This is a genomic window from Haladaptatus sp. DYSN1, assembly GCF_029489995.1.
Classification (GTDB): domain Archaea; phylum Halobacteriota; class Halobacteria; order Halobacteriales; family Halococcaceae; genus QDMS2.
This window is the reverse complement of record NZ_CP120470.1, coordinates 1,112,983-1,224,851: the sequence shown is the minus strand read 5'-3', so window position 1 is coordinate 1,224,851 and position 111,869 is coordinate 1,112,983. Positions and strand designations below refer to the sequence as shown.

Genomic DNA, 111,869 nt, shown 5'->3' with positions numbered 1-111,869 from the left:
CGGGACGACCTCGATAGGATGCTGGTCGTCGGCTTCCGCAATCGCGTCGAGCATCCGGAGTTCCGTCTCCGTATCGAGGCCGTAGCCGGATTTGACTTCGACCGTCGTCGTCCCGTGGGCGAGCATCCGGTCTAAGTGTCCCAACAAGTTCGTGACGAGCGTCTCGTCGCTCGCCTCGCGCACCGACCGAACGGACTTGAGAATCCCGCCACCGGCGGCGAGAATCTCCTGATACGTCTTGCCGCGCAGCTTGGCCTCGAACTCGTCGGAGCGGTCGCCCGCAAAGAGGCCGTGGGTGTGTGGGTCGACGAAGCCGGGGAGCACCGTCCTGCCGGTGGCGTCGATTGCCTCTGTGGCGTTCTCTGGCGGGTACTCGCGGATGACTTCGTCTGTTGGGCCGACGGCGACGACCTTCCCATTCTCGACCGCAATCGCGGCGTTCTCGTAGCGTTCGAGCGGGGCGTCCTCGGCCTTTCCAACCACCAGTTCCGCGGCGTCGTAGACGACGAGGTCAGTCACGCCGCCCACCCCGCGAGGAAGTGCGCGACGGTACGCGCGGCCGCATCGACGGTTCGGTTGTTCGCATCGAGTGGAGGTGCGCACTCCACGACTTCAAAGCCTGCGACCCGGTCGTCGCTCGCAGCCATTCGGACCATCCGGAACAGGTCGCCCGGCGAGAGACCGCCCGGTGTCGGCGCGCTCGACCCCGGGTAGGCGGCGTCCAGCACGTCGATATCCACGCTCAGATAGAGCGTATCCACGTGAGAGAGCGCGGAGAGGGCGCTGTCGATGGCCGTGACCGGGTCGTCGCGTGCCTCCTCTGCGGTCACGACTTCGCCGTCGTTGTCGCAGACGAAGTCGTGGTACTTCGTGCTCGTCTCGAAGTGTCGCGCCCCGACGCAAGCGTAGCCATCGAGGCCCGCGTCGTGCAGTTGTCGGTACGGCGTCCCACTCGTCAGCCCCGATTCAGGGACTTCGCGCACGTCGAGATGGGCGTCGAAGTTGATGACGCCGACCGAGCCATCGTCGAGAAGTGGAGCCACGTTCGGGAATGTGAGCGAGTTGTCCCCGCCGAGGAACACGGGAATCGCGTCCTGTCCGTGAATCGCGTTCGTGGCTTCGAGGACTGCTTCCTGAACTTCTGCGACTGACCCAGGTGGAATCGCCACGTCGCCGAGGTCACCGATTTTCGAGACGGGCCCGGCGTCGAAGTGGTGGCTCTTCGTCCCGGCGAGCGCGTCGCGAATGGCGGCGGGCCCATCCGCCGCGCCCTTCCGCGAGATGACCGCCCCGTCGTAGGGTTCGCCGACGATGACCGCGTCGTACTCGTCCGCTTCGTCGAGCGACGTTTGCTGGACGACGTGGCCGAACTGCTCGTCGTTCGGGTCCGACGAGGTCCCCTGCCAGTCTGCGGGTGGGTTGAATTTCATTGGCGGTCTCGCATCGGAATCGGGACGTTCGACACCGTCGCCTCGTCTAAGGCCTCCTCGTAGCCGGCGTCGGCGTGGCGGATGACGCCCATGCCAGGGTCGGTGGTGAACACGCGGCGGGCCTTCTCAGCGGCGAGGTCAGTCCCGTCGAGGACGACGTGGTTGTTCGTGTGGAGCGCGTTGCCGATGCCGACGCCGCCGCCGTCGTGGACGCTCACGATGTCTGCACCCGCAGCACAGTTGAGCAGGGCGTTGAGAATCGGCCAGTCTGCCACGGCGTCAGAGCCGTCACGCATGGCTTCTGTCTCGCGGTTCGGACTCGCGACGCTGCCCGCATCGAGGTGGTCACGGGTGACGACGACGGGAGCCGAGATTTCACCGTCGCGGACGAGGTCGTTGATTTTGAGCGCGAACTTCGCCCGCTCGGTGACGCCCTCGTCGTCCGTCGAGTAGCCGAGCCAGCAGACCCTCGAAGGGAGGCCCTGGAAGGCGACCTGCTCCTGTGCGAGGTCGATCCAGCGGTGGAGGTGGTCCTTCTCAGGGAACAGTTCTTTGACCGCTTCGTCGGTGCGGTGGATGTCGGCTGGGTCACCCGAGAGTGCGGCCCAGCGGAACGGCCCCTTGCCGCGGCAGAACAGCGGGCGGATGTACGCCGGGACGAAGCCTTCGAAGTCGAATGCGTGTTCCATCCCACGGTGTTCTTTGACCTGCCCGCGAATGTTGTTCCCGTACTCGAAGGCAATAGCGCCCTTCTCCTGCATCGCGAGAATGCCTTCGACGTGGCGAACCATCGTATCAAGGCTTGCTTCGACGTACTGCTCGGGATTTTCGGCGCGCAGTTGGTCGGCTTCTTCGACGGTGTAGCCGGATGGGTAGTACCCCTCTAGTTCGTCGTGGGCGCTCGTCTGGTCGGTGACGATGTCCGGGACGAACCCGCGTTCGAGCATTCCCTCGAACATGTCGGCGGCGTTCATGTGGAGGCCGATGGAGAGCGGTTCGCCCTTCTCTGCGGCTTCCTCGGCCATGTCGATGGCCTCGTCTAAGTCGTCGGTCTTCTCCATGCAGTAGCGCGTCTCGATGCGGCGGTCGATGCGGTGTTCGTCCACCTCCGCGGCGATGCAGACGCCGTGGTTCATCGTGACGGCAAGGGGCTGTGCCCCACCCATCCCGCCGAGGCCACCGGTGACGGTGATGGTTCCGGTGAGGCCCTTCACGTCCGGGAAGTGCTGGCGGCCCGCTTCGGCGAGCGTCTCGTAGGTTCCCTGGATGATGCCCTGCGTGCCGATGTAGGCCCACGACCCGGCGGTCATCTGGCCGTACATAATGAGGCCTTTGGCTTCGAGTTCGTGGAAGTGCTCCCAGTTATCCCACTTACCCACCAGATTCGAGTTCGCGATGAGGACGCGCGGAGCGCGTTCGTGGGTGGTGAACCGGCCGACCGGCTTGCCGGACTGGACGAGCAGCGTCTCGTCGTCGTCGAGGTCGCGGAGTTCTGCGAGAATCGCGTCGTAGGCGTCCCAGCTTCGGGCGGCGCGACCGGTCCCGCCGTAGACGACGAGATCCTCCGGTCGCTCGCCCACGTCCGGGTCTAAGTTGTTGTTGAGCATGCGCAGGGCCGCTTCCTGCCGCCAGCCCTTACACTCGATGTCAGTGCCGGTCGGCGCGCCCTGATACTGTTTCCACTGTTCTGAGGGCTCGCCGAGACGGCGTTTTTTGTCGGTTGGCTGCTGGTGTCCCATGGATACGCATACCACGTGCTGGAACGGCGAGAGGGTGAATTCTCCACACGGAGATGTATTTATATACTACTGTGGCGAACCGCCTTGCATGTACAAAGCCGTGTTCCGAATCCACGGAAGCGGCCCGTACGCCCGGGCTACCGAACGAAACGACACCGAAATCGAACTCTGGTGTAACGACCACTGCGACCTCCTGCACGTGACTGGCGAGCACACAGAAAGCGTGCTGGCGAACGTCGAGGAAGAGGTGGGCATCCGCGAGCACATCAACAACGACACGGACCAGGTGGTCATCACAGACGCCTGTCTGAAAGAACACGGCAGCGACTACGTCGAAACGTATCTCGCGAAACACGACTGCCTGCTGTTGCCCCCGCTTCGCTACGAAAAAGGAGCGAAAATCGTTCGCGTGCTCGCTCTCGACCCGGCGAATCTCACGAACTTCTACCGCGATATCACCGCAGACCACCGGGTCACGGTAGAGTCGAAACAGGAACTCGCCACCGTCACGTCCGACACGCCGCTCATGTCGATGGAGTCTGTGCTTCCGACGCTGTCGGCCCGCCAGCGCGAGGTGTTTCTCGCCGCGCACGCGGCAGGGTACTACGAAATTCCACGACGGACGACGACGACCGAACTCGCCAAAACAGTGGGCGTGGGCCGCCGGACGGTCGAACACCACCTCAGACGGGCAGAGCAGAAGTTCGCGGACGCGCTGGTCGAATACCTCTAACCGAGCAGGCCGAGCGCCGCGACGAGGTGGGTCATCCCGGCGACGACGGGCACGAGGATGATGGTGCGGATGACGAACAGGCCAACGAGGTCACGGAAGCGAATCGGCACGTCGCTGAACATATCCATGATCATCGGGCCCACCGAGGAGAAGAAGATGAGCTGTGAGACGGCGAGCACTGCGACGAAGAATTTGGCCATCGGCGCGGCCTTCGTCACGAGCAATACGGGCACGAACATCTCGGTGATGCCGACGATGGTCGCCGGGGCGACCATGGCCGCGTTCGGGATGCCGAGGGCGGCGATGACCGGCACGAGCGGCTGGCCGAGGATGTCGAAGACGGGCGTGTTCGCAGAGAGCAGCGTCGCCGCCAGTCCGACGACGAGAATCGTGCCGAGGATGAGGCTCGTCAGTTTGATACCGTCGACGAACCCGCGAGTCGCCGCTTCGAGGAAGGTTTCACCCTCGTCCGCTTTTTTGACCGCTTCTGAGAGCGCAAAGCGGACGTAATCGCCGAGCGACCCTTCGAATCCGACCTCGGGTTCGGGTTCGGCGATGTACTCCTTCGGCGTGGTCGAAATCGGCGGAATCCGCACGAGGATGATGCTCGTGAGGACGATACAGCAGAAGTACGCGCCGAAGATGACCGGGAACAGCGAGAGCATGTCGAGGGTGGCGGCGACGACGCCGACGAACCCGATGCTCACCGTCGAGAAGCAGGTGGCGATGGTGAACACGTCGCGCTTGTGGTAGCCGCCCTGCTCGAAGACGTTCCGGGTGACGTAGAGGCCGACGCTGTAGGAACCCACCCACGAGGCGAGGCTGTCGAGTGCCGCCCGACCGGGCACCTTGAACAGCGGCTTCATGACCGGCCGCGAGAGCGTGCCGATGAATTCGAGGCCGCCGAGTTCGACGAAGATGGTGATGAAAATCGCACCGATGGGGATGATGATGCCGACGCTGTAGACGAGCGTTCCCCACATCAGGCCGCCCGTGCCCGGCGTGTGCAGCAGGTCGGGGCCGAGTTTGAAGAACATCACCGGCGCGAGGACGACGCCAGCGACGCGAAGTAACCAGAACACGACCGAAGTCTCGAAGTACGAGAGGTCGAACCCGGCGACCTCACCGTCGGTGAGCATGGCGAGCGTCGTGAGCACGCCGCCGGCCACGATGATGGCGAAAGCGTAGACGCCCACGGCCGTCGGGAACATTTCGATGATATAGCTCACGGCGATGTCGAACGGGACGGTGATTTCGCCGCCGTGGCTCACCGGGAGCAAGAAGAACACGCCGCCGACCAGAAACGCGAGAAGAAATTTGACGACCGGTTGCATCGCCAGGTCGTGGAGGTCGATGTCGTCGATGCTCCGCACCCGGGGTTCGCTCTCTACTTTCCACGTTTGCCCGCCTTCAGTAGCCATGAAACGTCCATTGTGAACGTATTGCATAGGCATTCGATTTCCAAGCGGAGAGGCGTTTAAGTGTGTACGTCGCGTGAGCGGCGAACCTGTCGGCACACCAACTACCAGTCTTGCAGTTGTCCGTGCGCTTAATACCGAGTGCCTGAACCCCACACACGAGCAATGTCAACAATAGACACCGAGGGGCTAGCGGAGTACGACCTGTTCGTAGATGGTAGGTTTCGGGCATCTTCCGGCGACGACCGAATCGACGTGTCGTTCCCCTACGACGGAACGGTGTGGGCAACCGTCCCGGACGGAACCGCAGCAGACGTAGACACCGCCGTCGGCGTCGCTCGCGCCGCCTTCGAGAGCGATGCGTGGGGGGACGCCAAACCGAGCGACCGGCGCGTTATTCTGAACCAGATTGCGGACACCATCGACGCGAACACGCGAGAACTCGCGGAACTCGAGACGCTCCAGAACGGCAAGTTACTGCGCGAGATGGAACAGCAGATGGAGGCGCTTGGCGAGTGGTATCGCTACTATGGCCGCATTTGCGAGGAGGTCGAATCCGGACGCACCATCCCGGTAGACAAAAAAGACGGGCAGATGTTCAACTACGTGCGCCACGAGCCGTACGGGGTCGTCGGCGCGATTACGGCGTGGAACTCACCGTTGCTGTTGACGGCGTGGAAATTCGCTCCCGCGCTCGCAGCGGGCAACACCGTCGTCCAGAAGCCGAGCGAAGAGACGCCGGTTAGCGCGCTTCGATTCGCCGAGTTGGTCTACGAGCACACCGACCTCCCGCCGGGCGTCTACAACGTCGTTCCCGGGTACGGACACACCGGGGCGGCGCTCACCGCACACCCCGACGTGGACAAACTCGCATTCACCGGGAGCACTGCTGTGGGACGCGAGGTGGCAAAGACGGCCGGAGAGAACCTCACGAAGGTCTCGCTCGAACTCGGCGGGAAGAGCCCGAACGTCATCTTCCCCGACGCCGACCTCAACGACGCGGTAAACGGCGTGATGAAGGGGATTTTCGCCGCGACGGGCCAAACCTGCATGGCAGGGTCGCGGGTACTCGTCCACGAGGACGTCCACGAGGAGGTCGTGGCACGACTCACCGAAAAAGCGAGTGACATCAAACTCGGCGACCCACGCGACCCGGAGACGGAGATGGGGCCGGTCGCCTTCCGCGGTCAGTGGGAGACCGTCCACGAGTACGTCCAGTCCGGGCTCGCGGAGGGCGCGACCATCACCGTCGGCGGCGAGATGCCGGCGGACCAACCCGGCGAGTGCTTCATCCAACCGACGGTGTTCGTCGACGTCGAAAACGACATGACCGTCGCCAGAGAGGAAATCTTCGGACCGGTGGCAAGCGTCATCTCGTTCGAGGACGAAGCGGCGGCACTGGACATCGCGAACGACACCGAGTTCGGCCTCGCAGCGGCCATCTGGACGCGAGACATGGACCGGGCGAACCGGTTCGTCGAGACCGTCCAAGCGGGCACGGTCTGGGTAAACGAGTACCGACTCATCGCGCCGAACTCGCCGTTCGGCGGCTACAAGGCGAGCGGCCTCGGGCGAGAAAACGGGCGGGAAGGCTTAGAGGAGTACTATCAGACCAAAAGCGTCTGGTACAACCACGCCGGCGAGGTCGGCGACCCCTTCGTGCTCGACGCCGAGTAAGCCGGGGCGGTCAGGCCGCCTCGAAGAAGAACACGCCGTCGCGTTCCTCGACGAACTGCACCGCGTCGTCCGGTTCGAGGCCGGGGTTGTCGAGGATTCGCGCCGTGACCCGGACCGCATCCGCGACGTCCACGACGCACACCTCGAACGGTTCCTGGCCCTGGTGGTCCGCGCCGGGAACGCGGATGGTCGTCCGAGCGTAGACGGTTCCTTCGCCGGGGAGTTCGTTGACCTCGAAGGATTCGCCGCCGCAGGCGCGGCAGGCGACGACGGGGAATCCGTACACCTCGCCGCAGTCTGCGCACGCGGTGGCGGGGAATGCGGGCATTACGCACCCCTCCCGAGGACGGTGACGGTACACACCGCGCCGCTCCCGCCGAGGTTGTGGGTGAGCGCGAGTTCCGCGCCGTCGACCTGATTCTCGTGCTCGCCGAACAGTTGCAGGCAGGCTTCGTACACCTGTCCGATGCCCGTCGCGCCGACGGGATGGCCCTTCGAGAGCAACCCGCCGCTCGGGTTGATGGGCACGTCGCCATCGACGGCCGTCACGCCCTCTGCCGCGGCCCGCGCGCCCTGTCCTTTCTCGAACAGGCCGAGGTCCTCAGAATCGCCGATTTCGGCGGCGGAGAAGCAGTCATGGAGTTCGACTAGGTCGAGGTCCGTTGGTGCGATGTCCGCCTGCGCGTAAGCGTCCTCGGCCGCGGTCACGGTGGCGTCGAGCGTCGTCAGGTCGTCGTAGCGGTACGCGCCACTCCGGCCGCTGGCGTGGGCGCTCGCCAGCACGTCGATGGGCGTGTCGGTGAACTCGCGGGCCCGGTCACGGGCGGTGAGGACGATGGCCGCGCCGCCGTCGGCGGCCGGACAGCAATCGTAGAGTCTGAGGGGGTCTGCGACGAGGCGCGACTCGGTCACGTCCGCGACGGTCACCGGGTCCCGGAAGCGGGCGCGGGGGTTCTGTGCGCCGTTTTTCCGATTTTTCACCGGAATTGCCGCGACCTCCTCGCGCGTCGTCCCGTGTTCGTGCATGTAGCGGTCGAGCCAGAGCCCGTAAAAGCCGGGGAAGGTGAGGCCGGTCTTCCCCTCTGTCTGGTTGTCTGCCGCGCTGTTGAGCGCCCGGGTGAACTCCGTCGTCTCGGCGCTCGTCATGCTCTCGACGCCCGTGACGACGACCACGTCGTGGACGCCGGTGGCGACGGCCTGATACGCCTGTCGCAGGGCGATGCCGGAACTCGCACACGCGCCTTCGGTCTTCATCGTCGGGATGCCGGTAAGGCCCACGCTATCGGCGACGAGCGGCGCGATGGTCTCCTGACCCTCGAGGATGCCCGCGACGAAGTTGCCGAGGTAGAGCGCGTCTACGTCTTCCCTGTCCACTTCGCACGAGCGGAGTGCCCGAGAAACCGCGCGTACACCGAGGTCCTTGACGCCGGCATCGAGCACGCCGAACTCGGTCGTGCCCATGCCAACGATACTCACATCTCGCATACGTGGAACCTCCCGGTGGAGGCGAATAAGCCTACCTGTGTCACCATTTATCACCGTTCGCGTGGGAGGGAGGGCATGACAGAACATGTCACCTACGACCTGGAAGACGGTGTCGCGACGATTACCCTCGCCCGACCGGAGAAGTTGAACGCACTCACGCTGGAGATGTGGGGAGCGATTGACGATTTTCTGACGCAGGCTGACGACGACGGCGCGCGGGTGGCGGTGTTGACGGGAGAGGGCCGTGCGTTCTGTGCGGGCGACGACATCGCCACGTTGCGAGACATCGAGGACACGCGGGCCGTGCGCGAACTCACGAAAATCGCGCTCGATTGCTTCGGAGCCATCGAAGGCGCCCCACTGCCCGTCGTCGGAAAGGCGAACGGGTCGGCCTACGGCGGCGGGTTCGAACTGCTGCTCGCCTGCGACCTCACCGTCGTTCCCGCCGACGCCGAGTTCGCTCTCCCCGAGGTGCAAATCGGGGCCTACCCATTCTACGGCGCGAAGCGACTCGCGCGGATGATCGGCCGCCAGCGGGCCGCTGACCTCGCGCTCGCGGGTCGGAAACTCTCCGGCGAAGAAGCGACCGACTGGGGGCTGTTCGCCCGGGCGGTTGACGCGGACGAACTGGACGACGCCGTCGCGGACATCGTGGCGAGCCTCAAGCGCGGGTCGCCGCCGGCCATCGAGACGACGAAAGCGTGGCTCAACACGAGCCTCCGGTTCGCGGGCGAAGACGACGCGATGCGAGCGGGCCTTGGCTACCTGTTTGCCGGGCCGGAGGCACAGGAGGGGGCGCGCTCGTTCCTCGAAAAACGCGACCCGGACTATGCCGAGTGAGAACAACACACATATGCGTTCGGTCGGTAGGGTGAACCCATGACGGGCATACCAAGGGCGGCCGATTTTACCTGGGAGGCGGTGTTCGACCAGTTCGACTGGGACGCCCCCCGAGAACTGAACCTCACCCACGAAGTCGTCACGCGAAACGTCGGCAAGGGCACGGCACTGACGTGGTACGGCGACGGCGGCGACGCGGTCGAGCTCACCTACGCCGACCTCGAAGCACAGAGTTCGCAGGTGGCAAACGCGCTCTCCGACCTCGGCGTCTCCCGGGGCGACCCCGTGGCGACGCTCGTCCCGCGACTACCGGAACTCTACCCGATTTTCCTCGGCATCTGGCGAGCGGGAGCGGTGTACGTCCCGCTGTTCACCGCGTTTGGCCCGGACGCCATCGCGGCACGGGCAGGCGACGCCGACGTAAACGTCATCTTCACGACCCCGGAGTACCGCGACCGCGTGGCGGCCGTCGAGGACGAGGTGGGCTTCGAGCACGTCGTCGTGGTGGACCGGGAGGGGGTGGGCGTCGCCGAGGAAGACCACGCCCACACAGACCTCCTCGCGGGCCAACCGACGAGCCACGAGACGGTGCGGACGAGCGCCGACGACGTGTCGACGCTCGAATACACCTCTGGAACGACGGGCCCTCCGAAGGGCTGTCTGCTCACCCATCGCGTGCTCGCCGCGCTCTACCCCTACCTCTGGTACGGAATGGGCCTCACCGGCGACGAGGTGTTCTGGGGCGCGGCCGACCCCGGCTGGATGTACGGCCTGCTCACCGCCGGCATCGCGCCCGTGAGCATGGGCGTCGAGAACGTGCTGTACGCGGGGGAGTTCGACCCGGCGGCCTGGTACGACGTGATGGAGCGCGCCGGCGTCACGACCCTCGCGAGCAGTCCGACGGCCTACCGCGGCCTCATGGCGGAGGACACTCTTCACGAGGACTACGACCTCGCACTCGAACGGGGGAACAGCGCGGGCGAACCGCTCAATCCGGAGGTCGTCCGGTGGTTCGACGACGAACTTTCCGTGCCCGTGTACGACCAGTACGGCGTCACGGAAGTCGGGATGGTCGTCGGCAACCAGCACGTCGCCCCCGACCGGTTCGTCCAGGGGAGCATGGGGACGCCGATTCCGGGGTTCGAGGTGCAGGTGCTCGCAGACGGAGAGCGAGCCGCGGAAGGCGAGACCGGCGAACTCGCGGTCAAACGCGGCGGCGGGACGTATTTCGACGGCTATTTGAACCGGCCGCAAGCGACCGCGAACTCCTGGACGGCAATCGACGGTGCGGAGTGGTTTCTGACCGGCGACGCGGCCACCTTCGAGGACGGCGTCTACTGGTTCGTCGGCCGGGCCGACGACGTCATCATCTCCTCGGGGTATCGTATCGGCCCGTTCGAAGTCGAGAGCACGCTCATCGAACACGAGGCCGTGGCGGAGGCAGCGGTCGTCGGCGTCCCCGACGACCAGCGCGGCGAGGTGGTCGCGGCGTTCGTCGTCCTCAGAAACGAGTTCGAGGCGACCCAACAGCTCCGCGAGGACATCGTCGGATTCGTGAAGGGGAAACTCGCCCACCACGCCTACCCGCGTCGTCTCCACATCGTAGACGACCTGCCGAAGACGTCGAGCGGGAAGATCCGACGCGTCGAGTTGCGCGACCGCGCTCGCTCCGTGTGAAGTCGCCGCCACCCTGAACGCTATAACCCCACTTCTCATCGTGTGGAACGAACCCATGAGTCAGGGAATCAGAGACCGGGCGGTCGAGATTCGACGAACCTTCCACCGATACCCAGAACCGTCGTGGCGCGAATTCCTCACGACGAGCCGACTGGTAGACGAACTCGAAGCCCTCGACGTGGACGAGCTTCACGTCGGCAGCGACGTGCTCGTCTCGGAATCGCGGATGAGCGTCCCCGAGGAAGCCGACCTCGACCACTGGTTCGAGAAAGCGCGCGAAAACGGGGCTCGCGAAGACGTTCTCGAAAAGACGAAGGGGGGTCACACAGGTGTCGTCGCGGTCGTCGAGAAAGGCGACGGCCCCGTACTCGGCCTGCGCGTGGACATCGACGCGCTCCCGCAGCCGGAATCGACCGACGAGAGCCACTACCCCGTCCAAGAGGGCTTTCGCTCCGAAAACGAGAACGCGATGCACGCCTGCGGCCACGACTCGCACATGACGATGGGCCTTGGAACCATCGAGGCCATCCAGCAGAGCGACTTTTCGGGCACGCTCAAAGTGTTCTTCCAGCCCGCAGAGGAGGTTCTCGGCGGCGGCAAGTCGATGGCAGACTCGCCGCTCATCGAGGACGTGGAGGGATTGCTCGCGGTCCACATCGGCCTCGGCCACCCGTCCGGTGAAATCGTCGCCGGGAGCGTGAAACCGCTCTCCGTCCAGAAATCGACGGTGAGGTTCACCGGCGAACCGGCCCACGCGGGCCTCGCGCCGAACGAGGGGCGCAACGTCATGCAGGCGGCCGCCGCGGCCATTCAGAACCTCTACGCGATTCCGCGCCACGCAGACGGCATGACGCGGGTGAACGTCGGCAAGGCCAAGATTGGCGAGGCGTCGAACATCATCCCCGACCACGGCGAACTGCAAATCGAGGTTCGTGCCGAGACGAACGACCTGCGAGACTACATGCAAGAAAAAGCAGAACGCACCATCCGGGCGGCCGCCGAAATGCACGACGTGGAGGTAGACATCGAGATGGTGAGCCGTGCTCCGCGCGTGGACAGCGACGAGACATCGATTGACGCGGTTGCGACCGCTGCAAAAGAGACCGACGGTGTCACTTCGGTGCTGCGCACCGGGAACTTCGGCGCGAGCGAGGACGCCACCTACCTCATGCGAGCGGTGCAGGAGAACGGCGGCGTCGCTGGCTTCCCCATCGTCGGGACGGACCACCCCGGCGGCCACCACACGGCGACGTTCGACGTGAACGAGGACGACATCTTCGTCGGCATCGACGTCCTCTCGGGGGCGCTGTTGGAACTCGAGCGCCGAGTATGACAGACAGGCTTACGTGCCAGACGACGGAGAAAGTCGTATGACACCACACATCGCGGTTCTTTCGACTGGCGGAACCATCGCGAGCACCGGCACCGACAAGGGCGCGACCCCCACGAGGGCGGGCGACGAACTGGTTGAGGCCGTCCCCGGCCTCACCGACCACGCGGACATCTCGGTCGAGGAGGTGGCCCAGATTTCGAGTTTTGCACTCGGTTTCGATACGATGGCCACCATCGTCCGGCGAGTCCGCGAACTCGCCGCAGAGGGGGTAGACGGCGTCGTCGTCACCCACGGCACGGACACGATGGAGGAGTCTGCGTACTTCGTCGACGTGGTCGCGGGCGATACGATTCCGGTCGTGTTCACGGGAGCGCAACGTCGGGGCGACGAACCCGGCGCAGACGGCCCGGCTAACCTGCTCACAGCAGTTCGCGCTGCGAGTCACGAGCGCGTCCGCGAGGCGGGCGGGGCGTACATCGCTTTCGCGGACAGTCTCTACTCCGCACGCACCGTGACGAAGGGCCACACCAGCAATCTCGATACGTTCTACGCGCCCGACGCGGGGCCGGTGGCGAACGTGCTTCGGGGCTACGTCCGCTTCTTCCGCGAACCGGGCAGCGAGTCGGTTTCGATTCCCGCGACGGACGTGACCGCCCGCGTCGAGATGGTGAAGAGCGCCGCGGGCGTCGATGGCCGGCAGATAGAACGCGCCCTCGAAGACGGCGTCTCCGGCATCGTTCTCGAAGGGATGGGCCTCGGAAATACGACGCCGGGGCTCGAAACGGCGGCAGCCGAAGCAATCGACCGGGGCGTGCCCGTCGTCGTCACCTCGCGGTGTCACGGCGGCGCGGTCAACGGCATCTATGGCAAGGAAGGCGGCGCGCGCACCCTCGAAGAACACGGCGCGATTCTGGGCGGCGACCTGCCGGCGCAGAAAGCCCGCATCACCCTGGCGCTCGCGCTGTCTGCGACCGACGACCCAGAGGAAGCGCGCGAACTCGTCGCCACTGCAGCGATGTCCGCCATCTGAAGCGTTTTCTCCCTCCTTTCCGTAGCACGGCCCATGCGTGCCATTCGATACCACGAGTACGGCGACGAGTCTGTGCTCTCGCTCGACGAGGTGCCGAAACCGAATCCGGGAGCGGGCGAAGTGCGCGTCGCCATCGAGGCGGCGAGCGTCAATCCGATCGACGCGAAACTCAGAAGCGGCCTGCTCGAACCGACGGCGGGCCTGCCCCACGTCTGCGGCGTGGATCTCGCGGGCGTCGTGGACGCGGTCGGTGCGGGCGTCACGCGCCTCGAACCCGGCGACAGGGTCTATGGAACGGGTTTCGGGTGGAAGGACGACGGGACGTACGCCGAGTACGCGGCGGTTCCGGCTGCTAGACTCGCAACCCTCCCCGATGCAGTCTCCTTCGAGACGGGCGCGGCGGCCGCGCTCGTCTGTGCGACGGCGTGGCGCGGACTCGTCACGCGAGGCGACCTGCGGGTCGGTGAAACGTGTCTCGTCCACGGCGCGTCGGGCGGCGTCGGCCACGTCGCCGTCCAGATTGCGGTCAACGCCGGGGCGACCGTCGTCGGGACGGCCCGCGGCGAGGAAGCGACCGCGTTCGTGGAGGGACTCGGCGCGACGGCCGTCGTCGACTACCGCGAGGACGACCTGGCGGATGCGGTCCGCGCGTCGCTCGCGGGCAGACCCGTGGACGTCGTGCTGGATTCGCACGCGGACAAACACATCGAAACCGACCTCGCGGCGGTCGGCCGCGGCGGCCGCGTCGTCGTCATCGGGCAGGGTGCGCGCGCGGCGCTGACCCCCGAACGAGCCCTCGCGGCAATGTTTGACGACGCCGACATTCGGTTCATGTCTATCATGGCTTCGATGGACGACCAACGACGGGTCCTTACGGCGGTTTCACCACTACTCGCAGCGGGGTCTATCGACCCCGTCATCGAGGCGGCCTACCCCCTCGCCGAGGCGGCGGACGCGATGGCACACGCGGCGTCGCCAGGAGTGTTAGGAAAAATCGTGATAGGAACAACTGAGTGATTATTGATATATGGCGCGCACCTGACCGTCAGGGTGAGAGACACGAACGCAGATTTAACTTAAACCACCGGGTATAGCCGGGTATTCTGCACGAATTATAGTCGGAGTTCAGTCGGCGATGTGTCGAACCGGTTCGACGTGCCCTCCATCTACGTATTCTAATTCTGAAACGAAATCCCAATTAATTAATTCTCTGTCTGGTGACAACGTGTACCAAACCATTATATAGCACTTCTTCAATGGATGAACACGGTGCAGTAAGGTAATGGCAATCACAGACCCAATACGTAAACTCGGTGGCGTTTTCGCTGAACTTTCGCTGAGATACGTTCCAAATCCGTACGTTCTTGTAATACTACTGACAGTCATCGCATTCGGTGGTGCAGTCGCCGTCGGGTCCACCCCGACGGAGGCCATGGATGCGTGGGTCGGCGGGGTGTGGACACTCCTCGGCTTCATGGCGGCGTTCGCCGTGACACTGATGATGGGTGACGCAATCGCGAAATCCCCAACAGTAACCAACTTTCTCGCGCGTATCGCGAAACTCCCATCGAGCCCGTTCACGGCCGTCGCGTTCGTCTCGTTCGTCGGGATGCTCGCCGGCCTCATCTCCTGGGGGCTCGGCCTCATCGTCGGCGCGGTGATGGCAAAGCAGGTCGCCTACCACGGTAAAGAGAAGGGGCTTAACCTTCACTACCCACTGCTGGCGGCCGCCGGGTACACCGCGCTCATGATCTGGCACTCCGGGCTGACCACCTCGAGTGGTCTCATCATGGCGGACCCCGCACTCATCCCACCGACCTTCGAGGCGGCACTCGCGAAGTTCCCGAACGAGAACGTCATGGAGAATGGCTTCTCGCTCGGCCGGACCCTCGGGCACCCGGTGAACTTGGTTACGGTGGCGCTCATGCTCACTGTCATCCCACCGCTCATGGGTGCACTTCACCCCAAAGATGACGATGAAATCAAGAGCCTGCCGGACAAAGTCTACCGGCAGATGTCCGGCGGACAGGCCGCGACCGACGGCGGCGTCGCAGAGGGCACGAAAACGGCCTCTGCGACGGGCATCGCAGAAGATACCTTCGCAGACAAACTCAACAACTCGAAAATTATCGGGCTCGTCATCGCGGCGTTCCCGCTCTACTACGTCATCGACGCGTGGATTATCAGCGGTGAAGGGCTCTCGAGTCTCACCCTGAACTCCATCAACGCGATGTTCATCTTCTTCGCGATGATTCTCTGGGTCACGCCAAAGCGCATCGTCCAGCAGATGGACGAATCCGTCGAGAACGTCGGCGGCATCATCTTCCAGTTCCCGTTCTACGCGGGTATCTCCGGGCTGCTCACAGGCACGGCACTGACCGCGACCATCGCGAACTTCTTCGCGAGCATCGCGACGCCGACGACGTGGCCGGTCATCGGTCTCATCAGCGCCGGTATCGTGAACGTCTTCGTTCCGTCCGGCGGCGGCCAGTGGGTCGCACAGGGACCAATCCTGCTCGACACCACGGCGCAACTGGGCATGCCACTCGAGACGGCTATCATCATCGAAATGTTCGGCGACCAGCTGACCAACATGATTCAGCCGTTCTGGGCGCTCCCACTGCTGGCACTCGCGAACCTGCGTGCCCGTGACATCATCGGGTACTCCACGGTCGCGATGGTCGGCGGCTTCATCATCATGGCCATCACGATGACGGTCCTGCTCGGCCTGCCAGCCGCGTAATCGAACTCACCCCTTTCCGGGCTTTTTCTTCACACCCACAGAGCCGCAGGCACGAGTTGCGCGAGAGACGGCAAGGTTGGGACAGTCTCACAAACCTTTAGGCCGCCCGCTGCATCGATTCTGATAATGTTCGACCCCGACGACCTGGCGCAGATTCGGGAGGAAAAGGAGACCTGGGAGGACCAACAGGTCAAACCGACGCTCGACCGTTTTGGCGAGCGCAAAGAGGACTTCACCACGGACACCGGCGGGCAATCCGTACAGCGCCTCTACACGCCAAACGACATCGCAGACCAGGACTACGACGAGGACATCGGGTTCCCGGCGCAGGAACCCTACACCCGCGGCGTCTACTCGACGATGTACCGCGGTCGCCTCTGGACGATGCGCCAGTACGCTGGTTTCTCGACCGCAGCGGCCACGAACGAACGCTTCCACTACCTGCTCGACAGCGGGTCTTCGGGGCTCTCGATGGCGTTCGACCTGCCGACGCAGATGGGCTACGACTCGGACGCGACGATGGCACAGGGCGAAGTCGGGAAGTCCGGCGTCGCCATCGACTCGCTCGCCGACATGGAGACGGTGTTCGACGGGATTCCGCTCGACGAAGTTTCGACGAGCATGACCATCAACGCCCCCGCATCCATCTTGCTCGCGATGTACATCGCCGTCGGCGACAACCAGGGCGTCGACCGCGAGAAACTGCGCGGAACCATCCAGAACGACATTCTCAAAGAGTACGTCGCGCGCAACACCTACATCTTCCCGCCGGAACCGTCGATGCGCATCATCACGGACATCTTCGAATTCTGTGCCGAGGAGGTGCCGAAGTTCAACACCATCTCCATCTCCGGGTACCACATCCGCGAGGCGGGTTCGACCGCCGCACAGGAACTTGCCTTCACCCTCGGTGACGGCATCGAGTACGTCAAAGCCGCCCTCGACGCAGGCCTCGACGTGGACGACTTCGCGCCACAGCTCTCCTTCTTTTTCAACTCGCACAACAACATCTTCGAGGAAGTCGCGAAGTTCCGCGCCGCGCGCCGCCTCTGGGCGCGCATCATGGAAGAGCGCTTCGACGCGCAGAATCCGAAATCGAAGCAACTCAAGTTCCACACGCAGACCGGTGGCTCCACGCTCACGGCCCAACAGGTCGAGAACAACGTCGTCCGCGTGGCCTACCAGGCACTCGCCGCAGTCCTCGGCGGAACCCAGAGCCTGCACACGAACGGGAAAGACGAGGCTATCTCGCTGCCGACCGAGCAGTCCGTCCAGACGGCGCTGCGCACCCAGCAGATTCTCGCCCACGAGTCGGGCGCGGCGGACACCATCGACCCGCTCGCTGGCTCCTACTACGTCGAGAGTCTGACCGACACCCTGGAAGAAGAGGCGATGAAACTCATCGAGGAAGTCGACGAGCGCGGCGGGATGCGCGAGGCCATCGAGGACCAGTGGGTCCAGCGCCAGATTCAGGACGTGGCCTTCGAGCGCCAGAAAGAGATCGAGAACGAAGAGCGCATCATCGTCGGCGTGAACAAGTATCGCGTCGAAGAGGACCCCCAGCCGGACGTCCAGGAGGTCACCGAGGAAGACGAGCGCCGCCAAATCGAAAGCTTAGACGAGGTCAAAGCCGACCGCGACGAGGAGGCCGTAGACGACGCGCTCGCGGCGCTCACGGAGGCCGCAGAAGGCGACGAGAACCTCATGCCGTACATCATCGACGCGGTGAAGGTGTACGCGACGACGGGCGAGATTTCGAACACGCTGCGCGACGTGTTCGGCGAGTACCGTCCCGGCGCGGCGCTCTAGGTTCGCCACTGTCCCTCGTTTTTATCACCTGTTCGCGCCTCGGGTGAGACATGGAATTCGACCACGCCGGCATCGCGACAGACGACGCAGACGCGCTCATCGACCTCTACGGCGACCTGTTCTCCATGCCTGCCGTCCACGAAGAGGAGTTCGGCGGCCTCCGCGTCGTCTTTCTCGACTGCGGAAACGGCTACTTCGAGTTGTTAGAGCCAATCGAGGACGGGACCGTTTCACGGTATCTCGAAAACAACGGGCCGGGTATCCACCACCTCGCGGTGGCGACCGACGACATCGAGGCCGCCCTCGACCACGCCCGCGACATGGGCATCGAACTCATCGACGAGGAATCGCGCCCCGGCGCGTGGGGTCACGACGTGGCGTTCCTCCACCCCAAATCGACAGGCGGCATCCTCATGGAGTTCGTCCAGCACTGATGGCCGCCGTGAAAGCCCTCGGCGAAATCGCGTTCCGTACGGAGTCCATAGACGAGATGGCCGACTTCTACGAGAACGTGGTCGGCCTCTCCGTCCTCGAACGCGGCGACACCGCCGTGTTCTTCTCGCTCGGCGAGTCCTACGGCGGCCACACGCAGGTGTTCGTCCTCTTCGACCGCACCGCCACGGACGAGTACGAGGGCATCGACCAGCGGTTCACGACCGTTGACCACGTCGCGTTCACCATCGACCTCTCGGATTTCGATTCCGAAGTTGCGCGACTCGAAGACGCTGGACTCGACGTGCGAACCACCACCCACGCGTGGGTGCAGTGGCGGTCGCTGTACTTCGCGGACCCGGACGGCAACTCGGTGGAGTTCGTCTGTCACGACGAGACGATTACGGGGTGACGATGTCCACCGCGATGGAGACGTTCGGCCTCGGCCTCGTGTTCGGCGTCTCCATCGCTGCGCCGGTCGGCCCAATCGGCATCCTCTGCATCCAGCGAACGCTCGAACGCGGGTTCCCGTCGGGGTTCGTTTCGGGACTGGGAGCGGCGACGGCCGACGCGCTGTACGGGGCGCTCGTCGCCTTCGGCGCGACGGTGGTCGCAGCGGTGCTTGTGACCCACGCGGCGGCACTCAGGCTCGGCGGCGGCCTCTTGCTCGTAGCCCTCGGGGTGCAGACGGCACGGAGAGCACCAGCAGCCCGGCCCGCTGGAGTTCCGACGGGGACGAGCCTTGCCCGCGACTACGCGACCACCCTCGCACTCACGCTCGGCAACCCGGCGACGATTCTCGCGTTCGCCGCCGTCGTCACGGGGTTCGGCGTCGCCGTTGGCTCGGTCGTCGAGGCGGGGGCGCTCGTCGCGGGCGTGTTCACCGGGTCCGTCGGGTGGTGGCTGTTCCTCGCGGGCGTCGTCTCACGGATTCGCGACCGGGTTACGGCACAATGGCTCAAACGGGTAAACGTCATCGCGGGCGTGGTACTCGTCGGGTTCGGCGTCGTCGCGCTCTCTGGGCTGTTCTAGCCGGACGAGTCCCACGCTTCGACCGTGGGGCGAAGCATCTCGGGGATGGTGTCGAGCGGTGGCGGCGTCTCGAACCAGCGCGCCTCGACGGCTTCGTCGTTTGGCGTCGTGAACGACCCGCCGGTCGCCACGGCGTCGAAGAAGACGCCGAAGGTGAGAATCGCGTCGTCGCGATTCTCGGTCGTGTAGTAAAAGCGGTGTGGAAGACAGACGTCGGTCACCTCACACGCGATGCCCGTCTCCTCGCGCACCTCGCGGACGGCGCAGCCTTCGAGCGAATCGTCCTCGGGTTCGAACCCGCCGCCAGGATACGTCCAGTCGCGCGGCGCACCCCGGTCGCGCAACATGAGCAGGCGGTCCTGGTCGTCGGTCACTCGCGCGCCCGCCGCCCGGACGAACCCATCGTCTGCGTACTCCCAGAAGTCGGCGAAGCGGCCGGCGGGAATCGGCACCTCCTCTTCGTACACGTCAGGAAGGTCGCCGTAGTCCGCGCGCAGTCGCTCACAGAGACGCGTGGCTTCGCGCTCGGCGTTGGGAGTCTGGGACACACCGGAAGATGTGTGCCTTCCGATAAAACGGTTGTTGCCGTCTCAGCCGAAGTTCTCGACCTTGGCCGTTTCCGGGTCTGCACCGGCCTCCTGGAGCGCAGTCGTCGCGGCGTCCAGGAAGTCTGCGAATCCGTAGATGAACAGTTGTTCATCGCCGGTGAGCACCGAGGCGACGGCGTCGGTCATGTCCTCGTCGTCTGTGAGGATGTGGACCGCGGCCCCCTTCTCGGTGAGCGCGGCGAGGCGGTCCTCGTGGACCGGTGCGTCGTCCTGGTAGACGAGTCCGGCTTCGCCGCCCTCGGCGACGGCGCGCTCTGCGATGCCGATTGCGGCACCGACGCCGGGGCCGCCCGCGAGGATGACGACGCGCGATTCGCCTTCGTAGTAGTCGTTGCCGAACGGGCCGGCAATCTGGACGACGTCGCCCGCTTCGAGCGCCTCCAGGTGCGGGGCAACGTCGCCTTCTGGGTCGATGCCCACCGTAATTTCGAAGGTGTCGGCCACGCTGGGAGAAGAGAGGGTGTAAAAGCGAGAGACGGGTTCGCCCTCGACTTCGAGGGTGAGTTTGACGAACTGGCCGGGTTCGGCGCTGAAGCCTTCGGGCGTTTCTAAGTCCAGTGCGACCGTGTCTGGGCCGACGCGACGGTTCGCCGCGACGGTCACTTCACGTGGTTCCATACCCCACACTTGTGGGCTATCGCCAAATGCGCTTTCGTTCCCAGTTTACTGACTGATTCAGAAGCCTTTTGCACTGCTACAGCAAACCCATCACCGACAATGCCAGAGGACCTGAACTGGGCCATCGGCGGGGAAGCCGGCGATGGAATCGACTCCACTGGGAAGATTTTCGCCCAGGCACTCTCTCGCGCAGGCCGACACGTCTTTACGTCCAAAGACTTCGCATCCCGAATCCGTGGTGGCTACACCGCGTACAAGATTCGTACCTCGGTCGACCGCGTCGAGAGTGTCGTAGACCGACTCGACATTCTGATTGCACTGACCCAACGCACGGTCGAAGAGAACATGAGCGAGCTCCACGAGGGCTCGGTCATCATCTACGACGGTGAACGAACCACGATGAAGGACTTCGAGGCCCCCGAGGGCATGATCGGCCTCAACGTTCCCCTCCGCCGCCTCGCAGAAGAGGCGGGTGGGGCCATCATGCAGAACATCGTCGCACTCGGCGCGGCGTGTGAAGTCTCCGAGTTCCCAATCGAGAACCTCGACGAATCGCTCGAAAAGCGCTTCGGCGCGAAGGGCGGCTCCATCGTCGAGAACAACTCCAAGGCCGCGCGCAAGGGACAGGAGTACGTTCGCGAGAACTACGACCTGGACCTCGACTACGAACTCGAAACCACCGACGAGGATTACGTCCTCCTGAACGGTGACGAAGCGATTGGCATGGGCGCAATCGCGGCCGGCTGTCGCTTCTACGCTGGCTACCCAATCACGCCAGCGACCAACGTCATGGAGTACATGACCGGACGCGTAGAGCAGTTCGGCGGCGCTGTCATCCAGGCTGAAGACGAACTGTCGGCCATCAACATGGCCCTCGGCGCAGCCCGCGCCGGTGCCCGAGCGATGACCGCAACCTCTGGGCCGGGCATCGACCTCATGACCGAGACCTTCGGCCTCATCGCGACGAGCGAGACGCCGCTGGTCATCACCAACGTCATGCGTTCTGGGCCGTCCACGGGGATGCCGACCAAGCAAGAACAGGGCGACCTGAACCAGATGCTCTACGGCGGCCACGGCGAGATTCCGCGCTTCGTCGTCGCTCCGACCAGCATCTCCGAGTGTTTCCACAAGACCGTGGAAGCGTTCAATCTGGCAGAGAAGTACCAGACGCCGGTCTACCTCGCCGCAGACCTCGCGCTCGCCGTGAGCGAACAGACCTTCCCGCCCGAAGAGTTCGACATGGACGCAGTCGAAATCGACCGCGGCAAGGTCGTAGACGACGAAACCGTCGGCGACTGGGTCAACGACAAACAGCAGTTCAAACCGCACGCGCTCACCGAGGACGGCGTCTCGCCGCGCGCGTTCCCCGGCACGAAGGGCGGCGCACACATGTCCACTGGTCTCGAACACGACGAACTCGGTCGCCGGACCGAGGACACGGACATGCGCGTAAAGCAGGTCGACAAGCGCAACCGGAAGGTCCAGACGGCCATCGAGAACGAAGACTGGTCGCCACGCGAATTCGGCGACGCAGACTCTGAGAACCTCGTCATCTCGTGGGGTTCGAACGAGGGCGCGATGCGCGAGGCGATGGAGTTCTTAGAGGAAGACGACGTTTCCGTGCGCTTCCTCTCGGTTCCGTACATCTTCCCGCGCCCCGACCTGACCGAGGAGATTGCGAAGGCAGACGAGGTCATCGTCGTCGAGTGTAACGCGACCGGCCAATTCGCGAACCTCATCGAACACGATGCCCTCACCCGCGTAAAGCGCGTGAACAAGTACAACGGTGTCCGGTTCAAAGCAGACGAACTGGCAAACGAAATCAAAGCGGCTCTCGACGAGCCCGTGGAGGCAACGGCATGAGCTCCGACGTTCGATTCACTGACTTCAAATCCGACAAGCAGCCGACCTGGTGTCCCGGGTGCGGTGACTTCGGGACGATGAACGGCATGATGAAAGCACTCGCCGAAACCGGCAACAACCCGGACAATACGTTCCTGGTCGCCGGGATCGGCTGTTCGGGCAAGATTGGGACGTACATGCACGCGTACGCCCTGCACGGCGTCCACGGACGCGCCCTGCCCGTCGGCATCGGTGCCAAACTCGCGAACCCGAACCTCGAAGTGATGGTCGCAGGTGGCGACGGTGACGGGTTCTCCATCGGCGCGGGCCACTTCGTCCACGCCGTCCGGCGCAACGTCGACATGACGTACGTCGTGATGGACAACCGCATCTACGGCCTGACGAAGGGGCAGGCATCCCCGACCAGCCGCGAGGACTTCGAAACCTCGACGACCCCCGACGGCCCGATGCAGGCGCCAGTCAACCCGCACGCCCTCGCACTCGCCGCCGGTGGCACGTTCATCGCCCAGTCGTTCTCGTCTGACGCGATGCGCCACGTCGAAATCATCAAGGAAGCCATCGAGCATCCCGGCTTCGCCTTCGTCAACTGTTACAGCCCGTGTGTCACGTTCAACGACGTGGACACCTACGACTACTTCCGCGACTCGCTCGTGGACCTGAAGGAGACGGACCACGACCCGACCGACAAGGACGCGGCCAAGGACGTCATCTTCGACACCGAGAAGGAGTACCAGGGCGTCATTTACAAGAACGAAGCGTCGGTTCCGTTCGAGGACCGCTGGGGCATCTCCGAAGACATGTCCAAAATCGAGAGCAAGCCGCCAGAAGGCGCGATGGACCTCGTCCGCGAGTTCTACTAAATCGCTCCGGGTTTGGTTTTTCGTTTTTTCACTCCGCTTCGAGCGACGCGTCTCGCCGCTCGACGGTGACGTTTTCGGGGAGGACGACCCGCGACTCGTCGCCGGAGATGTCGATGGTGATGATACCCGAAAGGCCGTCTACCGGGATTGTTCTATTCATGCCACTGCCGTGTAGTTCGATGTGTCCCATGGGGGTTTCCAAGGCGTGTCGTGGACCGGGCGACACCGCCGTGTGAGCATATGTTGTTGAGTTAACAAAACGTTGCTGGGCAACGTTCGTCCCGTTCGCTGAGAAATTCCCGCGCAATTCGCGAGTGAAACGTCCCTCTAGCGGGGTCACATACGTCGTTTTTTTAAGACCCGACAGTGTAGTGCGAACAATGGCAGCCGAACGCTACGATATTATCATAGTTGGGGGTGGCACCTCCGGGACCTTTGCGGCCGCGACGGCTGCGAACGAAGGTCTCTCTGTCGCTATCTTGGAGCGAAAGTCGAAGGAGGAGGGTGGGATGATTGCCTGCGGTGACGCAATCAAGGGGAAAAGTACGTTCCCCGACGTCATCGACCGAGACTATCTCCGGGCGGAGTCGTTCACCAACGAGAACATCCTGAAGGCCCGCTTCGAGAACCCGGTTACGGACAAGAACCTCGACATCCCGTTCCGGTCGCCGGGGGCCGTCGTGGACCGCAAACGCTACGGCGAAGTTCTGCTCGAAGAAGCAGAGCGCGCCGGCGCGGAGATTCACTGGGACACCGTCGTCCAGGACGTCGTCCAGAACGACGCAGGCCGGGTCACGGGCGTCACCGCCACGCGCAAGGGAAGCGTGAAGAACTACGACGCAGAAGTCGTCATCGACGCCGCCGGGTCGCTCTCGCTGCTCCAGGACAAGGTGGACTTCTCTGACACCACGTTCGATACGAAGGTGAGTTACTCGCAGTTCTGTTCTGCCTATCGCGAGGTGCTCATCACGAAGGAACCGGTCGATTACCACGACGCAATCGTATTCAAGCCGACCGAAGAATTGGGCTACCTCTGGTACTTCCCACGGTCGCCAACCGAAATCAACGTCGGGCTTGGCTTCCAGATGAACAAGCCGCCGATGAAGCTCGTCGAAGTCCTGAAAAAGGACATTCGCTCCCGCCCCGAGTTCAAGGGCGCGAAAATCAAGAACAAACTCGGCGCGGCGCTCCCGACCCGCCGAACCTACGATTCGGCGACGGCAAACGGCTACATGGCCGTCGGCGACGCCGCGGGCCACGTGAATCCGACCACTGGCGGGGGCATTCCCGGCGCGGCGAAAGCCGGCTACTGGGCCGCCCTCGAAGCCATCGAGGCAATCAGCGAAGGCGACGTGACCGAATCCAACCTATGGAACTACAACAAGCGCGTGATGGACGACTTCGGCAGTCGCTTCGCCGCAATGGACCTCTACAACATCTTCGGCGGCGCACACGACGTAAACGACCTCGTGAGCGTCATCAGCGCCCTGCCCGGCCAACAACTCCTCGACGCGCTCGGCAAGGAGGGAACGGCGTCGATGGGGCTCGGCCTCAAACTCAAAACCGCACTCAAGACGTTCGGCCACTGGAACGTCCTCTACGAACTCTACAAGGTCCAGCAGAAAGCCGGCGAACTGCGCGACGTGTACGCGGAGTACCCCACCGACCCGAGCGGCTTCGAATCCTGGCGAAAATCACGTGACGCCGTCATGGACGACGTCTACAAGATTACCGGCGCGAATCCGAAGTACTGACCGCGGCCCCAACCCATTTTCCCGTCGAAGCCATAGCGTCGGGTGACGATGGCTGACCCTACCAGCAACCCAACAAGTGACGACTGTCCCCGTGTCGGCGGCATGCCAATTCTCGGTCTCGGCACCTGGGAGAACGACGACCAGCGCCAGTGTGCAGAGAGCGTGAAAACTGCCCTCGAAATGGGGTATCGACACATCGACACCGCCCAGATTTACGGCAACGAGGAAGGCGTCGGCCGCGGCATCGAGATGGCCGACGTCGACCGCGACAGCATCTTCCTCGCGACGAAGGTCTGGATCGAGAACCTCTCGCCAGAGGACGTCGTGAAGTCCACCGAAGAGAGCCTCGACAAACTCAACGTCGACTACGTCGACTTGCTGTACGTCCACTGGCCAGCGGACGAATACGACGCAGAAGAAACCCTCGAGGCCTTCGAAGCGCTCTACGACGACGGCAAAGTCAACCGCATCGGCGTGAGCAACTTCGAACCGGAGCAACTCGAAGCGGCCCAGAAGGCACTCGGCCCCGGCAAAGAGATATTCGCGAATCAGGTCGAGATGCACCCGCTGCTCCCCCAACGCGAACTGCGCGAGTACTGTGCGGAGAACGACATCGAACTCGTCGCCTATTCGCCACTCGCCCGCGGTGACGTGTTCGACGTCCCTGAACTCTCGGCCATCGCCGACGACCACGGCGTGAGCGAGGCGCAGGTCAGCCTCGCGTGGCTCCGCGAGAAGGGCGTCACCGCCATTCCGAAGGCGACCAGCGAGGAGCACGTCCGAGACAACTGGCACTCACTCGACTTCGAGCTCTCGGAGCTGGAAGTGACGACCATCGACGAACTCGACCGCACGGAACGCAAGGTCGACCCGTCGTTCGCGCCGTGGTAGGCGGGCGATTTACCCGCGGGTAAGGTGGACAGTTAAGGGCATTCGCCCGAAATTCGGTTTCAATGTCGGTCGGTCAACGAAACGACGGGGTCCTCGCGGGCATCCGCGTCGATTTGAAGCGATTACACGAGACGTGGATGGAACTGGTGTTCCCGCGCCAACTGGACACCGAACACACCGTTCTCGGCAAGTGGCGACCGAACAACACCCTCGGCAAGGTCTCCTACCGGCTGTGGGGTGCGCTCGGTGCGCCACTCGTCGCCATCTTCTACCCGCTCGCTCTGTTCGGCTACATGACGCGGTTCTACACTCGCAAGATAGACGGGACAGCCACGCGCCTCGGTGTCCTCGGCGTCCTCCTCCTCTCGCTGGTCGTCTGGGGAGCACTCACAGCACTGGCAAGGATGCGCTTTTCTGCGGATGGATTCATTGCCGTCGCCGCCGCGAGCGTCGTCGCCACTGTCGCGGCCGTGCTGGCCGTCCTCTCCAGTCGTGCGGGCGGGCGGGGAACCACCGTCCTGCTCGCCTATCCGTTCGGGATGACGGCGCTGTTCCTGCCACCCGTCGTCGCGGCGCTCTACTCGCCGACCCTCGCGGACGCCATCTTCCCCCAGAGCACGACGCTCGCGAAGTGGATTCTCGACAATCTGCTCACCGTCGGCGACCTCAACACGTACATCCGGACGAAGTACGACTTAGAGGGCGTCGCCTACGTCGGCATGTGGTTCGGCATCGCGGTTCCACTCGGCTGGCTCCTCGGTATTCTGGTCACCATCGCCGACCTCCTCCGGCCGAAGTAACGTTACTGCCGCATCCGATTCAGTGCCGCAACGAACTCCTTGGGCCGCTGTGTCCCCACGAGCAGTGTCTTTCCGTCGTACCTGAGTTCGACGCCGTCAGTTCCCTGTACGTTGTACGCCCAGCCGTTTCGCCCGCGGCGAATCCCCCACCCGCCGTACTCGGACAGCGGGCGGTATTCGCGGGCGTCGAAGCCCGTCAGGTCACTCGCCGGGACGTGCCGTTCGGTCAGGTGGAGCGGGAAAAAGCGAAGGTGAACCCCGTCGGCTCTGACCTCCGTTTGCAGGCCGAGAACGACGAAAAACAGCGGAAAGGCGACGCCGAGCGCAGCGACGAGGACACGCTCGCCCAACGATTCCGTCTCCGTGAACGCGACCCACAGGAGCAGTGCGGTGAGGCCGACGAGGAGCACCCAGAGCCACGGCTGTCTGAACCGCTGTGTTTCACGAAAGTATACCGACTCCTCGGACATGGCGAGAGGTACACGCGGTGGCCGGAAAACGGTTTCCGCCCTACTCGCCGTCGCGCAGTTCGGTGCGGCGAATCTTCCCTGTTACCGTCTTCGGTAAGTCCTCGACGAACTCGATTTCGCGGGGATACTCGTGGGCCGCGAGTTCGTTGCGGACGTGCTGGCGGATATCCTCCTTCAGGTCTTCGCTCGGTTCGGTTCCCTCGCTCAGGACGACGAACGCCTTCACGACGTGGCCGCGCTTCTGGTCGGGTTTTGGCACGACGGCGGATTCGGCGACGGCGGGGTGTTCGCCGAGCGAACTCTCGACCTCGAACGGGCCGATGCGGTACCCCGAGGAGATGATGACGTCGTCGCCGCGGCCCTCGAACCAGAAGTAGCCGTCTTCGTCTTTGCGGGCGACGTCGCCCGAGAGGTACCAGCCGTTTTTGAAGCAGTTCTCGGTCTTTTCGGGCTGGTTCCAGTACTCGGCGAAGAAACACGGGTACTCGCCACGTTGGGCGATTTCACCCGTTTCCCCGGGTTCCAGTGGTTCGCCGGTCTCCGGGTCTACCACGTCGGCTTCGATGCCGGGCAGCGGTTTGCCCATGCTGCCGGGGCGCAGTTCCATCGTCGGGTAGTTGTTGATAATCATGTTCCCCGTCTCGGTCTGGCCGTAGGTGTCGTGGATGGTGACGCCGAGGACGTCCTCACCCCACTCGACGACGCCCGCACTGAGCGGTTCGCCGATGCTGAGCGCGTGGCGCAGGTTCAGGCCCGTCCCGTCGAGAACGTCCTGATGTTCGCGGAGCATCCGGTAGGCCGTCGGCACGCTGAACAGCACGGAGATGGGGTACTCGTCGAGGAGGCCGGCCCACGTCTCGGGGTCGAACTCGCCCTCGTAGGTGAACAGACTCGCGCCCCAGTACCACGCACCGAGCGTATTTATCGGGCCGGTCAGCCATCCGAGGTCGCCGGTCGACCAGTACAGGTCGCCCGGTTGCAGGTCCACCGCGAACTTCTGCGTCGCGGCGACGCCACCGACCCAGCGGTGCTTGTGGAGGACGCCTTTTGCCCGGCCCGTCGTCCCGCTCGTGTAGTAGAGCAGCGCGTTGTCCTCGCCGCTCGTCTCGGCGACGTCAAAGTGCCTGCTCGCGCCGTCGAGTTCGGCGTGGAAACTCAGGTCGCCTTTCTTGATGCCCGTCCCGTCTTCGGAGACGACGATGACGTGTTCGACCGAGGGGGCGTCTTCGAGTGCCCGACCGACCGTCTCGCGGTTCGCCGCCGACGTCACGACGACCTTCGCGTCGCAGTCGTCAAGGCGGTAGGCGATGCCGTCCGGCCCGTAGCGTTCGTTCACGCTGCCCCAGACCGCGCCCGTCTTGAGCGTCCCGACGAGCGAGACGTAGTGTTCGGGGATGCGGGGCATGTACGAGAACACGCGGTCGCCCTCGTCGACGATGGAGTCGAGAACGTTCGCGAACTTATTCGACTGGCGAGCGAGCTCCCAGAAGGTGAGCGTCTCGCGCTCGCCGTCTTTGCCGGCGTAGTAGAGGGCCACCTTCTCGCGATTTTCGGCGTGGCGGTCACACACCTCGTGGGCAATGTTGAGCGAGTCGGGTGCATCCCAGTCTGCCTCGTCGAAGATGTCGGACCAATCGAAAGAGTCGCACACTGCGTCGTACTCGTGGAGGTTGTGAACTCCCATCACGTTTCACCATCACGAAAGGAGGAAATAAATCATTCCCAACGTTCGTGAAAAATTCGTTCGAAGAACCCTTACATGTAGCCGAGGTCGCGCAGGCGGGCCATGAGGCCTTCCTTGTCCTGTGCGCGACCGGCGCGTTCGGTGGTGTGTTCTAAGTCCTGGAGCCACGCGGGGCGGTCCTCACTCTTCGCAGAGCCTTTCGAGGTGCCGAGGCTGCGGAAGCCTTCGAAGTACTTCGGCCCCACGGGGAGGTCTTCTGGCGTCAGGCCGTTCGGCAGGTCGTCGTAACCCTGTGGCACGTAGCCCTCCTGTGGGTACTCGGGCACGAGGTCGGGCACGAGGTAGAACCAGAAGGCGTCCCAGAGGGCGCGTTCGTTGAACTGGAGAATCGAGTGCACCCGGTCGTGTGGCGGGTACTTCTCGGAGTCGTGGCGCGGGCTGAAGAACGTCTCGTTCTTGCGGGCGTCCTGTTCGTCCCAGCGCACCCCGGAGAACACGCCGTCAATGTCGTGTTCGGTGATGACGTTGTTGAGCGCGACGGTCTTGAGCAGGTGGTTGCCCGCGTAGGAGTCCGCGGAGAAGACGAACGTGTCCGCGGTGTGGTCGAGTCGCTCGCGCAGTTCGCGCTGGTTCTGCTCGTTCAGGTCGGCGACGGGAATCTCGTCGCCGGGCGTCGCCCCGAGACGAGCGAAGTCCTCGTTGCGCGCGACGATGAGTTCGAGACCGAGGTTTTCGGCCCAGCGGTGGACGAACGCCGTCACGTCCTCGAAGTGTTCGTAGTGGTCGATGAAGACGACGGGCGGCATCTCGTAGCCGAACTCCGCTGCGACTTCTTTGACGAAGTAGAGGACGAGGGTGGAGTCCTTCCCGCCGGTCCACATGATGGCCGGGTTCTTGTACTGAGAGAGGGCGGTCTTCGTGACCTCGATTGCCTTCGCAATCTTCTCGTCTACGCTCGGGTAGTCTGCACCACTTTGGCCGCGGCCGTCTTCGTAGTCCACGCTGAGATACGAGGGAAACCCTTCAGGCATTGGTACTGTAGTTTGTGCGCTCGCACGATATTGGTATGGGTTGCCTACCGGAACGTTAGGGTCTCTTTGCCCGCCTGAACCGCGTGACGGTGCTGTCGCTAACGAGGGTTGTGAACGGAAAACTGGCGAATCGGTGGCGGTTTACCCAACCATACTCACCGGACGGACCCACCCGTCAGGCGTTGGCCTCCCTGCAGAGGCCGCGTGTGCCACCGCGTCCGCCGAGAGTACCTGCCGTGGGATGACACACGGCGGGGGAAGCGGTCTACGTGACCGACTTCACATGTAGCCGAGGTCGCGCAGGCGTTCCATCAGGTCCTCTTTGTCCTGGGCGCGGCCCGCGCGCTCGGTCGTGTTGTCCAAGTCCTGCAGCCATGCAGGCTCGGTGTCGCTCTTTTCGGTGCTGACTTCGCTGCCGAGGCTGCGAAAGCCCTCGAAGTACTTCGGGCTGACCGGCACGTCCTTGTGGGTCAGACCGTTTGGCAGGTCGTCGTAGTCCTGTGGCACGTAGCCCTCGTCCGGGTAGTCTGCGACCGTCTCCGGGACGACGAAGTTCCAGAACGCCTCCCAGACGTCCGCCTCGTCGAACTGGAGGATTGGCTGAATGCGGTCGTGTGGCGGGTAGATGTCCGGGTCGTGACGTGGGCTGAAGAACGTCTCGTCGGCACGGGCTTCCTGCTCGTCCCAGCGGATGCCGGAGATGACGCCGTCGATGTCGTACTCTTCTAACGCGTTGTTGAGCGCGACGGTCTTGAGCAGGTGGTTGCCGACGTAGGTGTCGAGCAGGAACGGGAACGTGTCCTCCTCGTATTCGAGGATGTTGCGGACGTGGTGCTGGTTCTGCTCGTTCAGGTCCGAGACGTTAATGGTATCGCCCGGCTCGTTTGCGAGGGTGCCCACGTCGTCGTTGCGGGCGTAGATAACCTCTAAGTCCCACTCGTCGGCCCAGTGTTCGACGAAGTCGAGCAGGTCGTCGAAGTGCTGGAAGTGGTCGATGAACACCGCAGGGGGCATTTCGAGGTCGAATCGGTCTGCGACCTCTTTGACGAAGTAGAGGACGAGGGTGGAGTCCTTCCCGCCGGTCCACATGATTGCGGGGTTCTCGTACTCCTCTAAGCCCTTCTTCGTGACTTCGATTGCCTTCTCGATTTTGTGCTCGATCGAGGGATAGTCCTCGGCGCTCTCGCCTTCACCGTCGGTGTAGTCTGCATTGACGTAGTCGGGGAAGCTCTGTGCCATCTTCATAATTGCATATAATTAGGACTGTAAAAGGCGTTACGGCCTGAAAACGGGTGATAATGACACACAGGGGTCGCCCGGCGCGTGCGCTCACGGGCACACGAGCGATGGAAAGAACGAGTGAAACTTACGAGATGAACTTGTTGTCCCGCCAGTTGACGCCCTTCTTCGAGGCGGCGTCTTCGGTCGGGTTTTCGACGACGTCGATGGAGGCCGGTCGCTCCTCACCGTCGACGATGCGCGTCGCGACGAGTTCGTCGTCGATGGCGGAAATCGCGGTGAGCGTCCCCTTCTCTGCGATTTTCGCGAGTTCACACAGCACCTCGAACATCGGGTACTGGAGCGCCGTATTCTGGAGCACCGTCTCGCGGTCGCCCTTGAAGCAGGCGTACTCGACGAGTTCGGACGGCGGCTTTTCCTGTTCCTCCTGCTCTGCGGCACCCCAGTTTGGTGCGCCGCCCCGCTGTGCTTTGTTCCACTCGTCGAGTGGAACTTCGTACACGCGGTTCTCGCTGACGCTTGCTTTCAGCTGCGCCGTCGGCGTGTACTTGCTGATGCTGTCATCGGCGGCAACCGCACTGATGATAAGGGTGTTATTGCGTCGAGTGATGTCGATGTCTGAGATTTCTTCTGGCAGGTCGGCACTTTCGAAGAACTCGTGGACATCCTCGAGTGGCAGTTCGAGCGTCGAGTGGAGTCGATATACGCGGCTGGTCATGAGTGTGGGGCGTCAAACGGAGTCGACAGCGGCTCCGTATGGGGTCGTCTGTACATAGGTGTTCGGGGCTTATATGGGCTACCCTTTCGGTTTCGCCGCCCAGAACACGCCGGCAATCAGCCTGCCGGCAGGCGAATCTCGCGTTTCGAACGCGACAGTTCAGGCGTCGAGTGCTGCCTCGAGTTCTCCACGTTCGTCCAGTTCTGCGAGGATGTCGCTCCCGCCGATGAACTCGCCGTTCACGTAGGTCTGTGGAATTGTCTCCCACCCGCTGTGGGCCTTGAGTGCGACGCGGAACTCGTCGAGCGAGGCCAGGGTGTCCACCGTCTCGAAGTCCTCGCGGTACTGGCCGATGAGCTGGACGGCGCGTTTCGAGAAGCCACACTGGGGCATGAGGCGGTTACCCTTCATGAACAGGACGACCTCGTTTTCCTCGATGGCGCTGTCTACGCGCTCCGTTACTTCGTCTTGACTCAGTGACTCGCCGGGCTGAAAGGTCATACCCAACGGTACCCGCTCGCGGTCTAAAATCCTTGCGTCGATGACCCGTTCGCGGCGCACGCCCCACGAGCGCCGTCCCTGAATCACCCCTGATTCTGTGAGTCGCTGTGGCATACTCTACGCCCTTAAAAGAAGATTTCCCCTAAAGAGATTGGGCGGAACGTTCTCAGGACCGATCGACCCGCATGACCTGAACGAGCGAGTGAACCGGTACGCCTTCCAGTTCCTCGACGCCCTGTTTGTCCACGAGGACGACGCACGCGACGACTTCGCCGCCTTCCTCCTCTACGGCCTCGATCGTCTCGGTCATCGTCGTCCCGCTCGTGATGGTGTCGTCCACGATGACGCACTTGCGACCCCGAACCTGCGCGAAGTTCCGTGAGAAACTCCCGCCCAGGTCCTGTTCTTCGATGTCGCCGCTCTCCCAGCGGTGTTTCGCGGGTGCGTAGGCGGCGAGTTCCGTGTCGAGGGACCGAGCGACGGCGGTGGCGAGCGGGACGCCCGCCTTCTCGATGCCGACCGTCAACTCGATTTGCTCTGCGGCCTCGCCGAGGACGTTGGCCATCGTCTTCGCGGTGTAACTCAGTCGCTGACTGTTGCGTCCGAGCGAACTCCAATCGACGTGGATGTCGTCGGGACTCGCGTCCGCACTGGGTTGCGCTCGCGTCTGCGTCTGTCGCGACTGCTTTTCGCTCTGTTCGACCAGCCACTTCGCCGTCTCCCGGGAGACGTTGAGTTCGTCCGCGATTTCTCCTTTCGAGAGGCCGTGGTTCGCGAGTTCGCTCGCACTCTCGATGAGGTCGTCTACGTTCTTCATATACGGGCCTTCGCAGGCCCTTTTTATCATCGTTTCGTCAGCGGTCAGACTCGTCAAGCCGCACGCTCCTTCAGGGCCTTCTTATCGGTCTTCCCGATGTCGGTCAGTGGGAGTTCGTCTACGAATTCCACCTCGCTCGGAACGGCGTGGGCGGCGACCTTTCCGTCGAGGAACTCGACGATGTCTCCAGCTTCGACGGTTCCGTCGTACGCCTCGTCGAGTTCGACGAACACCTTCACGCGCTCGCTGCCGGGCCGCTCTGGGTCCGGAACGCCGACGGTGGCCGGTCGTTCGACCGCCGGATGGCCGAACAGAATCTCGTCTAACTCCTCTGAGTACACCTTGAGCCCACTGACGTTAATCATGTGCTTGACTCTATCAACGATGTACAGCCGCCCCCACGAGTCGAGCATCGCGATGTCGCCAGTGCTGACGTACCCCTCGTCGTCGAAGGGATTTTTCGACTCGTCCAGATAGCCCTTCATCCGCTGGGGGCCATTGACGTAGAGTTCGCCCTCGCGCTCCTCGGCGACGGCCTCGTCCAGCGGAATCACCTCGCCGGAGTCCACGTCCACGAGTTTGATTTCCGTATCCGGAACTGGCACGCCGATGGTCGGTTTGTCGAACCCATCCTCGCGGGTGTCCCGACCGAGGAGCATGTCCTGCAAGCCGCGCGTGTTGAACGTGGTAATCGGGGACATCTCGGAGAGTCCGTAGCCCTGCGAGACGCCCTTGCTCTTTTCCTCGAACTGGCGTTTGGTCTCGTCCGCGAGCGGGGCAGAGCCAGAGATACCGATGACGTCTGTGTCAAGTTCTCCTTTCACGATTTCCATGAACTGCGTCGGCACGCCGAGCATGATGATGGCCTGCCACTCCTGGATGTACTCGACCATCTGGTCCGTGTCCCGGGCGTCGGGGACGACCAGTAGATTCACCCCCAATTCCAGGAGCACGTTCGTGACCGAGTAGCCGTAGGAGTGGTACATCGGCAGCGCCATCACCGCCGACTCCTCGCCGCGCATCATGTTCGCCATCTGTGACTGGCTGGCCACCCCCTGATAAGCGTTCGTGAGCACGTTTTTGTGGGTCAGCATACACCCCTTCGGGAGGCCCGTCGTGCCCCCGGTGAACAGGAGCGTGTGAACGTCCTCGTCTACGTCGAAGTCCAGGTCGGGAGGGTTCGGGTCGGTCTCCGCGATGACCTCGGGCAACCACTCGACGCCCGGCACCTCGTCGTGTGTCACGGGCGGGTCCTGACTGTAGTCTTCGATGTCGGTGAGAATCACGTCGTCGAGGCCGAGTTCGTCCCGCAACGAGAGGACCAGTTCGCGATGTTTGTCCTGGCCGATGAGGACTTCCGGGTCGCCCCGTTCGAGGCGATAGACGAGATCCTCCTCTGCGTCGAGGAAGTCGTTCGGGATGTGGACCCCGCCGGCCCGCGAGATGGCCTTGTCCGCGATGACGAACTGCGCCGAGGTCGGCAGAATTGTGGCGACTCTGCTCCCTTTCTCCACGCCGCGGTCGCGCAGTGCAGTGGCCAGTCGTTCGACGTGGTCGAGCACCTCAGGAAAGGTGTACTGCTGGCCGAACTGCACCAGGCCCTGCGCTGGATAGCGTTCTGCGGCCTGTTCTAGCAGCGAATGGACCGGTTCGTCGGGGTAGGGGGCGAGCGTCTCTGGAATACCGAACTGCTCGTATTCGCGAAACCAGGGTCGGTCGTAAGACATCTATCCGTGTGACTCAGGGACACACCTTCAGTCCGTCTACGGCTATACACGGGGTTTGAAAAGTCGCCAGCTCCGCGGGTGGTGAAATCGAGAGAACCGTCGGATTAGTCGTCTGCGGCGGCGGGTTCTGCACTCGCGTCGGAGGTAGCGTCGTCTTCGATGCTCGGCGGGTACTTGCCGCGGTCGAGCTTCAGGTCCGAGAGCGGGCGAGCCATGCAAGTGAGCGCGAAGTCCTCGCGCTCCTCGTCGGTGAGGCCGCGGGCGGCCGGTTGGGCCACGTCGCCCTCGACGATTTCGGCAGAACAGGCGAGACACATGCCGACGCGACAGGAGTACTCCTGGGCAATCCCCTCTTCGAGACATCGCTTGAGGATGGTTTGCTTGTCGGAGACGGTGATCTCCTCGCCCGTGCCGACAAACTCGACGGTGTAATCGGTCATAGCACCTCCTACGAAAGAGCGCACCTTTACTCTTTATGTAGGCAGGTGGCAACCACGTCCCCCTCGAAAGGTCGGAATCGAACGACCGAGCCAAGATAAAGAGTTTTCTCCGTTGGGAGAGCAGTCGTGTGCATGACCACGTATTCTCCTGACGTTGCCATCGTTGGCGCAGGCACGTCGGGTTGCTACGCCGCGGCGACGCTCGCAAAGGCGGGCTACGACGTCGTCGTCGTCGAGCGAAAAACGGAGCAGGAAGCGGGACACATCGCCTGCGGTGACGCGCTCAAGGGGGCAGACGCCTTCCCGGAGGCCATTCCGAAGCAGAAGATAATGCCGGCGTTCACGAACACGGACGTGGACCACGGCCGGTTCGAGATACCACAGGAGGACGTCGTTCTCGACATCCCGATTCCGGGGGAGCTCGCCGTCATCGACCGCTGGGAGTACGGACGACTCATCATCAAGGGCGCAAAAGAGGCGGGCGCCACCTTCCACTACGACACCGTCGTCCAGGACGTGACCCAGGAAGAGACCGGCCGCGTGACGGGTCTCCGCGGGAAACGAAAGGGTGACGCGGTGGAGTACGACGTGGAGATCACCATCGACGCGGCGGGTGCGCTCTCGCTGCTCCAGGACAAGGTGGACTTCACCGGCTCTACGTTCGACACGAACGTCTCCTACTCGCAGTTCTGTTCTGCCTACCGCGAAATCATCGAGGTACCAAACGAAGTCGAGTGGAGCGACGCACTCGTGTTCAAGCCGACGAAGCGCGCGGCGGGCTACCTCTGGTACTTCCCGCGGACGGGCACGGAAATCAACGCCGGGCTCGGCTTCCAGATGACCGAACAGCCGATGAAGCTCGTCGAAGACCTGAAACAGGACCTGCGCAATCGCCCCGAGTTCAAGGGCGGGAAGGTCACCGACAAACTCGGCGCGGCGCTCCCGACCCGCCGACCCTACGACTCGGCGGTCGCCCAGGGCTACATGGCCATCGGTGACGCCGCAGGCCACGTCAACCCCACCACCGGCGGCGGCATCGCCGGGGCCGCCTACGCCGGCAAGTACGCGGGCGAACAGGCCATCAAGGCACTCGAGCAGGGCGAGGTTACAGAGGAGATTCTCTGGCGGTACAACACCCGCATCATGGAGCACTTCGGCGGACGCTACGCCGCCCTCGACATCTACAACATCTTCACGACGGCCTACGACTCAGACGTGCTGCAGGGGTTAATGGCCGCCCTGCCGATGGACAAACTCTCCGAAGCGCTCTACTCGGGCAGCGCGAGCATCGGGATGGGCCTCAAACTCCAGACCGCGCTCAAAAGCTACGGCTACTGGGGGACGCTCTACGACCTCTACAAGACGAAAAATCTCGCAGACGAGCTATTGACCCACTACGAAGCCTACCCGTCCTCGCCGACCGGCTTCGAGTCCTGGAAGACCAAGCGCGACCGCATCATGGACGACATCTACGCGACGACCGGCGCGGACCCCAAATACTGACGCCATAACGAAGCCATTCGCTCGCTTCTACTGGTGTGACACCTCCGTCGCACCGTGATGACACCCGCCATTCTCACTCGATTCAAACACCCGGCGTACACTGGCGAGAATCGCTGTTTCCCGTGTACCGCCGTGAACCTCGCCATCGCTGGCGCAGCGAGCGCCCTGCTCACGGCATGGTCGACCTGGGCCGCGTTCGCCGTCTTCGTCGCCTGTCTTTCGGTCATCTATTTCCGGGGCTATCTCGCCCCGGGCACGCCGACGCTCACGAAACGCTACCTCCCGGCTCGTATTCACCGGCTATTCGGGACGCATGGCCGCCGTGAACCGCCCCGCGAGGGCGCAATCGACATCGAAACAGAACTCAGTGCGGTGGGCATCGTGAGCGACGACGGCGACGACCTCGTCCTGAGTCGGAGTTTCAGGCGGGCGTGGGACGACGCCATCGCCAGCATCGGTACCGACTCCCTAATCGAGTCGTTAGAGGCCTTCCTCGAAACTGACGGGCCGCTTTTCATCGAGGACAGCCCGGACCGTATCGTCGTCCGCGCTGGCGACCGGCAGGTGGGCAACTGGGAGTCGCAGGCGGCACTGCTCGCCGATGTGGCGGCCCACCAGACGCTCGTCGCTCAGTTTCCGTCGTATCTCGGATACGACCTCCAGACGCGGGCGCGGATGGTCGGAGCGATTCGCATCTTCCTCGACGTCTGCCCGACCTGCGGGGGCCCCGTCGAAATCGGAGAAGAAGTAGTCGAGTCGTGCTGTCGGGCCTTCGACGTGGTCGCGTTCGTCTGCGAAGAGTGCGGCGTGCGACTCGCCGAATTCGAGTTGGTAGACGCAGCTTAAACGTCAGCGCCTTCGAGGCCGAGCAACTGTTCTTTGAGCCCCGGGTACGCGAAGTTCCCGATACCGTCGGTGCGGACGATGCGGTGACACGGAACGACGAGTGGCACCGGATTTCGCGCACACGCCCCGCCGACCGCACGCGCTCCCGAATCGATGCTCGACGCCACGTCGCCGTACGTCCGCACTTCGCCGTAGGGAATCTCGCTCATCGCCCGCATCACGCGACCGGTGTAGTCGTCGGGATACGCGACGGTGAGGTCGAAGTCGGTTCGTTCGCCGGCCTCGTACTCACGGACCTGTCGCTCGATTTCCGCGGTCGATTCGTCGACGAGCGACTCGTCTATCGTGACCTCCGTGTCGAAGATGGTGACGTGCATACCTCCCCTTCAGCGGGGGCGTGCAAATCCTTTATCGTCACCCTCGTAATCGCCGCCGTACTTGAGCAGGAAGAACGCGAACAGGAGGACGGTGACGAGCGCGATGGTCGTCGCGATGCCGATGACGACCGCGCCGGAGGGAACCGGTTGCGGTGCGGGGCCGGGCGTGGGTGCACCGCCGACCTGCACCGAGATTTGCCCGAGCATTCCAGTCGATTCGTGCGGGATACAGAAGTAGCCGTACTGCCCCTCGACGTCGAACCTGTGCTGGTAAGACTCCCCGCCGGCGACGTTCCCCTGCTGTGGATAGCCGGACCGTGCGGCGGATTCGCTCGAAAAACCGCCGCTCGCCCAGTAGGCGGCGTCCGTCGGGAGTTCATCTTCGTACGCGGTCACCGAGTGGCCGACGTTGCCGACGTTTTCCCAGACGACGGTGTCACCGGGCGAGATTGTGAGCGTATCGGGAGCGAACACCAGTCCGTCGGTCATATCGACGGTGTGCGTCGTCGGCGTCGTCTCCTGTGCGCTCGCCGTCGCGGCGGTCGCTGCGAGAATCGGTGCTGTGGCTGCGGTGCGGAGGAAGGCCCTCCGGGAGTACTGGTCCCCCACCATACGGGAACTACGGCGGGAGCCTACAAAGCCGTTTCAGCGGCTACGGACGGCGAGCGGCGATTTCGAGAATCGACTTAGAGAGCACGTCCACCGCGACGTCGATGCTCTCCTCTTCGACGTCGAACGTCGCGGTGTGGTGGCCCGTCGGATGGGACGTGCCGATGCAGACGTAGGCTGCCTCGCCGCCGTTGTCCTGGACCTCCTGCATGAGGAACGTCGCGTCCTCGCTGCCGCCGAGCGTGTCGCGCTCCATCGTTGAAGAGACGAGCGGTGAGTTGCCGGCGACTTCGTTCACGATGTCGACGAGCGACTGGTCGCTCTCCGCGCTCGGGGCTTCGCCGATTTCCGTGAATTCCACGTCACACTCGTACATGTCCGCGGCCGACTCGATGACGCGAACTGCCTTCTCCTTCATGTACCCCATGAGTTCGGTCGTCCGCCCGCGCACCTCGACGTGCATGAAGGCCGACTCGGGGATGATGTTCGCGGCCGTGCCACCGCCGACGACGCCGCAGTTCACCCGGGTCGCGCCGTCCTGGTGGCGAGGAATCGCGTAGCAGTTCTGGATGGCGGTGGCGAGTGCCTGCACCGCATTGTGTCCTTCGTCGGGAGCGGCCCCGGCGTGGGCTGGCAGGCCCGTGAACTCCACGTTGAAGTGGTTCACCGCGAGGAAGCCGTCGATGCCCGCCACGACCTCGCCAGTTGGGTGGTCCAAGCCGACGTGAACGCCGAGCAGGTAGTCCACGTCGTCGAGGTGCCCGCTTTTCGCCATCGGCTTGCCACCGCCAATGACCTCCTCTGCGGGCTGGAAGAACAGCTTGAACGTCCCGGAAAAGTCGCTCTCTTTTATCTGTTCCAGAACGCCGATGCCGAAGGTGACGTGGGCGTCGTGACCGCAGGCGTGCATCGCGCCCTCGTGTTCCGACCGAAAGCCCTCCGCTGCCGGAACGTGGTCCGGGTCGTCGGACTCTCGCTGGGGCAGCGCGTCGATGTCCACGCGGAGGGCGATAGTCGGTCCGTCACCCTTTTCGAGGACCGCGAGCGCGCCGGTGTACCCGCCCTTGGTCTGTTCGAGCACGTCCTCGCGTGCGCCCTCGGCGCGGGCCTGTTCGAACCATTCGTCGAGGACGTCGTCGTCTGGAACCGCGAGTCGTAGGTCGCCGTGTTCGGTTCCGAGCGCAGCTTTGCCGACGTAAAGCTGGTCGACGCCGATGCGTTCGAGTTCGTCCACGATACGGCTCGTGGTGTAGAACTCACGCCACGCGGGTTCCGGGTGGCGGTGGAGGTCGCGGCGCAGCGAGACGAGGTGGTCAGGCACGGACTGTTGCATGGATGAAACTCAGGGGGGGAGCGGCTTAATACCGTGCTGCCGACCCACGCATCGCTTGCCGGGTTTGGGAAGCGTCACTCGCAGAAGAACGTCAGCGACCGGCCGCGCGAACCTGTTTGATTTCTGCTTCGACGTGGACGCCAGCGGGGAAGTCCCACTGGGTCGCGGCGCGTGCGAAATCGTCGTGACCCTCGATTTCGATGACGCGCGTGTAGACGGTGTACTCCCACTGTGGATAGGAGTCGCCGGTTGGGTGGAGGCGTTTTGCCTGCGGGGCGGCGTGGACTTCGGTCGGCTTGGTGTGCGGTCCGTGGAGTGCGGCGCCTTTTCGATTCGCGGTTCGTTTGATGTCGGTCACAACCTCGTCGAGGACGGTTCGGTCCCCGCTCGTGAGGGTGAGTGTAGTGGTGAAACTCATAGATAATCGGTTATCACTACCCTGTGTGCTCAACCCGTAAAAACCCATCCAAAATCTCTCGCCGCCAGACGTGTCCGACCGCCGGGAGAATCGTGGGACTAATTGGCACAGCACCGGGTGAATTCTCCCTTGAAAACCTTTTAACCAACCACGCAGTATCACTCTGTAATGGCTGTAAAAGCGACAAGCGCGGGGGCTATCCTTTTTCGCGATACAAGGGGCCGCCGCGAATATCTCCTGCTGAAGAGCCGTCCCGGGGACTGGGAATTCCCCAAAGGCGGTGTCGAGGGAGAAGAAGAACTCCAGCAGACCGCGATTCGCGAAGTCAAAGAGGAGGCGGGCATCAACAAGTTCCGCCTCATCGACGGCTTTCGCGAAGACTACGACTACGTGTTCGAGGCGAACGGGAAGACCATCCACAAGACGGTTCACCTGTTCATCGCCAAATCGTTCGAGGCGAGTGCGGAACTCTCGAAAGAGCACCGTGACCTCCAGTGGCGCGACTACGAGCAGGCTATCAACACCATCACCCAGGATGGACCGCGTGATATCCTCCGCGACGCCCACGCCTTCCTCGACGAACTGAAACAGAACGGCGACATCTGAGCCGTCGCCGGGGCGAACGCCTTAGTCTGCGCAGTGCAAACCACGGGCCGTGAACGCGCCGGGCGACTCAGAGTTCAGCTTCGAACTGGCCGTCTGCCAGTGGGCAGAACGCCACTGGCCACCGGACGGTCCGGCCAGCGAGGACGCCGCCTTTGTCGTCGCCCGACAACTCGGCACGCGAGGGCGGCGCTGGGACACCATCGTCGTCGAATCGACCCGAGAGTTGCTTCGCCAGCGCGCCCTGTTCGGCCCCGACGCGCTCTCGTGGAACGTTCTCGATGTCGTCCAGCACGCGCCAGCAGACTGGGCGTGGTACCAGGACGCGCTGCCCGACCCGGGCTATCCGTGGCGCTACGTCAGGGAAGCCATTCACGAGGCCGTAGCGAGCGGCGTCCTGCAGACGCGGCGAAACGGGAACAAAATCGAGATACGACAGATTGCGCCGTACCCGGACTGGGTCTCGCGCATCGTCGCCGTCGAGAACAAACCCGACCTCGACGCGAGCGCCGCCCGCGCCCTGCGCGGCCAACTGGAGAAAGATACGAACCTCGCGCTCGCAGATGAGGTGTGGGTGGCGACCGAGCGAACCGGCGCACAAATCGAACCCGCGCTGCTCGAACGCATGCCCGTCGAAGTCGGCATTCTGACCGTCGAGTTTCCCGCCGCCAGCGTCGAGTGGTATCCGACCAGCCTCTCAGTGGACGAACCCGGCACGACGCCCGGCGGGGACGAACTGGGTCCAGAGAAGAAGGCCAAAAAGCGACTCGCGCTCGCGGAGCGCGCCTACGCACGCGGATGGCGCTCGTACGCGGACACGATGCGTCCCGACTGTCGGCACTTCACCCTGAAGCGCGAGGCGGAAACGTGGCTCCCGTGGTGTGAGGCAAAGCAAAAGTTCCCGACGCGCGCCGAGTGTTCGGGGTCGTGTCCGAAGTTCTCGCCGGAACCGCCCGCCTGGCGAACGCGCGGGTGGCCAATCGAGGGCGGTCCGGGGAAGGCAATCAAGCGATTTCTCGACCGCAAGCGCCGCGAGCAGCGCCCCGGACTGGTCGATTAGTCGAGCAGTTCGACGGTGAGCGAGTCGCGCTCGACCGCGAGCCGGAAGGTTGGGACGGTCCGATAGACGATTTCGACGACGCCTTTCTGTTCTAAACTCCGCAGTCCCGAGCGCACGTCGTCGACCTCGGGGTCGGAGTCGAAGGCGTCGCGAATCCGGTGGAGAATCGACACGACGCTCTCAGATTCTTCGTCGTGGTCGGGGGCGACTTCGACGATTTGCTTCTGGAGCAGCGGGACGCGAATCGCCCGCGGGCCGTCGCCCTCGTCGACGACGCCCGGGTCGACGCCGACCAGTTCCGCGGCTTCCGGCGTCGCCCGAATGAGGCTGTTCTCGTCGCGGTAGTAGTACTCCTTCAGTTCCTTTTCGAGATACTGGTGGACTTCGCTCCCGCTCTCTAACCCCCAGCGTTTCTGGAGGTCCTTGTTCTTTGTTGGCTGGAGCGCCACGATGTCGGCGAGTCGCTTTTCTGCCTCCTCGGACAGCGTCATACGTCGCCGTACGAAGTGGTGGTACATTGGCCTTTCTGACCGCGGGGGAACGATTAAGCCGACCCTTCCCGTCGGTTGTTCCATGTCATGGGACACCGTGAACCTGGAGTGGGACGGCAAGGTTGCGACGATTACCGTAGACCGACCAGAGCGGTTGAACGCGATGAACACGGAGACACTGGATGCCCTCAAGGAGGCCATCGAAACGGCCAAAGACGAGGGCGCGCGCGTCCTCATCCTCACCGGCGCAGGTGACAAGGCGTTCGTCGCCGGGGCGGACATCTCGTTCATGAAAGACCTCTCCGTGACGGAGGGCCAGGAGTACGCAGAGAAGGGCCACCGCGTCACAGACCTCATCGAGGAGTTCCCCGCGCCGGTCATCGCCGCCATCAACGGCTACGCCTTCGGCGGCGGGTGTGAACTCGCCCTCGCCTGTGACCTTCGCGTCGCGAGCGAGCGGGCGGTGCTCGGGCAGACCGAAATCGACCTCGGCATCATCCCCGGGTGGGGCGGCACGCAGCGCCTCTCGCGCATCGTCGGCGACGAACTCGCCCGCAGACTCGTCTTCTTCGGCGAGCGCGTCGATGCACAGGATGCGAACGAGATGGGACTCGTTGGCGAAGTCGTCGCCCACGACCAGCTCGCCTCGCGAGTGATGGACATGGCGAAAGAACTCGAAGCCAAGCCGAAGTTCGCCATGCAGGCGGCCAAAGAGTCGCTGAATCAGGTCCACGAGATGACGCTCGATTCGGGGCTTACCTACGAACGGCGCATCTGGAGTTCCCTGTTCGGGACCGACGACCAGCGCGAGGGCATGACTGCGTTCGTCGAGAAGCGCGACCCCGACTTCGAATAATCAGGCGGGCAGCGTTTCTTCGACCTGCGAGTAGACGAGCGCGAGCGCCAGCACCGAGAGGACGGCGGCGAACGCGAAGGGCACGACGAAGCCGAATCTGACGAGATAGCCGGAGGCGAGCGGGCCAATCGCCGTGCCGAGGCCAAAGGCCATCGTCAGCACGGAGAGCGTCGTCCCCGACTGCCCCTCTTTTGCGAGGTCACCGGCCACCGCGAGGCCCGGCGCGAACACCATTGCGACGGCGACGCCGTGAATGAGGCGCGCGGCGATCATCGTGAGCGAGTCCGTGACGAGTCCCTGGGCGAGGACGGCGGGCGCGAGCAGGACGAACCCCCAGAGCAAGAACGGACGACGACCGATTCGGTCGCTCGCCTGGCCGATGGGGACCTGGAGGAGGACGTTCGCGATGATGACGGCGGCGAACTGCACCCCGAAGAGGAACTCGCCCTGTCCAAGGCGGGTGTTCACGTTCTCCTGCAAGGTGGCGAACAGGGCGATGGAGATACCCATGAACAGCGTCGCGACGCCGAGCGCGAAGACGGGGTCGAGCGCCTGTTTTCCGGTCGGGTCGCGCACCTGAAAGGCGAGGTCTTCGCCAGCGAGGTCTTCGGTCGTTTCGGGGTCTGAGACGAACACCGTGACCAGCGCGATGCTGACGAGTGCGCCGAGTGCGGCGGTGTAGAAGGCCGCGTCGAACCCACTCACGGTGAATCCAGAGAGCGTGTAGGGGCCCGCGGCGACGACGAGGCCGGCCACGATGGGGCCAAACCCGAAGCCGATGAGTCGGAAGGTGTTGAACACGCCGAGGTTGCCGCCGCGCGATTCGGTCGTGGCGAGTTCGTTCACGAGGGCGATGGTGACCGGGATGGTGAACGCCGCGCCGAGGCCCTGAAGCGCGCGGAGGACGACGAGCGTCGCGTAGTTCTGGGCGAAGGCGTAGGCCGCGCTCGCCGCCCCGAGGAGGACGAGGCCGAACAGGATGTACACGCGACGCTTGCCGGTTCGGTCTGAGAGGCGTCCGGTAAACGGCTGGGCAAAGGAGTTGAGGAAGCCAAACAGCGAGAGCAACACCCCGATGAGCAGTTCTTCGGTGATGGTGATGCCGAGTCCCGGAACGGTCGCCCCGAGCAGTCCCTGGAGGGAAACGATGTCGGAAGCGAGGTACAGCGGGAGGACGATGATGAGAAACGAGTTCCCGACAGCGTCTGCCATTCGCGCGAGGGCGAGGACGAGGACACGCCTGTCGGTTCCGAGGACCATGCGTGGTCACTCGTATGGCAAACCAGCCGAAAACCGTTTTGAAAGCGGCTAGACGACTGGTCTGACCTTCGAAAACCCGATGAGGAGGACACCCAGCACGAGCACGAGGGTCATCGCCGACAGCTGGGGATTCGGTATGGAGACGAACAGCGATGCGAGCAACACGAGTACGGAGAACGCGATGAGCGCCATCCCCGCCTGCGTGCCATCCTGAAGCGCTTGGACCTCGACCATGTGTGCGTCTACCACTCACACGTAGTTAGTTGTTGGTGAAAAAACAGGATCGGATGGACGCGCCTAACTCCCAGGTAGGCAGTCCGTGACGAGCGTGAGCCGCAAATTTATCACGATTAATCGATGAATACTAATACCGGTCGGCGGAGATGGACGCGGTATGGCACGAACTGTAAAACTGAGCCGCGTCAATGGGACGCTCGCCGAACTGTCGTACCCGATTTCGCGGACTGACGCCATGGCCGAGCTTTCGGACGTGACGGTCCTCCTCGCAGATGGGGAGACGAAACTCAGCAACGTCATCGAGCGAGCTCCGAGTATGATGTACGAGACGATGGAAGACCTCCAGACGGACCTTCTCACCTACATGCCCGTGCGCGCCGTCGGCGAGCCCGGCCAGTCCGAAGGCGACGCCTGAGCACGGATTTTTGCGTACCCCTGTGTGGTGATTCCACGCCGGGAAAACAACCGACAATATAAATGACCCCGGTTTCTTAACCGTGGTATGGAATTCTGCGACGAATGCGGGTCCCTGATGCGCGCAGAGAACGGCGAATGGGTCTGCAGCCAGTGTGACTTCACGAAGCTCAAAGACGCGAGCAAGAACTACGTCCTCACCGAGAGCCAGGAGGCCTCCGAAATCGTGGACGTGAGCGATGCAGAGGACCGCGGTCTGCCGACGACCAAGGTCCACTGCCCGCAGTGTGAGAACGACGAGGCCTACTGGTACATGCAACAGATTCGCTCTGCAGACGAGAGTGAAACCCGCTTCTTCGTCTGCACGAACTGCGAGCACAAGTGGCGCGAAGACGACCACTGAGATGGCGTCTCGGGGACCAGTCGCCCCCACCGAAAAACTCCCTGAGGGGTGGGAGCAAACGGGACGCGACGAGGAGCGACTCGTCGCCCTCCCGACGATGGAGGTGTGGGGTGAGACGCGGCGATACGAAGACGTGGCGCTTCAGCGATGCCTCGGGAGCGACCACCCGTGGCGGCTGTTTTTCGCGACGCGCCTCACCTTCCGCCCGCCGCTTGCCCCCGGCATCGGCCCGGCGATGCTCATGCCGACGGTCTGGCCTGCCGTGCGCGAGGAATTCCTCGCTGACCTCGAGGAACGAGGCGTTCGGGCCACGGTTCGGGACCGAACAGAACGCATTCGCGTGGACACCGGCGAGCGGGCGTCGCTCGTCTGCCTCGAAGCGCGCCACGGGGACGACGAGGCAGCACAACCGCCACTCGCGGGCTTTCTCGCCTGCTGGCCGCGCCTCACGGACTTTCGCGTCGCGGGCGGATTCTATCCGACCACCCTTCCGCCGGAAGCCGACGACCTACCAACAGACCCGCGGACAGACGAACAAACGTTACTTTCGCTCATCAGGTCAGTTCGATGAATAGAACCCCCCTCAGGACCGTTTAGCAGTGTTCTAAGGCCCAAATTGGGTCGCGCGAGAGGGGCGTCAGACGACCGTCAGACAGTTTATACCAGCCGAAATCGACCGATGAACGATCTAAACCATCACAAACGGTAGAGACCATTTATAAGGAAATAGGCGTGAAAGACTGACAATGAGAACGGGTCAGAACCTCTCGTTGCTCCTCGTGGCGATACTCGTCGTAAGCGGGGTCGCCCCCGTCGTGGCTCTCCCGTTCGAGTCAAGTTCCACCGGAGAACATGCCGCTCAGGAGGCGGCACAGAACGATTCGAACGTGTCGGTGACGGTCGGCGCCCAACTCTCGACGATGATGTCGACGACGGGCGAGAATCTCCAGTCGTCCTACGAAGACGACGCGTTCGAGCGACAGGTCGAATCGTCCGACGACACGAAGAAAGCGAAACTCGTCGCGAACAGAATTCAGCGTCTCGAGCGACAGGCGTCGCAGATTCGCGCCCGGTACGACCGGGTCACCGCCCAGTACGAGGACTACGAGCTGACGCGCAACCAGTACGCCCAGCGACTCGCGGTTCTCAACACCCGGGCTGAGAACTGCCTCGAAAGTTTAGCCCAGGCGGAACAGCGACTCGACCAGCTCTCTGACCTCGAACTGTCTGCCGGCGGTGTGAACAAGAGTGCAATCGCTGCTGCTCGCATCCACCTCGAACCGATTACCGGGCCGGGCGCGACGGCGCTCAAACAGCGGTTCCTCGGCGCGAACGACGCGCAGGTCACCCTCGAGACGGACAACGGGCTGTCCATCAACGTCGACAAGGACGAGAGCGAGCGCTCGCGGACGATAAAACGGCCACGTGACGACGACAACAGCATCGCGGTCAACCAGGGCGAGGCGCTGAAATCCGCACGCGCCGTGTTGCAAGGCCAGAAGTTAGGCTGGACGCTCATGAACGCCCGCGTCAACCGTGACCGAGGCTTCTACGAATTTCGCTTCGACTACGAGATGAACGGCATCACTGGCGACGCAGCGGTATACGTCGATGGCTCGTCGGGCAACGTGTTCGCCATCGACGAGGAGTTCTCGGGGCGAAATGCGTCCAGTAACCAGACGAACGAAACCGACGAACTGGCGGTTATTGTCGCCGAAGGCACACCCGCACCCGACGAGCAGGTGACGATTCAGGCGCTCTCGAACGGCAAGGCTGCCCCAGGCGTCACCATCTCGGTGAACGGCAACGACGTCGGCAAGACGAACTCGAACGGGCAGGTAGCAGTGAGCCTTCCCAGTGGCGACGTGAACATCACAGGCGTCCGCGGACAGGCGACCGGCCACCTCGAATTCGAGTTCGATTCGGCCGCGGACGCCCCACAGACGGGTGCCCTCAGAGGGATGGACGCGACGGCGACGCTCGACAACGGCACCGCGACGGTGACCGTGACCTACGAGGACGAACCGGTCCGCAACGCACTCGTGTTCGCGGAGGGTGACCGCGTTGGACGGACCGACAAAAACGGCGTCGTGACCTTCCAGACGGACGTGACCGACACCCTGCTCGTCGAGGTGGCGAAAGGAGAGTTCGGTGCGGCATTCACTTTCGTCATCGACGGCAACGAGACGATTGTGGACCGCGACGCCCGCCGGAGCAACGTTTCTGACATCCTCCCGGACGACGAAACCCCGCAGAACGAGACCCAGAACGACTCGAACGACAACACGACGGAGACTCCACAGCAGACTAGAACCCCGACGCCGACGGCCACGCAGACACGAACGCCAACACAGACGCAGACGGCGACGGCCACTGAAACGACTACCAGTACGGAGACGACCACTGGGACAGCCACGACGACGAACGCGGACACCACTCAGTATACGGAGACGACGCAGAATACGTCCACCACCGACTCGTCGAGTGGCGAAACGACGACCCAATCCGCAACCGAAAATCGAACGCCACAGGCCACGTCCTCGCCGGGCTGGACCTGACTTAGCTGTTTCTCGCGAACGTCAGATAGCCGGTGTGTCCGACGCCCTTGGTCGATGGTCGAGAGCCACGCTCGTCGAAGTCCATCCGGCGTTGAATCGTCTCGACCGTCTCAATGTCGGTGAGACCAGCGTCCCGGGCCGTTTCCACCGCGTCGCGCGTGTGCTCGACGAACGGCGAGTAGATGGCGACGAACCCGCCGCTCACGAGCAGGTCTGGCGCGTGAGAGACGACGCTGGCTGCGTCGCCCGTGTCGAGCGTCAGCACGTCGAACTCACCGAGGTCGTCGAGTTCTTCGGTGATGTCGCCGGTTCGAACGTCCACGATGTCCTCGACGCCGGCGAGACGCATGTTGTCGCGTGCGACGTCGGCGAACTCCGCGTTGCGCTCGAACGTCGTCACGTCCGCTCCCATCCGGCCCATGTACGCAGAGAGGACGCCGGTTCCAGTGCCAGCGTCGAGCACGCGGTCACCCTGAGCGATGCCGACGGTGCCGACGATAAGGCCGATGTCACGAGGCAGCATCGGTGCGCCCGTCCGGTCTAAGTGGTTGAACAGGTCGGGGCCACGCAATCGGCGCACCGTGAACGGCTCGTCGAGGTGCGTATAGAGCGTCTGTCCGGGTTCTACGTCGTCGGGAACCTGCAGGACGCCGAGGTCGGTCTGTAACTCCTCACCCGGTTCGAGCAGGTACTCCCGAGAACCGTGGACCAGTAAGACGGTCACTCTAGGCGGGAGATAGCGGCGGCGAGGTCGCCGTTCTCCGCTTCGAGTGCTTCGCGGGCTTCCGTCGCGCTCGCGCCCGTCCGCTGGGCGACGATTTCGACGTCTGAGTCCGGGATATCCACTTCGGTGGACGCATCTTCTTCTGGTTCGCCAGCGGCGTCGCCTTCGACGGCAGGCGGCGAGTCACCCGCACCGCGCGGGCGGGACTCGGGCTCGCCGACGATCTGGTAGGTCTGCTGGCCCTGGGCGTCCATGCGCTGGACCTCCGCGTCGGTGAACACGAGGTCTTCGTCTTTCGTGCGGATGATGACCTCCTCTGCATCGATGTCCTCGACTTCGATGCCCATCTGCTTCATCATCTGCTTCATCTTTCGCGGGTTGAGTCCGCCTCCTCCAAACATACCTCCAGACTTGAAGTCCGGAGGCAAAAGACTAGCGACCGACGACCAGCGTCAGGAGTCTTGCGCGCCGTCTCTGACTTTGACCGCCATGCCCGTCTCGAAGTCGAGCATGGCCGAGGCGGACAGTTCCGCCCGTCCCACGGCGAGAATGTACCCCTCCTCGTGGACGACGACGACTTCGTCACCCGGGCGGACGTCGGGGTCCACGTCGCTCACGAACTTCGCGAACACGTTCTTGCCGTCGCGGACGAACGGTTCGCTCTCGTCGCCGACGACGACCCGCGCCTGCGGGGCGGCAAGCGAGTCGAGCAGGCGTCGTCCGCCCTCGACGCCGAGGGTGAACCGGCCGTCCAGCCCGAAGGACACGATGCGTGCCCGCCCGTCTCGGATCTGCTGCGGTCGCCCGTTGCTGGAGCGCTCGATAGAGATGTCACCAGCGAAGAGGGCGTCGCCGGCGCCCGCCCCGAACTGATAGTCTGCGATGGTACGGAGGTCCGTACGCTCGTCTGTCTCGCTCATTGGCCGCTCTTTGGGACTGGCTGGTAAAACGCCTTCCACCCGAAAATGTGCCATTTGCAACCACATTTCAATCATGAAAAATAGTGTTCAATGCCACGCTGTACCGCGATTTTCCAGAACGCTCATATGCGAGAACTTCCAAGGACCGGGCATGAGCAACCAAACATCGAAAGTAACCCTCGGTATGCTGGTCCTCGCGATTAGCTCCGTCGTGCTGCTCGGCGTGAGCTTCCTCGGTTCGCCAGTTCCAGTCGCCCTCGCCGCCCTCGCCGCGCTCGGCATGGCTGCTGGGTCGCTGCTCGTCGGGACCTCCGAAAGCGGCCGTCCAGTCTAGAGCAAGAACTCGTCCGGTTTTTCGCTGAAGTCCGTAAAGGAATCCGCCGCTTCGATGAGGGACTCCGACGTCGATTCTTCGAACGCCATCACTTCGACGCGACAGCCCTGATGGCGGACGTGCGAACACAGGCGGCTGAAGTCGCCGTCGCCGGTACACAGCACGAGCGTGTCGTGGTGTGGGGCGAGCGTGACGGCGTCGAGACTCATCCCGACGTCCCAGTCTGCCTTCTTCGACCCGTCTGCGAACGTCTGAATGTCTTTTATCTTCGTCTCAAAGCCGATGTCGTTCAGCGCCTCGAAGAAACTCTCCTCGTCGGGTGAGTCTGCGCGAATGACGTACGCGATGGCTCTGGTGAGCGTGCGGCCGTCGACCGCTTCGTTCAGCAGCGCCGTGTAGTCGATGTTCCGCGAGTAGAGACTCTGTGCGGAGTGATAGAGATTCTGCGCGTCTACGAGAAGGGCGACGCGCTGACCCGAGTGATGGATACCCATATTTTGCAATCAGACGCCCGCAAGAAAGGTGTTTACCCTTCTGCCCGTGGCCACATCGAAGCGTGGTGTGTCCACACGACCCATGGGACGGCCACCGAGCCTCGGCAGGCTTCGCAACTGGCGCAATGCCTAAGTACTGGCGACGCTGTGAATTTCGTATGCGACGCGCTACATCAACGACCATCGCAACACGGAACAGCGGTGGGTGTGGCGTGCGACGTTTTTGGGGCGCTAAACGCAAACGTGCGTAAGCACACTCTGTTCACGGCGGACGTGGCACCTCCGTTGTGAGCTATTCTCCGATGGCAGAGCGCACGTAGACTACCTAGACCCCAACCACCAATGACAGACCAGACATTCAGTGGCGTGTTCCCCGCGATGGTCACGCCGTTCACCGACGACCTTAGTATCGACTTCGACCAGTTAGCCGCAGACGCCCGACGCCTCGAGGAAGCCGGCGTCGACGGCCTCGTTCCCGTCGGCACGACCGGCGAGAGCGCGACGCTGACCCACGACGAGCACATCGAGGTCATCGAGTGCGTCGTCGACGCCGTCTCCGACGTGCCGGTCATCGCCGGTTCCGGGTCGAACTCGACCCGAGAGGCAGTGTCGCTCTCCCAACGCGCCGCAGACGCCGGCGCGGACGCACTGCTCCTCATCTCGCCGTACTACAACAAGCCCGAACCGGCGGGCATGGAAGAGCACTTCCGCACCGTCGCAGACGAGGTCGACCTGCCACAGATTATCTACAACGTGCCGAGTCGCACAGGCCGGAACATCGCCGTCCAGACCGCGGTCAACCTCGCCAGCCACCCGAACATCGCGGGTTACAAGGCCGCGAGTGGCGACCTGAACCGCGTCGGCGAGGTCCTAGAGAAGACCCACGACGAGGAGTTCGCCGTCCTCTCCGGCGACGACGGCCTCACGCTCCCGATGATTTCGATCGGCGCGACGGGCACCATCAGCGTCGCCGCGAACGTCGAACCCGAGCGCACCTGCGCGATGGTCGGCGCGGCACTCGACGGCGATTACGAGATGGCCCGCGACCTGCACTACGAACTCGGCCCGCTGTTCCGGGCACTGTTCATCGAAACGAACCCCATCCCAATCAACGAGGCGCTCGCCATCCGCGGCCACGGCACGGGTGCGATGCGTCCGCCGCTGTCTCGAATGGGCGAAAAGAACCTGGACGCGCTGCGTGAAGCCCTCGCAGACCTGCAAGACGCGGAGGCCCCGCTCGCCCGATGACGCGGGTTGCGGTCACCGGCGCGACGGGCCGGATGGGACAAGAGGTCATCACGCTGGCGAGAGACCGCGACGACGTGGACCTCGCCTTCGCCGTCAGCCGCGACCCCGAAGACGTGGCGACGGACGTGACCCTCGAATCGGACGGCGACCTGTCCGCACTGCTCGCCGAGCACCAGCCCGACGTGCTCGTGGATTTCACCGTCCCCGAGGCGTCGGTCGAGTACGTCCGCGCCTGCGCCGAGGCGGGCGTCGCCGTCGTCGTCGGGACGACCGGCTTCGCAGACGAACAGAACGCGGCCCTCGACGCGGCGAGCGAGACGATTCCGCTCCTCGAATCGTCGAACTTCGCCCGCGGCATTCAGGCGCTGCTCAACGTCGTCGAGGAAGCCGTCGCCGCGCTGCCCGACTACGACATCGAGCTGGTCGAAACCCACCACAACGGCAAGCGCGACGCCCCGAGCGGGACGGCGAACATGCTGTTAGACCGCATCGACGAACAGCGCTCTCTCGAACGGGTCTACGGCCGGGAGGGAGACGCCCCCCGCGCCGCGGACGAAGTCGGCGTCCTCGTGCGACGAGCAGGCAACATTCGCGGGGAACACGAGGTACTCCTTGCTGGGAACGATGAGGTAGTCACACTCACCCACCGTGCCGAGAGTCGCGGGGTGTTCGCCGCCGGGGCGCTGGACGCCGCCGTATGGGTGGCGACCCGCGACGCCGGCCGGTACGACTTCGCGAACGTAATCGACGATTCCCAATGAGCCTACAATCGACAATCGAAGCCCTGTGGCAACGAAAGCAAGACGGACTGACGGCCGCCGACGTCGGCGCGGACGAACTCGACGTGTTAGACGCCTTCCTGGCCGCGCTCGAAGCCGGCGACATCCGCGCCGCGGAGAAGCGCGACGGAACCTGGGAGGCCAACGAATGGGTGAAGCAGGGCATCCTCCTGAACTTCGGCCTGCGAAACACCGAACCCCGAACCTACGGCGGCGTGACCTACCACGACGTGCTCCCGCTTCGCGAGACGAGCGACCTCGCAGAGAAGGGCACGCGAAACACCCCGAACGGGACGGTCATTCGGCGGGGAGCCTACATCGGGTCGAACGCCATCCTCATGAGTCCGGCCTACGTCAACATCGGCGCGCACGTCGGCGACGGCACGCTCGTCGATTCCTGTGACACGGTCGGCTCCTGCGCCCAGATTGGCAACGACGTGAAACTCGGCGCGAACACGCTCATCGGCGGCGTCTTAGAACCGGTCGAGAGCGCGCCGGTCATCGTCGAAGACGGCGTCTCGCTCGGCGCTGGCTGCCGGGTCACCTCCGGATTCGTCGTCGGTGAAAACTCCGTCGTCGGCGAGAACACGCTGCTCACGCCGCGCATTCCGGTTTACGACCTCGTCGAAGAGGAAGTCCTCTACGGCGAACTGCCATCGAACCGTCGGGCGTTCACGCGCTTCGTCGAATCCTCGATTGGCGACCACGAGCTGTTTTCCGGCGGGGCGTACAAGCCCGCCGTCGTCGCCACGGACATCGAGGCGACCACGCTCGAAGCCACCGCACGAGAGGAGGCACTGCGCGAATGAACGACGAAAGCGGCGGCCCCGACGTACGCCGACTGCACGAGTGGGACGCCGGCCTGCTCGCCGACCTCGCAGCGGAGTACGGGTCGCCGCTTTACGTCTACGACGTAGACCGCGTCCGCGAGAACGCCTGGCGGATTCGCGGGGCGTTCCCTGACGCGGAGGTAAGCTACGCGACCAAGGCCAACACCTCGCGACCTGTCCTGCGCGCCCTGCGCGAGGAGGACGTCGGTGCGGAGTGCGCCTCGGCCGGCGAAGTCGAGCGCTCGCTCGCCGCCGGTTTCACGGGAAACGAGGTGCGCTACACGGCGGTCAACCCGCCGAGTGAGGACCTAGACCACGTCTGTGCCCGCGCCGAAGAACACCCGCTGACCATCACTATTGGCGCGGCCGACACGCTCGACCGCCTCGCAGACCGCGGGTTCTACGGCAAGCTCGCGGTGCGCGTAAACCCCGGCGTCGGCGCGGGCCACCACGCGAAGGTTACGACGGGCACTGATCCGAAGTTCGGCGTCCCGTACGACGACGTTCCCGAACTGCTCGCCGAGGCCGCAGACCGCGGGTTCGACGTGGTCGGCATCCACGCCCACGCGGGCAGCGGTATCTCGGGCGACGACCTCTCTTCGCACCGCGAACTCGTGAGTCGGATGGGCGCGCTCGCCCGCGAGTCGCCCGTCGCGCTCGACTTCGTGAACGTGGGCGGCGGCTTTGGCGTCCCGTACCGCGAGGACGAACCACCCCTCGACATCGACGCGGTGGCCGACGCGACTCGCGAGGCGCTCGGCGAGGTGGACGCCCAACTCGCCATCGAACCGGGCCGCTACTTCGTCGCCGACGCGGGCGTTCTGCTCACCAACGTAAACACGGTAAAGCAGACGCCTGAGACGCTCGTGGTCGGCGTGGATGCCGGGATGACGACGCTCGTCCGCCCGGCGATGTACGATTCCTACCACGCGATTCGCAACCTCGCGCCCGACGCAGGAGAACGCGAATCGGTAGAAACGCTCGTCGCCGGCCCCATCTGCGAGACGAGCGATATCTTCGCCACCGACCGGGTTCTGCCAGCGCCCGCCCGGGGCGACTTGCTCTGTATCGGCAACGCTGGCGCATACGGCTACGAAATGGCCAGTCAGTACAACTCACGACCGCGACCCGCGGTGGTCGCACTTGACGACGGCGAGGCAAGCCTCGCGATTCGACGCGAAACCCTCGCCGACGTCACCACCTTAGAAGAACCATGATTCGATTCGACAAGTACCACGGAACCGGAAACGACTTCGTACTAGTAGATGCAGCAGAGGCAGTCCCTGACCGCCGGGCGCTCGCGACGGAACTCTGTCATCGCGAGACGGGTGTCTCCCACCCGTCGAGTGACCGCGTGGGCGCAGACGGCGTGCTCTTTCTCGCGCTCGAAGACCGCTACTCGCCGCCGCGCGTCGTCATGACGCTCGTCCAGCCGGATGGCTCGACCGCCTCGATGTGCGGCAACGGGGCGCGCTGTGCTGCGGCGTGGGCCGCAGAACGCACCGGTGCGTCCGAGATTATGATCGACACGCAGGCGGGCACCCGCCACGCTCGCATCGAAGACGACGGCGTGACCATCGAGATGGGAACGCCCCTCTTCGAACCGGCCGCCGTCCCGGTTCTCGCTGACGAACCGGTCGTCGAGCAGGACTTCGAAGGCTACGCCGTCACGGCCGTGAACACGGGCGTTCCCCACGCCGTCATCTTCGTAGACGACGTGGCCGACGTGGACCTCGACGCGGTGGCCCCGGCCATCCGCCACGCTGAGATTTTCCCGGAGGGGGCGAACGTGAACGTCGCCAGCCAGCGCGACGACGGCGGTTTCGACCAGCGCACCTTCGAGCGCGGCGTCGAGGGCGAGACGCGCTCCTGTGGCACGGGTGCGGTGGCCATCGCGGCCGCCGCCCGCGAACTCGGCCTCGTCTCCGGTGGCTCTGCGGTCTCCGTCTCGCCGCCGGGCGGCGACCTCGAAGTCACGCTCACCGACGGCCCGGCGTTCCTCCATGGGCCGGTCGAACTCGATTTTCGGAGTGAGGTCCCCGTCAGCAAGCCCCGACGACTCGACCCGACGGAGGCCTGAGGTGGATTTCGACCCCGTCGCTTTTCTCGAAGACGCCGTCAAGACGCCCTCCCACGAGGATATCGCCGAGATGCGCCAGTTGCTCGTCTCTACTATCGAAGCCCAGGGCTTCGCGGCACACGTAGACGACGCTGGCAACACAATTTCCACACGCGAGACCGACGAACCCGGCCCCCACGTCGTCCTCAATACCCACATCGACACCGTCGCCCCGCACGTCGAATTTTCCCGCGACGGCGACATTATCCGCGGCCGCGGTTCCTGCGACGCGAAAGGGCCACTGACCGCCCTGCTCGTCGCGTTTTTCGATACCGACCTCCAACGCGGCAAACTCACGCTCGCGATTACCCCTGACGAGGAAGTCAAATCGACCGGCGCGGCCGCCCTCGATTTGGACGGCGACGCCTACATCGTCGGCGAACCGACCGGCCTCGACGTGTGTAACGCGGCGAAAGGCCGCTTCGAGGGAACTATCACCGTCCGCGGGGAGAACGCCCACGCCGCGGAACCACAATCCGGCGTAAACGCGATTACCGGCGCAGGCCACGTCCTCCGGGCGCTCGAAACCTTCCTCGACCGCGACGACGCCCCACCGGTCCACGAGGAACTCGGCGCGGCGACGCTCGAACCGACGATGATTCGTGGCGGGACGGCGACCAACCAGATTCCCGCAGAATGCGAAATCGTCGTCGACCGCCGGAGCGTTCCCCCCGAGACGAGCGACTCCTTCGAGCACCTGCTCGAAACCCACCTTCGCGAGAACGTCCCCGACGTCGAGTTCGACGTGACCTACGACTTCGAGTTCACCGACCGGCCCACACCCTTCCTCGAAGCGTGGGAAACGGACCCTGAGGGGAAACTCGCCCAGACGCTTGCCGCCGCCTCCGGCGGGGCAATTCGTCCGTTCTCGGCCGCCACGGAAGCTTCATACTTCGCCCACGACGCCCCCACCGTCGTGTTCGGCCCGGGCCTACTCGCCGACGGCAATGAACCGGTCGCCCACTCGCCCAACGAGTACGTCCTCGTGTCAGCGGTCGAAGCCGCTGCCGAAGCCGTGACGGAGACAGTCGCCGCATTCCTCTCCTAACTGCCGTCGCCTACAACCCAGTCCGCGAGTGTCTCACGGTTCGTGTATCCTAAAATCGACAGCACGAGCACTAGCAGCCCCAGAACCGCCGCCATTGCGAGATTTCGGCTGGCGAGTTCTGCGCCGACGAGGTTCGTGAGCAGGAGCGACGGGGCGCGACCAACCACCGCGATGACGACGATGCGCGAAAGCGAGAGGCGCGTGAGTCCGGCGACGAAGCAGATGGCGTCGTCGGGTAAGCCGGGAACCAGAAAGGCGAGAAACAGACCAATTTCCCCGCGCCGGTCGGTCACGCCGTCGAACCGGGAGAGGGTATCGGGGTGGACGACGCGCTCGACGTAGGGGCGGCCGAATCGGCGAGCGGCGGCGGCCGCGATGAAACTCCCCAGTCCCGCGCCGACGACGCTGTAAAACGTCCCGAGGTATGCACCGAAGAGGTAGCCGCTCACCACGCCCATCGCCTGGCCCGGGATGGGCGCGAAGACCACCTGGAGCACCTGCACCGCGATGAACGCGAGTGGCGCGAGCGGGCCGTAAGCGGCGATGGTCTCGCGGGCGAACTCGGGGTTCACGAACAGCGGGAGCATCCGCCTGCTGAGCAGGGCGAGCGCGACGAAAAAGAGAAAGAGCGCGGCTACCCGAAGCAGGAATCCGCGCCGCCCTTCAGCAGAGACGAAAAGTTGCACTCATCCACATTACGACGGGCGAACGGATAATATGCTACTCCAGTTCATCCACGAGGTCGGCGGCGAGACCGGTGTAGCCCGCGGGCGTCAGGGCGTGGAGTTCTGCGCGCACGTCATCGTCTACGTCGAGGTCATCGAACAGGTCGCGGAAGTCGGCGAGCGTGACGCGCTTGCCCCGCGAGAGGGCCTTCACGCGCTCGTAGGCGTCCTCGTGACCCTCTCGGCGCAGGATAGTCTGGACGGCCTCGCCGATGATTTCGGGCGTTGCCTCCAGTTCCTCGCGCATGACCGCCTCGTTCGGGACGACCTTCGAGAGCCCCTTCTGGACTTTGGTGTAGGCGATGAGGCAGTAGGCGAACGCCGCGCCGATGTTGCGCTTGACCGTCGAATCCGAGAGGTCGCGCTGGAGGCGCGAAGTAGTGATGTAGTCGCCGAGGAAGACGAGGTCCGAGTTCGCCTTCGAGAGGTTGCCCTCGCTGTTCTCGAAGTCGATGGGGTTCACCTTGTGGGGCATCGTCGAACTGCCCGTCTCGCCTTCGACCGTCTCCTGGCCGAGGTAGCGGTCGGAGACGTAGAGCCACATGTCGCGGTCTAAGTCGATGAGGACCGTGTTCGCGGTGCGGATGGTCGCGAAGAGTGCGGCGAGGTCGTCACACGGGTTCACCTGCGTGGCCAGTGGCGTGTATTCGAGGCCGAGCGAGGTGACGAACTCGCGGGAGAACGCCCGCCAGTCTACGTCCGGGTAGGCGGCGTGGTGGGCGGCGTAGGTGCCGCTCGCGCCGGCGAGTTTCCCCGAGATTTCGTCGGTCGCGCGTTCGATTGTCGCGACGGTGCGCCCGAGGCGGGCGGCGTAGACAGCCATCTCCTTGCCGAAGGTCGTCGGCGTCGCTGGCTGGCCGTGGGTCCGGGCGAGCATCGGCAAGTCGCGAAACTCCCGGGCCATCTCGATGAGCGCGTCGCGCGTGGCGTAGAGTTCGGGGAGGAGAACCTCTTCGACGGCCGGTTTCACGAGCAGGCGATGGGCGAGATTGTTCACGTCCTCGCTGGTGAGGCCGAAGTGGACCCACGGGCCGGCATCCGAGAGCGACGCGGGAAGGCCTTCGCGGATGAAATACTCCACTGCCTTCACGTCGTGGTTGGTCGCGGTGTAGTCCTTGTAGCCGGTCGTTTCGAGCTGTTTGACGATGTCCGCGTCCGCGGCGTCGAACCCCTCGTAGAGGTCGCGGAGCGTTTCGCGGTCTGCGGCTCCGATTTCGAGGGGTGTCGCGTCGAGGTCGGCGAGCGCGATGAGGTACTCGACTTCCACCTGCACGCGGGCTCGCATCAGCGCGGCTTCACTCGCGTAGGGCGCGAGCGCCTCCGTGTAGCGGCCGTAGCGCCCGTCAAGCGGCGAGACGGCGAACAGCGGGCCGTCGCCAACAAAGGTTGACATACCTTCGACTGCCGCCCGGCGTAGCAAAAGCGTGTCGGTCGGAGGACACAGAGATGTGCATAGAACGCAGGCATAGGCCGCACTTTTGCCCGGTAAATATACACGAACTCGCACAGAATCGCTCCTGCAATCGCAATTACTTTACTCCCGGCGGACCCGCACTCGCACATGACACGAATCGCCGGTCTGGCGAGTAACCGCGGACGGAATCTCATGCACGTTGCAGACCTCGCGCCGGGTGGCGCAGAGGTCGCCGTCGTCCTCACGAACACGGAAGGCGCACCTGTACTGGACGCCGCCGCAGAGCGCGGCATCGCCACCGAAGTCGTCGAACGCGAGGAGGGCGAATCTCGCGAGTCCCACGAGGAACGCATCGTCTCACGTCTCGCGGAATACGACTTCGACCTCGTCTGCCTCGACGGCTACATGCGCGTGCTGACCGGCGAATTCCTCGACAACGTCCCGACGACGCTCAACGTCCACCCGTCGCTCCTGCCGACGTTCAAGGGCATGGACGCGTGGGGCGACGCCCTCTCCGCAGGCGTGAAAGTCACCGGTTGCACCGTCCACGTCGTGAACGAGGACGTGGACGCCGGCCCAATCGTCACCCAGGAGCCAATCCCAATCTACGAGGGGGACACAGAAGAGACGCTCAAAGAGCGCGTCCTCTACGAAGGCGAGTTCAAGGCGTACCCACGTGCTGTCAAGTGGTTCGCAGAGGACAGAGTCACCGTCACCGCAGACGGTGTCGAAATCGAAGGCGACGACGCCGGCGAGTTCCCGGCCCGCCGCGTCGACACGACAGACCACCTCACCGGCCTGCGCTACGGCGAGAACCCCCACCAGGCCGCGGCCGTCTACGCCGACAACACCTGCGAGGAGGCGAGCGTCGTCCACGCAGCCCAGCTCAACGAGGGCGCGAAGGCGCTCTCCTACAACAACTACAACGACGCGGACGCCGCGCTCAATCTCATCAAAGAGTTCGACGAACCCGCCGCCGCCGTCATCAAGCACACGAACCCCGCCGGCTGTGCGACCGCCGACACCCTCGCGGAAGCCTACGAAAACGCCCTTTCGACGGACCCGATGAGCGCATTCGGCGGCATCGTCTCGCTCAACCGCGAGTGTGACGCGAAAACCGCCGAGCTCATCGTCGATTCGTTCAAGGAAGTCGTCGTCGCGCCGGGCTACACCGACGCTGCACTCGACGTGCTCACCGAGAAGAAGAACCTGCGTGTCCTCGACGTGGGACCACTCGGCGACATCACTTCGACGCTCGTTGAGAAACCAATCGTCGGCGGTCGCCTGATTCAGGAGCGCGACCAGCAGAAACTCACCGTCGAGGATCTCGAAATCGCGACGGAGAAGGAACCAACCGACGAGGAACTGGAGACCATGCTGTTCGCGTGGCAGACGCTCAAGCACGTCAAATCCAACGGGATTCTGTTCGCCAAGGGCACGGAAACCGTCGGCATCGGCATGGGACAGGTCAGCCGCGTCGACGCCGTCCGCCTCGCCGCGATGAAGGCCGAGGAGCACGCAGAGGGCAAGGACGCGAAGGGCGCAGTCATGGCTTCAGACGCCTTCTTCCCGTTCCCGGACGGCATCGAAGCCGCTGCCGAGGCCGGCATCACCGCCGTCATCCAGCCCGGCGGCTCGGTCAACGACGAAGACGTGATTGCGGCCGCAGAAGAACACGGCATGACGATGGTGTTCACCGGGAAGCGATCGTTCAAGCACGACTGAGCGGCGGACAGTCGGTCTCCGTGGCGGTCGCTCAAACGGCGGCACTCTCGGTCGAAAAATACTCGTGGTTAGCGAGTGGGTATTTCGGTGAGCCCGAGTTGTTCCATCATGCCGAGCATGTCGGGTTGGACCCACCGCTCTGCGATTTTACCGTCTTCGATGCGGGTGAACACGAGGTTCTGGACCTCGAACGTCTTGCCGGTTGGTTCGTAGCCCATGAACTCGCCGTCGTGGGTGCCCCGTAGCGTCACGCGCATGGCGACGGTGTCGCCCTCTTCCACGATGTCTTCGACAGTCGCGGAGAAGTCGCTGAACGCGTTACGCATGCTTCCAATCTGCTGTTTCGCCTCCTCTCGACCCACGGACTCGCCGAGCGGGCTGTGGTCGCGAATATCTTCGGTGCAGATTTCGTCGATGAGGTCGAGATTGCCTTTCGTCGCGACGTCCTCTGGGATGCGTCGCACAAGTTGTTTGTATTCCGAGCTTCTGGTTGTTGCTGCCATTTTCCCCACCTGGGTAACCGTCCACGAGTCACTCACACGGCGTGAGCACCGTGTAGACGAGTGCTTGAAGATACGTCACGTTGCGCATTAACCGTTGTTCAAAATCCAACCGCTGGACGAATTTCAGTGAGGCTGTCGTGTCGGTCACCGGAAGTGACAAAAAGGGAATGGCGACAGACGACCGCCTCAGTACGCCGGCATGTCCGTCATCTCGTAGCCCACAATCAGCTTCTGAATTTCGGTCGTCCCATCTGGCACGGTCATCGTCCGGGCGTCGCGGTAGTAACGTTCGAGCGGGTAGTCGGTCGAGAGGCCGTTCGCGCCGTGGACCTGCATCGCGTCGTAGGTGGCATCGACGCACTGCTCGCAAGCGTAGCCCTTCGCCAGCGAGGAATACAGGCGCGATTCAGGGTCGGCGTCGTCGAGGAGTTCGACGGCGTGGTAGGCCATGTGCCGCGACGATTCGACGGCGCACTTGATGTCGTAGAGTTGCTCCTGGACAAGTTGGTGCTGACCGATTGGCTTGTCGAACGTCTCCCGGTCGGTGGAGTAGGCGAGCGCGTCGTCCAGGGCGGCCTGTCCGATGCCGACGGCCATGAACGCCATGCCGACGCGCATGAACGAGAAGATAGCGTTCAGCGGTTTCTCGTTCAGGAACAGTTCGACCATGCTGTCGGCGAAAGGCAGTTCGTAGAGGTCCTTGCCTTGCTGAAGCATTCGCGTAATCGAGGTCGAGAGTTTGTTCTCCGCCGGAATGCGCACGTCGTCGAGGAAGATTTGGCCGGTCGGCGAGGCTTTCCATCCGAGCTTATCCAGTTTCCGCGTCTCGAACGGCGAGGTCTCTTGGTCGACGATGAACATGTCCTGCATATCGGCTTCCTCGTCGTGGGCGACGACGAGCGCCACGTCCGCGATTGGCGCGTTCGAAACCCACGTCTTCTCGCCAGAAAGGACGTACTCGTCGCCTTCTTTTCGGGCAGTGGTGTTCGGGCGGGCGGTGTCGCTGCCTGACCCGGGTTCGCTCACGGCCATGCAGCCGATGAGTTCGCCTTTGTCGAGTTTGTCGCCGACGGCGTTCTGCGTCTGCTCTGATGCCCAGTTCGCCCACAGCGCGGGGAAGGACATATTCAGCGTGACGTTGAGACTCGGCCAGACACGGGCGATTTCCTCCGAGCCGATGGCGTAGTACATCAGGTCGCCAAAGTAGTCCTCGGCGGTGTCGGGGTCGTAGCCGATGCCCAGTTCGCGCAGGTCGCGCATGTACGAGAGCGCCTGCTCCTTGGAGAGTGGCTCCTGGTCCATCTCGTCCACCTCGGGAGCGATTTCTCGTTCGAGGTAGTCCCGGAGCGTCTCTTTGAACAGGCGCTGGTCCTGGGTGAGTTTCATTGCTCGAGCGTCGTGGTGAGTTGGTTCATCACCGGCGCGAGGCGAGTACCCTTGCCGACGTTTCCTTCGAGGGAGTACTGCTGTTGCATGAAGCCCTGAACCGGGTCGATGGCGCCCGTGATGAGTTGGACGTGGACTTCGGCGGGAGCTTCGATAGTGAAATCGACGTCTGAAAGCGTGCCCGCTCCGCCCGTGATGGTTCCCGCGTCCGGGTTCAACTGGAGGTGACCCTCCATCGGACAGTCGGTGGCGACGAAGTTCGCCACGATGTCCTCGCGAATCTGGTCCTGGAGGTCCTCGTTCTGCCGGGCGAGTACCTCCGCACCCTTCCAGACGAGGTCCATGTAGCGGTCGGCCACGTCGGGGTGGTCGTTGACGAACGCGGCCACGTCTATCTCCTGCATCTGCATCACGAGGCCGCGATAGAGGTCGGGCCGGGATTCTATGAGTTCCGGGACGGTCCCCTCCAGTTCTGCGAGCACCTGTGGAAGGATGTCGCCGAGTTCAGACTGGTCTGCGGTCAGTGCGCGTTCGATGTCAGATTCTGGAATCGTCATTGGAAGTCAGTTGGTGTAAATTTCGTCTGCGAACTGTGCGTCGACGGAGGCGGCGAGTTCGGTCAGGCGCTGGGCGGCGGCGGAGTACTGCAACGTCTTTTGCATGTCGCCGTCGAGTGCGAACCGCCCGGACATCATCCCGGAGATGATGTCCACCTGTCCGTCGATGAGGTCCTTCCAGTCGTCGATGGTCGCCGTGAGGACGAAGCCGTGGTCCACCGCGTCCGGGCTTTCGACGAGGCGCGCGCCGGTGCAGCGCCCGTCTTCGAGACCGAGGTAGGCACACCCAACGTGGCCGTCGTTGGGCGTCTCGTGGACGAATTCGTCGAGTTCCTCGCGCAGAAAGTCAGGCATCTCCGCCTCGTTCATCTCGTCTACGGGCATGTCTGTCATCACGAAGATGTAGTCGCCGTTGAAGTCGGTGCCATAGCCGTCTGCGAGTTTCGCGTGCTTTTCGTCGCCGTTGATGACTTCCCGATACCGGTCGAACCAGGGTTGGCTCGGGAAGATGAGTGGGCCGGTGTGGTCAGTTGCCATGCGAGTTCGTGACAATCGACGCGACTAACTCCGAAGTCGATTGGGCGTCGCATACGAGGGACTTTATAAGCCGGCTACCGCCGGCAAAAGCTAAACCGTGGCTGCGCGTCGATTTGAACGACGCATGCGGCAGTTCACCATCCGGCTTACACCGAGCACGCCGGGCTTTCACAGCGTCGACGGAGCCATCGCCGAGTGTCGGGCGGTGACCCGCGAATCGTTCTTGCACCTCAACCTGCTCAACGACGGAACGGGCGTCGCACTCTATCGGTTGCGAGGGGACGCAGACGCGCTGAAGGCGGTACTCGCCGACAGCGAAGCGGTGCTCTCCTTCGACGTGTTCGACGCGACTCGCGAGCAGTTCCACGCGCACGTCCACTTCGAACCGGACGACCCGGCGACGGCACTGCTCACCCTCGCCGACGAGCACAAACTCATCATCGACACGCCGCTCGAATTCACCGGCGAGGGGGGCCTCAAACTGACGCTCGCCGGCGCACAGGACCGAATTCGACGAGCCTTCGCCGGCCTGCCCGAGAGCGTGACCGTCTGGCTCGAACGGACGGGGGAGTACGACCCGGACCGAGAAGCGTTGCGGGCCGCCCTCACCAGTCGCCAGCGAGAAGTTCTGGACGTAGCACTCGACCTCGGCTACTACGAGAACCCGCGAGCCGCGACCCACGCCGATATCGCCGCTGAATTCGACTGCGCCGCCGGGACGGTGGGCGAGCACCTGCGGAAGGCCGAGGGCGCGGTGTTGTCGGAACTCAGGCGGTAAGCGCCGCCGCTTTCGGCCTTCGACAGGCTAAAGCGGACACCTCAAGATTTCATCTGTATGGAGTTCCACGACGCCGCGAACTTTCTTTTCGACCTGCGGCGGTTCACCCCACGGGCCGGGACCGAGGCGACCCGCGACCTGCTCGACCACCTCGGCAGTCCCGACGAGGACGTCGCCTTCGTGCAAGTCGCGGGGTCGAACGGCAAGGGAAGCACCGTCCGGATGGTCGAATCCACGCTCAGAGAGGCCGGACTGAACGTCGGCCTCTACACCTCGCCACACTTAGAAGACGTTCGCGAACGAGTCCGCGTCAACGGCCGGATGATTTCGAAGCGGGGCCTCGTCCGATTCGTCGAGGAGGCAAAGCCGTATCTCACCGAGGCGGCGGCGCGCGGCGAGTCACCCACCTTCTTCGAGACGCTCACCGCACTCGCCATCTGGGAGTTTGCCCGACAGGACGTGGACGTGGCCGTCCTCGAAGTTGGCATCGGCGGGAAGTACGACGCGACGAGCGCCGTCGACCCAATCGCCAGCGCGGTTACGAACGTCTCGCTCGAACACACCCAGTACCTCGGTGACACCGTCGAAGAAATCGCCACGGACAAGGCCCACGTCGCGAGCGGCGTGAACCCCCTCGTCACCGCCGCGACGGGGTCGGCTCTCGACGCGGTCCGCGCACAGGCCGGCGACGTGGTGACCGTGGGAACCGACGGCGCGGACGTGACGGTCACCTACGAGGGACGCGACGGCCTCGAAGGCCGCATCTCCCTCGCCGGCCCCGACTGGAACGTCGATGCGCGACTACCCATGGTCGGCGCACACCAGGCGACCAACGCGGGCGTGGCCGCCGTGCTCGCTCGACAGGTCGCAGACGTAGAAGAGAGGACGCTCGCCCGCGGGCTGCGCAAGGCGTTCTGGCCGGGCCGATTCGAAATCATGAGCCAGGAACCGCTCACCGTCCTCGACGGGGCGCACAACCCCGGCGCATGCGAAGTCGTCGCCGACGTGCTCGCGGAGTTCGAGTACGAGAACCTCCACCTCGTCTTCGGCGCGATGAGCGACAAGGACCACCAGGGCATGGTCGATGCGCTGCCGACGCCCGATTCCGTGGTCACCTGCCAGCCCGACATGGACCGCGCCGAGGACAGAGCCGTGCTCGCGAGCATCTTCGAGGAGCGCGGCGTCTCGGACGTCGAACGACGAAGCGCGGTCGAGAGCGCCGTGGAACTCGCGCTCTCGAAAGCTGGCCCCGAAGACTGCGTCCTGATGACCGGGTCGCTGTTCGTCGTTGCTGAGGCGCGCCGGCGCTGGACGCGGGTCGAGATTCCAAAGCGAATCGTTGACTTAGACGCCGCCCGCGACACGCTCGCCGGCGCACACGTCACCGCCCCCGGCGTCTGGCGGATGCGCGGGAAGGGCGTCCACCGCGTGCTCAAGACTCGCGTCCAGAAGCGCCAGGCGCAGTACCTGAAAGAGGAGCTGCTCTCACTCGGCGGCGAGTGTGCCCTCTCGGGGCTGAACGACCAGGACGAGGAGACGTTCGACGTGGTGTTGATGGGGACGCTCGCCCAGTTCAAGCGCCTCGCCGACAAACTGGACGGCCAGCCCTACGGGCTCTCGCACTTCGCAGACGACATCCGCGAGGCGCTCTCGATTCAGACCCAGCCCGAATCACTCGGCTACCCGTGGGAGGACCACCCCGTCGTCATGGGGATTCTGAACGTCACCCCCGACAGCTTCCACGACGGCGGCCGCTACGAGGCCGTCGACGACGCCGTCTCGCGGGCGAAGGAGATGCTCGCGGACGGCGCAGAAATCATCGACGTCGGCGGCGAGAGCACGCGCCCCGGCGCGGAGGAAGTGAGCATCGAAGACGAGATTGCACGGGTCGTTCCCGTCATCGAACAACTTGCCGACCTCGATTGCCTCATCTCCATCGACACGCGCAAAGCCGCCGTGGCGCGGGCAGCACTGGATGCGGGTGCCCATATTATTAACGACGTGACTGGCCTCGGCGACCCGGAGATGCGCTTCGTCGCCGCCGAGTACGACGCGCCCGTGGTCGTCATGCACAGCTTAGATGCGCCCGTCGTCCCAGAACACACCGTCGAGTACGACGACGTGGTCGAGGACGTCATCGAGGAACTCAAAGAGCGCGTCCTGCTCGCGGAGAAGGCGGGTTTGGACCGCCGGAAGATAATCGTCGACCCCGGCCTCGGATTCGGCAAATCGCCCGCCGAAAACTTCGAGATTCTCGGCCGGGCCGGCGAGTTCCACGCCCTCGGCTGTCCCGTCCTCATCGGTCACTCACACAAGTCGATGTTCGGCCTCATCGGCCAAGAAAAGGGCGACCGACTGGCCGCAACCGTCGCGGGGACGACGCTCGCCGTCGAACGCGGTGCCGACATCGTTCGCGTCCACGACGTAAAAGAGAACGTGGCGGCAGTCCGCGCCGCGTTGGCCGCACGCGACCCGGCACGATTCGACTGACGCCTCCAGAACTTCGGATTTTTTATCACAATTATTCGGACAAAATCTTTCTCCGTCTAGAACTCGCTTCAAATGGTATGAGCATCATCGTCGAGTTTCGCGTTCCATCAGATGCGTTTTCGCTCGGGAACGCGTTCGTCCAGCACCCGGAGACGCATGTCGAACTGGAACGAATCGTTCCCCTCGGGGAGACGCCAGTTCCGTACGTCTGGGTTTCAGGGGTGGAACCAGACGCGTTCGAGGATGCGGTCAAAGGGGCGTCAGCGGTCGACGCGCCGATTTTGCTCGACCACATCGGCGATAAACGCCTCTATCGCATCTCGTGGGAGGTCCCGCCCGACGACTTGCTGGAGGGGTTGGTTCGAGCGAGTGGCACGCTCCTCGAAGCGAGCGGCGGCGAAGAGTGGTTCTTCAGGGTTCGGTTCCCCGAACACAACACCGCCACCACGTTTCACTCGTTCTGTGAGGCCCACGAGATTCCGGTCGAGATTGTCCGCGTCGTCTCTCCCACGGCCGGAGACGCGAAGGAGGGTCGATACGACCTCACGAACGAGCAGTGGGAGGCCCTCGTGCTTGCGGTCGAAGAAGGCTATTTCGAGAGTCCGCGCGCGGCGTCGCTCGACGCGCTCAGTGCCGAACTCGGCATCTCCTCGCAGGCGGTCTCAAAGCGCCTGCGACCGGCGGTCCGGAAAGTCGTCCAAGCGGCGGTTGGGTCCTTCGACGACGACGGAGAGGAAGCGGACGCTTCATAAATACGTTTCCCGAACAACCGAATGAAATAACTCCGCGAGTATGAAAAGTGACGGTACCTGCGTGCACACACGTTGGGGGGTGTACGCGCGTAGGTCGCGCCGAGGGGCGATAGAAACGGGGGCGGGTAAAAATGGAACTTGCATTCCGGGGAACGCACCACCGCCGCCCCTCGCGTGCCATACGCTTTTCAGAACAGTCCGTACGTCCCGCGGACGTCGCGGTAGCAATCGAGATACCGCTCTAGCATCGTCTCCTGACTGTATGTGAAAAATCGGTCGTCGGTCGTGCGGTGGTCCAGTCGGCCGGCTTTCTCGATGGCGCTCGCGATTTCGGGCGGCGAGGTCGCCCGAAAGCCGCGTTCGAGTCCCTCGACGAGTTCGTGGGCCGCCGAGTTCGCGTGGTACTCGACGACGCCGACGCAGCCGCAGGCGAGCCCCCAGAGCAATTCCGTGGCGAAGGGCGTTCGCTTCGCGGTGTGGGCGAACACGTGGGCTCCCTTGTAGTAGGCGACGCGTTCTGCGGGCGGGAGTTCGCCCGTGAACGTCACGCGGTCTGCGATTCGTAAGTCCGCGGCCTGTTCCTTCGCGCTCGCACGCGCCGGACCGTCGCCGATGACGACGGCGTGCCAGTCACGGTCGCGCAGTTCCGCGAGCGCGAGTAGCAGACTCTCGACGTTCGCGTTCCCGTCCATCTGCCGGCAGGTGACGATGTCCACGTCCGAGTGTGGCTCGGTCTCAGCCGTGAGTTCCACGTCGATTCCCTCCGGAATGATTTCGACGGCCTCCTCTGCCGCGCCGGCTTCGCGAACCCAGGTGCTCACCATCCGCGAGGGCGTGACCACGGTGGTGGGTGCACGGGTCGTGTATCGTTCGCCCCACGACGTGGGCGGGTCCTCGTCGCCGTACCACTCGACGACGAGCGGCCGGCGGCCGAAGAGAGAGAAGAACCGGGCGGCAGCGACCTGCGACGGCGGGTCGGGGGTGGCGTGGACGACGTCCGGCGAGAACGAACGCAAGGCGAAGGGAAGGCGACTCGCAAACGAAAGCGGGCCAGGAGTGTCAGTGAGGGCGTGGTAGGTGACGTCCGCGCGGTCGAAGACGGAGACGGTCTCTCCCTCCCACCACTGGGCACAAAAGACGGCAACCTCGTGGTCGGCCGCGGCGAGTCCCTCTGCGACTCGGCGAACTCGCCAATTCCCCGGAGTGTCTCGCCTGTCTGCCCCAGAAAGCGAGACGAACGCGACGCGCATACACCTCGGGACGAAATCAATTGATAAAAAACCACCCGGAAGGACCCCGACTTCCTCGTGACAGTCACGCGACCCGAACGGCTTTCTCCCAGCCGTCGTATGTTGACCTATGACGTACGAAGTCGAGCGGTATCTCAATATTCGCAGTGCCGGGTCGGCCTCCTTTGGCCCCCACGGCGAACTCGCCTTCCTGATGGACACGACCGGCGTTTCGCAGGTCTGGTCGCTCCACGAACCCGGCCACTGGCCCGAACAGCGCACGTTCTACGACGAGCGAATCACCTTCGCCTCGTGGTCACCCGAGAATCCCGAACTCGTCTTCGGGATGGACGAGGGCGGCAACGAGCGCGAGCAACTGTTTCGCCTCGACAGCGACGGGACGATTACCAACCTCACCGCGACCCCGGACGCGAAACACTGGTGGGGCGGCTGGAGCCACGACGGCGAGCGATTCGCCTTCTCGTCGAATCGCCGCGAAGGGAGCGTCTTCGACATCTACGTACAGGACAGAGACGACATGGGCGACGAGGCACGACTCGTCTACGAGGGCGACGGCTGGCTCACGGTCGGCGGCTGGAGCCCCGACGACTCACGACTCCTCGTGTCGAAAGCCCACTCCAGTTTCGACCAGGACGTGTACGTCCTCGACATCGAATCGGGCGACTTAGAACACGTCACGCCCCACGAGGGGGACATCCGCTATGGGAGCATCCAGTGGGGTCCGGACGGCGAGAGTCTCTATCTCGTGACTGACGAGGACGCGGATCTGCTCTGGCTTGGCCGCCTCGACCTCGCGACCCACGACATCGAACCGGTGGTCGTCGACGACGAGTGGAACGTCTCGGGAGCCGCCATCGACGAGGAGACGGGCCGCATCGTCTACGCCCGGAACGTCGAGGGCTACACCGACCTCACCGTCGGCGACCTTGTCGCCGCGACGGAAATCGAATCGTACCCGGACCCCGACCTCCCGCGCGGCGTCCAGGGCGGCATCAGCTACAACGACGACGCGACCCAGTTCGCGATTACCGTCACCGGGAGCGCAGAGAACGCGAACGTCTACGTCGTGGACGTAGAGACCGGGGAGTCGACGCGGTGGACGAACGCCGCCACCGCCGGGATTCCGAAGGACACCTTCCGCGAACCGGAAGTGGTCCGCTACGAATCGTTCGATGGTCTCGACATTCCCGCCTTTTTCACCCTCCCAGCTGACGCCCGCGACGGGGAGACGCCGGTTCTCGTGGACATCCACGGCGGGCCGGAGAGCCAGCGACGGCCCTCCTTCAGCCCCGTCAAGCAGTACTTCCTGAATCGCGGCTACGCGATGTTCGAACCGAACGTCCGCGGGTCGACCGGCTACGGGAAGTCCTACACCCGCCTCGACGACGTCGAAAAGCGCATGGACTCGGTGGCAGACATCAAAGCCGCAGTCGAGTGGCTCCACGACCATCCGAAAGTAGACCCCTCGCGCATCGCGGTGATGGGCGGGTCATACGGCGGGTTCATGACGCTCGCCGCGCTCACCGAGTACCCGGACCTCTGGGCGGCCGGCATCGACATCGTCGGCATCGCGAACTTCGTCACGTTCCTCAAGAACACGGGCGACTGGCGACGCGCCCTCCGCGAAGCCGAGTACGGGTCACTCGAAACAGACCGCGAGTTCCTAGAGCGCATCAGCCCCATCAACAACATCGACGCCATCGAAGCGCCGCTGCTCGTCCTCCACGGGAAAAACGACCCGCGCGTCCCCGTCGGCGAGGCAGAGCAAATCGCCGCGGAAGCGGAAACCCACGTCCCGGTGGAGAAACTCATCTTCGACGACGAGGGCCACGGCTTCTCGAAGCTCGAAAACCGCGTCACCGCCTACACCACGGTGGTATCATTCCTCGAAAAGTACGTCTGACTGGTCACCACCCCTGTAAAACGGACGAGGACAGTCATCACCCCACATAAGTCCCGTTTCAGAGAGATTCGAACGACGAGGGGAGGAAAGTACCAGACTCGGACACGTTCGAATCCGTACCCGCGTTATTGTTGCCGTACAGGTCAGTTTCGAGTACATTTGGGATTGTAGAAGACTTATTACGTCTGGTTGTTTTGAACCGGCTATGGCTGTCTCAGATCGCTCCCGCGAGGACGTCGCGGAGCTTCTTTCTGCACTCTCCGGCCGGTATGGGTCGGTCGCGGTAGATCAGACGACGACCGCCCTACCGCCTGCGGCCTACGAAGAGGCGCGAAAGCGGTTCGCAGACGGAAAAGTCGCCTGTGCAGGCGTCTGGATCGAAGACGACGAGGGCCGGGTGCTGCTCGTAAACGACGACGACCGAACCAACCGCTGGGCGGAACCGGGTGGAGCCATCGAGGCCGACGAATCCCTCGAAGCGGGCGCGGCGCGGTGGGTCGAACAGACAACAGGCTATCGATGCCGCATCGACGACGTCAAACGCGTCTCCATCGTCGGCATCGGTGACGAACGCAACGTCGACCGACCGCCCGTGTATCAACTTCAAGTCCTCTTTTCTGGTGCGCTCTCCGGTGACAAACTCGAACTCGGTGAGCGAGTCGCAGGAGTAGAATGGTGGCAGGACCCGCCTGCGACCATCGCCGACGCGCTTCCCGCTTAGATGACGCCTGTCACGGTCGCAACTTCTATCGCCGCGTCCTCACTGACGCCGTCACCGAGAATCGTATAGCGGTCGCGGATTTCGTGGGCCGTCGTCAACGCTTCGATTACTGTTTCTGCGTCGATACCGAGTCCCTTCGCTGTCGTGGGCGCACCCAACTTGTCGAGGGCGTCGCGGATGTTCTGCCACTGACCCTGTTCACCCGAGTGGAGATACTCGATGAGAATCGACCCGACGCCCACCTGGTGGCCGTGGAGTGCCGCACCCGGCGCGAGGCGGTCTAGCTGGTGGGAAAAAAGGTGTTCCGCGCCGCTGGCCGGCCGAGAGGACCCGGCGATGGACATCGCCACGCCGGAGGAGACGAGCGCCTTCACCACCACCCACGAGGACTCCTCTAAGCCGGGTTTGATGGCGTCGATGCGCTCGACGAGCAATTCGGCGGTCATCTGGGAGAGCGCCCCCGCGTACTCTGAATATTCGACGTTCTTCAGCCGGTGGGCGAGTTGCCAGTCTTTGACCGCGGTGTAGTTACTGATGATGTCCGCACATCCGGCGGTGGTGAGTTCCCACGGCGCGTCGGCGAGCAGTTCCGTGTCAGCGACGACGGCCAGCGGTGGGTCCGCGGCCACGCTGTGACGGGTGTCACCCTCGGGAACCGACCCGCGCCCGCTCACGATGCCGTCGTGGCTGGCGGCGGTCGGGACGGAGATGAATCCGCGGTCGATGCGGTCTGCGGCCATCTTCGCGATGTCGATGGCTTTGCCGCCGCCGACGCCGACGAGGAATCCGGCGTCCACCGCTTTGGCCTGGTCGATAACACGCTTGACCTCCGCGAAGGTCGCCTGCTCTACGACCACGACCTCCGGGGAAAAGCCTGCATCCTCGAACTGCTCGATGATTCGGTCGGCCGCAATCTTCCGCGGCGTCGGACTCGTCACGAGAACCGGCGTGCCGCGAAGATGGAGTTCGGAGACCGCCTCGACCGTCTGGTCGAGCACCCCGTGGCCCACCAGGACGTTTCGCGGCAGGCGAATCCACGACGACTTGGTAAACATACCAACACATGAACCGCCCGCCGTGATACCGTTTACTCTCCGTGCACTGTCGTTTGGACGGATTTGTCAATACTGGTTTACCGCTCACTCGGCTTACTACGGACGCTGGCCGTGACCAGCGACGTTCCCCCACACCCTCAGTTTTCCATTCAGATGGTGTCGAGTACCGAGAGCACCCGCTCTTCAGCGTCGCGGCCGGGGTCCCACTCGCTGCCGTTGCGGTCGCTGTCGCGGTGGTCGTCGACCGACCGCTGCATCGCCTCGCGAAGCGGCGTCGATTCCCAGCCAAGGCGAGCGAGTTTGTCCGTCGCGAGCACGTGCGGGTAGCCTCGCCAGAGCACGAAGTCCTCGGGAGCGAGGTCGGCGATAGACAGCTCGCGCTCGCCCGCGTGGACGACCTCTACGTCGGTATCGAGACAGTCGGCGATGCGGTGGACCATCTCCTCTAAGGTCACGAGGCGCTGGTCGCCGACGTTGTAGGCTTCACCGGGGTCGCCCTCCTCCGCGATGATGCGCATGGCGCTCGCCACGTCCTCGACGTAGGCACGATGCCAGAGGTTCGTCCCGTCGCCGGGGACGACGACACGGTCGTAGTTGCGAACCCGGTCTATCCAGTAGTCGAGGCGCTCCGTGTAGTCGTCCGGGCCGTAGACGATGCACGGGCGGATGCTCATGGCGTTCACGCCGCGCTCTGCGGCCGCGAAGATGGCGCGGTCGCCTTCGGCTTTGCGCGGGCCGTAGGACTCGTCAGTGTCGGCTGTGGCCTGCTCGTTCGTACACTCACACAGCCGCGTGACGCCCTCGCGCTTTGGAATCTCCTCGTCGCCGTAGGCGCTGCCACTGGAGATGTAGACGTAGGCATCTACGTCCTCGAAGATGCGCGTCGCGGTGCGTACCTCGCGGGGTTTGTAGGCGACGCAGTCGAAGACGACGTCCGGGTCTGCCTCGCGGGCCGCAGCCACGAGTTCGGCGTCGTTCGTTCGGTCACCCTGGATGTGCGTGACCGCCTCACCGAAGGGATTCTCGTGGTTCCCCCGGTTGAAGATAGTCACGTCGTAGTCGTTGTCGAGGAGGTCGCGTACTGCCCATTTGCCGATGAACCGGGTGCCGCCGATGACGAGCGCAGTGTCCATGGCAGGTGCTGGGTGGCGGGTGCGCAAAGTACTGGCGAAGGCGGTCGGTTTCGAGCGGTGCCACAGGGGCACTGGTCCCGCATTCGGATAAAAAGGTACGCCCTCTGTTCAGTCGTCAGAGAGCGCGAAACCGTTTCCCGCCGGGGCCTCTGTAAACTCCGTGGCCGACTGTGGGAGTTCCGTGCGCACGTCCTCCGTGTCGCGCTCGCCGATGACCTCGGCGTAGGCGTCCGGCATCACCTTCACGAAGCTCGTGAGCGCGGCGTCCCAGTTTTCGAGCAGGCGCTTCGCCCGCTCGCTGCCAGTGTAGGCCGCGTGATTCTCGACCAGACGCTTTAGCATGCGGCGGTCGCGCTCTGCGAGGTCGCGTTCCAGACTGACCATGCCTGTGTTCGCTTTTCCGGCGAGCGTATCGTTCTCGTCGAAGACGTAGGCCACGCCACCGGACATCCCGGCGGCGAAGTTCTTGCCCGTCTCGCCGAGGACGACGGCGACCCCACCAGTCATGTATTCACAGCCATGGTCACCGACGCCTTCGACGACGGCTTTCACGCCGGAGTTACGCACGCAGAACCGCTCGCCGGCGATGCCGTTGATGTAGGCTTCACCCTCGGTCGCGCCGTAGAAGGCAACGTTACCGATGAGGACGTTTTCGTCCGCGGCGTAGGACGCCGTTGGGGGTGTCTGGACGGCGATTTTGCCGCCCGAGAGCCCCTTGCCGACGTAGTCGTTGGCGATGCCCGTCAGGTGCATCGTGACGCCCGAAGCGAGGAACGCGCCAAAGGACTGGCCCGCTGTCCCCTCGAAGTCGATGGCGATGGTGTCGTCCGCGAGGCCGTCGCCGCCGAATTTCGTCGAAATGCGGTTCGAGAGCATCGCGCCGACCGCACGGTCGACGTTCGTAATGCCACTCTCGATGGCGACCGGTTCGCGGCGCTGTAAGGCGGGCATCGCCTGCTCGATGAGCGCGTGGTCGAGTTGCGAATCGAGGTCGTGGTTCTGTTCTTCGGTCTTCGTCCGCGCCTCGCCCGCGAGCGGCGCGAGCACCGCAGAGAGGTCAACCTTCTTCGCTTTCTCCTGGCTCACGTCGGTGCGTTGTTCGAGCGCCTCTACGCGGCCGACCATCTCCTCGACCGTGCGGAAGCCGAGGTCGGCCATGATTTCGCGCAGTTCCTCCGCGATGAACGTCATGTAATTGATGACGTGCTGTGGTTCGCCGGGGAACCGCCGGCGCAGGTTCTCGTCCTGCGTGGCGACGCCGACCGGACAGGTGTTTTTGTGACACTGACGGGCCATCACACAGCCGGAAGTGACGAGACTCGCCGTTCCGAAGACGTACTCCTCTGCGCCGAGCAGGGCGGCGACGGCCACGTCGCGGCCCGTCTTCAGCCCGCCGTCTGCGGTCACGCGGATACGCGAGCGCAGGCCGGTCTGACAGAGCATCTGGTTCGCTTCCGCGAGGCCGAGTTCCCACGGCAGGCCCGCGTTCTTGATGGACGTGCGCGGACTCGCACCCGTCCCACCGGAGTGGCCGCTGATGTGGACCACGTCGGCGTTGGCCTTCGCGACACCCGCTGCAATCGTGCCGATGCCAGCCTCGGAGACGAGTTTGACGTTGATGTCTGCGTTCTCGTTTGCGACTTTGAGGTCGTGGATGAGCTGTTTCAGGTCCTCGATGCTGTAGATGTCGTGGAGCGGCGGCGGCGAGATGAGGCCGACCCCCGGCGTCGCGTACCGGACGTGGGCGATCATGTCGTTTACCTTCTGGCCGGGGAGGTGGCCGCCCTCGCCGGGCTTCGACCCCTGGGCCATCTTGATTTGCAGTTCGTCGGCCGAGGAGAGGTAGTGGCTCGTGACGCCGAAGCGCCCCGAGGCGACTTGCTTTACGTTACACTCCTTTTCGGTGCCGAAGCGTTCTGGGGGTTCGCCACCCTCGCCCGTGTTCGACTTCGCGCCGAGGCGGTTCATCGCGATGGAGTTGTTCTCGTGGGCTTCGGGTGAGAGCGACCCGAGACTCATCGCGGCCGTCGAGAAGCGTTTCACGATGGACTCGATCGATTCGACTTCCTCGATGGGTATCGAGTCGCGGCTGTCGTCGAATTCGAGCAGGCCCCGCAGCGTCTGGAGTTGCTCGTTCTGGTCGTTCATCTGCGCCGCGAACTCCTTGTACCGCGAGTAATCGCCGCTGCGCACCGATTGCTGGAGCGTGCCGACCGACTGTGGGTTCCAGCCGTGGAAGATGCCACTGGAGCGGTGTTCGTACTCTCCGACCCGCTTCAGGTTGGCGTCCTCAGCGAAGGCCGTCGCGTGGCGTTCGAGCAGGTCGCCTTCGATTTCCTCGATGCCGATGCCCTCCGTGCGGTTCTCGGTCCCCTCGAAGTACTCGGCGACGAAGTCGGAGTCGAGGCCGACCGCTTCGAAAATCTGCGCACCCTGGTAGCTCTCGACTGTCGAGATGCCCATCTTCGCCATGATTTTGAGCAGGCCGTCTTCGAGCGCGCCGACGTAGGCGTCAACGGCGGCGACGGGGTCTGCGCCGTCCGGGCCGGCGACGAGGTCCGCGATGGTCTCGAAGGCGAGGTACGGGTTGATGGCGTCCGCACCGTAGCCGACGAGCGTCGCCATGTGGTGGACCTCGCGCGGGTCGCCCGATTCGATGACGAGGCCACAGTGGTTGCGAAGACCGTTGCGCACGAGGTGGTGGTGGACCGCACCCGTGAGCAGGAGGCTCGGAATCGGGGCGCGGTCCGGGCCAGCGTCGCGGTCGGAGAGGACGACGATGTCGTGTGCTGCGGCCGCTTTCGTCGCCCCTTCGCGGATGGCTTCGACGCCGGCTTCGAGTCCCTCGTCGGGGTCGTACGTCGCGTCGAGCGTGGTTACAGAGAGGGTGTTCAGTCCGCGAATCGAGTCGAGTTCCTCGGTGCGGAAGATGGGCGAGTCACAGACGAGCTGGTTCGCGTGTTCGGGCGATTCGGCGAGCAGGTTGCGCTGGTGACCGAGTCGCGTTTCGAGCGACGTGACCAGTTCCTCCCGGATGTAGTCGAGCGGCGGGTTCGTCACCTGGGCGAACAGTTGCTTGAAGTAGCTAAACAGCGGCCGGTTGTAATCAGAGAGCACCGACAGCGGCGTGTCGTCGCCCATCGACCCGACCGGGTCCTTGCCCTTGCGAGCCATCGGTTCGAGCAGGTTGTCGAGTTCGTCGTAGGTGTAGCCAAATAGCGCCTGCCGGTTGCGAAGGTTCTCGGGAACCGTCGCGTCCGCGTCGGCGACGTTGAGGTCCGTGAGTCTGACCTGCTGGTCTGCGACCCACTGGCCGTATTTCGGGTCCACGAGGTCCGCGAACACGTCGTCGTCCGGGACGACGCGCCCCTGTTCGGGGTCGGCGAGGAACAGTTGCCCGGGCTGGAGGCGACCGCGTTCCTCGATGTTCGCCGGGTCGGTTTCGAGAGCGCCGACTTCGGAGGCCATGATGAGCCGACCATCGCTCGTGATGTCGTAGCGACACGGGCGCAGGCCGTTGCGGTCAAGCACCGCGCCCACGCGGTCGCCGTCGGTCGCGGCGACGAGCGCCGGACCGTCCCACGGTTCCATGAGCGAGGCGTGAAAGTCGTACCAGTCGCGGCGGTCGTCTGCGATGTCGACGTTTCTCCACGCCTCGGGGATGAGCATGCGAAGCGCGTGTGGCAGCGATTTCCCCTCCGCGAGTAGCAAGTCGAGGACGTTGTCGACGGAGGCGGTGTCGCTCTGATTTTCGTCCGCGATGATCGGCCGAATGTCGTCTAAGTCGTCGCCGAGCACGTCGCTCGCCAGGTCAGTCTCCCGGGCGCGCATCCAGTTGATGTTCCCCCGGATGGTGTTGATTTCGCCGTTGTGAATCATCCGGCGGTACGGGTGGGCGAGGTGCCACGCACCGAGCGTGTTCGTGGAGAACCGCGCGTGGACGAGCACGAAGTTAGAAGCGACCCGGTCGTCGGTGAGGTCCGGGAAGTAGCCCGCGAGCTGGTCTGCCTTGAGCAGACCCTTGTAGACGAGCGTCTTCCGGTCGAGCGAGCAGAGGTAGAAGCGGTCGCTGTTTTCGATATCGGCGGCTTCGACGGCCTTCTCGACGGTTCGGTGGGCAACGTAAAGTCGGCGGTCGAAGGCGGTCACGTCTACGTCGGCGGCGGGTTTGACGAACACCTGCGCGATGTGCGGTTCGGCGTCGAGTGCAGTCTGGCCGAGCGCCGCGTTGTCGGTTGGAACGTCGCGCCAGGCGAGCACGTCGAGGTGCTGGTCTGCGAGTGCGTCTTCGACGACGGCTGTCACAGCGTCGCGTGCGTCGTCGTTCTGGGGGAGAAAGAGGGAGCCGACGGCGTAGGTTCGTGGCGCGCCGAGGTCGGCGTCAATCTCGGCGGCGAAGAAGTCGTGGGGAATCTGGAGCATGATGCCAGCGCCGTCGCCAGTGTCTTCCTCCGCGCCAGTGGTGCCGCGATGTTCGAGGTTTACGAGCAGTTCGACGCCATCGGCCACGACGGAGTGGGAGACGCCGCCGTCTAAGTCCATGACGACGCCGACGCCACAGTTTGCCCGGGCGTCCATCGGGTCCGCGAGACCCCGGACAGGGGACTCACGGCTGTCAGGTGAAAGGTTAGCCATGTGCCAAACGTCCGCATTCACCAATAAGAGGTTACCCCTGAAGGACTAAGGGACTGTTTAACTCACTTAATTGCATATATATGCCACTATATTTTCAGGATTCGTCATACGCGAGCGTCGTCTCAGGGGCGGAAAATCAAAATCTTCGACAGAAAATCTGCGTATTTAGTAGGATTTGGCAAAGTATGCCGTCTCGTGGGCATCTTCGCCGCAGATAGCGCAGGTGTCGCCGATAGGTTCCTCGTCGCGGTCTAGCGGGACCATGACGATTTCCGCGGCAATGGTGTCCTTGATTTCCGTCTCGCAGGACTCCTCACCGCACCACGGCGTCTTCACGTAGCCGCCGTGTTGGCCAATCGTCCCGAGGATTTCGTTTCGGTTGTCCGCCTCGCGGACGTTCTCGTAGAGGCGTTCTTCTGCGGCCGCGTAGAGTTTGTCGTAGATGGTGTCGAGGTGCGACTGGACGGTCGCCGCGAGGTTCTCGTCGTTGTCCTCGGTGACGTTCTCGCCGTCGGGGCGGTGGACGAGCGTGACCTCCTCGTCTTCGACCTCGTAGCCGCCGACTTCGATGCGCAGTGGGACGCCCTTGAGTTCCCATTCGTTGTACTTGAAGCCGGGATTGCGCTCGTCGCGGTCGTCAAGTTCGACGCGGATGCCACCGGCGTCCAGCTCGTCTCTAATGTCTTCTGCGTAATCGAGCACCTCCTCGCGGTTGTCCTCGTTCCAGATGGGGACGATGACGACCTGTTCCTGGGCGATTGTCGGCGGCACGATGAGGCCCTGGTCGTCGGAGTGCGTCATGATGAGCGCACCGACCGCGCGCCAGGAGAGGCCCCACGACGTGGTGTGGGCGACCTGCTCGACTTCGTCTACGTCGGTGTAGGTGAGGTCGAACGCTTCGGCGAAACTCTGCCCGAGATAGTGGCTCGTCGCGCCCTGAACCGACTTGCCGTCGGGCATGAGCGCCTCCGTCGTCGTGGTCGTGTGCGCGCCGGGGAACTTGTCGTGTTCCGGTTTCCGTCCTTTGAGGACGGGGATGGCGAGAACGTCGGTGTAGAGCTTTTCGTACTGGTCGAGGCGGGTCATCGTCTCGTCCCAGGCCTCGGCCTGGCTCTCGTGGGCGGTGTGACCCTCCTGCCAGAGGAATTCTTTGGTCCGGAAGAACGGCTTCGTGTCCGTCGCCTCCCAGCGCACGACCGAACACCACTGGTTCAGTCGAAGGGGCAGGTCACGGTGACTGCGCACCCATTTTGCCATGTACGGGGCGATGATGGACTCGCTCGTCGGGCGAACGGCGAGGCGCTCTTCGAGTTCGTTGTGCCCGCCGTGGGTCACCCACGCGACTTCCGGGTCGAACCCCTCGACGATGTCCTTCTCGCGTTCGAGGTAGCTTTCCGGGATGAAGAGCGGGAAGTAGGCGTTCTGTGCGCCGGTTTCTTTGAACCACCCGTCCAGGTTTTCCTGAATCCCCTCCCAGAGGGCGTAGCCGCGGGGCTTCGTGACGATGAAGCCGCCCATCGGCGCGTAGTCAGCCAGATTCGCCTTCTGGACGACCTCGGCGTACCACTCGCCGGGGTTGTGTTCTTTGCTCTCTGTGACACCGAGTTCCTGCTCTCCGCTCATTGATAGAGCAGTGACGGAGGCCGGTATTAAACCCGGTGTTGTTCGGTTCTCGGCGACGAGGAGGCGTCAGTCGGTCACGGAGAATGGACTCTCTCCTTCGGTCCACGACCACCCCGGCAGGCGGGTCTGGAACCCTGCGGCGAGGGCGGCGTCGAGGTCGTCCGCGCCCGCGACGCCCGACGTGTGCGTGTGTACGTCCGCGAAGTGAAACGTGGCCTGTCCGAGCAGGTGGAACGGCTGGTTCCCCGCAATCATCGCGGCGAGTTCGCGCCCGAGCAGTTCGTCCACGACGAAGCCGGGGTAGTCGCCCTCGCAATCTAGGTCCCGGAGGATGGCGACGATGCCCGCGACGTTCACGGCAAGTGTGCCGTCTGCGAACACCTCGTCTACGGCGTTTCGATAGGCGGCTTCGGTTATCGGTTCGACCGTCACGTCGAACTGCGCGCCCAGTTTCTCGCGGACGCTGTTTACGAGCGGGACGACGACTGAGGCACGGTTTTTGACCCAATCGCGCTCTTCACGGACGGCGTCGGGGGTGAGTCGCATGGCTGAACATGGCGGCCGATTGGCTACAATTTTGCGAAGGCTTTTATAACAAAGAAGTGTTACCGAGAATTACGTGCGGGTTTTCCGGACTCTTCCCGCAATCCGGCTTCACAGGTCCGGATCGCACTGCTCGATTCAGTAACGAAATCGATTCACACAGTACCTGTTATGCTACACAGTTTACGTACTGAAAATGCCACTTTCGGTCACGTCGGCGACGAGGTGACACGGTGAGCGACCGGATTCCGGGCCGACGGCTCCGGGCACGGACCAGAGCAGGGCAGAGCGGAAGACCCACCACCCAAATTGCAGCCAATTTTGACCTATGAGTACTGTAGAACGGCAACTTGAGGATTTGAAAGAAACGATTACGAGCGAACTGCCGAGCAACATCACCGTCTCCGACGTCAAGTACGAGGGGCCGGAGCTCGTCATTTACACACGCGACCCAAAGGAGTTCGCCCAGAACGGCGACCTGATTCGGACGCTCGCCAGCAAGCTCCGCAAACGCATCACGGTCCGACCGGACCCCGACGTGCTCACCGCGCCAGAGACGGCGCGCGAGCAGATTCTCTCAGTCATCCCCGAGGAAGCGGGCGTCACCGACCTCGATTTCCACATCGACACTGGCGAGGTCGTCATCGAAGCAGCGAAACCTGGGATGGTCATCGGCCGCCACGGTTCGACGCTCCGCGAAATCACGCAGAAGGTGGGCTGGACGCCGGAAGTCGTCCGCACCCCACCAATCGAGTCCTCCACGGTCTCGAACGTGCGTAATTTCCTGAAGCAGGAACGCGAAGAACGCCGCGACATCTTAGAGCGCATCGGACGCCAGATTCACCGCCGCGAGATGTCCAAAGAGGACTGGGTTCGCATCACGACCCTCGGGTGCTGTCGCGAAGTTGGTCGCGCAAGCTTCCTCCTTTCGACGCCCGAAACCCGCATCCTCATCGACTGTGGTGACAAACCGGGTGCAGAAGACGAGGTGCCCTACCTCCACGTCCCCGAGGTCACGCCGCTCAACTCCATCGACGCGGTCGTGCTGACTCACGCTCACTTGGACCACTCCGCCCTGCTGCCGCTGCTGTTCAAGTACGGCTACGACGGGCCAGTCTACACGACTGAACCGACCCGCGACCTGATGGGCCTGCTCCAGCTCGACTACCTCGACGTGGCCGCGAAAGAAGGCCGGACGCCGCCGTACGAGTCCGAGATGGTGCGCGAGACCATCAAGCACACAATCCCGCTCGAATTCGGCGACGTGACGGACATCGCGCCGGACATCAAACTCACGCTCCACAACTCCGGGCACATCCTCGGAAGCGCCATCGCCCACTTCCACATCGGCGACGGCCTCTACAACGTGGCGTTCTCCGGCGACATCCACTACAAGGACACGCGCCTGTTCAACGGCGCGGTCAACGAGTTCCCGCGCGTCGAGACGCTCGTCCTCGAATCGACCTACGGCGGGCGCAACGACTACCAGACTGACCAGGCGGACTCGGAGGCGCGCCTCATCGAAATCATCAACGAGACCCACGAGAAGGGCGGGAAGGTGCTGATTCCGGCGTTCGCCGTCGGTCGCTCCCAGGAAATCATGCTCGTGCTGGAAGAGGCCATGCGCGAGGGCAAGATTCCGAGGATGCCCGTCCACCTAGACGGGATGATCTGGGAGGCGACGGCGATTCACACGACCTACCCAGAGTACCTCCGCGACGACCTGCGCGACCGCATCTTCCACGAGAACGAGAACCCGTTCCTCGCCCCCGAGTTCAACCACATCGACGGCGGCGAGGAGGAGCGCCAGGACGTCACCGACGGCGGTCCGGCTATCATCCTCTCGACCTCCGGGATGGTCACTGGCGGCCCCATCATGTCCTGGCTCGAACACCTCGGTGGCGACGAGCGCACGACGCTCGTCTTCGTCGGCTACCAGGCACAGGGGACGCTCGGGCGACGCATCCAGAACGGCTGGGACGAGATTCCAATCAACGACGGTGCCGGTCGCTCGAACACGCTCAAGCTCAACATGAACGTGGAGACGGTCGACGGCTTCTCCGGCCACGCAGACCGAAAGGGTCTGATGGACTTCGTGCGCACCATGAACCCACGGCCCGAGAAGGTGCTCTGTGTCCACGGGGACGAGTCCTCGACGCAGGACCTCTCGTCTGCGCTCTACCACGAGTTCAACATGCGCACCTTCGCGCCGAAGAACCTCGAGACGTTCCGCTTCCTCTAACCACCGCGCCGTTCTACCATCACGTGGTCGCGGTAGGTGACCACCGTCTCCTCGTGCTGATTTTTCACGACGGTATCGTAGTCTACGTCACCGCGACGGTCGTCACGCGGGCGCTTTTCGACCAGTTCGACCGACACGGAGAGTGCATCGCCCGGACGGACGGGCCGACGCCACCGCAACTCGTCTACCCCCCACCCGCCAGCGAAGGCCAGGTTCGAGAACACGTCGGCGACGATGGGGCGGAACGTCGCCGCGCAGGTGTGCCACCCGCTCGCGACGAGCCCAGCGAAGGGGCCCTCACGCGCCGCGTCCGGGTCAGTGTGAAACGGCTGGGGGTCGTACTGTTCTGCGAAGGCGACGATGTCCGCCTCGGTGAATTGGACTGGACCCACGTCGTGAGTCTCCCCGACGGAAAGGTCCTCGAAGTAGCGCAGCGGCATGCCAGACGATTGGGTCGTGATACCAAAGCTCTCGGGGAAGCCGAAGCCGTTACGTTCTCCGGTACGTAGTGGCGACACGAACCAATGTCCCTCACGCGACGACAACTCCTCGTGGCCAGTGGCGCTGTCGGAACCGCGGCCCTCGCCGGCTGTCTCGGCGGCGGTGGCGGCGGCTACGAACTCGAACCGCGAAGCGACGCAGCCCTCGACTCGCCTGCGGCAAACGCCCCGCTCCCCGAATCGCCGGGCGACCACACCTACGCGACGATGGGGTCGGCCGACGCGCCGAAAATCACCTACTTCGGGAACTGGAAGTGTCCAGCCTGCAAGCTGTTTTCGACCGACGACTCGCGGGCGCTCGGGCTCTCGACAATCGTGACCGACTACGTCGAACCCGGCGATCTGGCACTCGAATTTCGCGCCCTCTCCTACGGGAGCAACGGGAGTCCGTTCCTCGGCGAAGACGCCCCGCGCGCCGCCCAGGCCGGACTCGCGGTGTGGAACGTAGACCCCGAACACTACTGGCCGTTCCACGAGTACGTGTTCGCGAACCAGCCGCCGGAAGACAAGCAGTGGGCGACCACCGAGAACCTCAAAATTCTCGCAGAGGAGGCGGGCGTCAACTCCATCGACGAGTTCGAATCACAACTCGACTCCGGCCAGTACGAGGACGCCGTGAAGGCAACCACAGACGCGGCCAATCAGGCTAGCGTGAGCGGAACGCCGACGCTCGTCATCGACGGGACGGGCTACTCGCCGTTCGAAAAGGAACGAACCCGTTCGGCCATCGAATCGCTCGTCAATGGCGGCAACTGAACTGAGGGCGAAACACCTGCTCGCCGCGGCGACAGCCGTCGCCACCGTCGCCACGGTCGGCAGTCTCTACTTGAGCCTCGGCCTCGGCCTCGTTCCCTGTGAATTGTGCTGGTACCAGCGCATCCTGATGTACCCGCTCGTCGTGATTCTCGGTGTGGCAACGCTCGAATCTCGCGTCGAGGTGTTCAAGATGGTGCTCCCGCTCTCGGTGCTTGGCCTTGGAATCGCCGCGTACCACTCCTACATCCAACTCGTCCCGACAGCAGCGGTGACGAGTTGTAGCTTCGACGCCGGCGGGTCGAGTTGCAGCGCGGTGCTGTTCAAAGTCGCCGGCCTCACCGTCCCGAACCTCTCGCTCATCGCCTTCGTTCTCATCACGGGCCTCGTCGTGGCCGCACTCCGGCGCTGAGTCGAAGCGCCTACGGTTGCCTCGGGCTTTTTCTCGCCCATGAGCAACAATCTCGCCGTCGTCTTCGCGCTCGTCGCGATGGTCTCGTGGGGCGTGTGGGCCGTCTTCGCCGACATGGCGACACGCTCGCTCGAACCCGAGGTGGCCATGATTATCTCCTACATCGTCGGCATCGTCATCGCCCTCGGCTACGTTCTCGCGCTCGGAAAAGACCTGAGCGTCGGCGGGCCGGGCCTCACCTTCGCCATCGCTGCGGGCGTCTTTTCGGGCATCGCCGCCGTCGCCTTCTACGCCGGGTTGAGTGCGGGGCGAACTGGCATCGTGACCACCGTGAGTGCGCTGTACTTCGTCGTCGCCGCCATCATCGCGGTCCTCGTCCTTGGTGATTCAATGGACCTCTCTGACATCGTCGGCGTCGGCTTTGCCATCCTTGCCGTCGTAATGCTGGCGCGGTAGCCCACCGCTCGACGGTTTCAGCCCAGCCACTCGACCAGCAACTCGGTTCGACGATACGACGACCTGACTGTCCGAGAATTCGGTAATTCACGTCTAAAACGCTCGTCCTGAAAATAATTATCCCCACTCCCGTCGATTTCTCAACTGACGTAAGCTGTACGTACGTCACAGAGGGGAAAATCATGCCAAAGTTTGCGGTGCTGGCAAAGCGGACTGAGAAAGGGCGGACGATTACGCCCGACGAGAACAAAGAACGGCGGCGTATCGGGACCGAGATGATACACGACGTGGGTGGTGAAATCGATACGCTCTACTACGGAACTGGCCCGTACCACTTCGTCCTGATCGTCGACTTGCCGGACGCGGCCGCCCTCGCGAAACTCCAGATTGCCTACGAGTCGCTCGGCCTCATGGAGATAGAGGGCTACGAGGTTTTCGACCCGGCACACTGGGACGAGATTCTCGAAGGTGCCCCGTCGAAGTCGATGTAGGAGACCGGGCAGTCACGACACGCTTTTTTCGCGATGGCTATTCGATGGCCGCAGACGGGTCGACGACCTCACCACGTTCCGGATAGACACCGACCTGGTCACAGAGGTCCGCCATCGGACAGGCGTCCGGGTCGTCCAGACACGCCGGTTTTCGTGCTGAACAGTACTCCCGGCCGAACTGGATGCTCGCGGTGTGCCCGAAGCCACACTTTTCCGGGGGAACGTCGCGTTCGAGGACGGCTCTGACTTCCTCGTGGTCTGCGTCAGCAGGCGCAATTCCAAGCCGCCGGTAGATGCGATGGACGTGCGTATCGACGGGGAACACTCCGGTCCGTCCGCCTGCGAACAGGAGGACGCAATCGGCCGTCTTCGGGCCGACACCGCGAATGTCGAGCAGGTCGTCGCGGACGGTTGCTGGCGCTTCTCCCTTCACGAAGTCGTCGAATTCTGCTGCACTCCCGTACTCGTCTACGATTCGTTCTGCGGCCTCGATGATGACCGTCGCCTTCTGATTGTAGAGACCTGCAGACTGGATTGTCTCCGCCAGTTCGTCGTGTGCTGCGTCGGCGAGCGAAACGGCGAGGTCCTCACCCCCGTACCGGTCTACGAAGCGCGTCGTGGGCTGGTTGGCTCGCCACGTCGCTCGTGTTCTGGCTGATAATGGTGCGGACGAGGCAGGTGAAGGCGTCCTGCCCGCCGTACTGTTTTTGCCAGTACAGGTCGCCGAGTCGGTCGACGACGGCCTCTGCGCGGGTGGCTGGTTCGCCACTGGCGAAGCGGGCCGCGGTTCCGCCACCGTCCGCGCCGCCGCTGATGTTCGCTGCGGGTTCCTCAGGCATACGAGTGGGTTGTGCGGCCGGGGTAAAAGGTCAGTTGGCGGGCCGCGGCGTCCACTCACAAGCCGCACCAGTCGTGAGTCCCTTCTCCTCGATGTGAGCTGTGAGACAGGCGTAGTTACAGAACTGACCGGCTTCGACCCGCGTGCCACCGTCGAATTCCTCGACGAACACCGGGTCGTGGGCGTACACGTCTGCCCCGCAGTAGGTACACTGCTCACTCATATATTTCGATAGTTGTTCGAACGAGGAGACGTTTTCGCCGGTTAGGATGAACAGCGTTCACTCGCGCGTGCGCGGCCCTACTCGACCGAGAGGGTGAGCGTGCAGTCTGTGCCGGCTGCGAGCGCGGCCACGATATCGCGGTCCAGGTCCGCCGCGGCCTTGTCCGCACCGACCATCACGGTGCGGTCGTCCACGTACTCGCTCGTTCGGAAGACGAGGCTGCGGTCGTTCTCGAAGGTCATATCCGGGTGGCCCCGGCCCGTGACCGTTTCGGTCAGGTCGCCAACGTCGAGCGTTGCCGTGAGCGTCGCCTCGGCCGACTGGCACGCCTCAACGAAGGCGTCGTCGAAGTCGGCGGGGACGCGGTCGGCTTCGATGCCGAGGATGCAGTCGCCGGCGGGCGTGAGGAAGTCGTCGCTCGTGAGTTCGAACGTCGAAGAATGGAGCCCTGACACGTTCTCGTGCCCGTGGGCGTGTACAACTTCGTCCATGACCCCGCTTTTCGGCGGGACTATTTAGGCTACCTGCTGTCGGTCGCGGCGACTCCCTTACCGAACGACCGTCACCGTGACCGCACCGCACTCGCACTCGTAGGCGCGACGTTCGCCGACCTCGGTTCGCATCGAGAGCATGAGGCGGTCGTCGTGCAGCGTGCGACCGCACTCGGAGTTCTCGCAGGTGCAGGTGAGTTTCTCCAGCATACCTCAGGGATGGCACGCTACCACTGTTAAATCGACCCGTGCGCGGAGTGAAAGTGAAAGTACAGGAGAGCGTCACCGTCACTGGTGAGTTGAACGAAATTCAAAGCGTTTAGGTATCACTCGTATATGCTGGTCGTCCCTCACTACAAGATGAGGGGAGAGGGTGACCTCGATGACGCTCTACGGCTCGTTACGGGGGTAGCGAGTGGGACTACGATCCGCGGCCAGAGACGGACGCTGCGTTCGGGCTCGTTGGGGGCGGGCCCGTCGGTTCCGTTTTCTGGGTATATGAATACGCCGTACAGCGCAAGGGTTTGTTTAAATACTGAATTCGTGTCATGCCACACCGTAACGCATCCCCGTATAGCGATTGTTACGTGCTTGCATAGGTCGCAGGATGCACAACCTTTATAACGTCGCAGTGGGTATTACCGAGTACCAGAACGCCACCGGCGTTTGGCAGTACAGCACGCAGAATGACAGGGACAACGTGTTATCGGCTGCTTATCATCCCCACTGAGTGGCAACTGCCACGCGCCGGTGCGGTAATGGAATCGTGAGTTAACTATGGTACAAACGCTAGACCAGTCCAAAAACATCGAACTGACAGAAGACGACCTCGACACTGATTCTAAAGGCCAACTCATCAAACTCGCTGGCCAGCTCCGAGACCGACGAAACGAGCTGAACCAGATGGCCTCCGAACGCGCAAGCAAGCGCGACGAACTCAACGCGAAGACTCGTGAGGCCGTAGACAAGGCCCAGGAGCACCGCGAACAGCGTGACTCGCTGAACGAGCAGGTTCAGGAGCACAAGAAGCTCCGCAACGAGCTCAACGCGGAAGCAAACGAGCTGTTCGAGAAGGTCGAGTCGATGAAATCGGACCTCGAACTCGACAACGGCAAAGGCCTCGAGGAGCTCAAGAAGGAAATCGAGCAACTCGAATTCAAACAGCAGACCGAGGTTCTCTCGACCGAAGACGAGCGCGAACTCATCGAGAAAATCGAGAACAAGCGCGAGGAGTATCAGGGCCGCAAAGAGAAACTCGACGACAACGACAATCTCGAAGAACTCGTCGCCGAAGCAGAGGAAGTGCGCGCCGAGGCCAGCCAGCACCACCAGAAGGTGACGGAACTGGCAGACAAGGCCCAGCAGCACCACAACGAGATGATCGAGGCCTACCGCGAGGCCGATGACATCCGTGACAAAGCAGACGAGATGCACGAGAAGTTCGTCGAGGCCCAGGAAGCGGCCGACCAGCACCACAACGACTTCGTGCGCGTCCAGAAGCGCCTCCGCGAGATGGACAAGGCAGAGGAGAAAGAACGCCGCTCCGCCCGCGAGGAGAAGCGCGAGGAAGCCAAGGCAGAAGCCGAGGAAATCTATCAGCGCTTCAAGGACGGCGAGACCCTCGACACCGAGGACCTCATGAAGCTGCAGAAGACCGGGATGCTCTAAGTTCGGGAATCGCGTTTTTCGGTGCCGTTCACAACCCAGTGAGCCACAGCACTGTGTCGGCCTGACACGGAAAACTCCACAAGCGTGTCACCGGAAAAGCCACTAAAGGCTTTTCCCTGCGTGGGTCCCATCCCACGACATGGCAACAGATAGCGATGACCGACGCGGACAGGTCGGTCGCATCCTCGTTCTTCTCGTCGGCGCGGTCGTGGCGCTCCTCGTCGGCTGGTGGGCGTTCGTCGTCGTCCCCGGCGGGTCGCTCGGCGGCATCGTCGGCGTCCTCCTGACGATACTGACCGTCGTCCTCGGCATCCGTCTCGCCGGGCGGGTCGCCCAGTCGCGGTTTCCCGGTTACAACGTCGCGGAGGTGGCCGTCGAAGGGCCAATCAGCCGCGACGGCGGGGGGCGATTCCCCTCGACGCCAGGCGGGGCGCACGCAGACCAATTCGTAGACCAGATAGACGCCGCGAACGACGACCAGAACGTAAACGCGCTCATCGTGCGGCTGAACACGCCCGGCGGCGAGGTGGTTCCGAGCGACGACATTCGCCTCGCCGTCGAACGCTTCGAGGGGCCAACCGTTGCGTACGCGACCGACGTGTGTGCGAGCGGTGGCTACTGGATTGCCTCCGGCTGTGACGAACTCTGGGCGCGGGACGCGAGCATCGTCGGCTCCATCGGCGTCATCGGGTCGCGGGTGAACGCGACCGAGCTAGCCGACAAACTCGGTCTCTCCTACGAGCGGTTCGCCGCGGGGAAATTCAAGGACGCGGGCACGCCGCTCAAGGAACTCTCCGAGCCAGAACGCGAGTACCTCCAGGGTATCATCGACGACCTCTACGACCACTTCGTTTCGCGGGTGACCGCCGCACGCGACCTGACGGAGGCGGAGGTGCGAGCCACGGAGGCGAAGGTGTATCTCGGTGAGGAAGCCCTGAACCTCGGTCTCGTGGACGCACTCGGCACGCGCGACGACGTAGAAGACCGCGTCGCAGAACTGCTCGGCGTCGAATCCGTGTCGGTCGTCGAGTTCACACCCCAGCGCAGACTCGTCGAGCGGTTCAGCCTCAGCGCAGAGCGTATCGCCTACGCGGCGGGGGCAGGTGTCGGTCGCGTCCTCACGCAGGATGGCGAACAGGGCGAGATGAACATCCGGCTGTAGGCAGGTTTTTTATTCGACCGGCGTCTCGATTTTACCGTGACAACGCTGGTCGTCTGTGTCGACCGCGGCGACGTCATCCCGCAGACTGGAATCGAAACGCCAGTCTCGGGGTGGGAGTCCGTCGCGTCGCTGGTCACCGAAGTGGGAATCGCAGACCCCGAGGACAGCCATGTGAACTGTCTGCTCGAAGCCCTGCGAATCACCCGCGACCTACGTGATACGAACGAAGACGCCGTCGTCGCCGTCGTCTCCGGAACCGGTGACGCCGTCAACGCAGACCGTGCCGTCGCCCGACAGGTCGACCAGCTCATCGACCGTTACGACCCCGAATCCGCCGTCGTCGTCATCGACAGCACCGAGGACGAACGCCTCGTCCCTATCATCGAGAGTCGGGTACGCGTCGACGCCGTAGACCGCGTCGTGGTCCGGCAAGCCCGCGACCTCGAATCGACCTACTACCTGCTCAAACAGTTCCTCGCGGACGAAGAACTGCGCCAGACCATCCTCGTCCCCATCGGGGCGGCCCTGCTCGTCTTCCCGGTTCTCCTGATGCTCGCAGAGAGTCCGACCGTCGCCATCGCGGCCATCACGGCGGTCATCGGCATCTTCCTGCTCTACAAGGGGCTGGGCATCGACGACGCCATCTCCCGGGCGGCGAGCGGCGTCCGCGACGCGCTCTACTCGGGGCAGGTGTCCATCGTGACGTACGTCGTGGCCGCCGGTCTCGCGCTCGTCGGCGTGTTCGCGGGCGCAATCGGCGTCTCCAGCCTCGAAGCGACCGACGCCGTCTTCATCCTCGCGATGCAGTTCATCTTCGACAGCGTGCCGTGGCTCGCGATGGCCGCGCTCACCGCGAGTACGGGGCGACTCATCGACGAATCCATCCGCGAAGACGCGATTCGGTCGTCGTACATGAACCTCCCGTTCGGCGTGGTCGCCGTTGGCCTCGTCGTGCGGGGCTTTTCGGCCTACTTCCTCGAACGCGCCGGCATCATCGGCCAGTTCACCGTCCCGGACCTCCAGTTCGGCGCGGTTTCGGTCTCCGGGTTCACGCTCTCTACGGGGACGCGCCTCGCCGTGTTCGTCATCGGCGGCGTCCTAATCAGCCTCATCGGCGTCCGCCTCACCTCCTACGTGACCGGCGGCAGCCTCCGGGACGAACTGCCCGAATAAGTCCGCGGCGTGTAAATCCCCCCACCGCCAACCACGGGTATGGCAGACGACGCAGCCGGCACGTGGGTCAGCCTCTTCTCGGGCGGGAAGGATTCCTCGTGGGCGCTCTACCGGGCGCTCGAAGAGGGACTCCCCGTCTCCCATCTCCTCACGGTCCACCCCGAGGGAGATTCCTACATGTACCACGTCCCAGCGACGGACCTCGCCACCCTCGCCGCAGAGAGCATCGACATTCCACTCATCGACGTGCATCCGGGCCACCTTGGCGCAGAATCGGCCACCGAGTCGGGCGAGCAGGGCGACGCGGAGGTCGAACCGCTCGAGGCGGCGCTGCGCGAACTCATGGAAACCGAATCCATCGCGGGCGTAACCGCCGGAGCGATTCAATCTGAGTATCAGACGAGTCGCATTCAGGCGATGTGCGACCGCCTCGGCATCGACCTGTTCGCGCCGCTGTGGCAGCGCGACACCGACGAACTCGCGGCCGAAATGCTGGCTGCTGGCTTCGAAATCACAATCATCCAGGTCGCCGCCTACGGCTTAGACGAATCGTGGCTTGGTCGCACCCTCGACGAAGACGCGCTCGCCGAACTGCGCGAACTCAACGACGAGTACGGCGTCCACATCCTCGGAGAGGGCGGCGAGTTCGAGACGTTCGTCGTAGATGGGCCGCACATGGACCGACGCATCGCACTCGAATACGAGACCGAGTGGGAGGGCACACGGGGCCGCCTTCGGATCACGGACGCGACGCTCGAACCGAGTGCTGTGGAAAATCAGTGACCGTTCGTCAGGTGCGTGTGTGCGCCGATGAGCGCGCCGGCGAGGTCCACGTTCGCGACGTGGGTTTCCTCGTCGATGATGCACTCTCGGAGGTCGCAGTTCTCGATGGTCGCGTTCGGGAAAATGACCGACTGGTCTACATTCACGTTTTCGAGGGTCGCCCCCTCCATGATGAGGACGTTCTCGCCGAGCGTGACGTTGTCGAGCGACGCCGAGTCGGCCACGATGTTCTCGCCACCGAGTGACCACGCGATGGCTTCGAGGTAGCTTTCTGGCGTCCCGATGTCGTACCACGCGCCCTCGAAGGTGTAGGCGTTTACCTCCTGCCGGCTGAACAGCCACTGGATGAACCAGCCGGGTTCGTCGGGGTTGTTGCCGCCGTTTAGGTACTCCTCGAACAGCAATGCGTCCTGCGGGAAGGCGTAGCAGGCGATGGAGACGAGGGTGCTCTTTGGGTTGTCCGGCTTCTCCTGGAAGTCCACGATGACGTCGCCGTCTATGTCCACGAGGCCGTAGGATTTCGCGCGGTCGAGCGACCCCACGTCGTAGGCGGCGAGCACCGGATTTCGCTTCTCGTCGAAGAAGTCGATGAACTCGCTGACCTGGAAGGAGATGAGGTTGTCTCCCGCGATAACGAGCAGGTCGTCGTCGATGCCCTCGCGCTCTACCAGTTGGGCGAGCGCGCCGATGACGCCGAACTTCTCGTCTTCCTCGGTGGTTTCCTCGACGGAGAGACGCGGTTTTTCGTACGTACTTTCGTCTAAGTGCTGCTCGAAGTCCTCCGCGAACCGCTCGTTCGTGCTCACGTAGACGTGCTCGATGCGGTCGTCGGCTTCGAGTTGGTCGAATATCCGGTCGATAACCGTCTCTTCGCCGACCGGGAGAAACATCTTGGGCCGATGTTTGGTAATCGGCCAGAGACGCGTCGCATAGCCACCCGCCAGAACGACTGCTTGCATAGTTCGATAACTCAAAGCGAGTGGCTAAGACCTTTTTGCCTCAGGCTGGAAATTCAGGCCGATTGAAACACGAAAAAAGTGAACGACGAAGCGCGATTCGTCCGATAGCTGGCCAAAAATTGTATAAAAGCATCACACACCATAGCACGGACAGTTTCCGCCGCCAACAAGTAGTTGGTCGCCTGGCACGCACAGTCCTCCATGCGCGAAGCAGAGCAGACGACTCGACAGCGCATCGCCGAGTATCTTCGTGAGGAAACCGCGACCGCGAGCGAACTCGCCGTCGCGCTCGACCTCACTCCCCACGCCGTCGTCTCCCACATCGAACACGTCGCCAAAACGCTCGACGGCACCGGCGAGCAACTGCTCGTCGCCCCGCCGACGTGCAGAGAGTGTGGGTTCGACCGGTTCGACGACCCGGTAAACCTGCCCTCGCGGTGTCCAGAGTGCAAAAGCGAGAGCCTCGACCAACCCGCCTTCCGCGTCGAGGCGACCTAATTTCCGGTGAAGTCGATGCGCCCGCCCGAGGAGAGGTCGTACGCTCCCGACGGCCCGAGGTGTTCGAACTCGTAGCGGTCGTCGGTGAGGTACACTACGCCGTCCTCGACGGCCACCTCGACTTCGTTCAGGAACGCGCCCTCGCAGGGACCGAGGGTGCAGCGCCCTGTGTCGCCTTCGAAATATGCGCCGTGTTTCTCGCAGACGATTTCCCCGTTTCTGACGTACGCGCCGCTGCCCTTGTCGAGGCGCACGTCCGTCCAGTGTTGGCAGTAGTTTCGCCACGCGGCCACGCCGTCGGCCAGTTCGATGCAAATCACTTCGACTTTGTCGAAGCCCTCGCGGACGGTGAACAGGAGGGTGCTGTCCGTCGGAATCTCGTCGAGCGACGCGATGCGACTATCCTCGTCCATGGACCCGCTTGGGAACCGTCTGGTTCAACTGTTGTGGTTGAACACGAGTGAAACGGCAACCCTGCGACCAAGAACGATAGCCGACGGCAATGAACCGCACAGCCCTGCAGGCTTGCCTCAATCCTGGTAGTGGCGCTCTTCGACGTACTCCTTGAACACGAGCGAGAGGAGGTCGGTGACTGGACCGCCGCCGACCTGAATGCCGTCCACCGATTCGACGGGGCGCAGTTCCCACGTCGTGTTCGTGAGGAACGCCTCGTCCGCGCGGCGAAGCTGGTCGGGGGTGTAGGTTCCCTCTTCGACGGGGATTCCCTCCTCGCGGGCGAGTTTGAGTACAATGTCGCGGGTCACGCCGGGGAGTACCGGACCGGTCGTCGTCGGCGTGCGGAGGGCGTTGTCGACGACGAAGAAGACGTTGCTCGTCGCGCCCTCGGCGATGTTTCCGTCGGCGTCGCGGATGAGCGCCTCGTCGGCCTGGTAAGTGTCAGAGGCCGCCTTGCTGAGTTCGAGGCGGGCGAGAATTCCGTTCAGGTAGTTGTGCGTCTTCGCGTCCGCCGGAACCGCCTCGTTTGGAATCCGCCGGGTCTTCACCGTCTGGACGACCGCCGGGCGGTCCCAGACCGGGGTTCCCGCCGTCCCGCCGCGGGGGAGTTCCTTCACGATGACGACCACCGTCGGGTCAACTTCGGGCGCGGGCGTCAGTTTTCCCGGTTGGACGCCCCGCGAGATGGAGAGTTTGACGTAGGCGTCTTCGAGGTCGTTCGCGTCGAGCGTCTCCTGAATGCGGGTGAGCAGGTCGTCGTCCGTGAGCCCGTGGTCGAGCGAGAGCGTCTCGCAGGTGCGCCGCAGGCGGGCGGCGTGGGCCGACCACTCGAAGACGCTCCCGCCGTAGGCTCTGAGCGTCTCGAAGGCGGCGTCGCCGTACATGAATCCCCGGTCGCGCACCGAGACGGTTGCCTCCGCTTCCGGAACGAGGTCGCCGTTTACGTGGAAATACATTGGTTGACGAAGTTCTCGATGAGTTGTTTGCCCGCGTCGGTCAGGATGCTCTCAGGATGAAACTGGACGCCTTCGTGGGGTTTCTCGCGGTGGCGAACCCCCATCACGACGCCGTGTTCGTCCTCTGTGTACGCCGTCTCGATGAGCGTTTCGGGGAGGTCCTCTCGGCGGACGGCGAGCGAGTGGTATCGCCCCACTTTGAGCGGGTTCGGCAGGCCGCGGTAGATACCTTCGCCGTCGTGGACCATCTGGGAGGACTTGCCGTGAATGACCGCCGGGGCGTGGCCCACTGGTGCGCCGTTGGCCGCACAGAGTGCCTGATGGCCGAGACAGACGCCGAGCGTCGGATAGTCGAGGTCCGCGAAGATAGCCATCGAGATGCCCGCTTCCTCGGGCGTGCCTGGGCCGGGCGAGACGACGATGCCGTCCGGGTCGAGTTCACGAACGTCGGCGACAGAGAGGGCGTCGTTGCGCCGGACGAGGATGTCGGGGTGGAACTCGCCCACGAACTGAACGAGGTTGTAGGCGAACGAATCGTAGTTGTCGATGACGAGTATCACTCTTCGACCTCCATGTCACCCTGTGCGCCGAGCGCCTCGTCTAAGGCGGCGATGAGCGCCCGCCCCTTGTCGAGCGTCTCGTCGTACTCGGCGTCGGGGACCGAGTCGTGGACGATGCCCGCGCCGACGCGCAGGTAGTAGCGGTCTGCGTGTCGGACGAGCGTGCGGATGATGATGTTGAGCGTCGCCCGGCCGTCGAACCCGAACACACCCATCGACCCGGTGTAGGGTCCACGGCGGGTGGTTTCGACCTCGTCGATAATCTCCATTGTCCGGGGTTTTGGTGCGCCGGTTATCGTCCCGCCGGGGAAGACAGCGGCCACCGCGTCCGCGACCGTCACGTCCTCGCGAAGCGTGCCGCGGACGAGCGAGACGAGGTGCATCACGGCAGAGTAGCGGTCTACACGTCGGTACTCGCTGACCTCGACGGTCCCGTACTCGCACACTTTCCCGAGGTCGTTTCGCTCCAAGTCGACGAGCATCGCGTGTTCTGCGCGCTCCTTTTCGTCGCCGAGCAGGTCGGCTTCGAGGCGGGCGTCTTCCTCCTCCGTCTCTCCACGGGGTCGCGTCCCGGCAATCGGTTCCGTCGTCGCACGTCGGCCATCGACCGAGAGCAACAGTTCGGGACTGGCACTCACGAGGTCCACGCCGGGGAACTCCATGAGCCCTGAGTAGGGTGCGGGATTCACCCGTCTGAGCGCCGCGTAGGCCTCGACGGGGTGAACGGTTGCGGGCGCGGAGAGACGCTGTGAGATGTTCGTCTGGAACGTGTCGCCATCGCGAATGTACTGCTTTACGCGACGGACGCGCGCTGCGAACGTCTCGCGGTCGCAGTCGGATTCGAAGGTGACCGGCCCGGCCGTCGAAGTCGGAGACGGCACGGCCGGGTCACCCGAGAGCGCGGCAGTAGCCAGGTCAATCGCCCGCGCTTTGCCCGCCTCGTAGGCGGCGTCGATGTCGTCACCGACCTCGGGGCAGGCGGTAATGCGGAGGGTCACGTCGCCCTCGTGTGGTTCCTCCCACGAGGCCACACAGTCGTAAACGCCGACCTGTAATTGGGGCAGCCCCCGGTCGTCCGTGGTCGTCTCGGGGAGGCGTTCGAGTTCGCGGGCGAGATCGTAGGAGAGCCAGCCGATTGCCCCGCAGGGATAGGGGACGTCGCAGTCGCCGCGGACGAGTGTCTCGCGGTCGAGGCGCTCGGCGAGCGCGGTGAGTGATTCAGAGCCAGCCGCCGAGTAGCCAGAAACGTACGTTTCGAGGTGGTCCACCGGGTCGACCGCGAACAGGCCGAATCCCGATTGGCCACCCGTCGTTTCGAGAAAGACGCCGCAGGGGCCGTCGCGCGCGCGGCGGTAGGCGAGAAACGGGTCTGAAACCGTGACCTGCACCTCGACCGGCACGCGCCCGCCGGGAGGGGCGTCGCGTGCCGGTCCCCGGAACGAGGCCCTGTCGGTCACGACGGTTGGCCCAGTCATGCAGTCAGAAAGTCGGTGTGCGACTAACCCTCTTGTGGTTTGGTGCGTCTATACGCGGTGTTTGGCGCGCTCGATCCAGCGGCCGACGCGCTTTGGTGACACGTCGATTGCCTCGCCGATTTCCTTCGCATCCGCGGCCGCGAGGTCCGCAATCGAGCCGATACCGACCTCTTCGAGACGGTCTGCGTAGGCCGGGCCGATGCCCTTGATGACGGTGAGGGGTTCCTCCGTATCTCCACCCACGGGACCGACGGCCTCCGCTGGTTCTGCCGCGCCGACTTCCTCGTCGGCCTCGTCGGTCATCGTTTCCGTGGAGGCTGTCGCCTCGGTGTCGGTCGCCGCTGCGTCGGCTTCCTCGTCCGGTTCCGCGTCAGGCTCCACTTCCTCTACGGACGCGGTGGCGTCCTGCGTCGTCGTGTCGGCGGGTCCGACCGCCTCGGCCGGTTCTGCAGCGCCGGGCGTCTCGTCCGCCTCGTCAGTCAGCGATTCCGTAGATGCCGCAGCGTCGGTGTCACTCGAAACGGACGACGCTTGAGACTCCTCCTCGCTGTCCGAGATAGGAACCCCAACACCGTCGTTGCCGCGCCGTTCGGGGCGCGACTCGTTCATACCGAGCAACGATTTCAGCCAGTCAAACAGACCCATGTCATTCGATAGAAAGGCTTCGCACTTAAAGACGTTCACGTAACGCGGTATTCATCTCGGCGACAGGCGCGTCACGACCGGTCCACCGTTCGAAGGCTTCGACGCCTTGATAGAGCAACATCCACGCGCCGTCGACCGTCGTCGCCCCGACCGCCGCGGCGTCCCGGAGCAAGCGAGTTTCGAGCGGTCGATAGACAGCATCCAGAACCGCGAGGTCTGCGTGGAGCGCGTCGCGCGGGACGGGCGTCTCGTCGCTCTCCATGCCGACGCTCGTCGCGTTCACGAGCACGGACGCCGATTCGAGTAGCGCGGGAAGTTCAGAGAGCGCGTGGCCAGTCGCGTTCGGGACCACCGCCGCGAGGTCGTGGGCGGTCTGTTCGGTTCGGTTTGCGATGCGGACGGTCACCCCCTCGTCCGCGAGGCCGAACGCGACGGCCCGGCCCGCGCCGCCCGCGCCAACCACGACCGCTTCGCCCGACAGGTTTACGTCGTGGTCGCGCAGTGCCCGAACCGCGCCGACGGCGTCCGTGTTGTGGCCCGTCGGCGTCTCGCCCGAGAAGTCGATGGTGTTGACCGCGCCGATGCGCGCGGCGAGGTCGTCAGGTTCGACGAGTTCCAGAACGTCCTGTTTGAACGGAATCGTCACGTTGAGCCCTGCAATGCCGAGAGCGTCCGCGCCCCGAATCGCGGTTTCGAGGTCGCTCGGCGCTGGTTCGAAGGTGACGTAGCGCGCGTCCATTCCCAGCGCCGCGTAGCCTGCTTCGTGCATTGGCGGGGACAGCGAGTGCCCGACGGGGTTCCCGAGAAGTCCAAACACCTGCATGGCAGTGGCCACGCGGTAGGCCGGAATAAAACGGTCGCCTCGCGTCAGTTTCCGCCGGTCACGCTAAGTCCCAGAAACAGAACGTGGTAGACGAGCACGACGATGAACAGCAGGTAGAACGCGCCGCCAATGAGGAACGGCAGTGGCTTCATGTTGCCCTCGTTTACGGTTCTCGCGCGCAGGTACAGGAGGACGCCCGAGACGATGGCGAGGACTGCAGAGAAGGCGTTCAAGAAGCCAGCAGACCCCCACTCGAGCGAGAGATTCCACGAGGTGAACACGATGCCGAGCGTGACCGGGAGCGTCCCCTGAAACGCCATCGCGCCGGTGATGTTCCCGATGGCGAGCGTGTCCTTGTCCTGTGAAATCCAGATGATGCTGTTGAACTTCTCCGGGAGTTCGGTCGCGAGCGGTGCGAGCAGGAGAGCGACCACGGCCGCCGGAATGGTGAGGACCTCCTCTGAGAAGAACTCGACTTCTGTGACGAACAACTGCGCCCCCGCGACGATGAACACCAGCGCGAGGAAGGTCTGGACGAGAACGAGTTTCTTCGAGGGGTCGTCGCTGTAGTTTTTCGCGGCGTCGCCGATACCGGGGATGGGACCCCACCCGCGCTCGATGAACAAGCCAAGGTGGAGGTCGTCCAGGTCGCCACCCTCGATGAGTTCGCCGCTCTTGAGCGAGCGATAGACGTAGACGCCGTAAAGGACGAGCAACGAGGCAGCGATAGCCAGTTGAATCGGCCGCCAGCGGACGAGCGCGGCGGTGAACGCGAGCGTATAGCCGACGAGAAAGAAACTCAGGTCCCGGCGGGTCGAAACTTCGTTGAAGTGAAACTCCGGGCCGTACGACCGTCGCCGGGAGAAGTAGAGCACGCTCACGCCGATGAGGAACATCGCGATGGTCGCGAGCATGAACGGTGCGCCGAGAATCGCGCCGACGCCGACTTCGTCCGCGCCAGACGTGTCGCCGGTCGCGAGGCCGTGGACGATTGCGATGAGCGGTATCATCGTCTCAGGGAGCGCGGTTCCAACGGCCGCGAGGATGCTCCCAGTCGCGCTCTCGGAGACGCCGAGTCGATGGCCGAGCCACTCGACGCCGTTCGTGAACACTTCCGCACCGAGCAAGAGCAACAGAAACGATCCGAGCAAGAGAATCCCGTTTTCGAGTGCCCGCGACGAAATTGGGAGAGAGACTATTGCAGGATGCAGCGCCATTGTTCACCGTTTCTCGCTCGGTTTATTAAGCCGTTCTCTCCAACTCCGACGGCTTTTATTTCTCGCCCGCAGGACCAACGTGTGTGATTGGAATCGTCGTCAGCCGCGCCGACCACGCCTCCGTCCACATCGGCGAGCAGTTGCACGCGCTCGCAGACTGGACCGAATCGACCGACGAGCGCCGACCCGACGGGGCTGGCGGCGGAACCGTCTACCATACCGATGGGTTCGAACTTCGGGAGTTCGACGACCTGCACATCGAACTCGAAGACGCAGCGGCGGCCTTCGACGACCCCGACTACCTCGTGTTCACCTCCCGGCACGCGGGCGACACCGGCCCGCTTTTGACCGCCCACTTCACCGGGAACTTCGGACCTGCGGAGTACGGCGGCGTCGAGGGGGGGCTGGCCCGCGCCTGCCCGAACGCGCACAAGGCGGTCGTCGCGGCCCTCGCAGAGCACGCACCAGACGGCTACGACGTAGGCATGGAGTGTACCCACCACGGCCCCTCCGAAGTAGGCGTCCCGTCGATGTTCGTCGAACTCGGCAGCGGCGACGAACAATGGGAGGACGCAGAGGCCGCACGCGCCGTGGCCGAAGCGATTCTCAGCCTCGACGGCGTCCCGACCGACCGCGAGCGCCAACTCGTCGCGTTCGGCGGCGGCCACTACGTCCCGCGGCCGACGCGCATCGTCACGGAAACGGACTGGGCAGTCGGGCACATCGCCGCAGACTGGTGTCTCGCCGACATGGGAACCCCCGAACAAAACCGCGAGACGATTGCGCGCGCCTTCGAGCAAAGCAACGCCGCGCACGCCGTCGTGGACGGCGAGAAACCGGACCTCGTCGCGGTTATCGAGTCCCTCGGTTTCCGCGTCGTCAGCGAAAGATGGGTGCGCGAGACGGACGCCGTGGCGCTCGACGCGGTCAGCGCTCTCGAAACCGCGCTCTGTTCAGTGGACGACGGCCTCCGATTCGGCACCGCGCGCGAGGCGTGGACCGACGACTTCACTACTGTCTCGCTGCCCGCGGACCTCGTCCAGGAAGCGGAAGGTATCGACCGCGAGGCCGTTCGGACGGCCGCAGAATCGACACTGCTCGCGTTCACGACTGAGGAAGCGGGCACGCGCGTCGGCGCGCAGGCAGCCGTTTCCGACCCCGCGAACCGCCGCGAGTTCGTCGAAGCATTGGTGGCTGTTCTCCGACAGAAATACGACGAGGTGACGATTCAGGAGGACGCGGTCGTCGCCCAAATATCGACGTTCGACCCGTCGAAGGCAGAAACGCTCGGGATTCCCGAAGGGCCCGCATTTGGGAAGCTGGCAAGTGGGCAACCTGTCACAATTCGTGGTCGTGAGATACCACCCGCCGAAGTCCAGACGCGACGCGAACATCGGTTCGTCCTCTGATTTTGTCAGTCATTTTTTCGAGGGTAAATTACGTCTGACGTCAGTCAGACAAGAGGGGAAAAATAATTACCTCTCGTCTTGAACCACTCCGTATTACATGGACTCAATTATTGAGGACGCTATCGAGGAAGCCGAGCAAGACCGAGGCGAGGAGGCACCTCAGGGGGCACAGAATGGAGCGAACGGGCAGGGTATGAAGACGTCCGGGACGATGACCGACGAGGAGCTGCTCTCGGTCGTCGACGACCTGAAGACGGAGATTACGGTCGTTGGCTGCGGTGGCGCGGGGAGTAACACGGTGACGCGCATGGCCGAGGAGGGCATTCTCGGTGCGACACTCGTCGCCGCGAACACGGATGCCCAACACCTCGTCAACAACACGAAAGCGGACACCAAGATTCTCATCGGTCGGCAGCGCACCGGCGGCCGCGGTGCTGGCTCCGTTCCGAAAATCGGCGAAGAAGCCGCCCAGGAGGACATCGAGGACATCAACGAAGCCGTCACCGGGTCCGACATGGTGTTCATCACCGCTGGTCTCGGCGGCGGCACCGGGACCGGGTCTGCGCCCGTCGTCGCGCAGGCCGCTCAGGACGCGGGCGCGCTCACCATCGCCATCGTGACGATTCCGTTCACCGCAGAGGGTGAACGTCGCCGTGCGAACGCGGACGCCGGCTTAGAGCGCCTGCGCTCGGTCGCAGACACCGTCATCGTCATCCCGAACGACCGACTGCTCGACTACGCGCCGAACATGCCACTGCAGGACGCCTTCAAAATCTGTGACCGCGTGCTCATGCGCTCGGTCAAAGGCATGACCGAGCTCATCACCCGACCAGGGCTGGTCAACGTGGACTTCGCCGACGTTCGCACCATCATGGAGAACGGCGGCGTCGCCATGATTGGGCTCGGCGAGAGCGACACCGAAAGCAAGGCGAAAGACTCCGTGCGCTCTGCACTGCGCTCGCCACTGCTCGACGTCGAATTCAAGGGCGCGAACTCTGCGCTCGTCAACGTCGTTGGTGGTCCCGACATGAGCATCGAAGAGGCAGAGGGCGTCGTCGAAGAAATCTACGACCGCATCGACCCGGACGCCCGCATCATCTGGGGCGCGACGGTCAACGACGAATACGAGGGCAAGATGGAGACGATGATCGTCGTCACCGGCGTCGAATCACCGCAGATTTACGGCAAGAGCGAAGCAGAACGCGAAAAAGCCTCACAGCAGGTTCGCGACGACATCGATTTCGTCGAATAATCGCGAACGTCCCCCGTTTCTGTACAGTCTAGCGAACCTCATATAGCAGGGGTACCCAGTATCTACATGGACCACCCGCTGGCCGACATCGAGTTTCTGGCTCGTTCGAACAACCGGGTGGTAATCTTGGATACACTCGCGACGCGACCGTGTACCCGCGACGAACTGCGCGAGGCGACGGGTGCCTCGCGGGTCACCCTCGGACGAATTCTCGGCGACTTCACCGCTCGTGGGTGGATACGCCAGGAAGACGGCGAGTTCCGCGCGACGGCCATCGGCCGACTGGTCGCGACCCAGTTCAACCGACTCATCGCGACGATGGAGACAGCCGACAATCTTCACGACATCATCCAGTGGCTGCCGGCCGACGACTTCGATTTCCAGCTTACGTGTTTCAACGATGCGACCATCGTACGGCCCACGCAGAGCGACCCGCTCGCACCGGTCAGACGAGCCGCCGCCTACCTCCGACAGGCAGACTACGTCGAAGTACTCACCCACTCGGTGGCCGCGGAGAATCTCGAAGCGGACTGGCAGGCCGTCGTCAACGGAACCCAGCGGTTCGATGGCGTGCTCACGACGGCAGTCATCGAGACTATCCGTGCAGACCCGGTGCTCGCCACGCAGATGGCCGAGATGGTTGAGACGGGGAACGCGACCGTTCACAGGTACGAGGGCGACGTGCCGTACGTGGTCATGTTGGCGGACGAACTAACCCTGCTCGGTATTACCGACGACCAGCGAATGCCGCGGGCGCTCATCGTCACCGACGACGAGCAAGTACGGATGTGGGCAACCGAGATAATCGACGCATATCGCCAGACTGCGAGCGCGGTCACCCCCGAATTGTTCACCATCGGCGGGTGAGGCTGTAAGCAATAAATAGAAAAAGGCGGAGAGGTAACACCTCGGCATGGAAGTTCCGTTTAAGCTCTCGTCGTACACACGAGTGCTCAAGCTTGCGAGTACGCCATCGCGAGAGGAGTTCTCTCAGATTGCGAAGATCGCCGGTGCGGGCATCGTGTTGGTCGGTCTGCTCGGGTTCATTATCTTCGTAATCATGAGTTTCGTCCCAGGCGGTGCATAAGCGATGCCGATTTACGCCGTAAAGACGACCGCGAGCCAGGAACGGACGGTCGCAGACATGATTATCAACCGTGAAGAAGACGAGATTCACGCTGCGCTCGCTCCCGACTCCCTCACGAGCTATGTGATGGTCGAAGCCGACAACGACGCCGTCATCAAGCGCGTCTTAGAAGACATCCCACACGCCAGAACTATCGTCCCCGGGGAGAGTTCTATCGGCGAAGTAGAACACTTCCTCTCGCCGAAACCGGACGTCGAAGGGATTGCGGAGGGCGACATCGTCGAACTCATCGCCGGGCCGTTCAAGGGCGAGAAGGCACAGGTCCAGCGCATCGACGAAGGCAAAGACCAGGTGACGGTCGAACTCTACGAGGCAACCGTTCCGATTCCCGTGACCGTGCGCGGCGACCAGATTCGCGTCCTCGACTCAGAAGAGCGCTAGTCCGCCGCTCGTTTTCAGCCGTTCCAGCAATCGAGAAGCAACAGGAAGAGATTAACGTCAGGCAGGGTTGCCGGCCTGTTCGATACGCGCGAGCACTTCGTCTAAATCGACGGCCGATTCGATATCGTCGAGGACGCTCTCGCGGCGGCGAACGTTAGCCGCGTTCGCATCGTAGGCTCGGACGTATTCAGCCCGCGTGTGTTCTTCGAACGCGTGTTTGATGGCGAAGTAGCCATCTGGCAACGTCGTTCCACAAACCTGACAGGCGTGGTGGTCGTGGTCGGTAGCCTGATGGACAACCGCACTTTCTACGCGCTCAAACTGCTCGCCGCAGCCATCGATGGCGCACTCCCAAGGTGACATCCGTACAGAATTCATGGATATAGTGATATATACAGTTTCCTCCACTGTCGAGTAAATCAGAATCGATTAATCCCCTACCACCGAACCAGCGGACGTGAGTCGCGACGAGTTCCGTGTCGATATGCACGTGAAGATTCTCGACGAGAAGGTCGTAGCGCGGGCCAAAGCCCGCGGTATCGACGCACTCGTCTATGCACCCCACTTTACCCGTCTCTCTACCATCGAAGCACGCGCGACGCGGTACTCAGACGAGGACCTGCTCGTCGTTCCCGCCCGCGAAATCTTCACTGGCGACTGGAAGACGCGCAAACACATCCTCGCCCTCGGCCTCACCGATCCGGTTCCTGACTTCATCACGCTCGAAGGCGCGATGACGGAACTCGCACGGCAGGGGGCCGCCGTCCTCGTCCCACACCCCGAATTTCTCACGGTCAGCATGGAACAGCCGGACATAGAACGGTTTACAGACCGCATTCACGGCATCGAAGCCTACAATCCCAAACACTGGCCCCACCAGAACCGGCGTGCCGCCGAACTGGTCAGAGACCTGTCGCTGCCCGGATTCACCTCCTCGTACGCACACCTCCGCGGGACCATCGGGGAGGCGTGGACTGCGTTCGACACCTCGTTCGAATCCGCAGACGCCCTCGTCACCGCCCTCAAAGAACAGGTCGCTCGACGCGTGGTTCATCGGACGGGGCTCGGCCATCGGCTTCGCTGTCTGGCGGAGTTCGCCCACCTCGGCTACGAGAACAGCTACGGGAAGATAGACCGCCTCTTTCTCTCCGGCACCGAACCGACCCACCCGGACAACATCGCCTACGACGGCCGGTTCGACGACGTCAGCGTCTACTAGGCAATCCCAAGCGACTGGAGGCCGAGTTGCGCGAGCGGTTCTCGATAGACGATGACCGCCGCCGCGACGAGTTCGACAGCGGTCACCGCGAGCATCACCGCGTCGGCGTAGCGACTGCTCACGGGCACCCCGACGGGGAGGTTGTACTCCTTCTCGAACGGGTAGAACAGCGCGATGCCACGCCGCGACCCGAGAACGTCCAGAACGTAGTGGGTGAGAATTCCAATCCAGACGTAGTGGAGATTGCCAAAGTACGTCGGCCACGCCGCGAAGATGCCGAGGACGAGCAGGTTGTGCAGCGTTTTCCGGTGGCGGCCGAAGGCCGTGTCCACGTCGGGAAAGAGCGCACCGAGGACCACGGGGACACTCACCTCGGCGATGGTTCTGAGCGTTTCCACGTCACCGCTCGGATGAAGGATGTATCCGAGCCCGATGCTCAGCAACAGGGCGTTCAGTACGTGACCACGTTTGTTCATCGACAGCGGAGTGGACGGAGCGACTGCCTACAAGGCTTTCCGTTTTTCTGTCACAGCGGCAAGCACGTCTTCGAGCGCCTGGATTGCGATTTGTCGTTTTATCTCCATGCGCGTCCCGTCGAACTGGTGGCGGACGACCGTCGTCTGGGAAGTTTGCGTGCCCCACTCGCCGGCGTAGGCAACGCCGATGAACACCGTCCCCACGGGTTTCTCCGGCGTGCCGCCGTCTGGCCCCGCGATACCTGTCGTCGCGACGCCCCACGTCGTGTCAGCCGTGTCGCGAATGCCCTGTGCCATCTCGCGGGCGACCGATTCGCTCACCGCCCCGTGTTCGTCGAGCGTCTCGCGGTTGACGGCGAGCAGTGCGCGCTTCGCGTCGTAGGAGTAGGAGACGACGCTCCGGTCGAAATAGTCACTGGAGCCCGGCACGTCCGTTAGAAGTGACCCGACGAGCCCGCCGGTACAGGACTCCGCAACGGCGATGGTTCCGCCAATCTCTCGGAGTGTGTCACCCAGGCGAGCCTCGATTGCGTCGGCGGTCATGCTAGAACCACGGGTCGCTTCGCGCAAGAAACTACAGGGCGAAAGAAACAACCATCCCCTCCGATGAGGTGAGACATGGACTACGAAGAGCCGCTGTTCTTCCGGGTCATGCAGTACGCCGGAAACGCGGACAGAGACGTTATCGACATGGTGAGTGGGAATCCCGATTGGGGCGCTCCACCCGCCATCAGCGACGGCCTCCACGAGTACGCTGACCTCGGTGGCGAGGCCTTCCAGTACCCGCCGAGCGACGGGATGGTAGCGCTCCGTGAAGAGATTGCGAAGCGCCAAAGCGTCGCTGCAGAGCGCGTGGTCATCGCCAACGGCGGCGGCGAGGCGAACTATCTGGCCATGGCTGGCGCGCTGGAGCAAGCCACGGGCAACGAAGTGATTCTCACCGACCCCGTCTATCCCTACTATCCGGGCAAGACGCAGATGCTCGGGGGCACGCCACGATACGTTCCCGTCGCCGAAGACGGCACGCTCGAGCCGGATGCGGTTCGGGCCATCGCGAGCGAGGAGACAGCGCTCATCATGGTTAACACGCCGAACAATCCCACTGGGGCCGTGTACGACCACGACATCATGGCCGAACTGGTCGCGATTGCAGAGGAACACGACGCCTTCCTCGTGAGCGACGAAGTCTACGACGAGTTCGACCATTCGGGGACGTTCACAAGCGCGCTCGCGTTCGAATCTGACAACTGCATCATCACGAAGTCTTTCTCGAAGTCGTTTGCCATCACTGGCTTTCGCGTCGGCTATTCGATTTTCCCGGACGAACTGGTCGCCGCTGCGCGGACGCGACACATGCTCGTGAACGTCACCAGCCCGCATCCCTCCCAGTACGCCGTTCTGCGGGCGCTCAAAGAAACCCCCGAGTCCTACCACGAAGAGACGCGAGAACTGCTTGGAGAGCGCATCGAGACGTTCACCGCTGCGCTCGACGAGGCCGGGGCTACCTACACGCGTCCCGCGGGCGGCTTCTACGTCATGGCGCGATTCGACGGCTTCCCGGGCACGCTGGATAACGTGTTCCGACTCATCGACGAAGCCGGCGTCGCGGGAATGCCTGGCGAAGCGTTCGGCGAGGAGCGAAGCGACTGGCTGCGTTTCGCGCTCGTGACGCCGCAAGCGACTGAAGCGGCCACCCGACTGGCAAACTTCTTCTAGTGACTCCCGCTTGGGATACTCGGACTCGTAGTCGGTGGTTGCGACTACGCTGCGCCCGACGGGGGGCGCAGGAGCGTCCGTGGCGGACTGGTACCGGCATCGTATTTGAAACCTTGGAGCGACCGAGAAGTACACAAGTCCCCGCCGGTAACGGGCGCGTATGAGTGACCTGACGGTCGAGCCGGTGGAGTCGATCGACGATGCAGACGTTCCCGTTGGCATCGACGCCCCCGAATACGTGCTGTACGGCGGCAAGGGCGGCGTCGGGAAGACGACGATGGCGGCGGCGACGGCGCTCGCGAGCGCCCGCGATGGAACGTCGACCCTCGTCGTTTCGACGGACCCAGCCCACTCGCTCTCCGACACCTTCGAGACGCAAATCGCCGCGGAGCCGGCTCGTATCCGCGACGACGTCCCGCTCTACGGCGCGGAAATCGACCCAGACGCCGCGATGGAAGACGGCATCTTCGGCGAAGGCGGAGCCGAGGGAATGGGCGGCATGGGCGGCCTCGGCGAACTGCTCGGCGGCGAAGACGGTGACGACGCGAACCCACTGATGGGCGGGACGATGCCCGGCGCGGACGAGGCGGCGGCGATGCGCCTCCTGCTCCAGTACATGGACGACGAGCGATTCGACCGCGTCGTCATCGACACCGCGCCGACGGGCCACACCCTGCGACTGCTCGAACTGCCGGAGGTTCTGGACTCGATGGTGGGCCGCTTCATCAAACTCCGCCAGCGATTCAGCGGGATGATGGACGGGCTGAAAGGAATGTTCGGTGAGGGACAGGACCCGGAGGCCGGAATCGGCGATTTAGAGGCGTTCGCCGCCCGCATCGAACGCCTCCGGGCAACACTGCGCGACCCGCAGAAGACCGATTTCCGCATCGTGATGGTGCCAGAAGAGATGAGCGTCGTCGAATCCCAGCGGCTGCTCGCCCGGCTTCGAGAGTACCAGATTCCCGTCGGAACGGTCGTGGTCAATCAGGTGATGGAAGACCTGACGGACGTGACCGGCATCGAGACCGACTGGTTCATCTCGCCGAATCTCGACTCCTGTGAGTTCTGCCAGCGACGCTGGAAGGTCCAGCAGAACGCGCTCACGAAGGCACAGGACCTGTTCATGGGTCACGACGTGAAGCGTGTGCCACTCTTTGCTGATGAAGTTCGCGGAGAACGGATGTTACGAGTCGTCGCCGCCTGCCTCGACTAGAGGAAACGACGCGCCTGGCGGTACAGGAAGTCAATCCAGTTCGCAGGGATAAACCGGGCGTATTCGCCCAACTCGGCGGGTTTGCCGACCTGGTAGCGAGTGTGTGGATTCGGCGAGAACGCCGCCTCGACGATGTCCTCTGCGACGCGCTCTGGTGTGACTGCGCCGAAGGTGTCACTGCCGATGAGCACGGTGTCGTCGAACAGTTCGTAGAACCCTTCGTAGGCTGCCGTTCGTTCGAGTTCGTCGAGTTCGTCTTCGACGCGGTCGTTGAATTTCGTCTTGACCGGACCGGGTTCGACGAGGACGACATCGATTCCGAACTCGTCTACCTCGACGCGAAGCGCGTCGGACATGGCTTCGAGAGCGAACTTCGACCCGCTGTAGATGCCGGTTCCGGGCATGGAGATGCGCCCGAGTACCGAGGAGACGTTGATGATGGTTCCGTCGCCCTCCTCGCGCATGTGCGGCAGGACGGAGCGGATGAGGCGGTGGGGGCCAAAGACGTTCACGTCAAACTGTTGTTGAGCCTCCTGTGGTGTCACGTCCTCTACCGGGCCGAGTTTCCCGTAGCCGGCGTTGTTGACCAGACAGTCGATGCGTCCCTGTTCTTCGACGATGCGTTCGACGACGCGTTCGACGTGCGCACTGCGGGTGACGTCAAGGCGAGCAGTGTGAGCACCGGCGGTTTCGAGCCCCTCGATGTCTTCTGTGTCGCGGGCCGTGGCGTACACTTCCCACTCCGTATCGAGAAACTCCTGTGCGGTGGCACGGCCGATGCCGGAAGAACACCCAGTGATGAGGACCGTCTTCGTCATGCCCTCACTCACTGGCCGGGGATAGTTAACTGTCCGTGGTTCGCTTCACTTCTGCCGCATAGTTGTCGGCGAGTCGCGTCGGTTCCGGCAACTTGTACTCGGTCGCCGTCGCCGCCACGAGGTCTGCGGCCGTCTCCGCGCTCACGCGGTGGCCAGCGCTCACGTATAGCGGATTTATCTTCATCGAGTTCGGGTACTGGCGGGTCTGGACGGCGTAACCGATGAGTTCGCCCGCAGGCGCGGTCACCGAGTCGTCAGCCTCGATGGGGACGCGAGCGCCCTCGGGGAGGCCATCGAGCGACCCGGTCGGATGCCCGCAGAGCAGACTCTTCGCCACGCCAATCGACGGCACGTCAAGGGTCACGCCGATGTGTGTGGCGATGCCCGCCTCCCGAAAGTGGATGCGCCCGCTGCCGTCGAACATGATGAGGTCGGGCGTCAGTTCCAGTTTCTCGAAGGCGTCGAGGATGGACCGCCCTTCGCGGAACGACAGGAGGCCCGGAATGTACGGGATTTCGACCGGTGAGATGGCGTACACCTTCTCGATGACCGCACCGTTTCGCATCAGGACGATGGCGCTCACTGCCGTCTCGTCGTCGAGGAACGCCTGGTCTACGCCTGCAATGATGGCCGTCGTCGGGTCGATTTCAGTGTCGTCTTCGAAAATTGCGGTTGCCGCGATGTCGCGCTGGAGTTGCTCCATCTCCCCGCGCGAGAGCGACGGGTCGGGGACGAATTCGGGGTGCTTCACGCTCAGAATGGGCCGCGCCCCCGGCCAGGTCCGCGTCCACCACCGCCGCCGAACTGGAGTTGCTCTGGCGCGCTTTCACCGCGCTGTTTCAGGATGTAGCCGTAGAGGAGACCGATGCCGAGGCCCGAAAGGTGGGCGAGCTGGGCGACGCCGCCCGCGCCGATACCGAACGAGGCGGAGACGAGCGCCGAGTAGCCCGCGAACAGCGCCGTGGCAATCCACAGCGGCATCGGGATGATGAAGTACAGATAGATGCGCAGATTCGGGTTCAGCACCGTCAGAACGCCCATGAGCGCAGCGATAGCGCCACTCGCGCCAACGACGCCGCCGCCGAGTGCGCCCGGCGAGGCAATAATCGTCGCCCCAATCTGTGCCAGCCCGGCGACCATCCCCGCGCCCAGGAACAGCGCGACGAACTTCGTCGAACCAACGCGGCGTTCGACGATGGGGCCAAAGAAGTACAGCACGATGCTGTTGATTGCGATGTGCGTGAAGCCGCCGTGGGAGAAGATGGAGGTAATCCACGTCCAGACGAACTCCGGATTTTGCGGCGTGAGAACGAAGACGGCCCGCCACAGCGGGGAGTTCTGGGGTGCGACGAGCAGCGGGAAGAGGGCGATTTCGATGATGAACCAGATCCACATCAGCCCGAGGAAGACGTAGGTCATGTTGCCCCGGAAATAGCCGAGTGGACCGCCGGTTCCGGTGTTCACGCCCACGCGGTCGAACACGGACTCTGAGCGCCCGCCCTCGTACCGGGCGCTGTCGTCGAAGTCACTCGCGAAGATGCCCTTCGGGTCGTTCCAATTATCTAAGCCCGGACAGGCGTGGTTCTCGGGCAGCCGGTGCTCCGAGCAGTAGGTCCCACCACAGTGTCGGCAGTTGTAGGGTAGATTCTCGTGTCTGCCACACTGGTCACACGTCGCCATTGGTGGCGATAAGCACCCGAGCATAAAAAGGGGTTGGGGTGATTCCGTCGGCACACACAGGCGCGGGGCTGTAGATTTTTGCCCGTCGACCCTGTAGACAACCTGTGAAAGAGTTCGAGCGAAAACAGCGCCTTGAACGCGTAGAACGCGAGGGCGCGACGGTGGGTGCGGACATCCCCGACCGCATCACGGTACAGGGCGAGCCGCTCGACCTGCGGTCGTTCGTCTTCGAAATCAAGCGCCTCGATACGATTCCCGACGGCAAACAGGCCGAGGTCGACGAGGCGAAAAAGAACCTCCGACGCGAGCGAAACGAGCGGCTGGCCCGTCTCGAAGACGGTGACATCACGGTCGAGGAGGCAGACGAGCTGGTAAACACGATTATCGGCATCGACCGGGCGTTGAACGCGCTCGAACAGCTCGGGCCGGCAAACTTAGAGCAGAAGATGTCGGTCCAGCAGGCCGCAGACCAGAAACGGTGGATGAACTTCCTGAAACAGGCCCTCGGCAAGGAGAAGAGTCAGGGGCGGGGTCGATGAGCCGAAACGACGAGGTGGCGACGCTGTTCGAGGAGTTCGCAGACCTCCTCGACGCGAAGGACGTGGCGTACAAACCCCGTTCGTACCGGAACGCCGCAGAGAACATCCGAGAGCACCACCGCGACATCGAAGCGCTCACAGCAGACGGACAGGACACCGTCGAAGAGATTTCGGGCGTCGGCGACGCCATCTCCTCGAAGATCATCGAGTACTTCGAGACGGGGGAAATCGCGGAGCTCGAAGCACTCAGAGCAGAGCTGCCGGTCGATATGGCGGAACTCACCGCCGTCGAAGGCGTCGGGCCGAAAACCGTCGGCAAACTCTACGAAGCACTCGGCATCACCACGCTCGACGAACTGGAGGAGGCCGCGAAAGCCGGAAAGATTCAGGAGGTCTCGGGATTCGGCGCGAAGACGGAGGAGAACATCCTCGAAAACATCCCCTTCGCCCGCGAGTCCCAGCAGCGCGAACTGCTCGGGGACGCCCGCCCGCTCGCCGAATCGATTCTCGCGTACTTCGAGGACGTCGCCGAGGCCGAAAAGTGGGAGGTCGCAGGCTCCCTCAGACGCTGGAAAGCCACCATCGGCGACATCGACATCCTCGCGGGCAGCGACGACCCCGAAGCCCTCATCGAGGCGTTCACCG

General features: G+C 63.6%; 118 protein-coding genes and 1 pseudogene (2 of these 119 only partly in view). 59 read left to right on the top strand and 60 right to left on the bottom strand.

What is annotated here, in order from left to right:
- The 3 genes in view from hutI to hutU are tightly spaced (each overlapping or abutting the next) and all read right to left on the bottom strand, a layout consistent with a single transcriptional unit that may run on beyond the window.
- Positions 1–519, bottom strand: the start of a protein-coding gene (gene hutI / locus P0648_RS06555; protein ID WP_277505698.1) for an imidazolonepropionase. 696 nt of this gene lie to the left of the window's left edge; 519 of the gene's 1,215 nt are visible here — the first part of the coding sequence; it begins with the start codon at positions 517–519; its stop codon lies off the left edge, out of view.
- The gene (hutG, locus tag P0648_RS06550; protein WP_277505697.1) at positions 516–1,430 is read right to left on the bottom strand and encodes a formimidoylglutamase; all 915 of its coding nucleotides are present in this window, start codon (positions 1,428–1,430) and stop codon (positions 516–518) included. Before hutG ends, hutI begins: the two co-directional genes overlap by 4 nt.
- Positions 1,427–3,169 (bottom strand): urocanate hydratase, encoded by a 1,743-nt coding sequence (hutU, locus tag P0648_RS06545; protein ID WP_276248070.1) that lies wholly within the window; start codon positions 3,167–3,169, stop codon positions 1,427–1,429. The genes hutG and hutU overlap by 4 nt, the downstream gene beginning before the upstream one ends.
- 88 nt (positions 3,170–3,257) lie before the next feature.
- On the opposite strand from hutU, the gene P0648_RS06540 reads away from it, so the two are divergent.
- On the top strand, positions 3,258–3,902 hold the full coding sequence (locus tag P0648_RS06540) for a helix-turn-helix domain-containing protein (protein WP_277505696.1): 645 nt from the start codon (positions 3,258–3,260) through the stop codon (positions 3,900–3,902).
- On the opposite strand, the gene P0648_RS06535 is transcribed toward P0648_RS06540, so the two are convergent.
- Positions 3,899–5,323, bottom strand: a complete 1,425-nt coding sequence (locus tag P0648_RS06535) for a YjiH family protein (RefSeq protein ID WP_277505695.1) — start codon at positions 5,321–5,323, stop codon at positions 3,899–3,901. The two genes, P0648_RS06540 and P0648_RS06535, sit on opposite strands and share 4 nt — an antisense overlap.
- A gap of 162 nt (positions 5,324–5,485) precedes the next feature.
- Between P0648_RS06535 and P0648_RS06530 the strand changes: the two genes are divergently transcribed.
- Positions 5,486–6,997, top strand: coding sequence for an aldehyde dehydrogenase (locus P0648_RS06530; RefSeq protein WP_276248073.1), 1,512 nt, complete (start codon positions 5,486–5,488; stop codon positions 6,995–6,997).
- A gap of 10 nt (positions 6,998–7,007) precedes the next feature.
- Here the strand turns inward: P0648_RS06530 and P0648_RS06525 are convergent, their stop codons facing one another.
- Together P0648_RS06525 and P0648_RS06520 are read right to left on the bottom strand one after the other, a co-directional pair.
- A complete protein-coding gene (locus tag P0648_RS06525; RefSeq protein WP_276248074.1) occupies positions 7,008–7,325 on the bottom strand; it encodes a Zn-ribbon domain-containing OB-fold protein in 318 nt (105 codons plus the stop codon).
- On the bottom strand, positions 7,325–8,482 hold the full coding sequence (locus P0648_RS06520) for a thiolase domain-containing protein (RefSeq protein WP_276248075.1): 1,158 nt from the start codon (positions 8,480–8,482) through the stop codon (positions 7,325–7,327). Before P0648_RS06520 ends, P0648_RS06525 begins: the two co-directional genes overlap by 1 nt.
- A 75-nt stretch (positions 8,483–8,557) precedes the next feature.
- On the opposite strand from P0648_RS06520, the gene P0648_RS06515 reads away from it, so the two are divergent.
- The 10 genes from P0648_RS06515 (at position 8,558) to P0648_RS06470 (ending at position 19,378) form a co-directional block, all read left to right on the top strand.
- Positions 8,558–9,322, top strand: a complete 765-nt coding sequence (locus tag P0648_RS06515; RefSeq protein WP_277505693.1) for an enoyl-CoA hydratase/isomerase family protein — start codon at positions 8,558–8,560, stop codon at positions 9,320–9,322.
- Positions 9,323–9,361: 39 nt separating this feature from the next.
- Complete coding sequence (locus tag P0648_RS06510; protein WP_277505692.1) at positions 9,362–10,999, top strand: acyl-CoA synthetase; 1,638 nt, start codon at positions 9,362–9,364, stop codon at positions 10,997–10,999.
- A gap of 55 nt (positions 11,000–11,054) precedes the next feature.
- The gene (locus P0648_RS06505; RefSeq protein WP_276248078.1) at positions 11,055–12,332 is read left to right on the top strand and encodes an amidohydrolase; all 1,278 of its coding nucleotides are present in this window, start codon (positions 11,055–11,057) and stop codon (positions 12,330–12,332) included.
- A gap of 37 nt (positions 12,333–12,369) precedes the next feature.
- Positions 12,370–13,362 carry an asparaginase gene (locus P0648_RS06500; RefSeq protein WP_276274436.1) on the top strand — a complete coding sequence of 331 codons (993 nt, stop codon included), beginning with the start codon at positions 12,370–12,372 and terminating at the stop codon, positions 13,360–13,362.
- 33 nt (positions 13,363–13,395) lie between these two features.
- Positions 13,396–14,379, top strand: a complete 984-nt coding sequence (locus tag P0648_RS06495) for an NADPH:quinone reductase (RefSeq protein WP_277505691.1) — start codon at positions 13,396–13,398, stop codon at positions 14,377–14,379.
- 265 nt (positions 14,380–14,644) lie between these two features.
- A complete protein-coding gene (locus tag P0648_RS06490) occupies positions 14,645–16,105 on the top strand; it encodes a TIGR00366 family protein (protein ID WP_277505690.1) in 1,461 nt (486 codons plus the stop codon).
- 126 nt (positions 16,106–16,231) lie between these two features.
- Positions 16,232–17,914 carry a methylmalonyl-CoA mutase gene (locus P0648_RS06485; RefSeq protein WP_276248082.1) on the top strand — a complete coding sequence of 561 codons (1,683 nt, stop codon included), beginning with the start codon at positions 16,232–16,234 and terminating at the stop codon, positions 17,912–17,914.
- Positions 17,915–17,964: 50 nt separating this feature from the next.
- Positions 17,965–18,348 (top strand): methylmalonyl-CoA epimerase, encoded by a 384-nt coding sequence (gene mce / locus P0648_RS06480; RefSeq protein WP_277505689.1) that lies wholly within the window; start codon positions 17,965–17,967, stop codon positions 18,346–18,348.
- Positions 18,348–18,758 carry a VOC family protein gene (locus P0648_RS06475; protein ID WP_276248084.1) on the top strand — a complete coding sequence of 137 codons (411 nt, stop codon included), beginning with the start codon at positions 18,348–18,350 and terminating at the stop codon, positions 18,756–18,758. Before mce ends, P0648_RS06475 begins: the two co-directional genes overlap by 1 nt.
- A 2-nt stretch (positions 18,759–18,760) precedes the next feature.
- Positions 18,761–19,378 carry a LysE family translocator gene (locus tag P0648_RS06470; protein WP_276248429.1) on the top strand — a complete coding sequence of 206 codons (618 nt, stop codon included), beginning with the start codon at positions 18,761–18,763 and terminating at the stop codon, positions 19,376–19,378.
- Here the strand turns inward: P0648_RS06470 and P0648_RS06465 are convergent.
- Positions 19,375–19,926, bottom strand: coding sequence for an NUDIX hydrolase (locus P0648_RS06465; RefSeq protein ID WP_277505688.1), 552 nt, complete (start codon positions 19,924–19,926; stop codon positions 19,375–19,377). The genes P0648_RS06470 and P0648_RS06465 overlap by 4 nt on opposite strands.
- A gap of 42 nt (positions 19,927–19,968) precedes the next feature.
- A complete protein-coding gene (locus P0648_RS06460; protein ID WP_276248086.1) occupies positions 19,969–20,604 on the bottom strand; it encodes an FAD-dependent oxidoreductase in 636 nt (211 codons plus the stop codon).
- Positions 20,605–20,703: 99 nt separating this feature from the next.
- Here P0648_RS06460 and P0648_RS06455 point away from each other — a divergent pair, with 99 nt between their 5' ends.
- A complete protein-coding gene (locus P0648_RS06455; protein WP_276248087.1) occupies positions 20,704–22,467 on the top strand; it encodes a 2-oxoacid:acceptor oxidoreductase subunit alpha in 1,764 nt (587 codons plus the stop codon).
- Positions 22,464–23,327, top strand: coding sequence for a 2-oxoacid:ferredoxin oxidoreductase subunit beta (locus P0648_RS06450; protein ID WP_276248088.1), 864 nt, complete (start codon positions 22,464–22,466; stop codon positions 23,325–23,327). Before P0648_RS06455 ends, P0648_RS06450 begins: the two co-directional genes overlap by 4 nt.
- Positions 23,328–23,355: 28 nt before the next feature.
- Here the strand turns inward: P0648_RS06450 and P0648_RS06445 are convergent, their stop codons facing one another.
- The gene (locus P0648_RS06445) at positions 23,356–23,487 is read right to left on the bottom strand and encodes a hypothetical protein (RefSeq protein WP_276248089.1); all 132 of its coding nucleotides are present in this window, start codon (positions 23,485–23,487) and stop codon (positions 23,356–23,358) included.
- A 220-nt stretch (positions 23,488–23,707) separates the two neighbouring features.
- Here P0648_RS06445 and P0648_RS06440 point away from each other — a divergent pair, with 220 nt between their 5' ends.
- From P0648_RS06440 to P0648_RS06430, 3 genes are all read left to right on the top strand, one after another.
- A complete protein-coding gene (locus P0648_RS06440) occupies positions 23,708–25,081 on the top strand; it encodes a geranylgeranyl reductase family protein (protein WP_276248090.1) in 1,374 nt (457 codons plus the stop codon).
- A 48-nt stretch (positions 25,082–25,129) separates the two neighbouring features.
- A complete protein-coding gene (locus tag P0648_RS06435) occupies positions 25,130–25,972 on the top strand; it encodes an aldo/keto reductase (RefSeq protein WP_276248091.1) in 843 nt (280 codons plus the stop codon).
- A 62-nt stretch (positions 25,973–26,034) separates the two neighbouring features.
- A complete protein-coding gene (locus P0648_RS06430) occupies positions 26,035–26,772 on the top strand; it encodes a hypothetical protein (protein ID WP_277505687.1) in 738 nt (245 codons plus the stop codon).
- 2 nt (positions 26,773–26,774) lie between these two features.
- Here P0648_RS06430 and P0648_RS06425 read toward each other — a convergent pair whose 3' ends face one another.
- The 9 genes from P0648_RS06425 to P0648_RS06385 form a co-directional block, all read right to left on the bottom strand.
- Positions 26,775–27,242 carry a hypothetical protein gene (locus P0648_RS06425; protein WP_276248093.1) on the bottom strand — a complete coding sequence of 156 codons (468 nt, stop codon included), beginning with the start codon at positions 27,240–27,242 and terminating at the stop codon, positions 26,775–26,777.
- Positions 27,243–27,282: 40 nt separating this feature from the next.
- The gene (locus P0648_RS06420; RefSeq protein ID WP_277505686.1) at positions 27,283–28,926 is read right to left on the bottom strand and encodes an acyl-CoA synthetase; all 1,644 of its coding nucleotides are present in this window, start codon (positions 28,924–28,926) and stop codon (positions 27,283–27,285) included.
- Between the two features lie 71 nt (positions 28,927–28,997).
- Complete coding sequence (locus P0648_RS06415; RefSeq protein WP_276248095.1) at positions 28,998–29,957, bottom strand: phosphoadenosine phosphosulfate reductase family protein; 960 nt, start codon at positions 29,955–29,957, stop codon at positions 28,998–29,000.
- Positions 29,958–30,236: 279 nt separating this feature from the next.
- Positions 30,237–31,196: a phosphoadenosine phosphosulfate reductase family protein gene (locus tag P0648_RS06410; protein ID WP_276248096.1), complete on the bottom strand. Its 960-nt coding sequence runs from the start codon at positions 31,194–31,196 to the stop codon at positions 30,237–30,239.
- A 127-nt stretch (positions 31,197–31,323) separates the two neighbouring features.
- Complete coding sequence (locus P0648_RS06405; protein ID WP_276248097.1) at positions 31,324–31,914, bottom strand: hypothetical protein; 591 nt, start codon at positions 31,912–31,914, stop codon at positions 31,324–31,326.
- A 159-nt stretch (positions 31,915–32,073) separates the two neighbouring features.
- Positions 32,074–32,415, bottom strand: a complete 342-nt coding sequence (locus tag P0648_RS06400) for a glutaredoxin (RefSeq protein ID WP_276248430.1) — start codon at positions 32,413–32,415, stop codon at positions 32,074–32,076.
- A 166-nt stretch (positions 32,416–32,581) separates the two neighbouring features.
- Positions 32,582–33,232 (bottom strand): transcriptional regulator GfcR, encoded by a 651-nt coding sequence (gene gfcR / locus P0648_RS06395; protein WP_276248098.1) that lies wholly within the window; start codon positions 33,230–33,232, stop codon positions 32,582–32,584.
- Positions 33,233–33,285: 53 nt separating this feature from the next.
- Entirely contained in the window at positions 33,286–34,959 is a 1,674-nt protein-coding gene (locus P0648_RS06390; RefSeq protein WP_276248099.1) for an AMP-binding protein, read from the bottom strand.
- Between the two features lie 104 nt (positions 34,960–35,063).
- A complete protein-coding gene (locus P0648_RS06385) occupies positions 35,064–35,399 on the bottom strand; it encodes a 2Fe-2S iron-sulfur cluster-binding protein (protein ID WP_276248100.1) in 336 nt (111 codons plus the stop codon).
- A 132-nt stretch (positions 35,400–35,531) separates the two neighbouring features.
- On the opposite strand from P0648_RS06385, the gene P0648_RS06380 reads away from it, so the two are divergent.
- Both P0648_RS06380 and P0648_RS06375 read left to right on the top strand, forming a co-directional pair.
- Entirely contained in the window at positions 35,532–36,902 is a 1,371-nt protein-coding gene (locus tag P0648_RS06380) for a geranylgeranyl reductase family protein (protein WP_276248101.1), read from the top strand.
- Between the two features lie 57 nt (positions 36,903–36,959).
- A complete protein-coding gene (locus P0648_RS06375; RefSeq protein WP_277505685.1) occupies positions 36,960–37,748 on the top strand; it encodes a hypothetical protein in 789 nt (262 codons plus the stop codon).
- On the opposite strand, the gene P0648_RS06370 is transcribed toward P0648_RS06375, so the two are convergent.
- The 4 genes from P0648_RS06370 to P0648_RS06355 all read right to left on the bottom strand — a co-directional run bounded on the left by P0648_RS06370 (position 37,745) and on the right by P0648_RS06355 (position 40,485).
- Positions 37,745–38,125 carry a methylated-DNA--[protein]-cysteine S-methyltransferase gene (locus tag P0648_RS06370; protein WP_276248103.1) on the bottom strand — a complete coding sequence of 127 codons (381 nt, stop codon included), beginning with the start codon at positions 38,123–38,125 and terminating at the stop codon, positions 37,745–37,747. The two genes, P0648_RS06375 and P0648_RS06370, sit on opposite strands and share 4 nt — an antisense overlap.
- Before the next feature lie 9 nt (positions 38,126–38,134).
- A complete protein-coding gene (locus P0648_RS06365; RefSeq protein ID WP_276248104.1) occupies positions 38,135–38,737 on the bottom strand; it encodes a plastocyanin/azurin family copper-binding protein in 603 nt (200 codons plus the stop codon).
- 40 nt (positions 38,738–38,777) lie between these two features.
- Entirely contained in the window at positions 38,778–40,067 is a 1,290-nt protein-coding gene (locus tag P0648_RS06360) for an amidohydrolase (protein ID WP_277505684.1), read from the bottom strand.
- A 91-nt stretch (positions 40,068–40,158) separates the two neighbouring features.
- Positions 40,159–40,485 (bottom strand): uS10/mL48 family ribosomal protein, encoded by a 327-nt coding sequence (locus P0648_RS06355; protein ID WP_277505683.1) that lies wholly within the window; start codon positions 40,483–40,485, stop codon positions 40,159–40,161.
- A gap of 168 nt (positions 40,486–40,653) precedes the next feature.
- Between P0648_RS06355 and P0648_RS06350 the strand changes: the two genes are divergently transcribed.
- Both P0648_RS06350 and P0648_RS06345 read left to right on the top strand, forming a co-directional pair.
- Complete coding sequence (locus P0648_RS06350; RefSeq protein ID WP_277505682.1) at positions 40,654–41,091, top strand: bis(5'-nucleosyl)-tetraphosphatase; 438 nt, start codon at positions 40,654–40,656, stop codon at positions 41,089–41,091.
- 49 nt (positions 41,092–41,140) lie between these two features.
- Entirely contained in the window at positions 41,141–42,148 is a 1,008-nt protein-coding gene (locus tag P0648_RS06345) for a DUF5787 family protein (RefSeq protein WP_277505681.1), read from the top strand.
- On the opposite strand, the gene P0648_RS06340 is transcribed toward P0648_RS06345, so the two are convergent.
- Positions 42,145–42,639 (bottom strand): DUF5797 family protein, encoded by a 495-nt coding sequence (locus P0648_RS06340; protein ID WP_277505680.1) that lies wholly within the window; start codon positions 42,637–42,639, stop codon positions 42,145–42,147. The genes P0648_RS06345 and P0648_RS06340 overlap by 4 nt on opposite strands.
- A gap of 82 nt (positions 42,640–42,721) precedes the next feature.
- Between P0648_RS06340 and P0648_RS06335 the strand changes: the two genes are divergently transcribed.
- Entirely contained in the window at positions 42,722–43,495 is a 774-nt protein-coding gene (locus P0648_RS06335) for an enoyl-CoA hydratase/isomerase family protein (protein WP_276248110.1), read from the top strand.
- Here P0648_RS06335 and P0648_RS06330 read toward each other — a convergent pair whose 3' ends face one another.
- Positions 43,496–44,755 (bottom strand): MFS transporter, encoded by a 1,260-nt coding sequence (locus P0648_RS06330; RefSeq protein WP_277505679.1) that lies wholly within the window; start codon positions 44,753–44,755, stop codon positions 43,496–43,498.
- 48 nt (positions 44,756–44,803) lie between these two features.
- Positions 44,804–44,989 (bottom strand): hypothetical protein, encoded by a 186-nt coding sequence (locus P0648_RS06325; RefSeq protein WP_277505678.1) that lies wholly within the window; start codon positions 44,987–44,989, stop codon positions 44,804–44,806.
- Between the two features lie 160 nt (positions 44,990–45,149).
- On the opposite strand from P0648_RS06325, the gene P0648_RS06320 reads away from it, so the two are divergent.
- The 4 genes from P0648_RS06320 (at position 45,150) to P0648_RS06305 (ending at position 48,367) form a co-directional block, all read left to right on the top strand.
- Entirely contained in the window at positions 45,150–45,407 is a 258-nt protein-coding gene (locus P0648_RS06320; protein ID WP_276248113.1) for a hypothetical protein, read from the top strand.
- Positions 45,408–45,494: 87 nt separating this feature from the next.
- Entirely contained in the window at positions 45,495–45,809 is a 315-nt protein-coding gene (locus P0648_RS06315) for a transcription factor S (protein ID WP_276248114.1), read from the top strand.
- Position 45,810: 1 nt separating this feature from the next.
- Positions 45,811–46,380 (top strand): hypothetical protein, encoded by a 570-nt coding sequence (locus P0648_RS06310; protein ID WP_277505677.1) that lies wholly within the window; start codon positions 45,811–45,813, stop codon positions 46,378–46,380.
- A gap of 175 nt (positions 46,381–46,555) precedes the next feature.
- Complete coding sequence (locus P0648_RS06305; protein ID WP_277505676.1) at positions 46,556–48,367, top strand: hypothetical protein; 1,812 nt, start codon at positions 46,556–46,558, stop codon at positions 48,365–48,367.
- Position 48,368: 1 nt separating this feature from the next.
- Here the strand turns inward: P0648_RS06305 and P0648_RS06300 are convergent, their stop codons facing one another.
- The 3 genes from P0648_RS06300 to P0648_RS06290 are packed head-to-tail and all read right to left on the bottom strand — an operon-like array spanning position 48,369 to position 50,011.
- The gene (locus P0648_RS06300) at positions 48,369–49,091 is read right to left on the bottom strand and encodes a tRNA (adenine-N1)-methyltransferase (protein WP_276248117.1); all 723 of its coding nucleotides are present in this window, start codon (positions 49,089–49,091) and stop codon (positions 48,369–48,371) included.
- On the bottom strand, positions 49,088–49,492 hold the full coding sequence (locus P0648_RS06295) for a nascent polypeptide-associated complex protein (RefSeq protein WP_277505674.1): 405 nt from the start codon (positions 49,490–49,492) through the stop codon (positions 49,088–49,090). Before P0648_RS06295 ends, P0648_RS06300 begins: the two co-directional genes overlap by 4 nt.
- A 51-nt stretch (positions 49,493–49,543) precedes the next feature.
- A complete protein-coding gene (locus tag P0648_RS06290) occupies positions 49,544–50,011 on the bottom strand; it encodes a PUA domain-containing protein (RefSeq protein WP_277505673.1) in 468 nt (155 codons plus the stop codon).
- Between the two features lie 151 nt (positions 50,012–50,162).
- On the opposite strand from P0648_RS06290, the gene P0648_RS06285 reads away from it, so the two are divergent.
- Positions 50,163–50,345: a hypothetical protein gene (locus tag P0648_RS06285; RefSeq protein ID WP_276274438.1), complete on the top strand. Its 183-nt coding sequence runs from the start codon at positions 50,163–50,165 to the stop codon at positions 50,343–50,345.
- Here P0648_RS06285 and P0648_RS06280 read toward each other — a convergent pair.
- Positions 50,342–50,839 carry an NYN domain-containing protein gene (locus tag P0648_RS06280; RefSeq protein ID WP_276248121.1) on the bottom strand — a complete coding sequence of 166 codons (498 nt, stop codon included), beginning with the start codon at positions 50,837–50,839 and terminating at the stop codon, positions 50,342–50,344. The genes P0648_RS06285 and P0648_RS06280 overlap by 4 nt on opposite strands.
- 342 nt (positions 50,840–51,181) lie before the next feature.
- Between P0648_RS06280 and dapA the strand changes: the two genes are divergently transcribed.
- The 6 genes from dapA to P0648_RS06250 are packed head-to-tail and all read left to right on the top strand — an operon-like array spanning position 51,182 to position 56,863.
- Entirely contained in the window at positions 51,182–52,087 is a 906-nt protein-coding gene (gene dapA, locus P0648_RS06275; protein WP_276248122.1) for a 4-hydroxy-tetrahydrodipicolinate synthase, read from the top strand.
- Positions 52,084–52,848 carry a 4-hydroxy-tetrahydrodipicolinate reductase gene (gene dapB, locus P0648_RS06270; protein WP_277505670.1) on the top strand — a complete coding sequence of 255 codons (765 nt, stop codon included), beginning with the start codon at positions 52,084–52,086 and terminating at the stop codon, positions 52,846–52,848. The genes dapA and dapB overlap by 4 nt, the downstream gene beginning before the upstream one ends.
- Complete coding sequence (locus tag P0648_RS06265) at positions 52,845–53,675, top strand: 2,3,4,5-tetrahydropyridine-2,6-dicarboxylate N-succinyltransferase (RefSeq protein ID WP_276248124.1); 831 nt, start codon at positions 52,845–52,847, stop codon at positions 53,673–53,675. Before dapB ends, P0648_RS06265 begins: the two co-directional genes overlap by 4 nt.
- The gene (gene lysA / locus P0648_RS06260) at positions 53,672–54,913 is read left to right on the top strand and encodes a diaminopimelate decarboxylase (RefSeq protein ID WP_276248125.1); all 1,242 of its coding nucleotides are present in this window, start codon (positions 53,672–53,674) and stop codon (positions 54,911–54,913) included. The genes P0648_RS06265 and lysA overlap by 4 nt, the downstream gene beginning before the upstream one ends.
- Positions 54,910–55,776, top strand: coding sequence for a diaminopimelate epimerase (dapF, locus tag P0648_RS06255; RefSeq protein ID WP_276248126.1), 867 nt, complete (start codon positions 54,910–54,912; stop codon positions 55,774–55,776). Before lysA ends, dapF begins: the two co-directional genes overlap by 4 nt.
- Position 55,777: 1 nt before the next feature.
- Positions 55,778–56,863 carry a M20 family metallopeptidase gene (locus tag P0648_RS06250; RefSeq protein WP_276248127.1) on the top strand — a complete coding sequence of 362 codons (1,086 nt, stop codon included), beginning with the start codon at positions 55,778–55,780 and terminating at the stop codon, positions 56,861–56,863.
- On the opposite strand, the gene P0648_RS06245 is transcribed toward P0648_RS06250, so the two are convergent.
- Both P0648_RS06245 and purB read right to left on the bottom strand, forming a co-directional pair.
- A complete protein-coding gene (locus tag P0648_RS06245; RefSeq protein WP_276248128.1) occupies positions 56,860–57,549 on the bottom strand; it encodes a TVP38/TMEM64 family protein in 690 nt (229 codons plus the stop codon). The genes P0648_RS06250 and P0648_RS06245 overlap by 4 nt on opposite strands.
- 34 nt (positions 57,550–57,583) lie before the next feature.
- Entirely contained in the window at positions 57,584–58,981 is a 1,398-nt protein-coding gene (purB, locus tag P0648_RS06240; RefSeq protein ID WP_277505668.1) for an adenylosuccinate lyase, read from the bottom strand.
- A 168-nt stretch (positions 58,982–59,149) separates the two neighbouring features.
- Between purB and purH the strand changes: the two genes are divergently transcribed.
- Positions 59,150–60,727, top strand: coding sequence for a bifunctional phosphoribosylaminoimidazolecarboxamide formyltransferase/IMP cyclohydrolase (gene purH / locus P0648_RS06235; protein ID WP_276248130.1), 1,578 nt, complete (start codon positions 59,150–59,152; stop codon positions 60,725–60,727).
- Positions 60,728–60,795: 68 nt separating this feature from the next.
- On the opposite strand, the gene P0648_RS06230 is transcribed toward purH, so the two are convergent.
- The 4 genes from P0648_RS06230 to P0648_RS06215 all read right to left on the bottom strand — a co-directional run bounded on the left by P0648_RS06230 (position 60,796) and on the right by P0648_RS06215 (position 63,710).
- On the bottom strand, positions 60,796–61,230 hold the full coding sequence (locus P0648_RS06230; protein ID WP_277505666.1) for an ester cyclase: 435 nt from the start codon (positions 61,228–61,230) through the stop codon (positions 60,796–60,798).
- 186 nt (positions 61,231–61,416) lie between these two features.
- Positions 61,417–62,616 (bottom strand): acyl-CoA dehydrogenase family protein, encoded by a 1,200-nt coding sequence (locus P0648_RS06225; protein WP_277505665.1) that lies wholly within the window; start codon positions 62,614–62,616, stop codon positions 61,417–61,419.
- Positions 62,613–63,173: an SCP2 sterol-binding domain-containing protein gene (locus tag P0648_RS06220; protein WP_276248133.1), complete on the bottom strand. Its 561-nt coding sequence runs from the start codon at positions 63,171–63,173 to the stop codon at positions 62,613–62,615. Before P0648_RS06220 ends, P0648_RS06225 begins: the two co-directional genes overlap by 4 nt.
- A 6-nt stretch (positions 63,174–63,179) precedes the next feature.
- Positions 63,180–63,710, bottom strand: coding sequence for an SCP2 sterol-binding domain-containing protein (locus tag P0648_RS06215; protein WP_277505662.1), 531 nt, complete (start codon positions 63,708–63,710; stop codon positions 63,180–63,182).
- Positions 63,711–63,834: 124 nt separating this feature from the next.
- Here P0648_RS06215 and P0648_RS06210 point away from each other — a divergent pair, with 124 nt between their 5' ends.
- The 3 genes from P0648_RS06210 (at position 63,835) to P0648_RS06200 (ending at position 67,730) form a co-directional block, all read left to right on the top strand.
- The gene (locus tag P0648_RS06210) at positions 63,835–64,488 is read left to right on the top strand and encodes a helix-turn-helix domain-containing protein (protein WP_277505660.1); all 654 of its coding nucleotides are present in this window, start codon (positions 63,835–63,837) and stop codon (positions 64,486–64,488) included.
- A 57-nt stretch (positions 64,489–64,545) separates the two neighbouring features.
- Positions 64,546–66,978: a dihydropteroate synthase gene (gene folP, locus P0648_RS06205; RefSeq protein WP_277505659.1), complete on the top strand. Its 2,433-nt coding sequence runs from the start codon at positions 64,546–64,548 to the stop codon at positions 66,976–66,978.
- A 77-nt stretch (positions 66,979–67,055) separates the two neighbouring features.
- Positions 67,056–67,730 (top strand): helix-turn-helix domain-containing protein, encoded by a 675-nt coding sequence (locus P0648_RS06200; protein WP_277505657.1) that lies wholly within the window; start codon positions 67,056–67,058, stop codon positions 67,728–67,730.
- Positions 67,731–67,918: 188 nt separating this feature from the next.
- On the opposite strand, the gene P0648_RS06195 is transcribed toward P0648_RS06200, so the two are convergent.
- Complete coding sequence (locus tag P0648_RS06195; protein ID WP_276248138.1) at positions 67,919–68,980, bottom strand: glycosyltransferase family 4 protein; 1,062 nt, start codon at positions 68,978–68,980, stop codon at positions 67,919–67,921.
- Between the two features lie 109 nt (positions 68,981–69,089).
- Here P0648_RS06195 and P0648_RS06190 point away from each other — a divergent pair, with 109 nt between their 5' ends.
- The gene (locus P0648_RS06190; RefSeq protein ID WP_276248139.1) at positions 69,090–70,883 is read left to right on the top strand and encodes a S9 family peptidase; all 1,794 of its coding nucleotides are present in this window, start codon (positions 69,090–69,092) and stop codon (positions 70,881–70,883) included.
- Positions 70,884–71,088: 205 nt separating this feature from the next.
- The gene (locus P0648_RS06185; protein ID WP_276248140.1) at positions 71,089–71,604 is read left to right on the top strand and encodes an NUDIX hydrolase; all 516 of its coding nucleotides are present in this window, start codon (positions 71,089–71,091) and stop codon (positions 71,602–71,604) included.
- On the opposite strand, the gene P0648_RS06180 is transcribed toward P0648_RS06185, so the two are convergent.
- From P0648_RS06180 to P0648_RS06160, 5 genes are all read right to left on the bottom strand, one after another.
- Positions 71,601–72,659, bottom strand: coding sequence for an NAD(P)-dependent glycerol-1-phosphate dehydrogenase (locus P0648_RS06180; protein WP_277505653.1), 1,059 nt, complete (start codon positions 72,657–72,659; stop codon positions 71,601–71,603). The genes P0648_RS06185 and P0648_RS06180 overlap by 4 nt on opposite strands.
- A gap of 149 nt (positions 72,660–72,808) precedes the next feature.
- A complete protein-coding gene (locus P0648_RS06175; protein WP_277505650.1) occupies positions 72,809–73,792 on the bottom strand; it encodes an NAD-dependent epimerase/dehydratase family protein in 984 nt (327 codons plus the stop codon).
- Positions 73,793–73,900: 108 nt separating this feature from the next.
- Positions 73,901–78,427 carry a glutamate synthase large subunit gene (gene gltB / locus P0648_RS06170; protein ID WP_276248143.1) on the bottom strand — a complete coding sequence of 1,509 codons (4,527 nt, stop codon included), beginning with the start codon at positions 78,425–78,427 and terminating at the stop codon, positions 73,901–73,903.
- Between the two features lie 165 nt (positions 78,428–78,592).
- Positions 78,593–80,050: a proline--tRNA ligase gene (gene proS / locus P0648_RS06165; protein ID WP_276248144.1), complete on the bottom strand. Its 1,458-nt coding sequence runs from the start codon at positions 80,048–80,050 to the stop codon at positions 78,593–78,595.
- Between the two features lie 66 nt (positions 80,051–80,116).
- A complete protein-coding gene (locus P0648_RS06160; protein WP_277505649.1) occupies positions 80,117–80,596 on the bottom strand; it encodes a hypothetical protein in 480 nt (159 codons plus the stop codon).
- A 325-nt stretch (positions 80,597–80,921) separates the two neighbouring features.
- On the opposite strand from P0648_RS06160, the gene P0648_RS06155 reads away from it, so the two are divergent.
- Positions 80,922–82,835 carry a beta-CASP ribonuclease aCPSF1 gene (locus P0648_RS06155; protein WP_276248146.1) on the top strand — a complete coding sequence of 638 codons (1,914 nt, stop codon included), beginning with the start codon at positions 80,922–80,924 and terminating at the stop codon, positions 82,833–82,835.
- Here P0648_RS06155 and P0648_RS06150 read toward each other — a convergent pair.
- Entirely contained in the window at positions 82,832–83,353 is a 522-nt protein-coding gene (locus P0648_RS06150) for a MaoC family dehydratase (protein ID WP_277505643.1), read from the bottom strand. The genes P0648_RS06155 and P0648_RS06150 overlap by 4 nt on opposite strands.
- A gap of 6 nt (positions 83,354–83,359) precedes the next feature.
- Between P0648_RS06150 and P0648_RS06145 the strand changes: the two genes are divergently transcribed.
- From P0648_RS06145 to P0648_RS06130, 4 genes are all read left to right on the top strand, one after another.
- Positions 83,360–84,091, top strand: a complete 732-nt coding sequence (locus P0648_RS06145) for a DsbA family protein (RefSeq protein WP_277505642.1) — start codon at positions 83,360–83,362, stop codon at positions 84,089–84,091.
- Positions 84,078–84,500: a disulfide bond formation protein B gene (locus P0648_RS06140; protein WP_276248149.1), complete on the top strand. Its 423-nt coding sequence runs from the start codon at positions 84,078–84,080 to the stop codon at positions 84,498–84,500. The genes P0648_RS06145 and P0648_RS06140 overlap by 14 nt, the downstream gene beginning before the upstream one ends.
- Positions 84,501–84,539: 39 nt before the next feature.
- Positions 84,540–84,956 (top strand): EamA family transporter, encoded by a 417-nt coding sequence (locus P0648_RS06135; protein ID WP_276248150.1) that lies wholly within the window; start codon positions 84,540–84,542, stop codon positions 84,954–84,956.
- A gap of 182 nt (positions 84,957–85,138) precedes the next feature.
- The gene (locus P0648_RS06130; protein ID WP_276248151.1) at positions 85,139–85,447 is read left to right on the top strand and encodes a GYD domain-containing protein; all 309 of its coding nucleotides are present in this window, start codon (positions 85,139–85,141) and stop codon (positions 85,445–85,447) included.
- Between the two features lie 37 nt (positions 85,448–85,484).
- Here the strand turns inward: P0648_RS06130 and nth are convergent.
- From nth to P0648_RS06110, 4 genes and pseudogenes are all read right to left on the bottom strand, one after another.
- A pseudogene (gene nth / locus P0648_RS06125) lies at positions 85,485–86,286 on the bottom strand (endonuclease III).
- 30 nt (positions 86,287–86,316) lie between these two features.
- Positions 86,317–86,508 carry a hypothetical protein gene (locus P0648_RS06120; RefSeq protein WP_277505640.1) on the bottom strand — a complete coding sequence of 64 codons (192 nt, stop codon included), beginning with the start codon at positions 86,506–86,508 and terminating at the stop codon, positions 86,317–86,319.
- Between the two features lie 77 nt (positions 86,509–86,585).
- Positions 86,586–86,999 carry a DUF371 domain-containing protein gene (locus tag P0648_RS06115; protein ID WP_277505639.1) on the bottom strand — a complete coding sequence of 138 codons (414 nt, stop codon included), beginning with the start codon at positions 86,997–86,999 and terminating at the stop codon, positions 86,586–86,588.
- Between the two features lie 57 nt (positions 87,000–87,056).
- Entirely contained in the window at positions 87,057–87,209 is a 153-nt protein-coding gene (locus P0648_RS06110; protein ID WP_277505638.1) for a hypothetical protein, read from the bottom strand.
- Positions 87,210–87,776: 567 nt separating this feature from the next.
- Here P0648_RS06110 and P0648_RS06105 point away from each other — a divergent pair.
- The 4 genes from P0648_RS06105 (at position 87,777) to P0648_RS06090 (ending at position 91,785) form a co-directional block, all read left to right on the top strand.
- Positions 87,777–88,667, top strand: coding sequence for a coiled-coil protein (locus tag P0648_RS06105; RefSeq protein ID WP_276248156.1), 891 nt, complete (start codon positions 87,777–87,779; stop codon positions 88,665–88,667).
- 139 nt (positions 88,668–88,806) lie between these two features.
- Positions 88,807–89,829, top strand: a complete 1,023-nt coding sequence (gene sppA / locus P0648_RS06100) for a signal peptide peptidase SppA (protein ID WP_277505637.1) — start codon at positions 88,807–88,809, stop codon at positions 89,827–89,829.
- A gap of 36 nt (positions 89,830–89,865) precedes the next feature.
- Complete coding sequence (locus P0648_RS06095; protein ID WP_276248158.1) at positions 89,866–91,002, top strand: DUF373 family protein; 1,137 nt, start codon at positions 89,866–89,868, stop codon at positions 91,000–91,002.
- Positions 91,003–91,041: 39 nt separating this feature from the next.
- On the top strand, positions 91,042–91,785 hold the full coding sequence (locus tag P0648_RS06090; protein WP_276248159.1) for a diphthine--ammonia ligase: 744 nt from the start codon (positions 91,042–91,044) through the stop codon (positions 91,783–91,785).
- Here the strand turns inward: P0648_RS06090 and P0648_RS06085 are convergent.
- Entirely contained in the window at positions 91,779–92,744 is a 966-nt protein-coding gene (locus P0648_RS06085) for an NDP-sugar synthase (protein WP_276248160.1), read from the bottom strand. The genes P0648_RS06090 and P0648_RS06085 overlap by 7 nt on opposite strands.
- A gap of 201 nt (positions 92,745–92,945) precedes the next feature.
- Here P0648_RS06085 and P0648_RS06080 point away from each other — a divergent pair, with 201 nt between their 5' ends.
- Positions 92,946–93,242 carry a transcriptional regulator gene (locus tag P0648_RS06080; protein WP_276248161.1) on the top strand — a complete coding sequence of 99 codons (297 nt, stop codon included), beginning with the start codon at positions 92,946–92,948 and terminating at the stop codon, positions 93,240–93,242.
- Here the strand turns inward: P0648_RS06080 and P0648_RS06075 are convergent.
- The 7 genes from P0648_RS06075 to P0648_RS06045 form a co-directional block, all read right to left on the bottom strand.
- A complete protein-coding gene (locus tag P0648_RS06075) occupies positions 93,239–93,655 on the bottom strand; it encodes a Rieske 2Fe-2S domain-containing protein (protein WP_276248162.1) in 417 nt (138 codons plus the stop codon). The two genes, P0648_RS06080 and P0648_RS06075, sit on opposite strands and share 4 nt — an antisense overlap.
- 117 nt (positions 93,656–93,772) lie before the next feature.
- On the bottom strand, positions 93,773–94,654 hold the full coding sequence (locus P0648_RS06070; RefSeq protein WP_277505634.1) for an aminotransferase class IV: 882 nt from the start codon (positions 94,652–94,654) through the stop codon (positions 93,773–93,775).
- Positions 94,639–95,214, bottom strand: coding sequence for an aminodeoxychorismate/anthranilate synthase component II (locus P0648_RS06065; RefSeq protein ID WP_276248164.1), 576 nt, complete (start codon positions 95,212–95,214; stop codon positions 94,639–94,641). Before P0648_RS06065 ends, P0648_RS06070 begins: the two co-directional genes overlap by 16 nt.
- Positions 95,211–96,689 (bottom strand): aminodeoxychorismate synthase, component I, encoded by a 1,479-nt coding sequence (gene pabB / locus P0648_RS06060; RefSeq protein ID WP_277505633.1) that lies wholly within the window; start codon positions 96,687–96,689, stop codon positions 95,211–95,213. Before pabB ends, P0648_RS06065 begins: the two co-directional genes overlap by 4 nt.
- 48 nt (positions 96,690–96,737) lie before the next feature.
- On the bottom strand, positions 96,738–97,334 hold the full coding sequence (locus P0648_RS06055; RefSeq protein WP_277505631.1) for a helix-hairpin-helix domain-containing protein: 597 nt from the start codon (positions 97,332–97,334) through the stop codon (positions 96,738–96,740).
- Positions 97,335–97,359: 25 nt separating this feature from the next.
- Positions 97,360–98,157, bottom strand: coding sequence for a shikimate dehydrogenase (locus P0648_RS06050; RefSeq protein ID WP_276248167.1), 798 nt, complete (start codon positions 98,155–98,157; stop codon positions 97,360–97,362).
- Positions 98,158–98,201: 44 nt separating this feature from the next.
- Positions 98,202–99,374, bottom strand: a complete 1,173-nt coding sequence (locus P0648_RS06045) for a sodium:calcium antiporter (protein ID WP_277505629.1) — start codon at positions 99,372–99,374, stop codon at positions 98,202–98,204.
- 83 nt (positions 99,375–99,457) lie between these two features.
- On the opposite strand from P0648_RS06045, the gene P0648_RS06040 reads away from it, so the two are divergent.
- From P0648_RS06040 to P0648_RS06020, 5 genes are all read left to right on the top strand, one after another.
- Positions 99,458–100,783 (top strand): D-aminoacyl-tRNA deacylase, encoded by a 1,326-nt coding sequence (locus tag P0648_RS06040; RefSeq protein WP_277505628.1) that lies wholly within the window; start codon positions 99,458–99,460, stop codon positions 100,781–100,783.
- Between the two features lie 97 nt (positions 100,784–100,880).
- Positions 100,881–102,035, top strand: a complete 1,155-nt coding sequence (gene ftsZ, locus P0648_RS06035) for a cell division protein FtsZ (protein WP_276248170.1) — start codon at positions 100,881–100,883, stop codon at positions 102,033–102,035.
- Between the two features lie 66 nt (positions 102,036–102,101).
- A complete protein-coding gene (locus P0648_RS06030) occupies positions 102,102–102,902 on the top strand; it encodes a winged helix-turn-helix domain-containing protein (RefSeq protein WP_277505627.1) in 801 nt (266 codons plus the stop codon).
- A 46-nt stretch (positions 102,903–102,948) separates the two neighbouring features.
- A complete protein-coding gene (locus P0648_RS06025) occupies positions 102,949–103,122 on the top strand; it encodes a protein translocase SEC61 complex subunit gamma (RefSeq protein WP_276248172.1) in 174 nt (57 codons plus the stop codon).
- 3 nt (positions 103,123–103,125) lie between these two features.
- Positions 103,126–103,563, top strand: a complete 438-nt coding sequence (locus P0648_RS06020; protein ID WP_276248173.1) for a transcription elongation factor Spt5 — start codon at positions 103,126–103,128, stop codon at positions 103,561–103,563.
- A 57-nt stretch (positions 103,564–103,620) separates the two neighbouring features.
- Here P0648_RS06020 and P0648_RS06015 read toward each other — a convergent pair whose 3' ends face one another.
- Complete coding sequence (locus P0648_RS06015) at positions 103,621–103,926, bottom strand: hypothetical protein (protein ID WP_277505620.1); 306 nt, start codon at positions 103,924–103,926, stop codon at positions 103,621–103,623.
- A gap of 121 nt (positions 103,927–104,047) precedes the next feature.
- Between P0648_RS06015 and P0648_RS06010 the strand changes: the two genes are divergently transcribed.
- A complete protein-coding gene (locus P0648_RS06010) occupies positions 104,048–104,782 on the top strand; it encodes a PHP-associated domain-containing protein (protein ID WP_277505861.1) in 735 nt (244 codons plus the stop codon).
- Here the strand turns inward: P0648_RS06010 and P0648_RS06005 are convergent.
- Entirely contained in the window at positions 104,779–105,258 is a 480-nt protein-coding gene (locus P0648_RS06005; RefSeq protein WP_276248175.1) for a metal-dependent hydrolase, read from the bottom strand. The two genes, P0648_RS06010 and P0648_RS06005, sit on opposite strands and share 4 nt — an antisense overlap.
- Before the next feature lie 27 nt (positions 105,259–105,285).
- Positions 105,286–105,801 carry a CinA family protein gene (locus P0648_RS06000; RefSeq protein ID WP_277505617.1) on the bottom strand — a complete coding sequence of 172 codons (516 nt, stop codon included), beginning with the start codon at positions 105,799–105,801 and terminating at the stop codon, positions 105,286–105,288.
- A gap of 75 nt (positions 105,802–105,876) precedes the next feature.
- On the opposite strand from P0648_RS06000, the gene P0648_RS05995 reads away from it, so the two are divergent.
- Positions 105,877–106,974: a pyridoxal phosphate-dependent aminotransferase gene (locus P0648_RS05995; RefSeq protein ID WP_277505615.1), complete on the top strand. Its 1,098-nt coding sequence runs from the start codon at positions 105,877–105,879 to the stop codon at positions 106,972–106,974.
- 160 nt (positions 106,975–107,134) lie between these two features.
- On the top strand, positions 107,135–108,187 hold the full coding sequence (locus P0648_RS05990) for a TRC40/GET3/ArsA family transport-energizing ATPase (protein ID WP_277505612.1): 1,053 nt from the start codon (positions 107,135–107,137) through the stop codon (positions 108,185–108,187).
- On the opposite strand, the gene P0648_RS05985 is transcribed toward P0648_RS05990, so the two are convergent.
- Genes P0648_RS05985 through P0648_RS05975 form a run of 3 tightly spaced genes read right to left on the bottom strand, consistent with a single transcriptional unit; the run spans position 108,184 to position 110,685 of the window.
- Positions 108,184–109,005 (bottom strand): SDR family oxidoreductase, encoded by an 822-nt coding sequence (locus P0648_RS05985; protein WP_276248179.1) that lies wholly within the window; start codon positions 109,003–109,005, stop codon positions 108,184–108,186. The two genes, P0648_RS05990 and P0648_RS05985, sit on opposite strands and share 4 nt — an antisense overlap.
- Before the next feature lie 25 nt (positions 109,006–109,030).
- On the bottom strand, positions 109,031–109,708 hold the full coding sequence (locus P0648_RS05980; RefSeq protein WP_369685103.1) for an endonuclease V: 678 nt from the start codon (positions 109,706–109,708) through the stop codon (positions 109,031–109,033).
- 50 nt (positions 109,709–109,758) lie between these two features.
- Complete coding sequence (locus tag P0648_RS05975) at positions 109,759–110,685, bottom strand: rhomboid family intramembrane serine protease (protein ID WP_277505610.1); 927 nt, start codon at positions 110,683–110,685, stop codon at positions 109,759–109,761.
- Between the two features lie 104 nt (positions 110,686–110,789).
- Here P0648_RS05975 and P0648_RS05970 point away from each other — a divergent pair, with 104 nt between their 5' ends.
- On the top strand, positions 110,790–111,224 hold the full coding sequence (locus P0648_RS05970) for a DUF5788 family protein (protein ID WP_276248181.1): 435 nt from the start codon (positions 110,790–110,792) through the stop codon (positions 111,222–111,224).
- On the top strand, positions 111,221–111,869 hold the start of the coding sequence (gene polX / locus P0648_RS05965; protein WP_277505608.1) for a DNA polymerase/3'-5' exonuclease PolX. It continues 1,091 nt past the right edge of the window; 649 of the gene's 1,740 nt are visible here — the first part of the coding sequence; the start codon lies at positions 111,221–111,223; its stop codon lies beyond the right edge, outside the window. The genes P0648_RS05970 and polX overlap by 4 nt, the downstream gene beginning before the upstream one ends.

Coding starts and splice junctions, on each gene's coding strand:
- hutG (WP_277505697.1), bottom strand. CDS start 1,430: ATGAAATTCAACCCACCCGCAGACTGGCAGGGGACCTCGTCGGACCCG.
- hutU (WP_276248070.1), bottom strand. CDS start 3,169: ATGGGACACCAGCAGCCAACCGACAAAAAACGCCGTCTCGGCGAGCCC.
- P0648_RS06540 (WP_277505696.1), top strand. CDS start 3,258: ATGTACAAAGCCGTGTTCCGAATCCACGGAAGCGGCCCGTACGCCCGG.
- P0648_RS06535 (WP_277505695.1), bottom strand. CDS start 5,323: ATGGCTACTGAAGGCGGGCAAACGTGGAAAGTAGAGAGCGAACCCCGG.
- P0648_RS06530 (WP_276248073.1), top strand. CDS start 5,486: ATGTCAACAATAGACACCGAGGGGCTAGCGGAGTACGACCTGTTCGTA.
- P0648_RS06525 (WP_276248074.1), bottom strand. CDS start 7,325: ATGCCCGCATTCCCCGCCACCGCGTGCGCAGACTGCGGCGAGGTGTAC.
- P0648_RS06520 (WP_276248075.1), bottom strand. CDS start 8,482: ATGCGAGATGTGAGTATCGTTGGCATGGGCACGACCGAGTTCGGCGTG.
- P0648_RS06515 (WP_277505693.1), top strand. CDS start 8,558: ATGACAGAACATGTCACCTACGACCTGGAAGACGGTGTCGCGACGATT.
- P0648_RS06510 (WP_277505692.1), top strand. CDS start 9,362: ATGACGGGCATACCAAGGGCGGCCGATTTTACCTGGGAGGCGGTGTTC.
- P0648_RS06505 (WP_276248078.1), top strand. CDS start 11,055: ATGAGTCAGGGAATCAGAGACCGGGCGGTCGAGATTCGACGAACCTTC.
- P0648_RS06500 (WP_276274436.1), top strand. CDS start 12,370: ATGACACCACACATCGCGGTTCTTTCGACTGGCGGAACCATCGCGAGC.
- P0648_RS06495 (WP_277505691.1), top strand. CDS start 13,396: ATGCGTGCCATTCGATACCACGAGTACGGCGACGAGTCTGTGCTCTCG.
- P0648_RS06490 (WP_277505690.1), top strand. CDS start 14,645: ATGGCAATCACAGACCCAATACGTAAACTCGGTGGCGTTTTCGCTGAA.
- P0648_RS06485 (WP_276248082.1), top strand. CDS start 16,232: ATGTTCGACCCCGACGACCTGGCGCAGATTCGGGAGGAAAAGGAGACC.
- mce (WP_277505689.1), top strand. CDS start 17,965: ATGGAATTCGACCACGCCGGCATCGCGACAGACGACGCAGACGCGCTC.
- P0648_RS06475 (WP_276248084.1), top strand. CDS start 18,348: ATGGCCGCCGTGAAAGCCCTCGGCGAAATCGCGTTCCGTACGGAGTCC.
- P0648_RS06470 (WP_276248429.1), top strand. CDS start 18,761: ATGTCCACCGCGATGGAGACGTTCGGCCTCGGCCTCGTGTTCGGCGTC.
- P0648_RS06460 (WP_276248086.1), bottom strand. CDS start 20,604: ATGGAACCACGTGAAGTGACCGTCGCGGCGAACCGTCGCGTCGGCCCA.
- P0648_RS06455 (WP_276248087.1), top strand. CDS start 20,704: ATGCCAGAGGACCTGAACTGGGCCATCGGCGGGGAAGCCGGCGATGGA.
- P0648_RS06450 (WP_276248088.1), top strand. CDS start 22,464: ATGAGCTCCGACGTTCGATTCACTGACTTCAAATCCGACAAGCAGCCG.
- P0648_RS06445 (WP_276248089.1), bottom strand. CDS start 23,487: ATGAATAGAACAATCCCGGTAGACGGCCTTTCGGGTATCATCACCATC.
- P0648_RS06440 (WP_276248090.1), top strand. CDS start 23,708: ATGGCAGCCGAACGCTACGATATTATCATAGTTGGGGGTGGCACCTCC.
- P0648_RS06435 (WP_276248091.1), top strand. CDS start 25,130: ATGGCTGACCCTACCAGCAACCCAACAAGTGACGACTGTCCCCGTGTC.
- P0648_RS06430 (WP_277505687.1), top strand. CDS start 26,035: ATGTCGGTCGGTCAACGAAACGACGGGGTCCTCGCGGGCATCCGCGTC.
- P0648_RS06425 (WP_276248093.1), bottom strand. CDS start 27,242: ATGTCCGAGGAGTCGGTATACTTTCGTGAAACACAGCGGTTCAGACAG.
- P0648_RS06420 (WP_277505686.1), bottom strand. CDS start 28,926: ATGGGAGTTCACAACCTCCACGAGTACGACGCAGTGTGCGACTCTTTC.
- P0648_RS06415 (WP_276248095.1), bottom strand. CDS start 29,957: ATGCCTGAAGGGTTTCCCTCGTATCTCAGCGTGGACTACGAAGACGGC.
- P0648_RS06410 (WP_276248096.1), bottom strand. CDS start 31,196: ATGGCACAGAGCTTCCCCGACTACGTCAATGCAGACTACACCGACGGT.
- P0648_RS06405 (WP_276248097.1), bottom strand. CDS start 31,914: ATGACCAGCCGCGTATATCGACTCCACTCGACGCTCGAACTGCCACTC.
- P0648_RS06400 (WP_276248430.1), bottom strand. CDS start 32,415: ATGACCTTTCAGCCCGGCGAGTCACTGAGTCAAGACGAAGTAACGGAG.
- gfcR (WP_276248098.1), bottom strand. CDS start 33,232: ATGAAGAACGTAGACGACCTCATCGAGAGTGCGAGCGAACTCGCGAAC.
- P0648_RS06390 (WP_276248099.1), bottom strand. CDS start 34,959: ATGTCTTACGACCGACCCTGGTTTCGCGAATACGAGCAGTTCGGTATT.
- P0648_RS06385 (WP_276248100.1), bottom strand. CDS start 35,399: ATGACCGATTACACCGTCGAGTTTGTCGGCACGGGCGAGGAGATCACC.
- P0648_RS06380 (WP_276248101.1), top strand. CDS start 35,532: ATGACCACGTATTCTCCTGACGTTGCCATCGTTGGCGCAGGCACGTCG.
- P0648_RS06375 (WP_277505685.1), top strand. CDS start 36,960: ATGACACCCGCCATTCTCACTCGATTCAAACACCCGGCGTACACTGGC.
- P0648_RS06370 (WP_276248103.1), bottom strand. CDS start 38,125: ATGCACGTCACCATCTTCGACACGGAGGTCACGATAGACGAGTCGCTC.
- P0648_RS06365 (WP_276248104.1), bottom strand. CDS start 38,737: ATGGTGGGGGACCAGTACTCCCGGAGGGCCTTCCTCCGCACCGCAGCC.
- P0648_RS06360 (WP_277505684.1), bottom strand. CDS start 40,067: ATGCAACAGTCCGTGCCTGACCACCTCGTCTCGCTGCGCCGCGACCTC.
- P0648_RS06355 (WP_277505683.1), bottom strand. CDS start 40,485: ATGAGTTTCACCACTACACTCACCCTCACGAGCGGGGACCGAACCGTC.
- P0648_RS06350 (WP_277505682.1), top strand. CDS start 40,654: ATGGCTGTAAAAGCGACAAGCGCGGGGGCTATCCTTTTTCGCGATACA.
- P0648_RS06340 (WP_277505680.1), bottom strand. CDS start 42,639: ATGACGCTGTCCGAGGAGGCAGAAAAGCGACTCGCCGACATCGTGGCG.
- P0648_RS06335 (WP_276248110.1), top strand. CDS start 42,722: ATGTCATGGGACACCGTGAACCTGGAGTGGGACGGCAAGGTTGCGACG.
- P0648_RS06330 (WP_277505679.1), bottom strand. CDS start 44,755: ATGGTCCTCGGAACCGACAGGCGTGTCCTCGTCCTCGCCCTCGCGCGA.
- P0648_RS06325 (WP_277505678.1), bottom strand. CDS start 44,989: ATGGTCGAGGTCCAAGCGCTTCAGGATGGCACGCAGGCGGGGATGGCG.
- P0648_RS06320 (WP_276248113.1), top strand. CDS start 45,150: ATGGCACGAACTGTAAAACTGAGCCGCGTCAATGGGACGCTCGCCGAA.
- P0648_RS06315 (WP_276248114.1), top strand. CDS start 45,495: ATGGAATTCTGCGACGAATGCGGGTCCCTGATGCGCGCAGAGAACGGC.
- P0648_RS06310 (WP_277505677.1), top strand. CDS start 45,811: ATGGCGTCTCGGGGACCAGTCGCCCCCACCGAAAAACTCCCTGAGGGG.
- P0648_RS06305 (WP_277505676.1), top strand. CDS start 46,556: ATGAGAACGGGTCAGAACCTCTCGTTGCTCCTCGTGGCGATACTCGTC.
- P0648_RS06295 (WP_277505674.1), bottom strand. CDS start 49,492: ATGTTTGGAGGAGGCGGACTCAACCCGCGAAAGATGAAGCAGATGATG.
- P0648_RS06290 (WP_277505673.1), bottom strand. CDS start 50,011: ATGAGCGAGACAGACGAGCGTACGGACCTCCGTACCATCGCAGACTAT.
- P0648_RS06285 (WP_276274438.1), top strand. CDS start 50,163: ATGAGCAACCAAACATCGAAAGTAACCCTCGGTATGCTGGTCCTCGCG.
- P0648_RS06280 (WP_276248121.1), bottom strand. CDS start 50,839: ATGGGTATCCATCACTCGGGTCAGCGCGTCGCCCTTCTCGTAGACGCG.
- dapA (WP_276248122.1), top strand. CDS start 51,182: ATGACAGACCAGACATTCAGTGGCGTGTTCCCCGCGATGGTCACGCCG.
- dapB (WP_277505670.1), top strand. CDS start 52,084: ATGACGCGGGTTGCGGTCACCGGCGCGACGGGCCGGATGGGACAAGAG.
- P0648_RS06265 (WP_276248124.1), top strand. CDS start 52,845: ATGAGCCTACAATCGACAATCGAAGCCCTGTGGCAACGAAAGCAAGAC.
- lysA (WP_276248125.1), top strand. CDS start 53,672: ATGAACGACGAAAGCGGCGGCCCCGACGTACGCCGACTGCACGAGTGG.
- dapF (WP_276248126.1), top strand. CDS start 54,910: ATGATTCGATTCGACAAGTACCACGGAACCGGAAACGACTTCGTACTA.
- purB (WP_277505668.1), bottom strand. CDS start 58,981: ATGTCAACCTTTGTTGGCGACGGCCCGCTGTTCGCCGTCTCGCCGCTT.
- purH (WP_276248130.1), top strand. CDS start 59,150: ATGACACGAATCGCCGGTCTGGCGAGTAACCGCGGACGGAATCTCATG.
- P0648_RS06230 (WP_277505666.1), bottom strand. CDS start 61,230: ATGGCAGCAACAACCAGAAGCTCGGAATACAAACAACTTGTGCGACGC.
- P0648_RS06225 (WP_277505665.1), bottom strand. CDS start 62,616: ATGAAACTCACCCAGGACCAGCGCCTGTTCAAAGAGACGCTCCGGGAC.
- P0648_RS06220 (WP_276248133.1), bottom strand. CDS start 63,173: ATGACGATTCCAGAATCTGACATCGAACGCGCACTGACCGCAGACCAG.
- P0648_RS06215 (WP_277505662.1), bottom strand. CDS start 63,710: ATGGCAACTGACCACACCGGCCCACTCATCTTCCCGAGCCAACCCTGG.
- P0648_RS06210 (WP_277505660.1), top strand. CDS start 63,835: ATGCGGCAGTTCACCATCCGGCTTACACCGAGCACGCCGGGCTTTCAC.
- folP (WP_277505659.1), top strand. CDS start 64,546: ATGGAGTTCCACGACGCCGCGAACTTTCTTTTCGACCTGCGGCGGTTC.
- P0648_RS06200 (WP_277505657.1), top strand. CDS start 67,056: ATGAGCATCATCGTCGAGTTTCGCGTTCCATCAGATGCGTTTTCGCTC.
- P0648_RS06195 (WP_276248138.1), bottom strand. CDS start 68,980: ATGCGCGTCGCGTTCGTCTCGCTTTCTGGGGCAGACAGGCGAGACACT.
- P0648_RS06190 (WP_276248139.1), top strand. CDS start 69,090: ATGACGTACGAAGTCGAGCGGTATCTCAATATTCGCAGTGCCGGGTCG.
- P0648_RS06185 (WP_276248140.1), top strand. CDS start 71,089: ATGGCTGTCTCAGATCGCTCCCGCGAGGACGTCGCGGAGCTTCTTTCT.
- P0648_RS06180 (WP_277505653.1), bottom strand. CDS start 72,659: ATGTTTACCAAGTCGTCGTGGATTCGCCTGCCGCGAAACGTCCTGGTG.
- P0648_RS06175 (WP_277505650.1), bottom strand. CDS start 73,792: ATGGACACTGCGCTCGTCATCGGCGGCACCCGGTTCATCGGCAAATGG.
- gltB (WP_276248143.1), bottom strand. CDS start 78,427: ATGGCTAACCTTTCACCTGACAGCCGTGAGTCCCCTGTCCGGGGTCTC.
- proS (WP_276248144.1), bottom strand. CDS start 80,050: ATGAGCGGAGAGCAGGAACTCGGTGTCACAGAGAGCAAAGAACACAAC.
- P0648_RS06160 (WP_277505649.1), bottom strand. CDS start 80,596: ATGCGACTCACCCCCGACGCCGTCCGTGAAGAGCGCGATTGGGTCAAA.
- P0648_RS06155 (WP_276248146.1), top strand. CDS start 80,922: ATGAGTACTGTAGAACGGCAACTTGAGGATTTGAAAGAAACGATTACG.
- P0648_RS06145 (WP_277505642.1), top strand. CDS start 83,360: ATGTCCCTCACGCGACGACAACTCCTCGTGGCCAGTGGCGCTGTCGGA.
- P0648_RS06140 (WP_276248149.1), top strand. CDS start 84,078: ATGGCGGCAACTGAACTGAGGGCGAAACACCTGCTCGCCGCGGCGACA.
- P0648_RS06135 (WP_276248150.1), top strand. CDS start 84,540: ATGAGCAACAATCTCGCCGTCGTCTTCGCGCTCGTCGCGATGGTCTCG.
- P0648_RS06130 (WP_276248151.1), top strand. CDS start 85,139: ATGCCAAAGTTTGCGGTGCTGGCAAAGCGGACTGAGAAAGGGCGGACG.
- P0648_RS06120 (WP_277505640.1), bottom strand. CDS start 86,508: ATGAGTGAGCAGTGTACCTACTGCGGGGCAGACGTGTACGCCCACGAC.
- P0648_RS06115 (WP_277505639.1), bottom strand. CDS start 86,999: ATGGACGAAGTTGTACACGCCCACGGGCACGAGAACGTGTCAGGGCTC.
- P0648_RS06110 (WP_277505638.1), bottom strand. CDS start 87,209: ATGCTGGAGAAACTCACCTGCACCTGCGAGAACTCCGAGTGCGGTCGC.
- P0648_RS06105 (WP_276248156.1), top strand. CDS start 87,777: ATGGTACAAACGCTAGACCAGTCCAAAAACATCGAACTGACAGAAGAC.
- sppA (WP_277505637.1), top strand. CDS start 88,807: ATGGCAACAGATAGCGATGACCGACGCGGACAGGTCGGTCGCATCCTC.
- P0648_RS06090 (WP_276248159.1), top strand. CDS start 91,042: ATGGCAGACGACGCAGCCGGCACGTGGGTCAGCCTCTTCTCGGGCGGG.
- P0648_RS06085 (WP_276248160.1), bottom strand. CDS start 92,744: ATGCAAGCAGTCGTTCTGGCGGGTGGCTATGCGACGCGTCTCTGGCCG.
- P0648_RS06080 (WP_276248161.1), top strand. CDS start 92,946: ATGCGCGAAGCAGAGCAGACGACTCGACAGCGCATCGCCGAGTATCTT.
- P0648_RS06075 (WP_276248162.1), bottom strand. CDS start 93,655: ATGGACGAGGATAGTCGCATCGCGTCGCTCGACGAGATTCCGACGGAC.
- P0648_RS06070 (WP_277505634.1), bottom strand. CDS start 94,654: ATGTATTTCCACGTAAACGGCGACCTCGTTCCGGAAGCGGAGGCAACC.
- pabB (WP_277505633.1), bottom strand. CDS start 96,689: ATGACTGGGCCAACCGTCGTGACCGACAGGGCCTCGTTCCGGGGACCG.
- P0648_RS06055 (WP_277505631.1), bottom strand. CDS start 97,334: ATGGGTCTGTTTGACTGGCTGAAATCGTTGCTCGGTATGAACGAGTCG.
- P0648_RS06050 (WP_276248167.1), bottom strand. CDS start 98,157: ATGCAGGTGTTTGGACTTCTCGGGAACCCCGTCGGGCACTCGCTGTCC.
- P0648_RS06045 (WP_277505629.1), bottom strand. CDS start 99,374: ATGGCGCTGCATCCTGCAATAGTCTCTCTCCCAATTTCGTCGCGGGCA.
- ftsZ (WP_276248170.1), top strand. CDS start 100,881: ATGGACTCAATTATTGAGGACGCTATCGAGGAAGCCGAGCAAGACCGA.
- P0648_RS06030 (WP_277505627.1), top strand. CDS start 102,102: ATGGACCACCCGCTGGCCGACATCGAGTTTCTGGCTCGTTCGAACAAC.
- P0648_RS06025 (WP_276248172.1), top strand. CDS start 102,949: ATGGAAGTTCCGTTTAAGCTCTCGTCGTACACACGAGTGCTCAAGCTT.
- P0648_RS06020 (WP_276248173.1), top strand. CDS start 103,126: ATGCCGATTTACGCCGTAAAGACGACCGCGAGCCAGGAACGGACGGTC.
- P0648_RS06015 (WP_277505620.1), bottom strand. CDS start 103,926: ATGTCACCTTGGGAGTGCGCCATCGATGGCTGCGGCGAGCAGTTTGAG.
- P0648_RS06010 (WP_277505861.1), top strand. CDS start 104,048: ATGCACGTGAAGATTCTCGACGAGAAGGTCGTAGCGCGGGCCAAAGCC.
- P0648_RS06005 (WP_276248175.1), bottom strand. CDS start 105,258: ATGAACAAACGTGGTCACGTACTGAACGCCCTGTTGCTGAGCATCGGG.
- P0648_RS06000 (WP_277505617.1), bottom strand. CDS start 105,801: ATGACCGCCGACGCAATCGAGGCTCGCCTGGGTGACACACTCCGAGAG.
- P0648_RS05995 (WP_277505615.1), top strand. CDS start 105,877: ATGGACTACGAAGAGCCGCTGTTCTTCCGGGTCATGCAGTACGCCGGA.
- P0648_RS05990 (WP_277505612.1), top strand. CDS start 107,135: ATGAGTGACCTGACGGTCGAGCCGGTGGAGTCGATCGACGATGCAGAC.
- P0648_RS05985 (WP_276248179.1), bottom strand. CDS start 109,005: ATGACGAAGACGGTCCTCATCACTGGGTGTTCTTCCGGCATCGGCCGT.
- P0648_RS05980 (WP_369685103.1), bottom strand. CDS start 109,708: ATGGAGCAACTCCAGCGCGACATCGCGGCAACCGCAATTTTCGAAGAC.
- P0648_RS05975 (WP_277505610.1), bottom strand. CDS start 110,685: ATGGCGACGTGTGACCAGTGTGGCAGACACGAGAATCTACCCTACAAC.